At 71.1% G+C, this 115,343-nt stretch carries 96 protein-coding genes and 1 pseudogene (1 of these 97 cut by a window edge); 46 read left to right on the top strand and 51 right to left on the bottom strand.

The genetic code is table 11. The features are described from left to right. Positions 1-67: 67 nt before the first annotated feature. Complete coding sequence (locus AC3EO4_RS29185) at positions 68-547, top strand: DUF4440 domain-containing protein (protein WP_431898663.1); 480 nt, start codon at positions 68-70, stop codon at positions 545-547. 13 nt (positions 548-560) lie between these two features. Here the strand turns inward: AC3EO4_RS29185 and AC3EO4_RS29180 are convergent, their stop codons facing one another. From AC3EO4_RS29180 to AC3EO4_RS29150, 7 genes are all read right to left on the bottom strand, one after another. Beyond that, positions 561-2,720 (bottom strand): ComEC/Rec2 family competence protein, encoded by a 2,160-nt coding sequence (locus tag AC3EO4_RS29180; protein ID WP_431898662.1) that lies wholly within the window; start codon positions 2,718-2,720, stop codon positions 561-563. A 668-nt stretch (positions 2,721-3,388) separates the two neighbouring features. Continuing rightward, entirely contained in the window at positions 3,389-3,640 is a 252-nt protein-coding gene (locus AC3EO4_RS29175) for a hypothetical protein (protein ID WP_431898661.1), read from the bottom strand. Between the two features lie 124 nt (positions 3,641-3,764). Continuing rightward, positions 3,765-4,619, bottom strand: coding sequence for a ComEA family DNA-binding protein (locus AC3EO4_RS29170; protein ID WP_379581186.1), 855 nt, complete (start codon positions 4,617-4,619; stop codon positions 3,765-3,767). A 454-nt stretch (positions 4,620-5,073) separates the two neighbouring features. Then, complete coding sequence (locus AC3EO4_RS29165) at positions 5,074-5,892, bottom strand: DegV family protein (protein ID WP_431898660.1); 819 nt, start codon at positions 5,890-5,892, stop codon at positions 5,074-5,076. Positions 5,893-5,905: 13 nt separating this feature from the next. Then, the gene (gene hutI / locus AC3EO4_RS29160; protein WP_379581184.1) at positions 5,906-7,114 is read right to left on the bottom strand and encodes an imidazolonepropionase; all 1,209 of its coding nucleotides are present in this window, start codon (positions 7,112-7,114) and stop codon (positions 5,906-5,908) included. Between the two features lie 431 nt (positions 7,115-7,545). Beyond that, on the bottom strand, positions 7,546-8,991 hold the full coding sequence (gene hflX / locus AC3EO4_RS29155; protein WP_431898676.1) for a GTPase HflX: 1,446 nt from the start codon (positions 8,989-8,991) through the stop codon (positions 7,546-7,548). A 73-nt stretch (positions 8,992-9,064) separates the two neighbouring features. Continuing rightward, on the bottom strand, positions 9,065-9,757 hold the full coding sequence (locus tag AC3EO4_RS29150; protein WP_431898659.1) for a DUF4097 family beta strand repeat-containing protein: 693 nt from the start codon (positions 9,755-9,757) through the stop codon (positions 9,065-9,067). A 132-nt stretch (positions 9,758-9,889) separates the two neighbouring features. Here AC3EO4_RS29150 and aceB point away from each other — a divergent pair, with 132 nt between their 5' ends. Genes aceB through AC3EO4_RS29125 form a run of 5 tightly spaced genes read left to right on the top strand, consistent with a single transcriptional unit; the run spans position 9,890 to position 16,199 of the window. Next, positions 9,890-11,467, top strand: a complete 1,578-nt coding sequence (aceB, locus tag AC3EO4_RS29145) for a malate synthase A (protein WP_379581182.1) — start codon at positions 9,890-9,892, stop codon at positions 11,465-11,467. Positions 11,468-11,519: 52 nt separating this feature from the next. Next, entirely contained in the window at positions 11,520-12,962 is a 1,443-nt protein-coding gene (locus AC3EO4_RS29140) for an FAD-binding oxidoreductase (RefSeq protein ID WP_379581181.1), read from the top strand. Beyond that, entirely contained in the window at positions 12,962-14,131 is a 1,170-nt protein-coding gene (locus tag AC3EO4_RS29135; protein ID WP_431898658.1) for an FAD-binding oxidoreductase, read from the top strand. The genes AC3EO4_RS29140 and AC3EO4_RS29135 overlap by 1 nt, the downstream gene beginning before the upstream one ends. A 5-nt stretch (positions 14,132-14,136) precedes the next feature. Continuing rightward, on the top strand, positions 14,137-15,453 hold the full coding sequence (locus tag AC3EO4_RS29130; RefSeq protein ID WP_431898657.1) for a (Fe-S)-binding protein: 1,317 nt from the start codon (positions 14,137-14,139) through the stop codon (positions 15,451-15,453). Then, positions 15,450-16,199: an IclR family transcriptional regulator gene (locus tag AC3EO4_RS29125; protein WP_431898656.1), complete on the top strand. Its 750-nt coding sequence runs from the start codon at positions 15,450-15,452 to the stop codon at positions 16,197-16,199. Before AC3EO4_RS29130 ends, AC3EO4_RS29125 begins: the two co-directional genes overlap by 4 nt. A gap of 41 nt (positions 16,200-16,240) precedes the next feature. On the opposite strand, the gene AC3EO4_RS29120 is transcribed toward AC3EO4_RS29125, so the two are convergent. Further along, positions 16,241-17,134, bottom strand: a complete 894-nt coding sequence (locus tag AC3EO4_RS29120; RefSeq protein WP_379581178.1) for an SPFH domain-containing protein — start codon at positions 17,132-17,134, stop codon at positions 16,241-16,243. An 80-nt stretch (positions 17,135-17,214) separates the two neighbouring features. Between AC3EO4_RS29120 and AC3EO4_RS29115 the strand changes: the two genes are divergently transcribed. Both AC3EO4_RS29115 and AC3EO4_RS29110 read left to right on the top strand, forming a co-directional pair. After that, entirely contained in the window at positions 17,215-17,427 is a 213-nt protein-coding gene (locus tag AC3EO4_RS29115; protein ID WP_431898655.1) for a DUF2277 family protein, read from the top strand. 31 nt (positions 17,428-17,458) lie between these two features. Then, positions 17,459-19,363, top strand: a complete 1,905-nt coding sequence (locus tag AC3EO4_RS29110) for a hypothetical protein (protein ID WP_379581176.1) — start codon at positions 17,459-17,461, stop codon at positions 19,361-19,363. Here the strand turns inward: AC3EO4_RS29110 and AC3EO4_RS29105 are convergent. Then, the gene (locus AC3EO4_RS29105) at positions 19,344-19,811 is read right to left on the bottom strand and encodes a hypothetical protein (protein ID WP_379581175.1); all 468 of its coding nucleotides are present in this window, start codon (positions 19,809-19,811) and stop codon (positions 19,344-19,346) included. The genes AC3EO4_RS29110 and AC3EO4_RS29105 overlap by 20 nt on opposite strands. 92 nt (positions 19,812-19,903) lie before the next feature. Here AC3EO4_RS29105 and AC3EO4_RS29100 point away from each other — a divergent pair, with 92 nt between their 5' ends. Genes AC3EO4_RS29100 through AC3EO4_RS29090 form a run of 3 tightly spaced genes read left to right on the top strand, consistent with a single transcriptional unit; the run spans position 19,904 to position 22,160 of the window. Beyond that, a complete protein-coding gene (locus AC3EO4_RS29100) occupies positions 19,904-20,584 on the top strand; it encodes a response regulator transcription factor (protein ID WP_379581174.1) in 681 nt (226 codons plus the stop codon). Continuing rightward, complete coding sequence (locus AC3EO4_RS29095) at positions 20,581-21,825, top strand: sensor histidine kinase (RefSeq protein WP_431898654.1); 1,245 nt, start codon at positions 20,581-20,583, stop codon at positions 21,823-21,825. The genes AC3EO4_RS29100 and AC3EO4_RS29095 overlap by 4 nt, the downstream gene beginning before the upstream one ends. Positions 21,826-21,860: 35 nt before the next feature. After that, complete coding sequence (locus AC3EO4_RS29090; RefSeq protein WP_431898653.1) at positions 21,861-22,160, top strand: PepSY domain-containing protein; 300 nt, start codon at positions 21,861-21,863, stop codon at positions 22,158-22,160. Position 22,161: 1 nt separating this feature from the next. Here the strand turns inward: AC3EO4_RS29090 and AC3EO4_RS29085 are convergent, their stop codons facing one another. From AC3EO4_RS29085 to miaA, 7 genes are all read right to left on the bottom strand, one after another. After that, positions 22,162-22,827 carry an HNH endonuclease family protein gene (locus AC3EO4_RS29085; RefSeq protein ID WP_431898652.1) on the bottom strand — a complete coding sequence of 222 codons (666 nt, stop codon included), beginning with the start codon at positions 22,825-22,827 and terminating at the stop codon, positions 22,162-22,164. A 74-nt stretch (positions 22,828-22,901) separates the two neighbouring features. Further along, positions 22,902-25,322 (bottom strand): GcvT family protein, encoded by a 2,421-nt coding sequence (locus AC3EO4_RS29080; RefSeq protein ID WP_431898651.1) that lies wholly within the window; start codon positions 25,320-25,322, stop codon positions 22,902-22,904. Positions 25,323-25,413: 91 nt separating this feature from the next. Then, entirely contained in the window at positions 25,414-26,172 is a 759-nt protein-coding gene (locus tag AC3EO4_RS29075; RefSeq protein WP_431898650.1) for an SDR family NAD(P)-dependent oxidoreductase, read from the bottom strand. Further along, positions 26,173-28,455, bottom strand: coding sequence for a tetratricopeptide repeat protein (locus AC3EO4_RS29070; RefSeq protein ID WP_431898649.1), 2,283 nt, complete (start codon positions 28,453-28,455; stop codon positions 26,173-26,175). A 19-nt stretch (positions 28,456-28,474) separates the two neighbouring features. Then, on the bottom strand, positions 28,475-29,230 hold the full coding sequence (locus tag AC3EO4_RS29065) for an SCO6745 family protein (protein WP_431898648.1): 756 nt from the start codon (positions 29,228-29,230) through the stop codon (positions 28,475-28,477). A 220-nt stretch (positions 29,231-29,450) separates the two neighbouring features. Beyond that, on the bottom strand, positions 29,451-30,257 hold the full coding sequence (dapF, locus tag AC3EO4_RS29060) for a diaminopimelate epimerase (protein ID WP_431898647.1): 807 nt from the start codon (positions 30,255-30,257) through the stop codon (positions 29,451-29,453). Continuing rightward, positions 30,254-31,147 (bottom strand): tRNA (adenosine(37)-N6)-dimethylallyltransferase MiaA, encoded by an 894-nt coding sequence (miaA, locus tag AC3EO4_RS29055; RefSeq protein ID WP_379581165.1) that lies wholly within the window; start codon positions 31,145-31,147, stop codon positions 30,254-30,256. Before miaA ends, dapF begins: the two co-directional genes overlap by 4 nt. Positions 31,148-31,215: 68 nt before the next feature. Here miaA and AC3EO4_RS29050 point away from each other — a divergent pair, with 68 nt between their 5' ends. Then, a complete protein-coding gene (locus AC3EO4_RS29050) occupies positions 31,216-31,488 on the top strand; it encodes an antitoxin (protein ID WP_379581164.1) in 273 nt (90 codons plus the stop codon). Positions 31,489-31,563: 75 nt separating this feature from the next. Here AC3EO4_RS29050 and AC3EO4_RS29045 read toward each other — a convergent pair whose 3' ends face one another. After that, positions 31,564-32,088: a methylated-DNA--[protein]-cysteine S-methyltransferase gene (locus tag AC3EO4_RS29045; protein ID WP_379581163.1), complete on the bottom strand. Its 525-nt coding sequence runs from the start codon at positions 32,086-32,088 to the stop codon at positions 31,564-31,566. 1 nt (position 32,089) lies between these two features. Between AC3EO4_RS29045 and AC3EO4_RS29040 the strand changes: the two genes are divergently transcribed. Further along, on the top strand, positions 32,090-32,986 hold the full coding sequence (locus tag AC3EO4_RS29040) for a ribonuclease Z (RefSeq protein ID WP_379581162.1): 897 nt from the start codon (positions 32,090-32,092) through the stop codon (positions 32,984-32,986). 83 nt (positions 32,987-33,069) lie between these two features. Here AC3EO4_RS29040 and AC3EO4_RS29035 read toward each other — a convergent pair whose 3' ends face one another. From AC3EO4_RS29035 to miaB, 5 genes are all read right to left on the bottom strand, one after another. Then, positions 33,070-33,747: a class III extradiol ring-cleavage dioxygenase family protein gene (locus tag AC3EO4_RS29035; protein WP_431898646.1), complete on the bottom strand. Its 678-nt coding sequence runs from the start codon at positions 33,745-33,747 to the stop codon at positions 33,070-33,072. Between the two features lie 9 nt (positions 33,748-33,756). Then, positions 33,757-34,092, bottom strand: coding sequence for a MarR family winged helix-turn-helix transcriptional regulator (locus AC3EO4_RS29030; protein ID WP_431898675.1), 336 nt, complete (start codon positions 34,090-34,092; stop codon positions 33,757-33,759). Further along, positions 34,089-34,820 (bottom strand): isocitrate lyase/PEP mutase family protein, encoded by a 732-nt coding sequence (locus AC3EO4_RS29025; protein WP_379581160.1) that lies wholly within the window; start codon positions 34,818-34,820, stop codon positions 34,089-34,091. The genes AC3EO4_RS29030 and AC3EO4_RS29025 overlap by 4 nt, the downstream gene beginning before the upstream one ends. A 99-nt stretch (positions 34,821-34,919) precedes the next feature. Beyond that, complete coding sequence (locus AC3EO4_RS29020) at positions 34,920-35,492, bottom strand: hypothetical protein (RefSeq protein ID WP_431898645.1); 573 nt, start codon at positions 35,490-35,492, stop codon at positions 34,920-34,922. 1,209 nt (positions 35,493-36,701) lie between these two features. Next, positions 36,702-38,183, bottom strand: coding sequence for a tRNA (N6-isopentenyl adenosine(37)-C2)-methylthiotransferase MiaB (gene miaB, locus AC3EO4_RS29015; protein ID WP_379581158.1), 1,482 nt, complete (start codon positions 38,181-38,183; stop codon positions 36,702-36,704). 124 nt (positions 38,184-38,307) lie between these two features. Between miaB and AC3EO4_RS29010 the strand changes: the two genes are divergently transcribed. From AC3EO4_RS29010 to AC3EO4_RS28990, 5 genes are all read left to right on the top strand, one after another. Next, complete coding sequence (locus tag AC3EO4_RS29010; protein WP_379581157.1) at positions 38,308-39,057, top strand: amino acid ABC transporter ATP-binding protein; 750 nt, start codon at positions 38,308-38,310, stop codon at positions 39,055-39,057. 14 nt (positions 39,058-39,071) lie between these two features. Next, positions 39,072-39,941 carry a glutamate ABC transporter substrate-binding protein gene (locus AC3EO4_RS29005; protein ID WP_379581156.1) on the top strand — a complete coding sequence of 290 codons (870 nt, stop codon included), beginning with the start codon at positions 39,072-39,074 and terminating at the stop codon, positions 39,939-39,941. 72 nt (positions 39,942-40,013) lie between these two features. After that, positions 40,014-40,682: an amino acid ABC transporter permease gene (locus tag AC3EO4_RS29000; RefSeq protein WP_379581155.1), complete on the top strand. Its 669-nt coding sequence runs from the start codon at positions 40,014-40,016 to the stop codon at positions 40,680-40,682. Further along, on the top strand, positions 40,679-41,590 hold the full coding sequence (locus AC3EO4_RS28995; protein ID WP_379581154.1) for an amino acid ABC transporter permease: 912 nt from the start codon (positions 40,679-40,681) through the stop codon (positions 41,588-41,590). The genes AC3EO4_RS29000 and AC3EO4_RS28995 overlap by 4 nt, the downstream gene beginning before the upstream one ends. A gap of 38 nt (positions 41,591-41,628) precedes the next feature. Then, positions 41,629-43,446 carry a S9 family peptidase gene (locus tag AC3EO4_RS28990; RefSeq protein ID WP_379581153.1) on the top strand — a complete coding sequence of 606 codons (1,818 nt, stop codon included), beginning with the start codon at positions 41,629-41,631 and terminating at the stop codon, positions 43,444-43,446. Positions 43,447-43,975: 529 nt separating this feature from the next. Here AC3EO4_RS28990 and rny read toward each other — a convergent pair. Next, complete coding sequence (rny, locus tag AC3EO4_RS28985) at positions 43,976-45,595, bottom strand: ribonuclease Y (protein ID WP_379581152.1); 1,620 nt, start codon at positions 45,593-45,595, stop codon at positions 43,976-43,978. Between the two features lie 654 nt (positions 45,596-46,249). Beyond that, the gene (recX, locus tag AC3EO4_RS28980; RefSeq protein ID WP_431898643.1) at positions 46,250-47,572 is read right to left on the bottom strand and encodes a recombination regulator RecX; all 1,323 of its coding nucleotides are present in this window, start codon (positions 47,570-47,572) and stop codon (positions 46,250-46,252) included. A gap of 546 nt (positions 47,573-48,118) precedes the next feature. On the opposite strand from recX, the gene AC3EO4_RS28975 reads away from it, so the two are divergent. Further along, positions 48,119-48,454 (top strand): hypothetical protein, encoded by a 336-nt coding sequence (locus AC3EO4_RS28975; RefSeq protein ID WP_379581150.1) that lies wholly within the window; start codon positions 48,119-48,121, stop codon positions 48,452-48,454. 1,141 nt (positions 48,455-49,595) lie between these two features. Here AC3EO4_RS28975 and recA read toward each other — a convergent pair. Further along, positions 49,596-50,693: a recombinase RecA gene (recA, locus tag AC3EO4_RS28970; protein ID WP_431898642.1), complete on the bottom strand. Its 1,098-nt coding sequence runs from the start codon at positions 50,691-50,693 to the stop codon at positions 49,596-49,598. Positions 50,694-50,941: 248 nt separating this feature from the next. On the opposite strand from recA, the gene AC3EO4_RS28965 reads away from it, so the two are divergent. Further along, positions 50,942-51,211 (top strand): hypothetical protein, encoded by a 270-nt coding sequence (locus tag AC3EO4_RS28965; RefSeq protein ID WP_379581148.1) that lies wholly within the window; start codon positions 50,942-50,944, stop codon positions 51,209-51,211. Positions 51,212-51,280: 69 nt separating this feature from the next. Here AC3EO4_RS28965 and AC3EO4_RS28960 read toward each other — a convergent pair. Further along, positions 51,281-51,577: pseudogene (locus tag AC3EO4_RS28960) on the bottom strand (transposase family protein); the annotation flags it as partial. Between the two features lie 15 nt (positions 51,578-51,592). After that, positions 51,593-52,018, bottom strand: a complete 426-nt coding sequence (locus tag AC3EO4_RS28955) for a MarR family winged helix-turn-helix transcriptional regulator (RefSeq protein WP_379581147.1) — start codon at positions 52,016-52,018, stop codon at positions 51,593-51,595. A gap of 88 nt (positions 52,019-52,106) precedes the next feature. Here AC3EO4_RS28955 and AC3EO4_RS28950 point away from each other — a divergent pair, with 88 nt between their 5' ends. Both AC3EO4_RS28950 and AC3EO4_RS28945 read left to right on the top strand, forming a co-directional pair. Beyond that, positions 52,107-52,448, top strand: coding sequence for a DMT family transporter (locus tag AC3EO4_RS28950; protein WP_379581146.1), 342 nt, complete (start codon positions 52,107-52,109; stop codon positions 52,446-52,448). A gap of 12 nt (positions 52,449-52,460) precedes the next feature. Beyond that, entirely contained in the window at positions 52,461-52,781 is a 321-nt protein-coding gene (locus AC3EO4_RS28945; RefSeq protein WP_379581145.1) for a DMT family transporter, read from the top strand. On the opposite strand, the gene AC3EO4_RS28940 is transcribed toward AC3EO4_RS28945, so the two are convergent. From AC3EO4_RS28940 to AC3EO4_RS28925, 4 genes are all read right to left on the bottom strand, one after another. Beyond that, positions 52,759-53,316 (bottom strand): AAA family ATPase, encoded by a 558-nt coding sequence (locus AC3EO4_RS28940; RefSeq protein WP_379581144.1) that lies wholly within the window; start codon positions 53,314-53,316, stop codon positions 52,759-52,761. The two genes, AC3EO4_RS28945 and AC3EO4_RS28940, sit on opposite strands and share 23 nt — an antisense overlap. A gap of 17 nt (positions 53,317-53,333) precedes the next feature. Next, complete coding sequence (locus AC3EO4_RS28935; RefSeq protein WP_379581143.1) at positions 53,334-53,528, bottom strand: DUF3046 domain-containing protein; 195 nt, start codon at positions 53,526-53,528, stop codon at positions 53,334-53,336. A gap of 243 nt (positions 53,529-53,771) precedes the next feature. Further along, positions 53,772-54,269: a VOC family protein gene (locus AC3EO4_RS28930; RefSeq protein ID WP_379581142.1), complete on the bottom strand. Its 498-nt coding sequence runs from the start codon at positions 54,267-54,269 to the stop codon at positions 53,772-53,774. Between the two features lie 32 nt (positions 54,270-54,301). Beyond that, complete coding sequence (locus AC3EO4_RS28925; RefSeq protein ID WP_431898641.1) at positions 54,302-55,621, bottom strand: pyridoxal phosphate-dependent decarboxylase family protein; 1,320 nt, start codon at positions 55,619-55,621, stop codon at positions 54,302-54,304. Between the two features lie 2 nt (positions 55,622-55,623). Here AC3EO4_RS28925 and AC3EO4_RS28920 point away from each other — a divergent pair, with 2 nt between their 5' ends. The 5 genes from AC3EO4_RS28920 to AC3EO4_RS28900 all read left to right on the top strand — a co-directional run bounded on the left by AC3EO4_RS28920 (position 55,624) and on the right by AC3EO4_RS28900 (position 63,272). Next, positions 55,624-55,770 carry a hypothetical protein gene (locus AC3EO4_RS28920; protein ID WP_431898640.1) on the top strand — a complete coding sequence of 49 codons (147 nt, stop codon included), beginning with the start codon at positions 55,624-55,626 and terminating at the stop codon, positions 55,768-55,770. Positions 55,771-55,866: 96 nt separating this feature from the next. Next, entirely contained in the window at positions 55,867-60,756 is a 4,890-nt protein-coding gene (locus AC3EO4_RS28915) for an ATP-dependent helicase (RefSeq protein WP_431898639.1), read from the top strand. Positions 60,757-60,887: 131 nt separating this feature from the next. Beyond that, on the top strand, positions 60,888-61,130 hold the full coding sequence (locus AC3EO4_RS28910) for a hypothetical protein (protein WP_379581139.1): 243 nt from the start codon (positions 60,888-60,890) through the stop codon (positions 61,128-61,130). 148 nt (positions 61,131-61,278) lie between these two features. Beyond that, positions 61,279-62,181 carry an oxidoreductase gene (locus AC3EO4_RS28905; protein WP_379581138.1) on the top strand — a complete coding sequence of 301 codons (903 nt, stop codon included), beginning with the start codon at positions 61,279-61,281 and terminating at the stop codon, positions 62,179-62,181. A 14-nt stretch (positions 62,182-62,195) separates the two neighbouring features. Next, the gene (locus tag AC3EO4_RS28900; protein WP_431898638.1) at positions 62,196-63,272 is read left to right on the top strand and encodes a phosphotransferase; all 1,077 of its coding nucleotides are present in this window, start codon (positions 62,196-62,198) and stop codon (positions 63,270-63,272) included. A gap of 70 nt (positions 63,273-63,342) precedes the next feature. Here AC3EO4_RS28900 and AC3EO4_RS28895 read toward each other — a convergent pair whose 3' ends face one another. The 6 genes from AC3EO4_RS28895 to AC3EO4_RS28870 are packed head-to-tail and all read right to left on the bottom strand — an operon-like array spanning position 63,343 to position 74,312. Continuing rightward, positions 63,343-68,592 (bottom strand): non-ribosomal peptide synthetase/MFS transporter, encoded by a 5,250-nt coding sequence (locus tag AC3EO4_RS28895; protein ID WP_431898637.1) that lies wholly within the window; start codon positions 68,590-68,592, stop codon positions 63,343-63,345. After that, positions 68,592-69,704, bottom strand: a complete 1,113-nt coding sequence (locus AC3EO4_RS28890) for a 2-oxo acid dehydrogenase subunit E2 (protein WP_431898636.1) — start codon at positions 69,702-69,704, stop codon at positions 68,592-68,594. The genes AC3EO4_RS28895 and AC3EO4_RS28890 overlap by 1 nt, the downstream gene beginning before the upstream one ends. Next, a complete protein-coding gene (locus tag AC3EO4_RS28885) occupies positions 69,697-70,662 on the bottom strand; it encodes an alpha-ketoacid dehydrogenase subunit beta (RefSeq protein WP_431898635.1) in 966 nt (321 codons plus the stop codon). Before AC3EO4_RS28885 ends, AC3EO4_RS28890 begins: the two co-directional genes overlap by 8 nt. Beyond that, complete coding sequence (locus AC3EO4_RS28880; protein WP_431898634.1) at positions 70,659-71,519, bottom strand: thiamine pyrophosphate-dependent dehydrogenase E1 component subunit alpha; 861 nt, start codon at positions 71,517-71,519, stop codon at positions 70,659-70,661. The genes AC3EO4_RS28885 and AC3EO4_RS28880 overlap by 4 nt, the downstream gene beginning before the upstream one ends. After that, positions 71,516-72,916, bottom strand: coding sequence for a condensation domain-containing protein (locus AC3EO4_RS28875; RefSeq protein ID WP_431898633.1), 1,401 nt, complete (start codon positions 72,914-72,916; stop codon positions 71,516-71,518). Before AC3EO4_RS28875 ends, AC3EO4_RS28880 begins: the two co-directional genes overlap by 4 nt. Then, positions 72,909-74,312 (bottom strand): class I adenylate-forming enzyme family protein, encoded by a 1,404-nt coding sequence (locus AC3EO4_RS28870; protein WP_431898632.1) that lies wholly within the window; start codon positions 74,310-74,312, stop codon positions 72,909-72,911. Before AC3EO4_RS28870 ends, AC3EO4_RS28875 begins: the two co-directional genes overlap by 8 nt. A 182-nt stretch (positions 74,313-74,494) precedes the next feature. On the opposite strand from AC3EO4_RS28870, the gene AC3EO4_RS28865 reads away from it, so the two are divergent. The 4 genes from AC3EO4_RS28865 to AC3EO4_RS28850 are packed head-to-tail and all read left to right on the top strand — an operon-like array spanning position 74,495 to position 83,719. Next, positions 74,495-80,425, top strand: a complete 5,931-nt coding sequence (locus AC3EO4_RS28865; protein ID WP_431898631.1) for an amino acid adenylation domain-containing protein — start codon at positions 74,495-74,497, stop codon at positions 80,423-80,425. Further along, on the top strand, positions 80,422-80,658 hold the full coding sequence (locus AC3EO4_RS28860) for an acyl carrier protein (protein WP_431898630.1): 237 nt from the start codon (positions 80,422-80,424) through the stop codon (positions 80,656-80,658). The genes AC3EO4_RS28865 and AC3EO4_RS28860 overlap by 4 nt, the downstream gene beginning before the upstream one ends. After that, positions 80,655-81,902, top strand: a complete 1,248-nt coding sequence (locus AC3EO4_RS28855) for a condensation domain-containing protein (RefSeq protein WP_431898629.1) — start codon at positions 80,655-80,657, stop codon at positions 81,900-81,902. Before AC3EO4_RS28860 ends, AC3EO4_RS28855 begins: the two co-directional genes overlap by 4 nt. Further along, positions 81,899-83,719: a N,N-dimethylformamidase beta subunit family domain-containing protein gene (locus AC3EO4_RS28850; RefSeq protein WP_431898628.1), complete on the top strand. Its 1,821-nt coding sequence runs from the start codon at positions 81,899-81,901 to the stop codon at positions 83,717-83,719. Before AC3EO4_RS28855 ends, AC3EO4_RS28850 begins: the two co-directional genes overlap by 4 nt. 88 nt (positions 83,720-83,807) lie before the next feature. On the opposite strand, the gene AC3EO4_RS28845 is transcribed toward AC3EO4_RS28850, so the two are convergent. Both AC3EO4_RS28845 and AC3EO4_RS28840 read right to left on the bottom strand, forming a co-directional pair. Then, positions 83,808-84,449, bottom strand: coding sequence for a M15 family metallopeptidase (locus tag AC3EO4_RS28845; protein ID WP_379581126.1), 642 nt, complete (start codon positions 84,447-84,449; stop codon positions 83,808-83,810). A gap of 12 nt (positions 84,450-84,461) precedes the next feature. Then, positions 84,462-85,622 carry an ROK family transcriptional regulator gene (locus tag AC3EO4_RS28840; RefSeq protein WP_379581125.1) on the bottom strand — a complete coding sequence of 387 codons (1,161 nt, stop codon included), beginning with the start codon at positions 85,620-85,622 and terminating at the stop codon, positions 84,462-84,464. A gap of 166 nt (positions 85,623-85,788) precedes the next feature. On the opposite strand from AC3EO4_RS28840, the gene AC3EO4_RS28835 reads away from it, so the two are divergent. The 4 genes from AC3EO4_RS28835 to AC3EO4_RS28820 all read left to right on the top strand — a co-directional run bounded on the left by AC3EO4_RS28835 (position 85,789) and on the right by AC3EO4_RS28820 (position 90,652). Continuing rightward, a complete protein-coding gene (locus AC3EO4_RS28835) occupies positions 85,789-87,123 on the top strand; it encodes an extracellular solute-binding protein (protein ID WP_379581124.1) in 1,335 nt (444 codons plus the stop codon). 2 nt (positions 87,124-87,125) lie between these two features. After that, positions 87,126-88,142, top strand: a complete 1,017-nt coding sequence (locus tag AC3EO4_RS28830; RefSeq protein WP_379581123.1) for a carbohydrate ABC transporter permease — start codon at positions 87,126-87,128, stop codon at positions 88,140-88,142. Next, complete coding sequence (locus tag AC3EO4_RS28825; protein ID WP_379581122.1) at positions 88,139-88,990, top strand: carbohydrate ABC transporter permease; 852 nt, start codon at positions 88,139-88,141, stop codon at positions 88,988-88,990. The genes AC3EO4_RS28830 and AC3EO4_RS28825 overlap by 4 nt, the downstream gene beginning before the upstream one ends. A gap of 231 nt (positions 88,991-89,221) precedes the next feature. Beyond that, positions 89,222-90,652 carry a glycoside hydrolase family 3 protein gene (locus AC3EO4_RS28820; RefSeq protein WP_379581121.1) on the top strand — a complete coding sequence of 477 codons (1,431 nt, stop codon included), beginning with the start codon at positions 89,222-89,224 and terminating at the stop codon, positions 90,650-90,652. Here the strand turns inward: AC3EO4_RS28820 and AC3EO4_RS28815 are convergent, their stop codons facing one another. After that, entirely contained in the window at positions 90,653-91,813 is a 1,161-nt protein-coding gene (locus AC3EO4_RS28815) for an ROK family transcriptional regulator (RefSeq protein WP_379581120.1), read from the bottom strand. It lies immediately after the preceding gene. 52 nt (positions 91,814-91,865) lie between these two features. Here AC3EO4_RS28815 and AC3EO4_RS28810 point away from each other — a divergent pair, with 52 nt between their 5' ends. The 3 genes from AC3EO4_RS28810 to AC3EO4_RS28800 all read left to right on the top strand — a co-directional run bounded on the left by AC3EO4_RS28810 (position 91,866) and on the right by AC3EO4_RS28800 (position 95,099). After that, positions 91,866-93,695: an endonuclease/exonuclease/phosphatase family protein gene (locus AC3EO4_RS28810; RefSeq protein WP_431898627.1), complete on the top strand. Its 1,830-nt coding sequence runs from the start codon at positions 91,866-91,868 to the stop codon at positions 93,693-93,695. An 8-nt stretch (positions 93,696-93,703) separates the two neighbouring features. Next, positions 93,704-94,153 (top strand): RrF2 family transcriptional regulator, encoded by a 450-nt coding sequence (locus AC3EO4_RS28805; RefSeq protein ID WP_354906673.1) that lies wholly within the window; start codon positions 93,704-93,706, stop codon positions 94,151-94,153. A 166-nt stretch (positions 94,154-94,319) separates the two neighbouring features. Then, complete coding sequence (locus AC3EO4_RS28800) at positions 94,320-95,099, top strand: DNA-formamidopyrimidine glycosylase family protein (protein WP_431898625.1); 780 nt, start codon at positions 94,320-94,322, stop codon at positions 95,097-95,099. Positions 95,100-95,108: 9 nt separating this feature from the next. Here AC3EO4_RS28800 and AC3EO4_RS28795 read toward each other — a convergent pair whose 3' ends face one another. From AC3EO4_RS28795 to AC3EO4_RS28760, 8 genes are all read right to left on the bottom strand, one after another. Beyond that, positions 95,109-95,465 carry a helix-turn-helix domain-containing protein gene (locus tag AC3EO4_RS28795; RefSeq protein ID WP_354906842.1) on the bottom strand — a complete coding sequence of 119 codons (357 nt, stop codon included), beginning with the start codon at positions 95,463-95,465 and terminating at the stop codon, positions 95,109-95,111. 259 nt (positions 95,466-95,724) lie between these two features. After that, positions 95,725-96,228 (bottom strand): CinA family protein, encoded by a 504-nt coding sequence (locus AC3EO4_RS28790; protein ID WP_431898624.1) that lies wholly within the window; start codon positions 96,226-96,228, stop codon positions 95,725-95,727. Positions 96,229-96,232: 4 nt separating this feature from the next. Next, a complete protein-coding gene (gene pgsA / locus AC3EO4_RS28785; RefSeq protein ID WP_379581115.1) occupies positions 96,233-96,805 on the bottom strand; it encodes a CDP-diacylglycerol--glycerol-3-phosphate 3-phosphatidyltransferase in 573 nt (190 codons plus the stop codon). Next, entirely contained in the window at positions 96,802-98,208 is a 1,407-nt protein-coding gene (gene rimO, locus AC3EO4_RS28780; RefSeq protein WP_379581114.1) for a 30S ribosomal protein S12 methylthiotransferase RimO, read from the bottom strand. Before rimO ends, pgsA begins: the two co-directional genes overlap by 4 nt. Before the next feature lie 56 nt (positions 98,209-98,264). Continuing rightward, positions 98,265-99,038: a helix-turn-helix domain-containing protein gene (locus AC3EO4_RS28775; protein WP_379581113.1), complete on the bottom strand. Its 774-nt coding sequence runs from the start codon at positions 99,036-99,038 to the stop codon at positions 98,265-98,267. A 76-nt stretch (positions 99,039-99,114) separates the two neighbouring features. Further along, complete coding sequence (locus AC3EO4_RS28770) at positions 99,115-101,613, bottom strand: FtsK/SpoIIIE family DNA translocase (protein ID WP_431898623.1); 2,499 nt, start codon at positions 101,611-101,613, stop codon at positions 99,115-99,117. Positions 101,614-101,870: 257 nt separating this feature from the next. Further along, positions 101,871-102,773 (bottom strand): aldose epimerase family protein, encoded by a 903-nt coding sequence (locus tag AC3EO4_RS28765; protein WP_379581111.1) that lies wholly within the window; start codon positions 102,771-102,773, stop codon positions 101,871-101,873. Further along, complete coding sequence (locus AC3EO4_RS28760; protein WP_379581110.1) at positions 102,770-103,738, bottom strand: LacI family DNA-binding transcriptional regulator; 969 nt, start codon at positions 103,736-103,738, stop codon at positions 102,770-102,772. Before AC3EO4_RS28760 ends, AC3EO4_RS28765 begins: the two co-directional genes overlap by 4 nt. A 208-nt stretch (positions 103,739-103,946) precedes the next feature. On the opposite strand from AC3EO4_RS28760, the gene AC3EO4_RS28755 reads away from it, so the two are divergent. Continuing rightward, entirely contained in the window at positions 103,947-104,831 is an 885-nt protein-coding gene (locus AC3EO4_RS28755) for an NAD-dependent epimerase/dehydratase family protein (protein ID WP_379581109.1), read from the top strand. A gap of 536 nt (positions 104,832-105,367) precedes the next feature. Here the strand turns inward: AC3EO4_RS28755 and AC3EO4_RS28750 are convergent. Continuing rightward, positions 105,368-106,162 carry an NAD-dependent epimerase/dehydratase family protein gene (locus tag AC3EO4_RS28750; RefSeq protein ID WP_379581107.1) on the bottom strand — a complete coding sequence of 265 codons (795 nt, stop codon included), beginning with the start codon at positions 106,160-106,162 and terminating at the stop codon, positions 105,368-105,370. A gap of 137 nt (positions 106,163-106,299) precedes the next feature. On the opposite strand from AC3EO4_RS28750, the gene AC3EO4_RS28745 reads away from it, so the two are divergent. Genes AC3EO4_RS28745 through AC3EO4_RS28725 form a run of 5 tightly spaced genes read left to right on the top strand, consistent with a single transcriptional unit; the run spans position 106,300 to position 111,122 of the window. Beyond that, positions 106,300-107,607, top strand: coding sequence for an ABC transporter substrate-binding protein (locus tag AC3EO4_RS28745; RefSeq protein WP_379581106.1), 1,308 nt, complete (start codon positions 106,300-106,302; stop codon positions 107,605-107,607). After that, entirely contained in the window at positions 107,604-108,530 is a 927-nt protein-coding gene (locus AC3EO4_RS28740) for a carbohydrate ABC transporter permease (protein ID WP_379581105.1), read from the top strand. The genes AC3EO4_RS28745 and AC3EO4_RS28740 overlap by 4 nt, the downstream gene beginning before the upstream one ends. Beyond that, complete coding sequence (locus tag AC3EO4_RS28735; RefSeq protein ID WP_379581104.1) at positions 108,527-109,387, top strand: carbohydrate ABC transporter permease; 861 nt, start codon at positions 108,527-108,529, stop codon at positions 109,385-109,387. The genes AC3EO4_RS28740 and AC3EO4_RS28735 overlap by 4 nt, the downstream gene beginning before the upstream one ends. A 40-nt stretch (positions 109,388-109,427) precedes the next feature. After that, complete coding sequence (locus AC3EO4_RS28730; RefSeq protein ID WP_379581103.1) at positions 109,428-110,186, top strand: IclR family transcriptional regulator; 759 nt, start codon at positions 109,428-109,430, stop codon at positions 110,184-110,186. Between the two features lie 33 nt (positions 110,187-110,219). After that, entirely contained in the window at positions 110,220-111,122 is a 903-nt protein-coding gene (locus tag AC3EO4_RS28725; protein ID WP_379581102.1) for a 5-dehydro-4-deoxyglucarate dehydratase, read from the top strand. 75 nt (positions 111,123-111,197) lie between these two features. On the opposite strand, the gene AC3EO4_RS28720 is transcribed toward AC3EO4_RS28725, so the two are convergent. After that, positions 111,198-112,625 (bottom strand): aldehyde dehydrogenase (NADP(+)), encoded by a 1,428-nt coding sequence (locus AC3EO4_RS28720; protein ID WP_431898622.1) that lies wholly within the window; start codon positions 112,623-112,625, stop codon positions 111,198-111,200. A gap of 112 nt (positions 112,626-112,737) precedes the next feature. On the opposite strand from AC3EO4_RS28720, the gene AC3EO4_RS28715 reads away from it, so the two are divergent. Next, positions 112,738-113,994 (top strand): glucarate dehydratase family protein, encoded by a 1,257-nt coding sequence (locus tag AC3EO4_RS28715; protein WP_431898621.1) that lies wholly within the window; start codon positions 112,738-112,740, stop codon positions 113,992-113,994. Positions 113,995-113,999: 5 nt separating this feature from the next. Then, the gene (locus tag AC3EO4_RS28710) at positions 114,000-115,193 is read left to right on the top strand and encodes an alpha-amylase family protein (RefSeq protein WP_431898620.1); all 1,194 of its coding nucleotides are present in this window, start codon (positions 114,000-114,002) and stop codon (positions 115,191-115,193) included. A 61-nt stretch (positions 115,194-115,254) separates the two neighbouring features. Here AC3EO4_RS28710 and AC3EO4_RS28705 read toward each other — a convergent pair whose 3' ends face one another. After that, on the bottom strand, positions 115,255-115,343 hold the 3' portion of the coding sequence (locus AC3EO4_RS28705) for a DUF402 domain-containing protein (RefSeq protein ID WP_379581098.1). Its footprint extends 403 nt past the window's final position; the window shows 89 of its 492 coding nt (coding positions 404-492); its start codon lies beyond the right edge, outside the window — the gene reads right to left on this strand; the stop codon is at positions 115,255-115,257.

The raw sequence follows: 115,343 nt of genomic DNA, 5'->3' as shown, positions 1-115,343 counted from the left end.
GGAATGGCCAGGTCGCCTCCCATCGCCCGAAGGCCACCATCCGACGCCCACCACCCATCCAGCACAGTTGGAGAAACCAGCTCATCCCCCAACCCCCGAAGGCCACCACCCGACGCCCACCACGCATCCGACGTCCCGGGAGGAGGGCGTCTCCGCAGTAGGGGAGGTCGAGTGCCGTGCCGAGGTCGTTCGGCACCACAGGGTCATCGAAGCCTGGCTCACCGGGCGCGCCCCGCGAACCGAACTCGACGTGTTCGCCGCTGCTCACACCCCCGACTTCGCTTACACCACCCCGGACGGCCAGACGCTGCCGCTGCCCCACCTGCTGGCCATGATCGAACCCGCCCACGGCGCGGCGCCCTCCCTCTCGATCGAGATCCACGATGTGCGGGTCGTGGCCGGCGCCGACACCGTGGTCGTCGCCACGTACGACGAGCACCACCACGGCCGCGATCCACGCGACCGCCGTGCCACGGTCGTCTTCGTCCGCGACGCCACCGCTCCCCATGGCCTGCGATGGCGTCACCTGCACGAGACCTGGATCTAGCGCGATCCGGCGATCACCCATCGGGCCGCCCCCTGGACACCACCGCGAGGCGGCCCGCCTGGTCGATGACGGCGAGCGCCCCCGACTGGTCGGTCCGGTACACGCGCATGCCGAGCCGATGCAGCAACCCCACCGTTCGCGGCGCCGGATGCCCGTATCCGTTGTCGGAGCCCACGCTGATCAACGCCGCTCTCGCGCCGATCGCGGCGAGGAAGCGCGGGTCCTGCCGTACGGACCCGTGGTGGGGGACCTTGAGCAGGTCAGCGCGCGGCAGACCGGCCCGCAGTAACTCCGTCTGCGCCTCCGTCTCGACGTCGCCGCCGAGCAGGATGGAGCCTGCTGCCCACCGCACGAGGACGACCACGCTCTCGTTGTTGATCACACTGCCCTCTCCGGGGCCGCTGGGCAGCTTGCCCGGTGATGGGCCGAGCACGTTCAGCTCCGACGGCCCGAAACGCCACCGGGCGCCCGGTGTGGCCACCCATTCGGGGACGCGGCGTCTGATCAGGTCGTTCGAGATGCGCGCGGACTCGCTCGCGGGGGCACGACCCGGGCTGACAATGACGGCGCCTACCCGTCGCCCCGACCTGAAGACGCCGTCGAGACCGCCCACGTGGTCGCGGTGTGGGTGGGTGAGGATGACCAGCGGCACCTCTCTGATGTCCAGATCGCGGAGACAGCGGTCCACCAGACCGGGATCCGGCCCGGTGTCGACGACGACGGCCCTCCCCTGCCCCGCGGCGACCGCGAGCGCGTCGCCCTGGCCGACGTCGCACGCCACGAACAGCCACCGGGTTGGCGGCCATGGGGCGATCACCGGGCCCACGACGAGTACGGTCGCCATGCCTGCCGTACCCGTGATCAGGACGATGGTTCGCGTGCCCGCGCGCCGCAGGAGGGGTACCGCCACCGCGGCGGCCCCGGCCAGCAGGAGCACTCCGGGCAGGCCGCCCGGCCACGGGAGCCCCGCGAAGGGAACGCGGGCCGCGTGCTCAGCCACCGTGATGATCCAGCCGACCGCGTAGCCGGCGGGAACGACGAGCAGTCGCGCCAGGTCCAGCGACACGGGTGCCACCAGCGCCGCCATGAACCCGATGACGGTCGCGGGCGCGACCGCGGGACCCGCCAGCAGGTTGGCGGGCACCGCGACCAGTTGCAGCTGTCCCGCCATGAGCACCAGCACGGGCGTGACCGCCGCCTGCGCCGCGGCGGGCACGGCCACGGCCTCGGCCGCCCAGCGCGGCATCCTGGCCGACAGCCTGTCGCGCCACCGGGGCGCGAGCAGCAGGATGCCGCCAGTGGCACAGACCGACAGCGCGAAGCCGTACTCGCGGGCCAGGCCAGGATCGAACATGATCAACAGCAGTACGGTCGCCGACAGCGCCGCGACACCGTCCCTGGCGCGGCCCGTGCCGAGCGCGATCGCTCCGACCAGCCCCATGAGCAGCGCCCGCAGCACGCTCGGCGAAGGCCGCGCCACGACGGCGAAGGCGAGCATGGCGGCCGCCGCGAGCATCGCCCGTACAGCGAGCGGCAGCCCGGCCAACCGCGACAGCGCCACCACCGCCCCCGACATGATCGCGAGATTGGCTCCGCTGACGGCGGTCAGATGGCTGAGGCCCGCGTCCTTGAAGTCGGCGCTGACGTTCGGATCCATGCGCGACACGTCGCCCACCACGAGTCCCGGCAGCAGACCCCGCTGGTCGGGCGGCAGGACGTCCGCCGCGCGGCGCAACCCCGCCCTCAGCTCACCCGCGACTCCCTGCAGGCCTGAAGGCTCGGACAGGACCACTGGCGAACCACGAACGAGCAGCACAGCGGTGACGAGTTCGCCCGGCTCGGCGGAGCTCAGCCTGCCGGTGACGCGCAGACGCTGGCTGGGCAGGAGCGACCGCCACGCGCCACCTGACCCGAACACCACGACAGGAGCGTGTACGGCAAGCCGCCCGTCCGGGGTGTCGACGGACTCGAGCGTGGCGTCGACGACCACGCTCTCGCCGTGGAAGGCGGCCTTCGCCTGTCGCACCCGGGGGTCGCCGGTGAGCACGATGTCGCCGTGCACGACGGCCTCCCTGGCTGCCCGTTCGGCGACCGGGCCGGTGGTGACGGCGTGCACCCGGAACGCCACCCCTGCCGAGGTCGCGGCGACACAACCGAGCACGGCGACGGCCACGTTGACCCGGACACCGGAGCGCCGGCGCCCCGTATCGCGGTCGGGCTTCCGGAGATGACGAGCCGATGAGACGCCCTGCCCGGCTCCGCTGTTCCTGAGTCGGCTCCATCTCCAGAGGCGAGAACCCAGGCTCCAGACGTGAAAGCCGCGGCCCCAGAGGTGAGAGCCCAGGCCCCAGAGGTGAGAGCCCAGGCCCATGAGGTGACGGCCCGAGCTCCGGAGGTGACGGCCCGGGGCGACGAGGGCGTCGTGGAGATCGGATGGGCGCGGAGCGGGCGATTCGATGGACAGGCCGGGGGGCGGAATCAGGGACGCGGCCGTAGGCGGGGGTGGGGGTGGCCTACGACGGCACGCGACCGTGATCGGGATCGTGACCACGCCCGCGGCGGCCACCACCGCGCAGGTGGCACCCACCGGCGCGGGACAGCCCAACAGGACCAACGCCGTCGCCCATGAGGCGAGCGCCGGTAGCACGAGAACCAGCGAGTAGGCCGCCGGAGACTCGCCGTCCCCGCGCCGAGTTGCATGACCATCCGGAGACTTCCCGTCCCCGCGCCGAGCGGCATGACCGTCTGGGGCTCTCGACGCCGACGCGCCTGGGTGGCCGCACTTCGACGGCGGCATTCGTTGCCCCGCCCCCTCGCTCACCCGAACACACCCTTCCGTTGTCACTCGAACGTGCTCCTGTGCTGACCGGACACGTGCCCGCCCCGCCCCCGACACGCCACCAGAGGCAGCCACCAGGTACCGACCCAGCCGCACACCGTGCCGACCCAGCCGACCCAGCCGACCCAGCCGCACACCGTGCCGACCCAGCCGACCCAGCCGCACACCGTGCCGGCCTGGCCGTGCGCCGTGCCGACCCAGCCGACCTGGCCGTGCGCCGTGCCCGCCCTGACGCGGACACACCCACCCCTCACGTCCCCGTGCGGACATGACAGGGCCGAGCGAACGCGGTCCACGGCTGTTGCCGCGGCGTATCCCCACTCCTCAGGGCAGCCTGCGGGGCCGGGCCAGGACGCACACGTGCCGATCCGAATCACGTCAGACGCGGACCTTGTCCTTCAACTCCGCGTACTTTCGATCACCGATCCCGGTCACCTCCCGCAGCTGGTCGACGCTGCTGAATCCGCCGTGGGTCGTTCGGAACTCGGCGATCCGGGCCGCGAGCACTTCGCCGACCCCTGGTAACTGCTCCAGCTGGTCGGGGGTGGCGGTGTTGAGGTCGAGGACGTCGGGGACGGGCGCGGCGGCGATCGTCCCTTCCCCGCTCGGCGCGCCTGGGGCGCCGACGACGATCTGCTCGCCGTCGACCACACGTCTGGCGAGGTTGACCGATCCGGTGGGGGTGCCGGTGCGAACGCCGCCCGCCGCCTGGACCGCGTCGGTCACCCGGGAGCCGCCGGGGAGGGTGTAGACGCCCGGCTTCCGTACCTTTCCTGCGACGTGGACCATCACCGATGGCGTGGTCGTGGGGGTGACGACGTCCGACGGGGGCGCGGCCGAGCCGTGGATCGGGGATGGGGCGGCGACGGGTTCGGGGGTGGGGCTGGAGCGCCAGGCGTAGATCCCGCCGACGACGGCGGCGACAAGACCGAGGGCGAGAAGGACGCGCAGTCCTGGACGTCCGGGGTCGAGGGCGGGCGCCTGGTTGGTGACGGCAGCGCGGAAGGCGGCGAAGGAGGAGGGGACAGGAGGCGAGATGCCGCCAGGGGCGTCGTCGCCCGCTCGACCGTGGCCGGGCTCAAGGCTGTCGCGGCCCGTCCGGCCGATGGTGGAGGACGAGGGCGCGAAGGCGTCGTCAACGTCCCAGTCGGGTGTGCCGAGGTCGGCGGCCGTGGGCCGACGCGAGGACGATGCCCCTGCGCCCGACGACCAAGAGGAGACGAGCGGGTCCACGGGGTCGTCACCTGAGGTCAGGCGACCCACAGACGGAAGGCCGCCCGGCGCCAGGCGGGAGGCGACGGGACCCACAGGGTCGTCGGCTGAGACTCGCGGCGAGAGGGGCGGGCCGCTCAGCGTTCCGCGAGAGGAAGACAGGACGTCGCTCGGCGCTCCGCGAGAGGAAGACAGGACGTCGCTCGATGCTCGGTGGGAAAGGGGTGGGTCGAGGGGGGAACGAGGCGATGTGGGAGGCCGATCGCCGCCCCGCAGGGCTGAGCGTGCCAGTGGCAGCCCTGACGCGCCGCCCTCGGCTCGCCAGAGCCTCTGCAGACGTCTCGCGGCCACGGCTCGCTCGACGTTCTCCTCTGAGTTCCGCACAGACGGAAAGGTAGGCCGACCGCCCCGTGGGCCGAGGCGCAGAACGGCGTTCTGTGGACAACCGAACCGGCCCGGAAGCGCCTGGGGACGGTCAGGAGCTGGGCGACACCGTGATGCCCAGCGCTCCTGGGCCCACGTGGACGCCGATCACCGCGCCGACCTCGACCACGCTCAGCCGTACCAGCTTCCGCAGCCGCTTGGACAGCCGCTCGGCCGACGCTTCGGCCCGCCCCTGGGCCGACAGGTGCTGGACCGCCACGTCGACCGGTTCCTCCCCCGCCGTGGCCACCGCCAGGTCCTCCAGCCGCGCGATGGCCCGCGCGGCCGTGCGGACCTTCTCCAGCGGCACGATGCGCCCGCCTTCCAGGTGCAGGATCGGCTTGATCGCCAGCGCCGATCCGACCAGCGTCGCCGCCGCTCCGATGCGTCCTCCACGCCGCAGGTACTCCAGCGTGTCGACGTAGAAGTACGTCTCGGTGTGGGCGGCAGACGTCGCGGCGATCGTCGCGACGTCCTCCAGCGTCCGCCCGGCTTCGGCGGCCCTGGCGGCGGCGAGCACGGGGAAGCCGAGCCCCATGGCGATCGATCTGCTGTCCACGACCTCGACGGGGCCCGGAGCCTCGGCGGCGGCGAGCCTGGCGGCCTCGGCCGTACCGGACAGGTCGCCTGACAGGTGCACGGAGACCACGCCGGTGGCCCCGGAGGAGAAGGCGGCGGCGTAGGCGGCGGCGAAGCGGTGGGGGGCGGGGCGGGAGGTGGTCACGGGGGTCCACTCGCCGATGCCTGCCTGCGTCCCCTCGTCGTACGGGCGGCCGCCCACGATCACCTGGAGCGGCACGACCGTCACCCCCGGGGGAACGGCAGGCAGGTAGGCCGTGGAATCGGTGACGATCACAACCGAAGGCGACATACCCAGAGATTAGCTATTGGACGGGCATTCCGCCCCGCCAGACCCTGCGCGGCTTGAGCCCGAAGGACCAGGCGAAGGCGCCCTCGTGGTCGGCGTCCCACTGCACGATGTCGGCCAGCCGGCCAGGCGCGAGGACGCCCCTGTCGGGCGCGCCGAGCACGGTGGCGCCGCCGAGGGTGGCCGCCCGCAGCGCGTCGCCGACGCTCATGCCGAAGGCCGCCACAGCCAGGCTGATGACCAGCGCCATCGAGGTGATGCCGCAGTGTCCGGGGTTGTGGTCGCTGCCGAGCGCGATGGTGACGCCCTGGGAGATCATCCGGCGGACGGGAGGGAGGCTGCCGCGCTGCATCGCGGTGGCGGGGCAGAGGACGGCGGGCACGCCGTAGCGGGACAGGACCGCGATGTCCTCGTCGGAGGTGTGGTGCAGCAGGTCGGCGGAGGCGCAGCCGAGCTCGGCGGCCAGCTGCACGGCGCCGCGGCGACTGTAGGCGCCGGCGTGGACGCGGGGCAGCAGGCCGACGTTGCGTCCCGAGGCCAGCACCCAGCGCGACTCCTCGGTGGTGAAGTGGCCCTCGTCGCAGTAGACGTCGACGCTGTCGGCGCCCGCCGCGGCGGCGTCGGCGCACCACGCGCCCACGGCCTCGACGTAGTCGCGCTGGCGGCCGAAGTACTCGGGTGGCACGACGTGCGCGGCGAGGAAGGTGACGTGCACGCGCGGCATCATCGGCTCCTTCTCCAGCTCGCGCAGGAGCCGCACGTCGGCGAGCTCGCCGTCGCGGGTGAGGTGGTAGCCGGTCTTGGCCTCGACCGTGGTGGTGCCGCTGAGCAGCCACGAACGCAGTCGCTCGCGCACGCCGTTGCAGAGGGTCCAGGGGTCGGTGCCGCGGGTCACGGTGACGGTGGAGCCGATGCCGCCGCCTGCCGCGTTGATCGCCGATGGGGAGGAGCCGCTGGAGCGCATGGCCATCTCGGCGTAGCGGTTGCCTGCGTAGACGGGGTGGGTGTGCGCGTCGATCAGGCCGGGGGTGACGAGCGCGCCGCTGAGGTTCTCGACCTGGTCGACGTCGACGATGTCGTCGACGACGCCGGGAACGCTCTGCGGGAGGTCTGCCGCACGGCCCACCCAGGCGATGCGGTCGTTGTGTACGAGAAGGGCCGCGTTGCTGATGACGTCGTTGCCTGTCCACATGCGGCCGATGTTGGTGAGCAGCCGAACGGTCATCGCACCACCCCGCACTTGGGCAGCGGAGAGCGAGCGGCGGCTACCGCGCCCACTGAGTCCGCTCCGGGTCCGGCCGACATCGGGGGTCTCCTGCTCTCATCCGCAGCGATCGTGCGGTGACCGGTCGCCGGGCTCATGATCCGGCGATTTCAGTTCAGTTACGTTATTTCACAGGTCGGCTCGCTGTACAGGGTTATTCGGAAGAAAGCATGCGTATCAAAACGACGTATGCGTCCCTTGGGGCAGCTCAGCCCCGTCAATCCCCATCGGCCCCCGCAGGCGACATCACTCGCAGCAGCCATCTCGATACCCGCGCCATCAGTGTCGTAAGACTTGACTTATGGTAGCAATCCAAGCGTTCAAGGACCACCGCCGTTTTTGTCCGAAAATGCGAAAATCGCGCGGGGAATCCCCGCGCGATTTTCTGCAGCTCACACCCGCTCGACGGGCTTCGCCACCTGCTCCAGTTCGTGGAAGAGGCTCGACAGGACGCGAGCGTGGAGGATGGTGCCGTCGCCCACGTGTTCGACGGAGAGCACCTCGCCCTCCCTGTGCGCACGGGAGATCAGGTCACCCCGCTCGTACGGCACGAGCATGGACACCTCGTGGTCGAGCCTGGGCAGCTCGCGCTCGATCATGGCCATCAGCTCGTCGATCCCCGCGCCGGTGCGGGCCGAGACGACGATGCTGTCGCGCTCGCTCCTGGTGAGCCGGTCGATCACCTCCTGGTCGGCGGCGTCGGCCTTGTTGATCACCACGATCTCGGGCACGTCGAGCGCGCCGTCGATCTCGGAGAACACCTGGCGGACCGCGCTGAGCTGCCCCTCGGGGTCGGGGTGCGAACCGTCGACCACGTGGAGGATCAGGTCGGCGTCGGCGACCTCCTCCAGCGTGGAGCGGAACGCCTCGATCAGCTGGGTCGGCAGCAGCCGTACGAACCCGACGGTGTCGGCGATCGTGAACAGCCGGCCCTCAGGCGTGCGCGCCCTGCGGACGGTCGGGTCAAGGGTGGCGAACAGCGCGTCCTCGACCAGCACGCCCGCGCCGGTGATGCGGTTGAGCAGCGAGGACTTGCCCGCGTTGGTGTAGCCGGCGATGGCGACGGCGGGCACCTCGCGGCCCGCGCGGTGCGCGCGCATGGTCTCACGCGCGGTCGACATGCCGCTGATCTGGCGGCGGAGCTTGGCCATGCGCTCGCGGATGCGGCGCCTGTCCAGCTCGATCTTCGTCTCACCGGGACCGCGGCCGCCGATGCCCACGCCGCCTGCGGCGCGACCACCGACCTGCCTGGACAGGTTGCCACCCCAACCACGCAGGCGCGGCAGGAGGTACTGCAACTGGGCCAGCTCGACCTGGGCCTTGCCTTCGCGGCTCTTGGCGTGCTGGGCGAAGATGTCGAGGATCAGCGCCGTGCGGTCGATGACCTTGACCTTCACCACTTCCTCGAGCTGGCGCAGCTGGCCAGGGCTCAGCTCGCCGTCGCAGATCACGGTGTCGGCGCCGGTCGACTCGACGATGTCGCGCAGCTCGAGCGCCTTGCCCGAGCCGATGTAGGTGGCAGGATCGGGGCTCTGCCGCCGCTGGATGAGGCCGTCGAGGACCTCCGAGCCCGCGGTCTCGGCCAGGAGCTTGAGCTCCAGGAGCGAGTTGTCGGCTTCGGCCGCCGTACCCGAGGTCCAGACGCCCACGAGGACGACCCGCTCCAGCCGTAGCTGGCGGTACTCGACCTCGGTGACGTCCTGAAGCTCAGTGGACAGGCCCGCCACACGGCGGAGCGCATGGCGCTCTTCCAGATCCAGCTCGCCGAGCTCGACGTCGTCGAAGGCGGAGTTGGCGGCGGAGTCACGCGTGTAGCGAGTACGGGAGTCGTTGTGCATTCGTGTCATCTCTAATAGGGAACGTTCGGACGTCCCAGAATCATCCCCGACATGCGGCCCGTCAGTCACCTGGTTAAAGAGGAAGGACCCGCACGTCGCCCGACCCCGTGCGAACGGTGACCTTGCGCGACGAGCCCGCGTCGTCGGTCACTTTCACCTCGGCGTCGCCCGAGCCGGTTTCGGTGGTGACGTCGTACGCGTCCTTCGGCAGATAGAGCGTGGCGTCGCCCGATCCCGCCTTCATCTCGACGCTGTCGGGCGCGGCGGCGAACCTCAGCTCGAGCCGGCCGGAGCCGGTCTCGGCGAGGACGCGCTTGCCCACGAGGCCGTTGGCGTCGATGTCGCCCGAGCCCGTCGTCGCCTCGGTCTCCCCTGACAGCGAGCGCAGCGAGACGTCACCGGAACCGGCGTCGGTCTTGACCCGCAGGCCCTTGGGAATCTCGATCGTGTAGTCGACCCAGCAGCTGTCGTTCTGCATGCACCTGTAGGAGAGCTCGAGGGTGTCCCCAGCCACCTCGTGCGAGGTCTCGGGCTCGTGGTCGCGCCAGTGCCGCTGCTCGGTGACCTTGATGCCGGTCCTGTCGGTCTCGTTGACCACGATGTCACCGGACCCGCTGTCGACGGCCAGACCGGCGACCTTCTCCGACACCACGTAGGTCTCGGTCTTCTCGCCCTCCGCCGTGCCCGTCCCGACAAAGCCGCAGCCCGTCAGCGCCGTGGCCGAAGCCACCAGCGCGCCCAGGGCGATCACGCCTTTCGCCTTCATCTCTCCATGGTCTCCCCGCGAAGGAAAAGACAGCATCGGGGATGACCCTTGCCTTGTCCCGAACCGACCCGGTGAAGTAGCGTCACTTCCATAATCCAGAACTATTTTTCCACTATGCGGAAAGAGGCTGTCATGGAGATCACAGGCCCGATGCTCGACCGGTTCGAGGAGATCCTCACGCCGGAGGCCCTGGCCTTCGTGGCGGAGCTCCACCGGAAGTTCGACGCCAGGCGCCTGGAACTCCTGGACGCGAGGCAGGCCAGGCAGGCCGAACTGTCCGCCGGCGGCACGCTCGACTTCCTCGCCGAGACCAAGGAGGTCAGGGAGGGCGAGTGGCAGGTCGCGCCGCCCGCGCCGGGCCTCGAGGACCGCCGCGTCGAGATCACCGGGCCGGTCGACAGGAAGATGACCATCAACGCCCTCAACTCAGGCGCCAAGGTGTGGCTCGCCGACTTCGAGGACGCCAACTCCCCGCTGTGGGAGAACTGCGTGAGCGGCCAGCTCAACCTGCGCGCCGCGCTCGACCGCGAGATCGACTTCGAGACCGGCGGCAAGAGCTACACGCTCAAGCCCGACGCCGAGCTGGCCACCATCGTCGTGCGGCCGCGCGGATGGCACCTCAACGAGAAGCACGCCCTGGTCGACGGACAGGAGGTCTCGGCCTCGCTGTTCGACTTCGGCCTGTACCTCTTCCACTGCGCCTCCCGGCAGCTCGCGAAGGGCAAGGGGCCGTACTTCTACCTGCCGAAGATGGAGTCGCACCTGGAGGCCCGCCTCTGGAACGACGTCTTCGTCCACGCCCAGCGCGCTCTCGGCCTGGACAACGGCACGATCAGGGCGACCGTGCTGATCGAGACCTACCCCGCGGCGTTCGAGATGGAGGAGATCCTCTACGAGCTGCGCGACCACTCCGCCGGCCTCAATGCCGGCCGCTGGGACTACCTGTTCAGCGTGATCAAGAAGTTCCGCACCAGGGGGCGCGAGTTCCTGCTGCCCGAGCGCAACGCCGTGACGATGACCGCGCCGTTCATGCGCGCCTACACCGAACTGCTCGTGCGCAGCTGCCACAAGCGCGGCGCCCACGCCATCGGCGGCATGGCCGCCTTCATCCCCAGCCGCAGGGACCCCGAGGTCAACGCCGTCGCCCTCGACAAGGTCAGGGCGGACAAGACCCGCGAGTCCGGTGACGGCTTCGACGGTTCGTGGGTGGCCCACCCCGACCTGGTGCCGATCTGCCGCGAGGTCTTCGGCTCCGTGCTCGGCGAGCGCCCCAACCAGCTCGACAGGCTCCGCGAGGACGTCGAGGTGTCCGCCGCCGACCTGCTCGCCGTCTCCGCCACCCCTGGTGACATCACGGAGAACGGCCTGCGCAACAACGTGGACGTCGCCCTGCGCTACCTGGCCGCCTGGATGGGCGGGCTCGGCGCGGTCGCGATCCACAACCTCATGGAGGACGCGGCCACCGCCGAGATCTCCCGCTCCCAGATCTGGCAGTGGATCCACAACGGCATCACGCTCGCCGACACCGGCGCGCCGGTGACCAGGGAGCTCGTCGAGCAGATCATCGCGGAGGAGCTCGCCAAGATCGCCGCGGAGCCCGGTTACGACGAGCGGCTGTACGGCCAGGCCGAGGCGCTGTTCAAGGAGGTCGCGCTGAACGACGACTTCGCCGAGTTCCTCACCCTCCCCGCCTATGCCCGCATGCCGTAGCTTTCTGACCCGGGACCGGTGGGAGCGACCGGTTCCGGGGAGGTAGGTGCCCATGATCTCGACCGAGCTCACCGAGGGCCTTCGGGCGTTCCTGCCGGAGGACTCGGTGATCACCGACCCGGTACGGCTGCGCACCTACGAGTGCGACGGCCTCACCTATCACCGCGCCATGCCGGGTGTCGCCGTCCTGCCGGAGACCGCTGAGCAGATCGCGGCGGTGGTCAGGCTGTGCAACGAGCACGGCGTGCCGTTCGTGGCGCGCGGCTCGGGCACCGGCCTGTCGGGCGGCGCGCTCCCCCGCACCGACGGCGTGCTGATCGTCACCTCGAAGATGCGGGCGATCGTGGAGATCGACCTGCCCAACCGCAGGGCGGTCGTCGAGCCGGGCGTCACGAACCTGGCGATCACCGAGGCGGTCCGCGACCAGGGCTACTACTACGCGCCCGACCCCTCCAGCCAGCAGATCTGCTCGATCGGCGGCAACGTGGCGGAGAACTCGGGCGGCGCGCACTGCCTGAAGTACGGGTTCACGGTCAACCACGTCGAGGCCTGCGAGATCGTCACGCCCGACGGCGACATCGTGGTGCTGGACCGGCACGATCCCGGCTACGACCTGCTCGGCGCCTTCATCGGCTCCGAGGGCACGCTGGGGATCACGACCAAGGTGACCGTACGGCTCAGCCGCGCGCCCGAGATGGTGATCACGGTACTGGCGGCCTTCGACGGCATCGAGCGGGGCGGTGAGGCCGTGTCCGCGATCATCGCGGCGGGCATCGTCCCCGCGGCGATCGAGATGATGGACGCGCTGGCCATCGCCGCCGCTGAGGCGGCCGTGGCCTGCCGCTACCCGGAGAACGCGGGCGCGGTGCTGATCGTCGAGCTGGACGGGCCGAGCGCGGAGGTCGAGACGCAGTTCGAGCAGCTCAAGGAGATCTGCTCGGGCGCCTTCGAGCTGCGGGTGGCCGCGGGGCCCGCCGAACGGGCGGCGATCTGGAAGGGGCGCAAGTCGGCCTTCGCCGCCGTCGGCCGGATCAGCCCCGCCTACATCGTGCAGGACGGCGTGGTGCCGCGCACGGCGCTGCCCGAGGTGCTGGCGGGCATCGACAGGCTCTCCCACGAGCACGACATCAAGGTCGCCAACGTCTTCCACGCCGGCGACGGCAACCTGCACCCCCTGGTGCTGTTCGACGACGCCGAGCCCGGAGCGGGAGAGCGCGCCGAGATCGTCTCCGGCCGCATCCTCGACCTGTGCATCGAGCACGGCGGCTCGATCACCGGCGAGCACGGCGTCGGCGTCGACAAGGCCCGCTACATGCCGAGGATGTTCTCCGCGGAGGACCTCGACACCATGCAGCTCGTCAGGTGCGCGTTCGATCCGCGCGGGCTGTCGAACCCGGGCAAGGTGTTCCCCACACCGCGCCTGTGCGGGGAGGTGCCGGGCGTGCGCAAGGGCGTGCACCCGCTGGTCGAGTCGGGAAAGGCGGAGCAGTTTTGATGCCGAGCGGGGTCACGGTCAGGCAGGCGGGTCCGGACGACGAGGTCGCGGGCGTGCGTCCGCGCTGGGTCGCGCTCCCGGAGAGCGTCGAGGAGATCGCCGCCGTCCTGAAGGCCTCCGCCGAGCGGGACCTGGCGGTCGTCCCCGCCGGCGGCGGCTCCAAGCTGCACTGGGGCCCGCCGCCCGAGCGCTGTGACGTGCTGCTGGACACCTGCTGTCTCAACCAGGTCGTCGAACACGCCTCGGGTGACCTGGTGGTGAAGGTTCAGGCGGGCGTCACCATGGACGCCCTCGCAGGCACCCTCGCCGCCCAGGGCCAGGAGCTGGCGCTCGACGTTCCCGTGGAGGGCGCGACCGTCGGCGGCACCCTCGCCACCGCGACGGCGGGCCCGCGTTCCTTCCGGTACGGCACGGCCCGCGACCTGCTCATCGGCATCACCGTCGTCCTCGCCGACGGAACCGTCGCCCGCTCGGGCGGCAAGGTGGTCAAGAACGTGGCGGGCTACGACCTCGGCAAGCTCTTCACCGGCTCGTACGGGACACTCGGCGTGATCGCCGACGCGACGTTCCGCCTCCACCCCCGTGCCGCCGACCGCCGCTGGGTGACCTCGTCCGTACCGCAGGCCACCGCCTTGGGCTCCGTCGTCACGACCCTGGCCGCCTCCCAGGACGAGCCCACGGCCATCGAGGTCGACCGGACGGCCGGCGAAGGGCGGGTCGAGCTGGCCGTCCTGGTGGAGGGCACGGCCGCCCGGTCGCGCGCCGAGTCCGTCGCCGCCCTCGTCGGAGGTCAGGCCGCGATCGAGGGGCGGCCCCCGTCGTGGTGGGGCGTGCTGCCCGACGACGAGGTGCTGCTCGAGGTGCGCTTCCCGCCCTCGCGGGCCGACCAGGTCCTGCAGGAGACGCTCGGCCTCGGCGCGGCGGTGCGCGGCTCGCCCGCCTCAGGGGTCGTGTGGCTCGGCGGCGACGAGCACCTCATGGAGGCCGTGGTGCCCCTGCGCAAGCGGCTCGGCGAGTACGGCGGGCGGGTCACCGTGGTGGTCGGCGAGCCGTACCAGGGCCTGGACAGGTGGGGAGAGATCAGCGCGCTGCCGCTGATGCGGCGTGTGAAGGAACGTTTCGATCCCGGGCGCAGGATGTCTCCCGGCAGGTTCGTGGGAGGGATCTGACCCCGATGGAACCCGAGCTGATCAAGGACTGCGTGCACTGCGGGTTCTGCCTGCCGACGTGCCCGACGTACGTGTTGTGGGGCGAGGAGATGGACTCCCCTCGCGGCCGCATCCACCTGATGGGCCAGCACGTCGAGGGCACGCCGATCACGCCCGCGATGGCGGGCCACTTCGACGCGTGCCTGGGCTGCATGGCGTGCGTGACCGCGTGCCCCTCAGGCGTGCGGTACGACCTGCTGATCGAGCAGACGCGCGCCGAGGTCGAGCGCGAGCACGTGCGCGAGCCGCAGGAGCGGGCGGTGCGCGGGCTGGTGTTCGGACTGTTCCCCTACCCGCGCAGGCTGCGCGCCCTGCGTCCGACGCTCGGGGTGGCCAGGAGGCTGCAGCCGCTGCTCGAACGGGCGCACCCCAGCCTGGGTGCCATGGTCGCCCTCGCGCCCGCTCCGGGCAGGCGGCAGCGGCTGCCGCGCCGCGTCACGGCCGTGGGCCCGCTCAGGGCCGTGGTCGGGATGCTGACCGGGTGCGTGCAGGGCGAGTTCTTCCCCCAGGTCAACGCGGCCACCGCCCGGGTACTGGCGTTGGAGGGATGCGATGTGGTGATCCCCCCGCATCAGGGGTGCTGCGGGGCGTTGAGCGTGCACTCGGGGCGCTCGGACCAGGCGCGAAGGTTCGCGAGGCGGACGATCAGGACGTTCGAGCGAGCCGGGGTCGACACCATCGTGGTGAACGCCGCGGGCTGCGGCTCGTCGATGAAGGAGTACGCGGAGCTGCTGGGCGACTCACAGGAGTGGGCGGCCAGGGCACGCGCGATCAGGACCGTCGACCTGGCCGAGTGGCTGGCCGAGTTGGGGCCCGTGGCGAAACGGCATCCGCTGCCGGTGAGCGTGGCCTACCACGACGCCTGCCACCTGGCGCACGCCCAGGGGATCAGGGCACAGCCGAGGGAACTGCTGCGCGGCATCCCCGAGCTGTCGCTCAAGGAGATTCCCGAGTCGGACCTGTGCTGCGGGTCGGCGGGGACCTACAACATCTTCCAGCCGGCGGCGGCGCGCGACCTCGGGGACAGGAAGGCGGCGCGGGTCCGGTCGACGGGGGCGGAGCTGCTGGTGTCGGCCAACCCCGGGTGCACGATGCAGATCGCGGCGGCGATGCGGCGGCGGGGCGAGGAGATCAGGGTCGCGCACACGGCGGAGGTGCTGGACGCCTCCCTGCGCGGCGTCTCCCCGTCCGTCCTGGGTGCCACAGGGCGCGGTGGCCGCGATGGCTCCGGCCGGGGGACCAGAGGTCCTGACGGCGGTCGTCCCCGAGGGAGGCTCGCGTGAGCGTGCAGTCGGTCGACCGGGCGTTGGACGTCCTGGAGGCGCTGGCCGCGCACGGCGGCGAGGCGGGGCTGTCGGAGATCGCGGCTCGCACCGGCCTGCCGTACGGGACGATCCACCGCCTGCTGCAGACGCTGCTGGCCCGCGGCTACGTGCGGCAGGAATCCGACCGCAGGTACGCGCTCGGCGGGGCGCTCGTCAGGCTCGGCGGGGTCGCCGAACGGATGATGGGGGTGTGGGCGCAGCCGTACCTGACCAGGATGGTCGAGCTTTCGGGCGAGACCGCCAACCTGGCGGTGCTGGAGGGCGACTTCATCGTGTACGTCGCGCAGGTGCCCTCGCCGCGCAGGTTGCGGATGTTCGCCGAGGTCGGCAGGCGCGTGCTGCCGCACAGCACGGCCGTGGGCAAGGTGCTGCTGGCCGACAGGCCCGGCGCCGAGGCGATGGCGGTGTTCGAGCGGACCGGCATGCCCAGGCGCACCGCCAACACCATCACCGACGGCGAGGCCATGCGCGCCGAACTGGCCGCGGTCAGGGACCGGGGGTACGCCATGGACCTCGGCGAGGAGGAGCTCGGCGTGCACTGCCTCGCCGTGCCGGTGAACGACGGGGTCCGCGTGGTGGCGGCCATGTCGGTGTCGGGGCCTGCCGAGCGCATCGAGGCGCTCGACAGGGACGAGCTGGCCGAGGGCATGCGGAAGATCGCCCTCGACTTCGGCCGCGAACTGAGCTCCCCGAACGGCTGGTGAGGTCCTCGGCCGGCCCCCACCGGCCGGGGGTCGCGCGCGGCTCAGCGCCTCGGCGTGATGTTGATCGTGCCGTTCTGCGGGACGGGCACCACGTCGACCTTGCCGTCCTGGATCGCCTTCCACAGGATCGCGCCGTTCGGCCCGAGCACCCTGACCAGGTCCTGGATCGACTCCAGCTCCGTCTTCACCTTGGCGTTGATCTGCTGCTGGGCCAGGTTCTGCTGCTTGGCTGCCTGCTCGGCGGCCAGGGCGTTGATGAGGCTCTCCGGCGGCTGCGGCTTCTGGATGGTCAGCACCACGTCACCGCAGTCGCCCGTGCCCGCGTAGTTGGGCTGGCAGAAGTACTCGGCGCCGGCGGTCTCCTTGATGAACTGCCTGGCCAGCTGGCCGACCCGCTGCTCCCACTGCTGCTTGACCGTGGGGTCGTTGAACAGCTTCTTCCACTCGAACTCCTGCGAGGCGGCGTCCATCGCCCGGTCGAGCGGCTGCTTGAAGTAGAAGTTGAGCATCTTGGTCCAGCCGCGGGACGAGCCGTCCTCGAAGAACGCGCCGAACTTGCGGCCGATCTTCTCGTGGAACTGCTGGAGGACCTTGCAGTCGGTGTTGAGCGTGAAGGTCGCCGACCCTGACACCTTCATCTCGACGTTGTCCTTCGAGACGATGCTGATCCCGCCGGACTCGGCGTCGTCGGAGCCGGAGAAGTCGAAGGTCCGCTGGCCGAAGGGGTAGTGGTAGTCGGTGTCGCCAGGGCCGAGCCAGGTGGCGCCGCTGGACGGGTTGATGCACCGCTCGAACTTGATCGCCTCGATCGGTCCTCCCGCGTAGTGGAGCACGACCTCGTCGGGTTCGGTGCTGACGCGGGAGAAGCCGGTGGCGATGACGACCAGGGCGACGAGCACCGCGCCTGCCGCCGCGATTAAGAGTCCTCTTCTCACGCGGCGAGATACTACTGGGCGCTTTCCCGGGAAGGGCCGGCGCCGGAGAAAGGTCGGTGCTGGGAGGTAGCGTGCGAGGCATGTGTAGAAGCATCAAGACGCTGCGCCCGCCGTACACCGACGACGTCACCGAGGACGACGTGCGCGCCGCGGCCCTGCAGTACGTCAGGAAGATCTCCGGTTTCCGCGCCCCCGCCGCCCACAACGCCGCGGCCTTCGACGCCGCCGTCGAGGCCATCACCAAGGCCTCCGAGGAGCTCCTGGCCGGCCTGCAGATCCGCGGGGCCCATTGACAGCCGCACAGGGCGGGGGAATGTTCCTCGTATGCCCCCCATCAGCGGCCTGTACCGCGGCCAGGACGGTGAATCCCAGCTCGACCTGAGGGTCGACGTCGACGGAGCGAGACCGACAGGGCGGCTCAGCGGCGACCTGTTCACCACGACCGGCGCGACGACCACCTATCACGGTTCGTTCGTCGTGCACGCGACGACCAGGCAGGGCGACAGGATCGAGGGGCAGGGCGCCTTCACGTTCGCCGCACCCGACAGGCACGTGACCGTCACCGTCACCGAAGGTTCGGCCACCGCGACGGTCGCCGGAAGGACGTACAGGCTCGACCGGGCCTCGCCGTTCTTCAGGAGCGTCCTGCTGGAGCAGGACTCGGTCACGGGAGCGGTGCCGTTCGTGTCCTACGACACCGGTTCGCTGCCGTGCCCGTCGGGCGGGCGGATGCTGACGGTGGCGGAGGCGTACGCGGAGGCGGGCGTGGAGCTGCGCGTCGCCGAGCCCGGCGTGGTCCCCGTGGACGGCGCCGGCGATGACCTGGCGTGGGACGACTCCGAGCTGCACAACGCGATGACCAGGCAGTTCGCCTCGTTCGGCGACCAGGCGGCGTGGCGGGTGTGGCTGCTGGTCGCCAGCAGGCACGTGGGCGGCTTCCGCGGCATCATGTTCGACTACAACGACGGCTGCCAGCGCCAGGGCGCCGCCGTCTTCTACGACGCGATCAAGGGTGAATCGCCGCAGGCTCAGCGGGCCCAGCTGCGCACGTACGTGCACGAGCTCGGCCACGCCTTCAACCTCCTGCACTCCTGGCAGAAGAACCTGGCCCGCCCGCCGCAGCCGCTCGGCCTGCACGGCGGCTTCGGCGACCTGTCGTGGATGAACTACGTGCAGAACTACGTCCCCGGCGGCGAGCGCGCCTACTGGCAGTCCTTCCCGTTCCAGTTCACCGACGCCGAGCTCGTTCACCTGCGTCACGGCTTCTTCCGCGACGTGGTCATGGGCGCCAACGCCTTCGGCACGGGCGCGGCCGAGCTCGACCCGTTCGAGCAGCCGGTCGACGACCGGTCAGGGCTGCTGCTGGAGGTGCGGGCGAAGGACTCCTTCGGATACGGCGAGCCGGTCGTCGTCGAGCTCAAGCTGTCGTCCACGGGCGAGGCCCGCACGACGCACGGCCACCTGCATCCCGACACCGAGTTCACGCAGATCTCCATCACCCAGCCGTCGGGCAGGACCGTGCTGTACCGCCCGATGATGCGGCACTGCGTGGACGAGTCGCCCGAGATCAGGCTGGACGCCGGCAATCCGGCGATGTACCGCAGCGCCTACATCGGTCACGGCCGCGACGGGCACTACTTCCAGCAGCCCGGCGACTATCTGGTGCGCGGGCAGTACATCGCGGCCGACGGCTCCCGCATCGTCTCCGCCTCCTGCCCGGTGCGGGTGCGCCATCCGATCACCACCGACGACCACAAGGTGGGCGAGCTGATGCTGGGTGAGGAGCAGGGCAAGCTGTTCTCGCTGCTGGGCTCCGACTCCCCGACGCTGCGTTCGGGCAACGAGGCGCTGGAGGAGGTCATCGGCAGGTTCGGCGACCACCCGCTGGCCGTCTACGCGCGGATGGTGAAGGGCCTGAACGCCGAGCGTGAGTTCAAGGACCTCGGCGCGGACAAGAAGCTGCACGTGCGCCCGCCCGACACGAGGGAGAGCATCGAGCTGCTCGGCGAGGTGGCGAGAGAGGCGTCGATCGACAACATCACGCTCAACATGGTGACGCGCCGCCTGGCGCGGGCCGTGGCGAGGAGGGGCGATCTGGACCGCGCGCTCGGCCTCATGGACGACATGGTGTCCACGTTCGCGGCGAAAGGGATCAATCCCATCGTGCTGGGCCAGATCAGGCGGCAGGCGACGCTGACCAAGCAGGCGCTCAGCGCCGAGATGTCATGACGGGCCGGTCCTGCCCGTCGCAGCTGATCTCGATCTTGACGTCGCGCTCGCCCGACTCGAACTCGACCTCGACCCTGTCACGCGATTCGGTCTCGACGTCGTCGGTGGTGTAGCCCTGGGCGGGGCTCCACGAGCGCAGCCGCACCAGGCCCGCGTCACAGGCGGCGACCACGGTCCCGCCCGCGGTCCTGAACACCTCGGCCCGGCCCGCGGCCCGCGGCCCCGGGGTGGAGGGCCGGTCGCCGGAGGGGGCGGCGCTCGAAGGCGCGGGCCGACTCGGCGAGGCCGCCGGCTGGGGCGCCGCGGCCAGCGCGGCGCGGACCTCGGCGTCCGACATCGGACGGCCGACGGTCCCGGTCAGCGACCCGCCGAGCAGCCCGAGCACCGCGATGCCGGAGCCCGTGGCGACCAGCGCGACGACCACCCAGGCCAGGAAGAGGCGTTTCACCCTTCCACCATCCCCCATCTCGCGATAACGCGAGGTTAACGCGGCGATAAGCCGGTTAACGCGGCCCCCGCGACCGTCTACGGTTTCCTCATATGGCCGACATCCTGCTCATCGAGGACGACGCGACCATCCGGGCGGCCCTCAGCCGTGGCCTGCGGGAGCTCGGCCACGCCGTCTCCTCCTCCCCCACCGCGCTCGACGGGCTGCGGCTGGCCGTACAGGACCGTCCCGACCTGGTGGTCCTCGATCTGGGCCTGCCCGACCTCGACGGCGTCGACCTGCTGCGCATGCTGCGGGCGGTCAGCAAGGTGCCGGTGATCGTGGCCACGGCCCGCGACGGCGACGCCGAGATGGTCCCCGTGCTCGACGCGGGCGCCGACGACTACGTGGTCAAGCCGTACAGCTCCGCCCAGCTCGACGCCCGCATCAGGGCGGTGCTCAGGCGGACGGGCGACGTCAGGGACAAGCAGGAGCTCACGGTCGGCGACCTGCTCCTGGACCCGCGGGCCAGGACGGCGGCCCTCGGCGGCGTCACGCTCGACCTCACGCCGCGCGAGTTCGACGTCCTGCACTACCTCGCCGCAAGGCCCGGCGAGGTGGTGACCAAGCGCGAACTGCTGGTGGAGGTGTGGCAGGTGCCGTACGGCGGGGCGGACAAGACGGTCGACGTCCACCTGTCGTGGCTGCGCCGCAAGCTGGGTGAGACGGCCGCGAACCCCCGCTACCTGCACACGGTCCGTGGCGTGGGTGTGAAGCTCGTGAGCCCTTCGTGAGGCGCTGGCTCGCGCTCCTGGCCGCGGCGATCACCTCTCTCGTGCTCGTGGCGCTGCTGGTGCCGATGGCGCTGCTGATCCGCTCGGTCGCCGAGAGCGGCGCGATGGCCAGGGCGACGGGCGCCGCCGAGTCGGTCGCGGTCGCGGCCGGCTCCCCCGACCTGGTCCTGACCGTGGAGCAGGCGCGCGGCGGCCCCTTCCCCGTCACCGTCTTCCTGCCAGGCGGCGGGGTGCTGGGAGCCGGCGCCTCTCGTGACGACGCGGTACGGCTGGCCGCCACGGGCCGCAGCGTCACCGCCGAGGCCCCCGGCGGCAGGGCCGTGCTGGTCTCGGCGCTCACCCCTCAGGGGACGGTCGTGGTGCGGGTGTTCGTCGGCGACGCGGAGCTCACCAAAGGCGTGCGCGAGGCGTGGCTCGGTCTGGCGCTGCTCGGCCTGGCGCTGGTCGCGCTCGGGATCGTGCTGGCCGACCGGCTGGCGCTGGCGATCACCAGGCCGATCGGCGCGATGGCGCAGGTCTCGCACCGGCTGGCCGGCGGCGATCTGACCGCCAGAGCGGCGCCGGACGGCCCGCCCGAGGTCCGCTCGGTGGCGCTGGCGCTCAATCATCTGGCCGGGCGGATCGACGACCTGCTGGCCGCCGAGCGCGAGTCGGTCGCCGACCTCTCGCACCGCCTGCGAACCCCGCTGACCGGGCTGCGGCTGGACGCGGAGTCGCTGCGCGACCCCGACGAGGCGGCCAGGGTGTCGGCCAGGATCGACGAGTTGCAGCGTGCCGTCAGCGCGGTCATCACCGAGGCCAGGCGGCGTACCGGCGAGCAGCAGTCCTGCGACGCCGCTGCCGTGGTGTCGGAGCGGGCCACGTTCTGGTCGGTTCTGGCCGAGGACCAGGATCGCCGCATGGACCTCGACCTGGCTCCAGGCCCGCTGCCGGTGCGGGTGTGCGCGGCCGAGCTGGGCGCGTGCGTCGACGCGCTGCTCGGCAACGTCTTCGCGCACACCCCCGAAGGCGTCGCGCTCGCCGTACGGCTGAGTCCCGGGGTGCGGCTCGTCGTCGCCGACGAGGGACCGGGTTTTCCTCCTGCGGCTCTGGAGCGGGGGCGCAGCGGCGCCGGCTCGACCGGCCTCGGCCTCGACATCGCCCGCAGGACCGCCGAGTCGGCGGGCGGCGCGCTCGAACTCTCCACCGGGCCAGGCGCGACGGTCACGCTCACGCTTAGCCCACCTTTAACGATCTCCTAGCGCGGTGCTATCGCGGCCGGGGCGAACCTGTGGCCATGACGACGACAACACTCATCGCCGCGGCCCTGCTCTTCACCGCCGCCCCCGTCACCCAGGCCCAGGCCGTCGACATCGCGAAGGCGCGCGTGCCGGGCGCGAGCGTCGTGGAGGTCCATCGCGACTGGGAGCACGGCCACCGCACCTGGGAGGTCGAGCTGCGCAAGGGCCGCTGGGAGTACGAGGTCCACGTGGCGGTCAAGAACGGCAGGATCGTGAAGGTCGACAGGGACCGCGACGACGACGGGGGCCGTGACGACGACGGCCGTGGCAGGGACCGCCACGGGGACGACGACTGACTCAGCAGGAGGACAGGATGTCCTTCATGGCGGCCTTCTCCGCCGCGGTGACCCACAGCGCGTACTTCGTCTTCACATTGACCTGGCGGACGATGTAGGCGCACCTGTACGCCTTGCGCGGCGGCAGCCATGTCGCCGCGTCTGCGTCGCTCTTCTGGCCGTTGAGCGGCCCGTCGACGGCCAGAAGGTTCAGCGGGTCGTTGGCGAACTCCTTGCGCTTGTCCTTGGCCCACTGCTGCGCGCCCTTCTGCCAGGCGTCCGACAGCGGGATCAGGTGGTCGATCTGCACGTCCGAGCTGGTGTCCTGGCCGCGCTTGAAGTTGATCGTCTTGCCCGAGTACGGGTCGTCGAGGACACCGGTCAGCACGATGCAGTCGTGCGTGCCCGGCTTGAACGTCTCATCGCGCAGGTCCCGCTTGAGGATGTCGTTGCGGGTGTCGCAGCCGTTGTGGTCGACGTCCGCCCACGCGGGCCCGAACTTCTCCCGTTCGAACCCCGTCTTCGGCGCCCGCCCCTTGACCTCGAGCTTGTCCAGGTCCTTGCGCGCCTCGCCGACGTCGGCGGACGGCGCCTTACCCGCGTCGGAGTCAACGTCGGCCGCCTGTAGCGCCCCGCACCCCGTCAGCAACGCCATCGAGGCCAGAGCACCCGCCAACATCCTTTTCATTCGTAAAATTCTAGGATGTAAACGGTCAAGCCCGCGAGTAACGCGTCAGCCAGGTATCAAAGCGACGGAGATCCCTATCTCCGGATCTTCTCCATCTTCGGGTCGAAGAGCGGCTCCTCGGCGACCACCGCGGGCACGCGCCGGCCGAAGTACACGATGTCGACGTGCGTGCCGGGGCTCGTCAGCTCCACCGGCAGCCACGCGTAGGCGATCGGCCTGCCGACCGTGTGCCCGAAGGCGGCGCTGGTGACGTATCCCGCCGTCCTGCCCTCGTGCTTGACCGGCTCCTTGCCCATCACCACCTCGGTCGTCAGCAACGGCACCAGCCTGCGGGTCAGCTCGCCGTCCAGCGCGTCGCGGCCGAGGAAGTCCTTGTCCTTCCGTACGGCGAAGCCCAGCCCCGCCTCGTACGGGCGGTGCTCGTGGGTCATGTCGACGCCCCAGAGCCGGTAGCCCTTCTCCAGGCGCAGGCTGTTGAACGCGGCTCTGCCGCCCGCCGTCACCCCCTCGCCGAACAGCGTGTCCCAGAGCTTCAATCCCAGGTCGGCGCTGGTGTAGAGCTCCCAGCCGAGCTCACCGACGTAGGAGACGCGCATGGCCAGCACCGGCACCTGACCGACATATCCGGACTTACAGGTGAAGTAGCGGAACCCTTCGTGCGACAGGTCCATGTCCGTCAGCGGCTGGACCAGCTCGCGCGCCATCGGCCCCCAGACGCCGACGCAGCAGGTGCCCGGCGTGATGTCGCGGACCTCCACGCCCTTCGGCGCGTGCCCTCGCAGCCACGCCAGATCCAGATTGCCGTTGGCGCCGACCTGGTAACGGTCCTCCTCCAGCCTGGCGACGGTCAGGTCGGACCTGATGCCGCCCCTGGCGTCGAGCATGAGCGTGTAGGTGACCGAGCCGGGCTTCTTGTCCACATTGTTGGTGGTCAGCCACTGCAACATGTCCGCCGACCCCGGCCCGCTGACCTCGATGCGCTTGAGCGGCGTCATGTCGTAGAGGGCGACCCTCTCGCGCGTCGCGTACGCCTCGGCCGCCGCGATCGGCGACCAGTACCTGGAGGCCCACTCGGCCCGCTGCGCGACGCCGAGCGCCGCCTCGACGAACGCCCCCCACACCTCGTCGGGCAGGTCGGCGTCGGCTCTGCGGCGCAGGGCGAGCTCCTCCAGCAGCGGCTTGTTGGCCTCGAACCACTGCGGCCGCTCCCATCCCGCGCCTTCGAGGAAGTAGGCGCCGAGCTCGCGCTGCCTGACGTGGAACGGGCTCGTCCGCATCGGCCGCGGCGACTCCATCGGCTGCAAGGGATGGATGATGTCGTAGACCTCGACGAAGTTCTGCCTGCCGCGCTCCTCGATGAAGGCGGGGGCGAGCTGCACGGACTCGAAGCGCTCCAGCTCGCACTCGTGCAGGTCCACGCTGGAGTGGCCGTCGGCGAGCAGCTCGGCGACCGCCCTGGCCACGCCCGCCGAATGGGTCACCCAGACCGCCTCGGCCAGCCAGAACCCCTCCAGCTTCGACGACTGCCCGATCAGCGGGAACCCGTCGGGCGTGAAGGAGAAGATCCCGTTGATCCCGTCCAGGTAGGTGCTCTCCCGCAGGGCGGGCAGGAGCTCGGCGGCGTCCTTCCACGAGGGCTCGAAGTCCTCCGGTGTGAACGCCTGCACCGAGGGCATCACCGTGCCCCTGTCGTCGATCTCGTGCTGCTTCACCGGCATCGGCCGGTGGGCGTAGGACCCGATCCCCACCCTGTCCCCGTGTCCGCGGACGTACAGGTCCTTGTCCTGGTGCCGCAGGATCGGCAGCCCAGGGGGCACGGCGAGCGCACCCGACTTGGCGTACTGGTGAGCCAGCGGCAGCAGCGGCACGGTGACGCCCGCCATCGCCCCGATGGACGGGCCCCAGAATCCGGCCGCGCACACGACCACGTCGGCGGGAACGACACCCTGGTCGGTCTCCACCGCCGTGACCCGTCCGCCCCGCTGGGCGATCCCGGTGACCCTGTGCCGCTCCAGGAGACGCGCCCCGCGCTCGACCGCCCTGCGGGCCTGCGCCGCACCGCTCGGCACCGCCCTGGCCAGCCCGTCGCCCGGCACGTGGAAGCCGCCGAGCACCTTGCCGACATCGAGCAGCGGCCAGAGCTCGTGACACTGCGCGGGATCGAGCAGCCTTCCCTCCACGCCCCACGACTCGGCCCACCCGTGCTTGCGCCGCAGGTCCTCGAGTCGTTCCTGCGTGGTCGCCACCTCCAGCCCGCCCACCCGGTCGAAGGTGCCCAGACCGGTGTACTTCTCGACGGTGTAGGCGGCGAACTCGGTCATCGTCTTCGACGCGTTCGTCTGGAAGACCAGCCCCGGGGCGTGCGAGCTCGACCCGCCCGCCTCGAACAGCGGCCCCTGCTCGACGACCGTCACGTCGGTCCAGCCGCGGGCGGTCAGCTCGTCGGCGAGGGCGCAGCCCACGATCCCCGCGCCGATGATCACCACACGAGCCATGCGACGCCTCCCGCCGTTCCCCGGTACGCAGAAGTATCGGAACACAACGGGCAACCTGCCGCAAACACCAGCGCCGTCGGCAGGGCGGACGTCAGGTGATGAGGAGACCGCCGTCGACCGGCAGCGTCACGCCGGTGATGTAGGAGGAGGCATCGGAGGCCAGGAAGACGGCGGCGGCGACCAGCTCGGAGGCGTCGCCCACGCGCTTCATCGGCACGCGGAGCTCGAGCATCGTCTCCAGGTAGTCCTGCTTGTAGTCCTCGGTCATCTCCGAGTGGAAGAAGCCGGGCTCCAGGCAGTTGACCCTGATGCCCTTGCGACCCGTCCACTGTTGCGCCAGATCCCTGGTCAGCCCGATGACCGCCGCCTTGGACGCGCTGTAGGCCGCCTGCGGGAGGCCCGCGGTCGTCTCGCCGAGGACGCTGCCCACGTTGATGATCGACGAGCCGGGCCGCATGACCCGCCCGCACGCCTGCGCCATCCAGTACGTGCCGTGCAGGTTGATGTCGACGACCTGACGGAACTGCTCGGGCGTCTCACGCGTGGCGGGCACCGCGGTGCCCACGCCCGCGTTGTTGACCAGCACGTCGACCGTCCCGAAGGCGGACACCGCCGCCTCGACCAGCGCGTCGCAGTCGCCGACGACGGTCACGTCGGTCGGTACGGCCACGCACCGCCTGCCCGTCTCCTCGACCAGCAGGCGCGTCTCCTCCAGCCGGTCCTTGCGACGGGCGCCGATCACGATGTCGGCGCCCGCCTCGGCCAGCCCCCGCGCGAAGGCCACCCCCAGCCCCGAAGAGGCTCCTGTGACGATGGCGACCTTCCCCTGAAGGCTGAACCTGTCGAGCATCTAGAGTCCGTACTCCTTCACGATCCGCTCGTGGCGCTCCACCTCGACGTCGACCTCCCTGGCCAGGTCGAGCCAGGCCAGGGGGTGCACCCAACGCTCGGTGGCGTCGTCGAGCAGGGCGTCGACCTCGACGGGCGAGACGTCCGGCGGCACCGCGACCCAGCCGAACACGCCGGGCAGCTGCTCGCCGCTGGTCGGGTGGGAGACCTGGTAGTTCTCGTCGCTGTAGACCCACATGGGCCAGCCGCGCTCGGCCATGACCTCGGTGAACTCGGCCCAGTCCTCCTCGCTCGGCGCGGCGCCGTCGAAGAAGTAGCTGGTGTAGCCGCCAGGGCGGAGCATGCGGACCGCCGCGAACGGCGGCACGAAGTTCTGCTGCTCCTGCGGGTCGTCGGGGACGGGCTCGAGCAGCTGCGGGTCGAAGACGACCAGGTCGCCCGCGTTGTACTCCATACCGCGCGGCTGCGGCAGCGCGAGCCTGGCCGTGGCGGGGCCCGTGCGGATGGACAGCACCTGCCGCTGGCCGCCGTCGGGCGCGGGCAGGATGATCCTGACCAGGCCCAGCTCCTCCTCGATCGGCCCCTCGGCCGACTTGACCTGCATGCCGATCCTCTTGGCGCCGACGCGGACGGTCTCCCAGTCCTCGGCGGAGGTCGCCAGCACGATCATGCGCCAGACGTCCTCGTCGGTCATGTCGTCGCCGCCGAGGGCCTCGCGCAGCACCTGGGCGCCCTTGGCGTTCTGGTCGAGCTGCTGGCTGGCGCTCGCCAGCGCGCGCCTGGCCTCGATGCCCGCGCCCGCCGCCAGCGCCTGCTCGGCCTCGGAGACAGCCTGCTCCCAGCGCTCACGGGCCAGGTGAAGCCTGGCAAGCGCGAGATGCTTGAACGCGCCGGGCAGCAGCTCGGCCATCTGCTCCAGCCGCTCGTCCTGGCGGGCCTCGACGAGCAGGTTGGTCAGGAAGTCGACGTCCTGGGCGTCGGCGGTGGCGATCCGGCCGCCGTCGACGAGCATCTTCCAGTAGATGTCGGCGCCCGTGGCGGGGTAGCCGAGGAAGCCGAGCGTCGTGGTGTGGCGGCGCGTGGCCTCGATGTCCTGGCCCGACAGCGGGGCCAGCCAGCCCACCCACTCCTCGGGGTTGGCGTTGATGCCGTCGGCGGCGTCGAAGTAGGCGACGCGCTCCTCCAGCGGGCTGGACGCCTCGGGCGCGGCGGTCGCCGCGGCGGCGGCGCGCAGTGCGGCGACCCGCTCGGCGACGCCCTCGGCGGAGCGCAGCTCGGTCGCGGCGTGCTCGGCCAGGTCGGCCAGCAGTTCGGCCTGCCAGACGCCCTTCCTGTCCACGGCGAGGTCACCGGCGACCAGGGCCAGCTCGACGCGGGCGCGGTAGCCGCCCATCATGCCGAAGTAGTCGATCCACTGGCGGAGGACGCGCCCGAGCTGCCAGGTGTTGGTGATCTGCGCGGAGCCCGCGAGCTTCGCGACGGCCTGCGCCCACTCCACGAAGTCGCGCGGGTGGTCGCCGACGACGTCGAGGTCGGGCAGCGCGTCGACGGCCTCGGCCGTGCGCCCCAGCGTGGCGAGGATGAGCGCGCGGCGCACGCCCTCGCGGTGCGGCTTGGCGACGGGGTCGTCGGGCTTGAAATCGGCGGCGGCCTGGATGGCGGCGAGCGCGTCGTCGGCGCGGCCCACGGCCAGCAGCGCGCGCGAGCTCTCCGCGCCGAGCTCCCAGCTCGCCTCGCGACTGACCGCGCCCAGGCGCTGGATGGCGGTCTCGGCGTAGGCGACGGCCTCGTCGGCGCGTCCGGCGTCGGTGAGCGCCGAGACGTACTGCGTGACCAGGCCCGCGTAGGCGACGTCGGTCGGCTCGAGCGCCTCGATGGCGGGGCCGAGGGCGGCCAGGCGCTCGGCGGCGTAGCCGGGGCCGTCGGCGTTGGCCTGGGCGAGCGCCAGCGCCTCCACGGCCGCGGGGGCCGAGGGGCAGTCGCGAACGTCTTCGCGCTGGGCGAACGCCACGAGCTCCTCCGCGTCACCGATCGCGACCGCGCCCTGCGCCCTGTCACCGATGCGGCCGATCAGGTGCCAGTAGCGGGCGTAGAACTCGAGCCACGGCAGGCCGAGGGTCTCCGCCTGCTGCGCGATGGCCGGGGCCATCACGTCGAGCTGCGGGTACCGACCCTCGTAGGCCTGAGCCGGCAGGTCGCCAAGCGCCATGGCGAACGGGGCGTTACCCGCCTCGGAAAGCTGCTGCTGGGCTTCGCCGACCCAGGCCCAGATGTCCACGTCCATGGGCAGCCAGTCTGCCAGGTCAACGGACGTGCCCCAAACGCATCAAGGTGACGAGCTCGTCGCGTTCCGCGTCGGTAAGGGCGGCGAAAGCGGGCGCCATCAGCTCGTCCGTCAACTCCTCGGCCTCCCGCCTGCGCGCCACCGTCTCCTCGGGAACGGCCGGATACGGCTCGGGCCAGGTGAAGAAGCGCGCCATGTCCTGGCCGGAGGAGATACCGAGAGGGGTGCCCTCATGGTCGGTGGCGAGGGCCGCGGTCAGCGGGTCGAACCCCATCGACAGGATCGCGATCGCGTGCAGGCCGCCGCGCAGTTCCCTGACCACGTGCATGAGCTGGGTGGCCCTGGCCACGGGGTCGTCGGGCAGCGGTACGGCCCGCCAGCCCGCGAACAGCGGCGACCCGAGCACGGAGGCGGCGCCGGCGACCTTCTCCAGGAGGTGGGCGATGCGGTCGCAGCCCTCGACGGCGCCGAGCTTGCGGCGGCCCCACGCGTGGCAGGCCGTGGTGTAGAGCGCGACGGCCTCCTCGACGGGGAGCTTGCGGCCGCCTTCCCAACTCTCGCGAACGTGGCTGGGAGGGAAGAAGACCGCCGCCGAGGTGACGACGTCGGCGTCGACCTCGCCGAGGACGCCGCACCTGCCTCTGAAGTAGAGCTCGCGCGGGCCGAGACCCGTCCGCGCGCACAGCTCCTTGGCCTCGCGGGAGAGCATGAAGCCGCCGCCCAGCCTGCCGATCGTGCCCTTGACCGCCACCGCGGTGCTCTTGGAGTCGACCATGCGGCCAGCATCGCCCACCAGAACATCATTCTGCAAGGGTTCCTCGACGGTCTTCACCCGAAGAGCCGGTCCCGGACACCTCCGGCCCGCGACCGGAAGGCCGGACGCACGGGAGGACGGCCCCGCGATGCGACCTCGTCCCCGTGGTGCCGCCCCCCGGACCGCGGGGACCACGATCCCGAGGCGCGAAACCGTGGCCTGGGGCCGGAGGCAGGCAGGGTCAGAGAGTCAGCTCCCCCGAGGCGATGATCGCCGCGGGTCCCGCCAGGTAGCTGGTCCGCTCGTCGAGCGTGACCGTGAGGATCCCGCCCGGCACCTCCACCGTCCACGTGCCCGTGTCCTCGCCCGCCAGGTGCGCCGCCGCGACCGCCGTGGCGACCGCGCCGGTCCCGCACGAGCGGGTCTCGCCCGATCCGCGCTCGTACACCCGCATCAACGCCCGGTGCGTGCCCACCGCGTTCAGCAGCTCGATGTTGACCCCGTTGGGGAAGACCGCGGGGTCGAAGGCCGGCTGGTGGGTGAGGTCGAGGTGCGCGACGGGGTCGCCGATGACGCAGGCCAGATGCGGGTTGCCCATGTCGACGTGCAGCCCGGTGTACTCCTGGCCGCTCACGGTGGTGGTGCTCGACCCGAGCACGACAGGCTTGCCCATGTCGACGGTCACGTCGCCGTCGGCGGCCAGCCGTACGAGCTTGGGGCCTCCCCTGGTCGCCACGGCGAACTCGCCCGGCTCGGCCAGGCCCGCCTCCACCAGGTAGCGGGCGAAGACGCGCACGCCGTTGCCGCACATCTCGGCGATGCTGCCGTCGGCGTTGCGGTAGTCCATGAACCACTCGGCGCGGTCGGCCTGGTCGGCGACCTCCTGGCTGAGCTTGGTCCTGACCACGTGGAGCACGCCGTCCGCGCCGATGCCCGCCCTGCGGTCGCACACCGCGGCCACCCTGGCGGGGGCCAGGTCGAGCTCGTTGTCAGGATCGGGGAGGATGACGAAGTCGTTGTCGGTGCCGTGCCCCTTGAGAAATCTCATGTCTCAACCCTATCCAGGGCCTGCCGCAGCAGATCCGGCGCGTCGAAGGGCAGCCAGACCACCCTGGGATCGCGGCGGAACCACGACTCCTGACGTCTGGCGAACCTGCGCGTGGCCCTGACCGTCTCCTCGAAGGCCTGGTCCTCGCTCCACTCGCCGTCCAGGAACCGCAGGACCTGCGCGTAGCCCAGGGCCCTGCTCGCCGTACGGCCGTGCGCCAGGCCGTGCGGGAGCAGCCCGCGCACCTCGTCGACCAGGCCCGCCTCCCACATGCGCCGGACGCGCAGCTCGATGCGCTCGTCGAGCACCGGCCTCGGCACCTCGACGCCGAGCTGGACGCTGGGGTAGACGGCGTCGTAGGAGGGCATGTTGGCCGAGAACGGGCGCCCGGTGAGCTCGATGACCTCCAGGGCGCGCACGATCCTGCGGCCGTTGCTCGGCAGGATGGCCGCGGCCGCGGCGGGGTCCTTCTCGCGCAGGCGCGCGTGCAGCGCCCCTGATCCCCGCTCGGCCAGCTCGGCCTCCAGCCCGGCCCTGATGCCGGCGTCCGTTCCAGGGAACTCCAGGTCGTCCAGCGCCGCCCTGACGTACAGACCGGAGCCGCCCACCAGGATGGGCACGTCGATGGCGTCCATCAGCGGCCTGACCAGCCGCTGGTACTCGGCGACGCTCGCCGTGACCGTGACATCCCATATGTCTAGAAGATGGTGCTTGACACCGCGACGCTCGGTTTCATCCAGCTTTGCTGTACCGATGTCCATTCCTCGGTAAAGCTGCATGGAGTCGGTGTTGATGCATTCCCCGCCCAGCCGGAGCGCCAGATCCACGGCGAGATCAGACTTTCCGGCCGCGGTCGGTCCGACGACGGCGATCACTGGCTGTTTCCCCACACGGATAAGTGTGACAAGCCGATGGGTATGAACGGTCCGCAGTATCGACACACCATTCGGGGGAAAGTATGTCGATCTTCGACAAGGTCAAGGAGATGCTGGGCGAGAAGCACAAGAACGTCCCAGAACAGGGCGGGCCCGCGACCGACGAGACCACCGCCCAGGCCGGTGACGTGCTCAGCGACTTCAGGAACAAGGCCGAGGAGGCCGCCATGAGCGGCATCGACGAGGCGGCCAGGAACGTGGACGAGGCCACAGGAGGCAGGTTCACCGACCAGATCGACCAGGGCGCGGAACAGGCCAGGAACATCGCCGACAAGATCGACGGCGAGCAGGGTTGACACCGCGTGCGGGACGCGCCCTTCAGCCCGTCCCGCATCCAGCCCCGGGCCCTCCCGGTCTCCTCAGGGCCCGCCTCAGAGATCGAGGAGGGTCGGCTGCAGGTAACCCTCGTGGGTGAGCAGCCAGCGCTTGGTCTCGACGCCCTCTCCCCCGCTGAACCCGCCGAGCCCGTTGCCCGCCACCACCCTGTGGCACGGCACCACGATCGGGATGGGGTTCGCTCCCATGATCGACCCGATGCCCCGCGCGGGGACCGTGGACTCCGCCTTGCGCGCCAGCTCGCCGTAGGTGACGACCGTGCCGAAGGGCACCTTGTGCAGCGCCTGGAGCACCCGCCGCGGCGTCGGGGAGATGAACCGCCAGTCGACGGGCGTCTCGAAGACGCGGCGCCGCCCGGCGAAATATTCGGTCAACTCGGATACGACGCCGGCCGTACGATCCGGGTCATGAACTTCGACCAGGTCCTTCAGGCGCGGCCTGGAACCCCAACCGGCGGCGACCAGCCCCACCTCCGTGACGGCCAGCGTGAACCTGCCGACGGGCGTCGAAACCTCGGCGAACGCGACGGTGACCGGCTCGGGACTCGGCTGGGAGGTCATCGTGTCCTCTCGTGAACTCGTGGTGCTGGGCACGTCCAGTGCGGTGCCTACCAGACACCGTAACCACAACGGGTACCTTCTGCGCTGGGACGGCCAAGGCCTGCTTTTCGACCCCGGCGAGGGCACGCAGCGGCAAATGGTGCACGCGGGCGTCAGCGCGCACGACGTCCACTGGATCTGCGTCACCCACTTCCACGGCGACCACTGCCTCGGCGTGCCAGGCGTGGTGCAGCGCATCGCCCGCGACAAGGTCAGGCACCAGGTGCGCGCGGTCTTCCCCGGATCGGGCGAGCTCTACTGGCGCAGGCTCAGGCACGCCGCGGCCTTCGCCGACACCGACAGGATCACCGAGCACCCCGTCACGGGCGAGGCGGACGCGGTGGGGCCGCTGACGGCCCGCCTCCTGTCGCACCCCGTCGAGTCGTACGGCTACCGCCTGCAGGAGCCCGAAGGCCGGCGCATGCTGCCCGACAGGCTCAGGGCGTTCGGGATCAAGGGTCCGGAGATCGGCCTGCTCCAGCGGACCGGCTCGGTGCGCGGCATCACGCTCGACCAGTGCAGCGTGCCGCGTCCGGGGCAGTCCGTCGCCTTCGTCATGGACACCAGGCTCTGCGACGCGGTGTTCGAGCTCGCCGACGGCGTGGACCTGCTGGTGATCGAGTCGACGTTCCTGTCGTCGGAGGCGGCGCTCGCCAAGGAGTACGGCCACCTGACCGCCTTCGACGCTGGGGTCGTCGCCGCCCGCGCCGGCGTCAGGCGGCTGGTGCTGACCCACTTCTCCGAGCGGTACGGCGTCGCGGAGGAGCCCGCGTTCCTGGAGGAGGTGCGGCGCAGCTACGACGGCGAGGTGGTGGTGGCACGCGACTTCACGACCGTCCCCGTGCCCAGGCGGCGCTGAGCGTTGGGCCCCCTTCGTCGCGCTAGACGCTAGGGGTGAGGGCCGCCTCGGGACATCGGCCATTCAGCCATGAGGTCTCGTCCTCAGGTCCAGGTCGCCACGAAGTAGCCCACCCCGTAGGGCGCGGTGCTCTCCAGCAGCTCGGCCTGCAGCCTCGCGCCGCCCGCGGCGCCCGCCAGCACCTGGAACGCGGCCCTTCCACCGACCCAGAGCTCTGCCGCCTCCTCGGGGTCGAGCGCCGCCAGCGCGCCCGCGTCACCCCCGGCCAGCGCCCCCGCGATCCCTTCGTTGTACGGCGGAGCCGCGGGGTGGAGGTAGCCGGGAGCCTTCTCGGTGAGGCGGGCCGAGCCGTCGCCCATGACCAGCAGCGCCGTCCGCCCGTCTCCGGCGAGCCGTTCCCCCAGGCGCAGGCACTCGCCCGTGCTCGCGTCGAACGCGACCTCGTGGAAGGCGGCCCTGTCGCCCGCCTGGTCGCCCAGCAGCCACCGGCCGATCGTCAGCGACAGCGGCAGGACGGGCTCGCCTGCGCCCACCCTCACGTCGACGCCCCACGGGCGCAGCGTGCCCGCGGGCCGCCCGCCGTACGACCTGGTGGTCTCGCCGCCGCCCACGACCACCAACGCGTCGTGTTCCACGGCGAGCAGGGCCTCGACCGCGGCGGCGCAGGCGGTGCGCAGGCCGTCGAGCTCGGGCGCCGCGGCGCCGGCGAGCGCTGGCACGAGCAGGGGCGGATGCGGGCACACGGCCGCGGCGACAAGCACCCGCCCAGGCTAACCGAGTCGCCGCTCTACCCGGCTGAGCAGATCGTGGAGGATCTCGCGTTCGCGGGCGTCGAGCGGCTCGAGGATCTCCTCCTGTACGGCACGCGCGGTGGCGTCGAGGCCGGCGAGCGCCGACCTGCCGGCGGGGGTCAGGCTGACCAGGACCCTGCGCCGGTCGGCCTCGTCGCGGGCGCGCTCGGCGTAACCGGCGGCCGCCAGCTCGTCGACCACCTTGACCACGTCACTCGGGTCGATGGCCAGCCGGGCGGCCAGGTCGCGCTGGGCGTGCGGACCGAAGTCGGCGAGCGCGGGCCTCCTTGCGCGGGCCTCCTGGCGCGGGCCTATTCGTACGGGTTCCGGCCGGCCGCGACGGCGGCGAACAGACTCTCGGCGTAGACGTGGGCGGCCCTGTGCAGGCCGTGGCCGTAGCTGACCCTGCAGACTCCGAGCGCGGCCAGCTCGGCGTGCGAAGGGGCGCCAGGACGGAAGTACACGTTGATCGGAAGGTCGGCGGCCAGGATCCGGATCTCCTCCGGGTCGGCCAGGCCGATCGGATAGACGCAGTCCGCGCCCGCGGCCACGTACCGGCGACCCCTGTCCATGGCGTCGGCGATGCCGCCGTCTCCCACGATGTAGGTGTCGACGCGGGCGTTGACCACCAGGTCGTCGCCCGCCGCCGCCTTCACCGCGGCCAGGTAGTCGGCCTGCTCGCCTGGCTCGACGAGCACGTCGTCGCGGGAGTCCTCCAGGTTGCAGCCGACGGCGCCCGCCTCGGCGAGGCGCCCGGCCAGTTCGGCGGGCTTGAGCCCGTAACCGCGCTCGACGTCGGCGGTCACGGGGACGCCGACCGCCCTGACGATCCTGGCGATGGCCGCGAACATCTCCTCCGCAGGCGTCCGCTCACCGTCCTCGTAGCCGAGCACCGCCGCCATCGCCGAACTTCCGGTGGCCACGACGGGAAAGCCCGCCTCCTCCACGGCCCTGGCCGAGGCGGCGTCCCAGACGTTGGGCAGGATCAGCGGGCTCCCCTTGACGTGGAGGGCGCGCAGGCGAGCGGCTCTGTCTGTCGTCATGCCGTGGACCCTACGCAGGCCCCCACCGGGGCTGAAGGGCCAATTCACGGCAAAACGACTGAGCCACCCGCCAGACCTCGGGATCCTCCTGGTAGCCGCTCAGCAGCCGTCCTTGGCGCACTGGCCGGCGACGGCACCCGCGGGGCCGTCGGCGGGACCGGTCTCCGCCGGCTTCTGCTGCTGGCCGTTGCCGGTCTGAGTGCCTGGCTTGTCCTTCGAGCCGGTGTCCGGCGTGCCCTTCGAGCCGTCGCCGTTGCTCGCCGGGCCCGCCGAACCGGTGTCGGACTCATCGGCGGGCGGGTCGACGGGAGTGGCGTCGCCCTCGGCGGACTCGCCGCTCTCCTCGGGCAGCGTGGCGTCGCCCTCCGCCGACTCGCCCGAGTCTCCGAGGTCCTCGCCGGGGCCTTCGGCGTCCTCGGACTCCCCTGCCTCACCGGACTGCCCTGCTTCACCGGTGGGCTGCGAGACCGATGCGCCCTGTCCGCCACCGGCGTCCGAGCCGAGCACCGCGAACCCGACCCCGCCGGCCGCCAGGAGGGCGACGAGGGCGGAAGCCGCGATGACGAGGCCCTTCCTGCTCTTCTGCTGTCGTGGATCGTGACCAGGGCCGGAAAGGATCTCCAGGCGATCCTGGTCAGGCTGGCCCGTCGGTGAGGGGACGTGCCCGTGCATGAGAAAACTCCCTGCGGTCGTATCGGGGGGAAACGCGATGGCCTCCGCGGGTGATGGACCACACTAACCGCAGGAGTGGAATGCGTGCGCACCAATCACGAAGGAATCACGACTTGTCTTCTCTTGGTCCCATACGCCCAGGTTGGCGAGCGAGGGCGGTTCCGGTGGCGGGCGTGGCCGCCGTCCTCGGTACTGCTGGACTGGGCGTTTTCCTGGCGTTTTCCGGGGATTCCAGTGATCGTTCCGGGGCCGCGGAGCCCGCCGCGATAAGGCCCATTACCGCAATTCCTGAAATATCAACTTCTGCCGGATCCGGGTTCCTGGAGATCTCCTGGGTACGGCAGGTCCCCGCCCCGTCGCGCCGCGCGGGGTGGACGCGTGACGACCAGGACCCACTCACTGACGGATCCCTGACGGACGGATCACCCATCGAGGGGTCGCCCACCGAGGGACTTCATGCCGAGGGTCGTCGCTCCGGCGGACCGCACGGCGACGAGCCGGCCGTCGACGGATCGGGAGTCAACGGATCGCGGGTCGACGGATCTCGGGTCGGCGGATCTCGGGTCGGCGGATCTCGGGTCGACGGTGGGACTTCCCGCGATGGCGAACCGCGGGCCCGCGTCGCGGTACAGACGCCGAGAACCGCGCCCCGCCCGCCCGCCGTCGCGCCCGCCTCGCCCGCTCCCGCGCCCGCAGGCGTCCGGCCCGACCCGTGCGCCACGTTCAACGACCTGCGACGCGACTACTGCTACCAGGTGCTCGACAGACTGACGCGCTGAGCGTCCTGACCCACCCACGTCGACCACCGACCCGCCCCGCCCCGCGAACACGACGACGATCCCGGCGATGGGAGATCGCCGGGGTCGTCATCCGAGGTGGAGGTGGTTCTGCCCGCCGCGGAGGCCGTCTCGCGTGCCGTCGCGCGGAGCGATCGGGCCGTCGCGGGAGTGCCTTCACGCGGGACGTTCCGGCAGGCCGGGCGGAACGGTCCGACGGACCGCGGAGGGATCGCACGGCCGGTCGTGCGGGCACCATCACACGACCGGCCCGGCCAGACGTGTGAACGCCGTCACACGAACGGCCCGGCCAGACATGCGAACGCCATCACACGAACGGTCCAGCCAGACATGCGAACGCCGTCACACGAGCGGCCCGGCCAGACGTGCAAGCGCCATCACACGAGTTGCCCGGCGGGTCGGGCGGCCCGGGTCAGGAGGGGACGGCGCAGCCCGAAGGTTCGACGGGGAGCGGCGCGGGCCTGCCGATGGTCGGCATGCCGAGCGACACCCCCTTCGGCTTGGCGGGGGCGCCCTGACGGGCCTCCCATGCGTCGCCCGCCCGGGTGCGGCGCAAGCCGAGCGCGCGGTCGGCGACCAGGTGGTGCGGGGCGGCGTAGGTCACCTCGACGGTCACCATGTCGCCCGGCCTCGGCGTCTCCTCACCCACGGCGAAGTGCACGAGCCTGTTGTCGGCGGCCCGTCCCGAAAGGCGCCTGGTGGTCTCGTCCTTGCGGCCCTCACCCTCGGCGACCAGGACCTCGAGCGTGCGGCCCAGCTGCTTCTTGTTCTCCTCCCACGAGATCTCCTCCTGGAGGGCGACCAGGCGCTCGTAGCGCTCCTGCACGACCTCCTTCGGCACCTGGTCGGGCATCGTGGCCGCGGGGGTGCCGGGACGGATGGAGTACTGGAAGGTGAAGGCGTTGGCGAAGCGGCTCTGCCTTACGACGTCGAGGGTCGCCTGGAAGTCCTCTTCGCTCTCGCCGGGGAAGCCGACGATGATGTCTGTGGAGATGGCCGCGTCGGGCATGGCCGCGCGGACCCGCTCGATGATCCCGAGGTAGCGCTCGGCCCTGTACGAGCGCCGCATCGCCTTCAGCACCCGGTCCGAGCCCGACTGCAGAGGCATATGGAGCTGGTGCATGACGTTGGGCGTCTCCGCCATGGCGGCGATGACGTCGTCGGTGAAGGCGGCCGGGTGCGGGGAGGTGAAGCGGACCCGCTCGAGGCCGTCGATGTCACCGCAGGCGCGCAGCAGCTTGCCGAAGGCGAGCCGGTCGCCGAACTCGACGCCGTAGGTGTTGACGTTCTGGCCGAGCAGCGTGACCTCGAGGACGCCCTGCTCCACCAGCGTCCTGACCTCGGCCAGCACGTCGCCCGGACGCCTGTCCTTCTCCTTGCCGCGCAGCGAGGGCACGATGCAGAAGGTGCAGGTGTTGTTGCAGCCGACCGAGACCGACACCCACGCCGCGTACGGCGACTCGCGCTTGGTGGGCAGCGTCGAGGGGAAGACCTCGAGCGACTCCTTGAGCTCGACCTGCGCCTCGCCCGCGATGCGGGCCCGTTCGAGCAGCACGGGCAGCGACCCGATGTTGTGGGTGCCGAACACCACGTCGACCCACGGCGCCTTGCGGACGATCTCGCCCTGGTCCTTCTGCGCCAGACAGCCGCCGACGGCGATCTGCATATCGGGGTTCTTCACCTTGGCGGGCCTGAGGTGGCCGAGGTTGCCGTAAAGGCGGTTGTCAGCGTTCTCGCGAACGGCGCACGTGTTGAACACGACCACGTCGGCGTCCTGGCCCTCGGGGGCGGGAACGTAACCGGCGTCCTCCAGCAGGCCCGAAAGCCGTTCGGAGTCGTGCACGTTCATTTGGCACCCGTAGGTGCGCACCTGATAAGTCCGGGTCACAGTCATGGCACTTCCAAGCGTAGGCGTTCCTGCGTAACACTTGCGCCGGGGGCGAAAATGAGGGTGCCGTGATCGGATCGGTACCACCTGGTTAGTGACCAGTGCATCCGACCCCTCTACGTTGTCATCCATGACGGAGAACTCGACTCCGCTGGTCAAGCTGGAGAATGTCCAAAAGCACTTCGGGGCGCTACACGTCCTGAAGGACATCAATCTGACCGTTTCCCGCGGTGAGGTCCTGGTCGTGATCGGCCCTTCGGGCGGTGGCAAGTCCACGCTCTGCAGGACGATCAACCGCCTGGAGACCATCGACGGCGGTCAGATCGTCTTCGACGGCACTCCGCTTCCAGCCGAGGGCAAGGCGCTGGCAGGGCTGCGCTCCGAGGTCGGCATGGTCTTCCAGTCGTTCAACCTGTTCGCCCACAAGACGATTCGCGAGAACGTCACGCTCGGGCCGATCAAGGTGCGCGGCATCAGCAAGGACAAGGCCGACTCGCGGGCGATGGAGCTGCTGGAGCGCGTCGGCATCGCCGCCCAGGCGGACAAGTACCCTGCCCAGCTGTCCGGCGGTCAACAGCAGCGCGTGGCCATCGCCAGAGCGCTCGCCATGGACCCCAAGATGATCCTGTTCGACGAGCCCACCTCCGCTCTGGACCCCGAGATGGTTCAGGAGGTGCTCGACGTCATGATCGGGCTCGCTCGTGACGGGATGACCATGGTGGTCGTCACGCACGAGATGGGGTTCGCCCGCAGGGCGGCCAACCGGGTGGTGTTCATGGCCGACGGCCAGATCGTCGAGGAGGCCACCCCCGACGAGTTCTTCACCAACGCCCAGACCGATCGGGCCAAGGATTTCCTCTCCAAGATTCTTACGCACTAGAAGAGGTGTCACACATGCGTATCCAACGTGCGGGAGCCGCGATCGCGGCCGCCGGCGTCCTTGTAGGGAGCCTGGCGGCCTGTGGCGGCGACAAGACCTACTCCAGCGTGGTGGACAAGGCCGCGGACGGTGCGACCGTTGTGGTCGGCACCAAGTGGGACCAGCCGAGCCTGGGGTTGAAGAAGGGCGCCGAGCCCGAGGGCTTCGACGTTGACGTCGCCAAGGCCGTTCTCAAGGAGATGAACGGCGGCAAGGACGTCAAGATCGAATGGAAGGAGTCGGCGTCGTCCAACCGCGAGCCGTTCCTCCAGAACGGCACGGTCGACATCGTCTTCGCCACCTACTCCATCACCGAGGCCCGCAAGCAGAAGGTGACCTTCGGCGGGCCGTACGTGATCGCCCACCAGGACGTGATGGTCCGCGGCGACGACGCCACGATCACCAAGCCCCAGGACCTGACCGGCAAGCGCATCTGCAAGGCTTCCGGCTCCAACTCCTACAAGCGGATCACCGACCCGCCGCCGGACGGCCAGCTCGACCTCGACGCCACGACCGTCGACGCCGCCAACTACTCCGAGTGCGTCCAGAAGCTGCAGGGCAGCAACCTCGACGCCGTCACCACCGACGACCTGATCCTGGCCGGCTTCGCCAAGCAGGCCCAGGCCTCCGGTGGCAACTTCAAGGTGCTCGGCCAGCCGTTCACCGACGAGAAGTACGGCATCGGCCTCAAGAAGGGCGACACCAAGACCTGCGAGGCCGTCAACGCGGCCGTGGCCAAGGTGTGGACGAACGGCACCATGAAGACGCTGCTGGACAAGTGGTTCGGCGGCATTCAGGGCCTCAAGCTGTCGTCGGAAGCCCCGAAGGCCGAGGGCTGCGCGTAGCCAGACGGCGACAGACCGGACGCGGCGGCCGGGTGATCTCGGCCGCCGCTGTCATACCAACGGTGGAGCACTGTGGACGAACTGATTCAATATGCTCCTCAGCTTGCTGAGGGGTTCCTGGAGAACATCAAGCTCTCCCTCGTGGGCATGGTGTGCTCGCTCATCCTCGGCACGGTGCTGGTGGGGATGCGGGTGTCCCCGATCCCCGTGATGCGCCTGGCCGGTACGGTCTACGTCAACGTCGTGCGGAACACGCCGCTGACGCTTGTCCTGGCGTTCTCCGCGCTGGGCCTCAGCGACACGCTCGGCCTGGTGTTCTCCGGCGTGCCGAGGACGAACTCCTTCTGGATCGTCGCGATGGGCCTGTCGTGCTACACGGCGGCGTTCGTCTGCGAGGCGCTGCGCTCGGGCATCAACACGGTCCCGCTCGGCCAGGCGGAGGCGGCGAGGGCGATCGGGCTGACGTTCTTCCAGTCGCTCAGGCTGATCATCCTGCCGCAGGCCTTCCGCGCGGTCGTGGCGCCGCTCGGCAGCGTGATGATCGCGATGGTCAAGAACACCACGGTCGCGACGGCCGGCGGCTTCCTCGGTGAGGTGGCGGCCAACATGAAGGAAATCTTCGACACCACCGGCGCCTCGATCCCGATCTTCCTGGGCATCGTGTTCGCCTTCATGGCCGTGACCCTGCCCATCGGCTACTTCACTGGCTGGCTCTCCCGACGGTTGGCGGTGGCCCGATGAGCACCTCTGTCCTGTTCGACGCGCCGGGGCCGCGGGCCAGGGTCCGCAACGGCATCCTGACCGTTGTCAGCGTGGTCGCGGTCGCGGCCGTGCTCTACGGCATCTACGCGGGCTTCGACGCCAAGAAGCAGTGGGAGGGCCGGATCTGGCAGCCCTTCCTACAGGCCGAGACGTGGGAGATCTACATCATCCCCGGCCTGATCGGAACGCTGGAGGCGGCGGCCGTGGCCGCCGTGCTGGCGCTGGTCTTCGGCGCGGTGTTCGGCCTCGCCAGGCTCTCCGACCACAAGTGGATCAGAGTGCCCGCGGGCGTGGTGGTCGAGGTCTTCCGCGCCATCCCGCTGCTGCTGCTGATCTTCTTCATCTTCTACCTGGCGCCCACGATCTTCGGCGGCGGCGACTACGCCTTCATCGCGCTCGTCCTGGGCCTCATGCTCTACAACGGCTCGGTGCTGGCCGAGGTGGTCAGGGCCGGCGTGCTGGCCGTGCCCAAGGGCCAGTCGGAGGCGGCGTACGCGGTAGGCATGCGCAAGAACCAGGTCATGCGCCTGGTCCTGCTGCCGCAGGCGGTCACGGCCATGATGCCGGCGATCGTCAGCCAGCTCGTGGTCCTGCTCAAGGACACCGCGCTCGGCTACATCATCGCCTACGTCGACCTGCTCAACACCGGGTTCAAGATCCTGCCCGCGGCGTTCTTCGGCTCGCTCATCCCGGCCGCGATCGTCATCGGCATCATCTACATCGGCCTCAACATGGCGCTGAGCGCCCTGGCCACGTGGCTGGAGAAGCGCAGCAGGCGCAGCCGCAAGACCGCGGCGCCGCCGGTCGCCCCGCCCGCCGCGGGGATCATCGGCGGGGGTCCCTCCCAAGCGGGACCTGGCACGGAGGCCGTGGCCACGATGGAGTAACGGCCACGAGAGGCGTGGTTTTCCGGCAGGATGCGGCTATGCCTCTCTGGCCTTCTCCCATCTCCACCACCGACGTCGCGAGCTCGGGCCTGCGCCTGGCGTGGCCCACCGTCTCCGGCGACGAGGTCTGGTGGACCGAGGACCGGCCCGACGAGGGCGGCCGGACCACCATCGTCCACCGGGCGGCCGACGGCACGCGCACCGAGCTGCTGGCCGCCCCGTGGAACGCCCGCAGCAGAGTCCACGAGTACGGCGGCCAGCCGTACCTCGTCACGCCGCGCGGCGTGGTCTTCGTCGACATCACCGACCAGCGCCTCTACCTGATCACCTCGGGCGAACCCGAACCACTCACCCCCGACGACGGCTCCCGCTACGCCGACCTGCACCTCGGCGAGGACCGGCTGTGGTGCGTGCGCGAACGCCACGACGGCAAGGTCACCCGCGCGATCGTCTCCGTCCCCCTCGACGGCGGACCGGTCGAGGAGCTCGTGACAGGCAACGACTTCTACGCCTACCCCACGCTCTCCCCCGACGGCCTGCACCTGGCCTACATCTGCTGGAACCACCCGCGCATGCCGTGGAACGGCACCGAGCTGCGCATCACCCGCCTGGCCGACGGCAACTCCTGGACCGTCAAGGGCGGATCCAGCGAGTCGGTCCTCGCGCCGGCGTGGAAGGACGACAGCCACCTCTACCTCGTCTCCGACTGGTCGGGCTGGTGGAACCTCTACCAGATCGGCATCTACGGCACCTCCTCCCAGGCGCTCCACCCCGCCGAGGAGGAGTTCGGATCGCCGCTGTGGCAGCTGGGCGGCCGGCCGTACCTCGTGATGGCCGACGGGCGACTCGCGGTGCTCCACGGGCAGGGCGACCTGCGCCTCGGCCTCCTCGACCCGGAGACCGGCGAGCTGCGCGACCTCGACGTGCCCTACTCGGGGTGGGACCCGGCCCTGTCCGCCGACGGCACGACCCTGGCGGGGGTGGCGTACGGCGGGGCGATCCCCCGCTCGGTCGCCAGGATCGACACGGTCACCGGCAGGGTCGAAGGGCTGCGCCGCGACATCGCCGAACTGCCCGACGTCTCCTACCTGCCGACACCCGAGCCCGTCGAGTTCACCGGCCGGTTCGGCCGGCGGGTGCACGCCTTCCTCTACCGGCCGCTCCACGCCGAAGGTCCCGCCCCCTACGTGGTGTTCGTCCACGGCGGGCCGACCGCCCACAGCGGGTCCGCGCTCGACCTGGAGAAGGCGTTCTTCACCTCCCGCGGCATCGGCGTCATCGACGTCAACTACGGCGGGTCCACCGGGTACGGCAGGGCCTACCGCGACCGGCTGCGCGGGCAGTGGGGCATCGTCGACGTCGAGGACACCGTCGCCGCCGCCGAATGGCTGGTCGCCGAGGGGCACGCCGACCCGGCACACGTCGCCGTCCGAGGAGGCAGCGCGGGCGGCTGGACCGTGATGGCGGCCTGCTGCAGGTCGAACGTGTTCGCGGGCGGGGTGTCCTACTTCGGGGTGAGCGCGCTCGCCCCGCTCAACGCGCACACCCACGACTTCGAGTCGCGCTACACCGAGTGGCTGGTGGGGCCCGAGGATCCCGCGCTCTACGCCTCGCGGGAACCGCTCGCGCTGGCGGGCGGGGTGTCGTGCCCGATGCTGCTGCTCCAGGGGCTGGACGATCCGGTGGTGCCGCCCTCCCAGTCGTCGGCGTTCGCGGACGCGCTGTCGGAGCGTGGGGTGCCGTGCACGTATCTCGCGTTCGAGGGGGAGTCGCACGGTTTCCGCCGCACGGAGACCAGAACGGCGGCTCTGGCGGCGGAGCTGTCGTTCTACCAGCAGATCTTCACAATGGCATAGCCACACTCCCCACCCCGACACCCAGCACCCCGGCACGGCACCCGGCATCCTGGGGTGCCACGGGCGATCAGCCCTGGAGCGGCGTCCCCCACGCAGAGGGACAGCCACGACCACCTTCGGCGGCGGTCGTCATCACGGGCCGGTCTCCCACGCGCCGTTACGTGACATCCACCCACACGGCGAGGAAACCTCTCGGGCATCTCAGGCGGTGGTCGCCGTCGAACCCACCGCATCGGGAGAACCTCACCCGATCTCGAAGAACCCGGCCAACATCCCCGACGTGACGGCGGGCCACCGAAGTCCCGCTGGAGCATGCGTGGGAGGACGGGCGGTCACCGGTGACCCCGGTGGCCTCTCCCGTGCCGGGCCGTACAAGAAGCCGCTCCCGTGCCGGGCCGTGCAAGCCGCCCGTGCCGGGCCGTGCAAAAAGCCCCTCCCGTGCCGGGCCGTACAAGAAGCCGCTCCCGTGCCGGGCCGTGCAAGCCGCCCGCGCCGGGCCGTGCAAAGAAGGAGGAAGAACAGTCGCCGGCTAGCGGGCGAACTCGGTCGCTCGGGACTCGCGGACCACTGTGATGCGGATCTGGCCGGGGTAGGTGAGCTCCTCCTCCACCTGCTTGGCCACGTCGCGCGCGATCACCTGCGCCTGGATGTCGTCGATCGCGTCCGGCTTCACCATGACGCGGATCTCGCGCCCCGCCTGCATGGCGAACACCTTGTCCACCCCGTCGAACGAGGTGGCGATCTCCTCCAGCCGCTCGAGCCGCTTCACGTAGGCCTCCAGCGACTCGCGCCGCGCTCCTGGCCTGGACCCGCTGATCGCGTCGGCCGCCTGCGTGAGCACCGCCTCCACGGTCCGCACCTCGACCTCGTTGTGGTGCGCCTCGATCGCGTGGACGACGTCCTCGTGCTCGCCGTACCGCCGGGCGATCTCCGCGCCGATCAGCGCGTGGCTGCCCTCGACCTCGTGCGTCAGCGCCTTGCCGATGTCGTGCAGCAGCGCGCACCGCTTCATCAGCGGCTGGTTCATCTTGAGCTCGGCGGCCATGATGCCGGCGATGTGCGCCGACTCGATCAGGTGCTTGAGCACGTTCTGACCGTAGCTCGTGCGGTAGCGCAGCTGGCCGAGCAGCAAGGTCAGCTCTGGGTGCATGTCGGTGATTCCGAGCTCCACCAGCGCGTCCTCGCCCGCCCGGGCGCAGAGGTCCTGCACCTCCTGGCGGCTGCGGTCGTGGGCCTCCTCGATGCGCTGCGGGTGGATCCGCCCGTCGAGCACGAGCTTCTCCAGCGTCAGCCGCGCCGTCTCCCTCCGCACCGGGTCGAAGCAGGACAGCAGCACCGCCTCGGGCGTGTCATCGATGATCAGGTTCACCCCGGTCGTCGACTCGAACGCCCTGATGTTGCGCCCCTCACGACCGATGATCCGGCCCTTCATCTCGTCACCGGGCAGGTGCAGCACGCTGACCACGGACTCCGCCGTCTGCTCGGCCGCGACCCGCTGCACCGCCAGTGTCACGATCTTGGTGGCGCGCTTCTCGCCCTCCTTGCGCGCCTCGCCCTCGATCTCTCTGACGATCAGCGCGGCCTCGCGCTTGGCCTGGTTCTCGATCTCCTTGACCAGCTCGTTCTTGGCCTGCTCGGCCGTCAGCCCGGCCACCCGCTCGAGGATGGTTCTGCGCTCGTTCTCGACCTGCAGCAGTTCCTCACGCCGGTCGGCCAGCTCGGTCTCGGTCTCGGCCAGCTTCCTACCGCGCTCGACCTGTCTGCGCGTCTCCTCGTCGAGCCGCTGCTCCCGCTCGCCCAGGCGGTTCTCTCTCCGCTCCAGGTCGGCCCGCAGCTCCTTCAGCTCGGACTTCAGGATGCGGCTCTCCTCCTCGACCTCCTGCCGCATCTGCGCGGCCGACTCGGCCGCCACCTCGGACCTGCGCAAAATCTCAACGGCGTCGGACTGGGCCTTGTCCCTGATCTCCACGGCTTCGCGGCGCGCTTCCTCCAACTCCGCGTGCACCTCGGCCAGCGCGTCAGGCGACGGTTTGGACACCTTGGGCGGCGCCAGGGCGGCAGTGCGGCGCAGAAGTATGACAAACGCGACGATCATCACGCATGCCAGCAGCAGCACCGCAACCGCCAACACCACGACAGGCGTCTCCATGTGCGCCCCGCCCTCCTCGCGTCACAAATTTCCAAACGCCTCAGGAGGGGTCACGTGCACGGCACGGATCGCCCCATCGGTGTCTCCACCAGGACAAATATCAAGCCAAAGCGGACCGGGCGCCGACCTGGACAGCCGCCACCGTGTCGTTCATGGTCAATCGAGCTCGCTCGTCCGTAGTTCACCGGTATGGCAATCCGCACTGCGCGGAGTAACTCCTCACTGCCGTCGAGGTTATGCGTCGAAGAGGTAACGGGCAAGCAAAGACGTGTTGTCAAGCGTGTCCTACCACCGAATCGAGCACATACCGCACGATCTTGCCTGGAATGGCCGACATGCCGTCATTTACCCAGCTAATCCGCATCTGACGCACTTGAGCTATCCAGATCTCAGCAGCTCTTACCGACCCATGACCCGACCGCCGCAGCGACCCGAATACCCCCTGCGCACACGCCGAATCGGCCATCACCCACCCCGATCATTTCGGACATCCGACAACCTTCTTCACCGGCCCGCGCGGACCCCAGGCGGATCAGGTGGAACCCTCCGCCCGCCCGCCCTCCGGCCCGCCCGAGCCCGCGCACCGCCCCATCCGGGGGCAAACCCACGGCCACGTGGACGTCCGCGAACCTTCCCGCCCCGGCCATGCGACGGTCATGCCTCGGGGAAGTCGTCCTCGACGGCGACGCCCTCGTTCTCCAGCGCCTCGCGGACCACCCGGTAGGCCACTCCGGCCCCGTATCCCTTCCTCGCCAGCATCCCGGCCAGCCGCCGGGTACGGGCCTGCGGATCCAGGCCACGGGTCGAGGCGAGCTTGCGTTCCACGAGCCTGCGCGCCGTCTCGGCCTCCTGGTCGGTGTCGACGCGTTCGACGGCCTCGTTGACCGTGTCGCTGTCCACGCCCCTGTGCCGTAGCTCCGCCGCCAGCGCCCGCCGCGCGAGCCCGCGCCCGTGATGCCGCGAGTCCACCCACGCCTCGGCGAACGCCTCGTCGTTGATCAGCCCCAGCTCGGTGAACCGATCCAGTACGGCTTCCGCCGCCTCTCTCGGCACATCGCGCTTCCGCATCGCCTCGGCGAGCTGCGCCCTCGTCTTCGGCGCCATCGTGAGCAACCTCAGGCAGATGGCACGCGCGACCGACTCCGGGTCCGCCTCGGGACCGGAGCCCGCCACGGAACCTTCTTGCGGCCCATCCGCCCATCCGGCCGAACGCGCTCTCCCCGTCCCTCGCCGCGCCCCACCGGCACGCCGCCTTCCCCGGCCCCCGCGTCGCCCCTCATCAGGACCGTCTTCCGACTCATCGGGGCCGCGTCCTGAGGTCTCGCCGAACAGGCCGCCCGCGCCGCCACCCGGCCAGCCGCCCCTCGCAGAGCCGCCCCGCCGGCCGGCGCCGGAGTAACCGTCGTTTCCCTCACCGGACGCTCCGGCCGGGAATCCGCCCTCCTGCCATCCGCCAGTCCGCGGGTCGGAAGAGACGCTCTGGTGCTCCTCCGCGTGCCGGTCGCGGGAGATGTCCTGGCGCCGATCACCAGCCCGTTCGTCACCGGAGACCTCCGAACGCGACGCGCCACCCCGCTCGTCACGAGAGACCTCCGGCTGGCCCGCACCACCCCGTTCGCCACGGGAGACCTGTGGACGCGACGCCCCGACCCGCTCGTCGCGGGAGACCTCCGCCTGCCCTGCACCATCCCGTTCATCACGGGAGACCTCTGGCTGGCTCGCACCGATCCGCTCCTCGAGAGAGGCGTCCTGACGTGCTTCTCCGGCGTTTCGACGTCGAGGGACGGCATCTGGCCATCCCTCGGACGCCCCGGTCTGGGATCCGCCAACCTTCCGGAAGCCGGATGCCTTCCGGGAGTCAGACGCCCCGGAGCCGGTAGAACGGCCGTTGTAGGGAGTCGGCTCAGGCCATGCGCCATCAGGCGTCGAGTCGGACGAGCCGCCCTCGCCCCTGGCCCACGCGGGCGGCTCACCCACGGAGTCGAAGCTGTCACGTCCATGGGAGCGCCCAGCCCGCCCAGCGCCCCAAGCGCCGGATGAAGACACACCCCCCGCGGCAGAGGAGCCGTCTCCCCCGGAGGCGGTCCGCCCTCGAACGGATCGGGTCCCCGCATCGGCATCAGGCCAGCTGTCGTCCCGGTTGCGACGCGAACTCTTGCGGGAGCGCGACGTCCGGCGACGCCCCGACGAGCCGTCGTCTCCCGAGCCGAGCCCTCTGTCCAGGAAGTCGCCGTCGTCTCCCGACTCCAACCCGCCGTACGGCCGGCCACCGTCGTCCCCCGAGTCCAGCCACTCGTAGGAGCGGCCGCCGTCATCGCCCGAGCCAAGCCCTCCATCGGGAACGGCCCACTCACCCGACGACGATCGTGAACGGGGTCGACGTTTCGGACGCGGCCCCCGCTGCGCGACGTCCGGCCACGCACCCCAGTCGTGCGCCGCCCCCGGGTGGTCGGCCTCGTCGGCGGGCGGCCCGATCTGCGTCCTCCGAGATCGACCCGTGGACTGAACGCGAAGCCCAGGATCATGATCAGTTCCCTGGTCGCGGCTCAGGTCCTGGCCGCGGCTCAGGTCCTGATCGCGGTGGGAGCCTGCGTCGGTGCCGCGGCCAGCGTCGGCCTCGCGGTCAGCGCCGCGGCCGGCGTCAGCGTCGAGGTCGCCCTTAGTGTCGCGGTCGGCCTCCGTGCCGCGGTCAGAGCCAGCGTCGATGACGCGGCCAACGTCGGCATCGACGTCGCGGTCAGTGTCGCGATCGGCGTCCGTGCCGTGGTCAGAGCCAGTATCCCGGTCAGAGCCGGGAACCTGGTTGTGGTCGGCCGAAATGGTGCCGTCTCCACGGGTCCTGTCCGCCGTTCGGGGTGACGCTTCCATTGACGACAGGGCCTCCGCAGCGCCCTGCACGAGGTCGACACCCTGCGCAGACCCAACGTTCTCCTGAGGGAGGTCGCCCTCTTCTCTGCCCGACTGCGTGGTGTCCGCCCTCCCGCTCGGGGCGGGCGAGGCGGCCTGCTCCGGCGCCTCGTCCTGGGACCGGTCCTGGCTGGTTGCAGGGGGGTCGGCGGGCGGGTCAGCCTTGCTGGGGGGCGACCACGCTGGGCCGGTTCCGGCAAACGGCCACGCGGGGCAGTGCTCCGGCTCCTGACTTGTGGTGCCACGTGATCGGGTGGAGCAGGGCGCGGCGAGATCGGCGAAGCCGTCGGGGATCTCGCTCCAAGCGTTCGGGCCGGAGCCGCCCGCATCCCAGGCGTTCGGGCCGGACCCGCCCGAGTCCCACGTGTTCGGACCGGAGCCGTCCGCATCCCATGTGTTCGGACGGGATCCGCTCGTGTCCCAGGCGTTCGAGCCTGAGCTCCCCGTGTCCCAGGCGCCCGGACCAGAGCCGGTCACGTCCCAGGGGGCCGAGTCGCCCCTGTCCCAAGCGCCCGAACCGGGACCGCTCGGGCCCCAGGTGTTCACGCCGGAGCCGCTGGTGCCCGAGGCGCTCGGACTGGAGTCGTTCGCATCCCGGGACCGCGGGCTCCACGCCCCAGGATTCGGGCCCCAGCCGTCGGGCCGCCGACTGTGGCCCGGGCCCCAGCCGTCAGGATCGCGCACGCCCCAGGGGTCGGACTCACGCGCGGCCCACACACCGGAGCCCCGCGTGCCCCAGCCGTCAGGGGCCCGGTCGTCAGCACCCCATCCGTTCGATACCTGGTCGGCGGCGCCCCAGCCGCCGGGGCTGTTCTGGCCGAAAGCGTCCCTGGCGACGCCGTCGTCGCTGGTCCGGCCCATCCCGGCTGAGCCGTCGCCAGCCTGTGCGATGGCAGTGTCGTTGTCGAGAGACTCGCCGCTCGCGGGGTGGGGCGGAGAGTCCTCGAGGGAGCCGCGTGGGGCCTTGGGGCCGGAGCTGTCGGGACCCTGGCCTGCCCGTCGGCGGGCAGGGGGGTGTGGCGGAAGCGGCTCCGGGGTGGAACCGGGCGGCTTCTGGTCAGGGTCCGACGACATGCTCATGACTCAAACCGGATCAGACGTCACCAGGCTTGGGCGTGGAGGCCTTGGAACCGCGGCCCGTGGCGGCGGGGGCCGGAGGGGCGGCGGGAGCGGCGGCCTCGGCGGGGGCGTCGACCCGCGGGCCCACGCCCAGCTTCTCCTTGATCTTCTTCTCGATCTCGTTGGCCACGTCAGGGTGGTTGCGCAGGAAGTTGCGCGCGTTCTCCTTGCCCTGGCCGAGCTGGTCGCCCTCGTAGGTGTACCAGGCGCCCGACTTGCGAACGAAGCCGTGCTCCACGCCCATGTCGATGAGACCGCCCTCGCGGGAGATTCCCACGCCGTACAGGATGTCGAAGTCGGCGACGCGGAAGGGCGGCGCCATCTTGTTCTTGACGACCTTGACGCGGGTGCGGTTGCCGACCGCCTCCGTGCCGTCCTTCAGCGTCTCGATGCGGCGGATGTCGAGGCGGACCGAGGCGTAGAACTTCAGCGCCTTACCGCCGGTCGTGGTCTCGGGCGAGCCGAACATGACGCCGATCTTCTCGCGGAGCTGGTTGATGAAGATGGCGGTGGTGCCGGTGCTGTTGAGCGCGCCCGCGACCTTGCGCAGCGCCTGGGACATCAGGCGGGCCTGGAGACCGACGTGGCTGTCGCCCATCTCGCCCTCGATTTCGGCTTTGGGCACCAGGGCCGCGACCGAGTCGATGACGATGATGTCGACGGCACCCGAGCGGATCAGCATGTCGGCGATCTCGAGCGCCTGCTCACCCGTGTCGGGCTGGGAGACGAGCAGGGCGTCGGTGTCGACACCGAGCTTCTTGGCGTACTCGGGGTCGAGGGCGTGCTCGGCGTCGATGAACGCCGCGATGCCGCCGGCCCGCTGCGCGTTGGCCACCGCGTGCAGCGCCACCGTGGTCTTACCGCTGGACTCGGGACCGTAGACCTCGACGATGCGGCCCCTGGGGAAGCCGCCGATGCCGAGCGCCACGTCGAGCGCGATCGAACCGGTCGGGGTCACCTCGATGGGAGCCCTGGCGTCATCGCCGAGGCGCATGACGGAGCCCTTGCCGAACTGCCGCTCGATCTGTGCGAGGGCAGTCTCAAGGGCCTTCTCGCGGTCGTTGATAGCCATGGGAACTCCCCGGAGGGTCGTGGTCTGGTCGGTCGAGTGAAAGCTACGCGGTGGGACCGACAATTTTCCGCCGACCCGAGGAAGCCGCGGTCCGGCGCTTCTCATGGTAGCCGAACGGCTGTTCGATCGCGCCTCGAACACGCCAACAGTCACACCGGCCCCGACCGACATTCCCAGACAATACGCCGGGCCTGTTGCCATGGCGCTGACCTGGGGAGATCCTGGGAAAAAGGTCGAGAGGCGGCGACGTGACGAGCACGTACACCGGGCAGCGGCGCGCCCACCTGGAGGCGCTCGCGGCGTTGCTCCCCGACTGCGGGCTCGTCGGGCGGATGGTCGGTGGCGACGACCCCGTGCTGTGGGTGTGGCACCCGCGTACGGGCCGCCAGACCATCATCTTCGCCACTCCGTCGGCGACCGCGTGGGTCTTCCTGTGGTCCCCGGGCGGCCAGGGGCACGCCGACGATCTCGCCGGTACGGCGGAGGCGCTTCACACCTCGCTGGCCGAAGCCACCTGAGAGCCCCTAACAAAAATGATCTGGTCTGCGGCCGGCTCCTGCACCACCTCGCGTTCCCTGGCAGGAAGATCAGCGGACGAGGCGGCGCCAGCAGATGATCGCCGCGGCAAGGGTCATGAAAGCCTCGTGGATGTCGTCTTGTATCTCCCAGCGGATGCGCAGGCGACGGAACCAGTGCAGCAGCGCGAGCGTCTGCTCGATCATCCACCGATGCACGCCCAGGCCGGAGCGAACGGGCGCAATGCCCCGTAGCAGCGGCATGAGCTGGGTGACGTCGTTGCGGTTGCCGCCGGTCAGGCTGAGCGCGAGGGGATGCCTCCTTCCTGGCGTGATCACCGCGATACGGTGTCCGCGGCCGGCGGGCGACCCGGGCGAGACCGCCTACCGGCCGACGAAAGCCGCCCGCAGGCCCGCCACGGTGGACTCCAGGCCGTCGGCGGCGGCCCGGTCGAGAGAGGCCGTGAGCGTCTCGTCGTAGGTGGCGCCCGCCCCCTCCTTGCGCTCCCTGCCCGCGTCGGTGATCACGGTGTAGACGCCTCGGCGGTCGTTGGCGCACAGGTCGCGACGGGTCAGGCCGGAGGCCTCCAGCCGTCCGACCAGGCGGGTGACCGAGCTCTGGTTGAGCCCGAGCAGGTCGGCGAGCTCCTGCATGCGCAGTTCGCCGCCCACGGCCGTGGACAGATGACAGAGCGCCCTGTACTCCGAAAGGCCGAGACCGTGCCGCTGCAGCGCGGTGGACAGCTCGTACTCCACCCTGGCGTGCAGCCGTACCACCCCGACCCACATGTCGTCGTCGAGCGTCGCCATCTGTTCCTCCTTCGCGTGTTGACACCCACTCTATATGTATGCACAGAATATGCATGTACAAGCAATTAATGAAGGAGTTCAGTCCCCCATGGCATGGATCTACTTGCTCGTCGCCGCCGTGTTCGAGGTGGTCTTCGCCCTCGGCACCAACGCCACGGAAGGCTTCACCGTGCTCGGCCCCTCCTTGCTGACCATCGCCGCGGCGGCAGGCGGGATCTTCTTCCTCAGCCTGGCGCTCAGGACGCTGGACGTCGGCGTGGGCTACACCGTGTGGACCGGCATCGGCTCCGTGGGCACGGTCGTGCTCGGCACCCTGATCTTCGAGGAGGCGATGACGCCCGGCAAGGCCCTGGCGTTCGTCCTGATCATCGGCGGCGTCCTCGGCCTCAAGCTGGCCGACCGCCTCTCCCCCACCACGCCCACCGTCTGAGGAGTCACCACCATGGCCTGGATCCACCTTTCCATCGCGATCGTCTTCGAGATCGGCTTCGCGCTCGGCACCAACGCCACCCAGGGCTTCACCCGCCTGTGGCCGTCGGTCTTCACCCTGCTGGCCGCCGCGGGCGGGATCTTCACCCTCAGCCTCGCGCTCAGAACCCTCGACGTCGGCGTCGGCTACACCATCTGGACCGGCGTCGGCTCGATCGGCACCGTCGTCCTCGGCGCCCTCGTCTACAAGGAGAAGATCACCGCGCCCAAGCTGGTCTCCTTCGCCGCGATCATCGGCGGCGTCGTCCTGCTCAAGCTCGCCGCAGGTGCCTGAGCACGAAGGCGACCCGCTCCTCCACGGGGACGCGAGGCAGTTCGACCAGCTCGTAGCCGTAGTCGAGGTAGGCCGAGGACACGGACGCGTAGGTCCGCTCGGCCTCCTCGGGCGTCTGCTTCCGCTCGGCGTCGTTCTCGTAGATCTCCGGCCACGGGGGCGCGACGAAGACCGTGCGGTGGTAGCGGAAGCTCCTGGCCGCGGCGTCGACGTGGGCGGGCACCTGGCGCCCCTCCAGCCGCAGGTAGCCCGCGATGTCGGGCACCCCCCTGTCGAAGACGACCGTGCCCTCCCTGCTCGCGGCGAGCCGGTAGGAGCGCAGTTCGTGGCTCAGCATGAGCTCGGCGAACAGCTCGACGTCCTTCCACGGCAGCGCGAAGCCGCCGATCGCCACCTGGTCCTGGATGATCGCCCGTCCGGCCTCCTCCGAGGCGAACAGGCCCAGGCGGCCGATCAATGTGCTCTTGCCCGATCCCGGACCCCCGGTGAAGACGACGAGCCGAGGCCCGGCCGTACAGCACGAGCAGGTGTGCACCCGTTCCCCCCGAGCGGTCAGCGCAGTTTGCTGGAGACGTTCTCCACCTGGCACACCGCCCGCCAGACGTCCTTGGCGCTCTCGCCCTGCGCGAGGGCCTGCTCGACGGTGCGCCCTCCCAGCGGGGAGAGCACGTAGTCCTTGGCCCACGACTCGGCGTATTCGTCACCGAAGTGGGCGCGCATCCGTCTCCAGAACTCGGTCAGGCGCATCTACCCAGTATGGAACCGGCTCCAGACTGGGTAGGACATCGTGCATGGCGAAAACCCCCAAAACGGCGCCCAAGCCGTCAGCCACCGCCAGATCACATCGGGAGCGTCGCCGCAGCCTGCTCCTCCAGCAGCGGCTCGCCGTACAGAAGGAGAAGGCCGAACGTGCCGAGCGGCACGGCGGCCTGAGACGCGAACCCCGCGAGGGCGCACCGCGTACCCGCAGGGCATCACGGAGATAAGCGGTTACAGCACACGCGAGCCGTACATCTCTCCCAGATGGTCGGCGAGCAGCTCCAGCCGGGCGCCGTCGGGGTCCTTGAAGTAGATGGAGGCGCCGCTCTCGATCTGGTGCGGCACGCCGGCCATCTCCAGCTTGCCGCGCAGCCGCTCCCACGTCGCGGGGTCCACCGAGATCGCTATGTGGTGCAGCCCCCCGAGGACCTCCTGGTAAGGCCCGAGGTCGAGCCCGGGGAAGTCGAAGAAGGCCAGCAGGTTGCCGTTGCCGATGTCGAAGAAGAAGTGGTTGGAGCCCTTGTAGTCGCGGTTCTCGAAGATCTCGGTGAGGGGGAACTCCAGGAGCTCCTGGTAGAAACGGATCGTCCGCTCCACATCGGAGGAGATCAGCGCGAAGTGGTGCAGGCCGCGTGCGCTGCTCGATGGTCGGTGCGGTAGGAGGTACTCCCGCTTGATGCGCTCGCGATCAGCCTCGATGGCTGGATAGTCGATGGTCACGTCGCTCACCTCTCCCGCTCTATGTCCCCGGGAGTCCCCTCTCAATCGCGCATGGTGGCGACAATCTCCTTCACGATCTCGATGGTGGTGCCGGGGTGCAGGAAAGCGAAACGCGCGACGGTTTCGCCCTCCCAGCCGGTCGGGGTGACGAATCCGATCTGCCCGGCCAGCAGCCGCTCGGACCAGTCGTAGTAGTCCTGAGCGGTCCATCCAGGACGGCGGAAGAGAACGGCGGACAGTTCGGGCTCGCGGATGAGCTCCAGGTGGTCGCTCTCCCTGATCAGTTCGGCCGTCTCCCTCGCCAGGCTCAGCCCGCGCTCGACGGCCTCGGTGTAGGCGTCGGTGCCGTTGACCGCGAGCGAGAACCACAGCGGCAGGCCGCGGGCGCGCCTGGTCAGGTGGTAGGCGTAGTCGGTGGGGTTCCACTCGCCGCCGTCGGTGTGCAGGACGTCCAGGTAGGAGGCGTCCTGCGTGTGTACGGCACGCGCCAGGCCGGGATTGCGGTAAACGAGCGCGGCGCAGTCGAACGGGGCGAACAGCCACTTGTGCGGGTCGACCACGAACGAGTCGGCGTGCTCGATGCCTTCGTAGCGGTGCCGTACGGAAGGGGCGAACAGCCCCGCGCCGCCGTACGCGCCGTCGACGTGGAACCACAGGCCGCGCTCGCGCGCCACCTCGGCGACGCCCTTGAGGTCGTCGACGATGCCGGCGTTCGTGGTGCCCGAGGTGGCGACGACGCCGATGACGTTCTCCTGTCCCTCGAGCGCCTTCCGCAGGGACGCGCCCGTGAGACGGTGGTCCTCCGAGGGCACGACGAGCGCCTCGACGCCGATGATGCGCAGGGTGTTGGAGATCGAGGAGTGGGCCTGGTCGCTCACGGCGATCTTCGCGTTCGGCACGTTGGCCGTGTCCCTGGCCACGACAAGGGCGGACAGGTTGGCCGCGCTGCCGCCGGAGACGAAGCACCCGCCCGCGGTCTCGGGCAGGCCCGCGTAGTCGGCGATGAGGCGCAGGACCTGGTTCTCCGCGGCGATCGCGCCCGAGGCCTCCAGCCAGCTGATGCCCTGGAGCGAGGCGCAGGAGACGACCATGTCGAACAGCAGCGCGGCCTTGGTGGGGGCCGCGGGGATGAAGGACAGGAAGCGGTTGCTGTCGGCGGAGATGACCGCGCGGGACAGCTGCTGGTCGTAGATGTCCAGCACCTTGGCCGGGTCGGCGCCTTCCGGAGTGATGAGCCCGGCGAGCGCGGCCTCCAGCTTGTCCTTCTCGCCCGGATGGTCGAGGGGTACGGGGTCCAGGGCGAGGCGCTGCCTCATGTAGTCGAAGACCAGGGTGGTGAGGCGCTCGTCGTAGCTATGCACGCATGCAGTATGCGGATAAAAACGAAAAAATGGGAAATACCAGTCAAAGATCTTCAAATCTTCCTGTCCGGTACGGCATCGCGCGCGGCGGCTGGGCGTCGTTCCTCAGGGCTGCGCGCACCGTGCCGGGCCGCCCGGTCGAGGCCTGACACCGGCCAGCGCGCCGCGCGGCTTCGGAGAGGGGGCACAGTCGGCCTGAGCTGCCGGGATTCGGTTTTGTCGGTGCCAGAAGGCACCATGATGAGGTGACTGTCCTCGACCACTTCAGCAGGGTGACCCGTGACTGGTTCACCGGGGCCTTCGCGGCGCCCACGCCCGCTCAGCTGGGGGCGTGGGAGTCCATCGCGCGCGGCGACAACACGCTGGTCGTCGCGCCCACGGGTTCGGGCAAGACGCTCGCCGCGTTCCTGTGGTCGCTCGACAGGCTTGCCGCCGAGGCCCCCTCCCCCCCGGCCTCCGGCAAGGAGCCGAAGAAGTCCTGCAAGGTGCTCTACGTCTCGCCGCTGAAGGCGCTCGCCGTCGACGTGGAGCGCAACCTGCGGGCCCCGCTGGCGGGGATGAGGCAGACCGCGCGACGCCTCGGCCTCGCCGTACCCGAGATCTCGGTGGCGATCCGCTCGGGCGACACCTCGGCGGAGGACCGCAGGCGGTTCGCCGCCAAGCCGTCCGACATTCTCATCACGACGCCCGAATCGCTGTTCCTGCTGCTCACCAGCCAGGCCAGAGAGGCGCTGCGCGGCGTGGAGACGGTGATCGTCGACGAGGTGCACGCGGTCGCCGCCACCAAGCGCGGCGCGCACCTCGCGCTCAGCCTGGAGCGGCTCGACGCGCTCCTCGACAGGCCCGCCCAGCGCGTCGGGCTCTCGGCGACCGTGCGGCCCGTGAGCGAGGTGGCCGCCTTCCTCGGCGGCGCGCGCCCCGCGACCGTGGTGCAGCCGCCCTCCGACAAGCGTCTCGAGGTGGAGGTCGTCGTCCCGATCGAGGACATGACGGAGCTCGACGCGCAGCCGATGACCGATCCCGACGCCTTCGTCCAGGAGCCCGCGCGCAGGTCGATCTGGCCGCACGTGGAGGACCGGCTGTTCGATCTGATCGAGGCCCACAGCTCGACGATCGTCTTCGCCAACTCGCGGCGGCTGGCCGAGCGCCTGTGCACGCGGCTCAACGAGCTCGCCTACGAGCGCGAGCAGGGCGCGGAGGCGATCGACCTGTCGATATGGGAGACACCGCGCGACGAGCCCCCGGTCACCCGGCCACCGGCGGAGATGATGGCGCAGGCGGGGGCCAGCAAGGGCGCGGTTCCCGAGATCGTCCGCGCCCACCACGGCTCGGTGTCCAAGGAGGAAAGGTCGCAGATCGAGGAGGCGCTGAAGTCGGGCAGGCTGCCGGCGGTGGTCGCCACCTCCAGCCTGGAGCTGGGCATCGACATGGGCGCCGTCGACCTGGTGGCCTGCGTGGAGGCGCCACCGAGCGTGGCCAGCGGCCTGCAGCGGATCGGCAGGGCAGGGCACCAGGTGGGTGCGGTGTCCAAGGGCGTGATCTTCCCCAAGTACCGCGGCGACCTCATCCAGACGGCGGTGGTCGCCGAGCGGATGCGCAGCGGCGAGATCGAGGAGATGCGCTATCCGCGCAATCCGCTCGACGTGCTCGCCCAGCAGATCGTGGCGATGACGGCGCTCGACGACTGGACGGTCGAGGAGCTCGAAGAGGTGGTCAAGCGGGCGGCGCCCTACGCCACGCTGCCACGCAGCGCGCTGGAGGCGACGCTCGACATGCTCGCGGGCCGCTACCCGAGCGAGGAGTTCGCCGAGCTGCGCCCCCGGCTGGTGTGGGACAGGGTGACCGGCGTGCTGCAGGGGCGTCCAGGCGCTCAGCGGCTCGCCGTCACCAACGGCGGCACCATCCCCGACCGCGGGCTGTTCGGCGTGTTCCTGGTCGGCGAGAAGGGCTCCAGGGTCGGCGAGCTCGACGAGGAGATGGTCTACGAGTCGCGGGCCGGCGACGTGTTCGTGCTCGGCGCCACCTCATGGCGGATCGAGGACATCACGGCCGACCGGGTGCTGGTCTCCCCCGCGCCTGGCCAGCCCGGCAAGCTGCCGTTCTGGCACGGCGACGCACCCGGGCGGCCCGCCGAGCTGGGCAGGGCCATCGGAGCCTTCCTCCGCGAGCTGTCCTCCTCGGGAACCGCTCCCTCCAAGCAGGCCGCTTCCAAGCAGGTCGCCTCCGGGCAGGCTGTCTCCGGGCAGGCTGTCTCCGGGCAGGCTGTCTCCGGGCAGGCTGTCTCCAAGCAGGTCGCCTCCGGGCAGCGTACGGCGGGCGGCCGCGGCGCGGCTTCCACGGACGGCGCGGCCGGTTCGTCTTCGGGCCGCGGGTCCTCACCGGACGGCGGTTCTCCACCGGACGGCGGTTCTCCACCGGACGGCGGGTCTCCACCGGACGGCGTGATCGAGCGGATGCGGGCGGCGGGGCTAGACGAGTGGGCGGCGGGCAACCTGCTCGCCTATCTGGAGGAGCAGCGCGAGGCGACGGGCTACGTGCCCGACGACCGAACGCTGCTGGTCGAACGCTTCCACGACGAGCTGGGCGACTGGCGCGTGGTGATCCACTCTCCTTACGGCGCGCGCGTCCACGCCCCGTGGGCCCTGGCCATCAACCGGCGGCTGCGCGAGCGCTACGGCGTCGACGTGCAGGCCGTCCACTCCGACGACGGCATCGTGCTGCGCATCCCCGACACGCTGGCCGAACCGCCGAGCGATGTGGCCGCCTTCGACGCCGACGAGATCGAGCAGATCGTCACGGAGGAGCTCGGCGGTTCGGCGCTGTTCGCCTCACGCTTCAGGGAGTGCGCGGGGCGGTCGCTGCTGCTGCCCCGCCGTACCCCTGGCAAGCGCACCCCGCTGTGGCAGCAGCGCCAGCGGGCCGCCCACCTGCTCGGGGTGGCCTCGCAGTACGCGAGCTTCCCCGTGGTGCTGGAGACGATGCGCGAGTGCCTGCAGGACGTGTTCGACGTGCCGGGGCTCGTGCGGCTGATGCGTGACATCGCGGCGCGGCGGGTGCGGGTGGTGGAAGTGGAGACCTCGCAGGCCTCGCCGTTCGCGGCGTCGCTGCTGTTCCACTACATCGGCGCGTTCATGTACGAGGGCGACGCGCCGCTGGCCGAACGGCGGGCGCAGGCGCTCGCACTCGACACCAGTCTCCTCGCCGAACTGCTGGGCCAGGCCGACCTGCGCGAACTGCTCGATCCAGACGTGATCGCCGACGCCGAGCGGGAGCTGGCCAGGCTCGACAGGCCGCTGCGCGACGCCGAGGACCTCGCCGACCTGCTGCGCTCGCACGGGCCGCTGCTGGCCGCCGACGTGAGCGTGCGCGGCGGGGACCCCGCGTGGCTGGCCGACCTGGAGCGGGCACGCCGGGCGATCAGCGTGCGGATCGCGGGCGAGGACCAGTGGGCGGCGATCGAGGACGCGGCCAGGCTGCGTGACGCGCTCGGCGCACCCCTGCCCGTGGGCGTTCCGCACGCCTTCCTCGAGCCCGTCGCCGACCCGCTCGGCGACCTCGTGGCCAGGCACGCGCGCACCCGCACGCCCTTCCACGCCGCCACGGCGGCGACCAGGTTCGGGCTCGGCGTCGCGGTGGTCACCGACGCGCTGCGCCGTCTGGCCGCGCAGGGCAGGGTGGTGAGCGGCGAGTTCAGGCCGGGCGGCCGCGGCGAGGAGTGGTGCGACGCGGGTGTGCTGCGGATGCTCAGGCGCCGGTCGCTGGCGCGGCTGCGCAAGGAGGTCGAGCCGGTACCACCGGAGACGCTCGCGCTGTTCGCGCCGAGCTGGCACGGCATCTCGGGGCGCCCCGCATCCTCCGGCAGGGCAGGCTCCGCCGTCGGCGGGGCGATCGGCGCGGCCAGGTCGATGGACGCCCTGGTCAACGCCATCGAGCAACTGCAGGGCGCGGCGGTGCCCGCCTCCTCTCTCGAGACGCTGGTGCTGCCCTCGCGGGTGCCGGGCTACCACCCTACGCTCCTCGACGAGCTCACCTCCTCGGGAGAGGTCATCTGGGCAGGGCAGGGGTCGCTGCCGGGCGGCGACGGCTGGGTGTCGCTGTACTTCGCCGACACCGCCCCCCTGCTGCTCGCACCGCCCGCCGAGATCACCACGACGCCGCTGCACGAGCAGGTGCTCGACGTGCTCGGCGGCGGAGGCGCCCTGTTCTTCCGCGGGCTGTCCGACCGGGTGGGATCGCTGGACGACCTCACGCTGACCGCCGCCCTGTGGGACCTCGTCTGGTCGGGCAGGGTCTCCGGCGACACGCTCGCTCCGCTCAGGGCGACGCTCGGCTCGGGCCGGCCCGCGCACCGGCCCGCGACGACCCGGAGACGGCGGGCCGTCCTGCCGTCTCGGAGCGGCTCCCCGCTGGTCGGTGGCCGGTGGTGGCTGCTGCCCTCGCCGTCGCCCGACACCACGCAGCGGGCGCACGCGCAGGCGGAGGCCCTGCTCGAACGGCACGGCGTGGTGACGCGCGGAGCGGTGATGGCCGAGCGGCTACCCGGCGGGTTCGCCGCCGTCTACCAGGTCCTGCGTGCGTTCGAGGAGAGCGGGCGATGCCGGCGGGGCTACTTCGTCGAGGGGCTCGGCGGGGCGCAGTTCGCCCTGCCAGGGGCCGTCGACCGGATGCGCGCGCTGTCACCGGACGCCACCGGCGGGTCCGGTTTCCACGGGGCTCCTTCCGGCGGGCCGGATCCTTCGACCTCGGTCGGGCTCGGGGACGGGTCGGGTCAGCGCGCGGTGGTGCTGGCGGCGGCCGACCCCGCCAACCCCTACGGCGCGGCGCTCCCCTGGCCCGCGCATCCGGGAGACGTGGGGCACAAGCCGGGTCGCAAGGCGGGCGGGCTGGTCGTGCTCGTCGACGGGCATCTCGTGCTGTACGTCGAGCGGGGCGGGAAGACGTTGCTGTCGTTCGCCGATGACGGACGGCTGCAGCCCGCGGTCGACGCGTTGGCGCTGGCCGTACGGGATGGGGCGCTCGGGAAGCTGACGGTGGAGCGGGCCGACGGCGGGTCGATCAACGAGTCGCCGCTGGCGGCGGCGCTGGAGACGGCCGGATTCCACCCCACTCCCCGCGGTCTCCGCCTCCGCGCCTGACCCCCGGCGGTTCCCACTCGGGGCGGCCCTCGATCGGGACGCGGCGGGCGCGCTCGTCCTGGAGCGCCCTTTCCGGCGCCGGTCTCCACACCCGACCCCGGCGAGCCGCCGCGTTCTTCGGATGGGCGGGCGTGGCGGTCGGCCTGGTCACCGGTGTGCTGTTCGCGTGGGGGTTCGGGCTGCTGACCGAGCGTAGGCTGCGCACCCACGGGCCCGAACTGCTCGACATGATGCGCACCGGCCGCCGGCCTGCGTCGGCGTTCGGCTTCATGGCGATGCCGGAGATGTCCAGGCGGGGCAAGACCATGAGCATGCTCTGCTGGTCGTTCGGCCCGATCCCGCTGGTGCCGCAGGGGATCGTGGCGGGCGTCTGAGCCCCGCCCGAAGGAGCCCGGGAGGCCGGGAGGCCGGGAGGCCGGGAGGCCGGGAGGCCGGGAGGCCGGAGGAGTGTGTGAAGGAGCATGGGAGGAGGGCGTGAAGGGAAGTGCCGCTCGCTCCGGAGAACGGGCTACGGTGATCGTCATGGTGTGGACAGCGGCGGAAATTCCCGATCTGTCGGGCAAGACGGCGATCGTGACGGGAGCCAACAGCGGCCTCGGCATGATCACGGCGGGCGAGCTGGCGAGGCGCGGTGCCACCACCGTGCTGGCCTGCAGGGACACGGCGAGAGGCGAGAGCGCGCGGAAGCGCATGCTCCTGGCGGCGCCCAAGGGTGCCATCGAGGTGCGGCGGCTGGACCTGGCCGACCTGTCCTCTGTGCGGGAGTTCGCGGCGGGCATCGCCGGCGACGTCGACATCCTGGTCAACAACGCGGGCGTGATGGCGCTGCCGTACAGGAAGACGGCCGACGGGTTCGAGATGCAGTTCGGCACGAACCATCTGGGGCACTTCGCGCTGACCGGGCTGCTGCTGCCGCGCCTGCGCGGCGGCAGGGTGGTGACGGTGAGCAGCCTGACGCACGTGGCGGGGCGCATGAGGTTCGACGACCTCAACAGCGAGCTGGGCTACCACAAGTGGCTGGCCTACGGGCAGTCGAAGCTGGCCAACCTGCTGTTCGCCTACGAGCTGCAGCGGCGGGCGGGAAACGTGCTGACCAGCGTGGCGGCGCATCCTGGCTACGCCTCCACGAACCTGCAGGCGACCGGTCCGCGCATGGCGGGCAACCGGTTCATGGAGGTGGGGCAGAAGGTCGCCAACGCCCTCTTCGCGCAGAGCGCGGGCCGGGGAGCGTTGCCGGTGCTGTACGCGGCGACGGTGCGGGGCCTGCCGGGCGGGAGCTTCGTGGGGCCCGGCGGACCGTTCGAGGTGTGGGGGTATCCGCAGATCGTCGATTCCTCTCCCGCGTCGAAGGATCTGAACGCCGCGGCGAAGTTGTGGGAAGTTTCGGAAGAATTCACAAATGTTCACTTTGATGTGAACGGGTAGGGCACACTGCCCGCATGGGCGATCTTGCTGTTGCGGAGGTGTGCGGCAGGTTCGGGCTCGGGCGTGCGGTCACGCGAGGTCTGCGGTTGGCCGGTTACCACCACAACGAGGTCTGGCGGATCGACACGACCACCGGCGCCTACGCGGTGAAGCGGCTGGGGTGGGCGCCTTCCGACACGGCGATCGAGATCGAGCGGGCGGCGCTGGCCGCCGGGGTGCCGATGCCCGGGCCCGTGCAGGAGACCGCCACCGGGCGGTACACGGCGGAGATCGACGGCGGCGTGGTGCGCGTGCACAGGTGGATGGACGGCCGCGCTCCCGGCGCCGCCGACCTGACCCCCGCGCTCGCCCGCCGGGTGGGTGCCCTGCTGTCGGCCGTCCACCGCGCCGGGTCCGCTGGACCCGCCCGGCAGGCCGAAGCCGAGACCGCGCACACCGGAACCGACACCGTGCACGCCAGAACCGACACCGCCCACACCGGAACCCACACCGTGCACGCCAGAACCGACACCGTGCACGCCGGAACCGACACCGTGCACGCCGGAACCGACACCGCCCACACCGGAACCGACACCGTGCACGCCGGAACCGACACCGCCCACACCGGAACCCACACGGTGCACGCCGGAGCCGACACCGCCCAGGAGGAGGGCAGGTCGAGGGCCGTCGCGCCGTACCCGGCGGGTGAGCTGCTCGCGGCGACGGAACGGCCCGCGGGGCGGGGCACGCCGGTGCGCTCGCACGGGGACCTGCATCCCAAGAACGCCCTGCTGCGCTCCGACGGCTCGCTGGCGCTGCTCGACTGGGACACCGCCGGCGGCTATCTCGCCGAACGGGAGGCCGTCGGCGTCGCGCTCGACTGGGCGACGCGCGTGGACGGCTCCTTCGACCTGGAACGCTTCGACGCCGCCGTCGAGGGCTACCGGGAGGGCGGCGGGAAGGTCCCCGCTGAGCCGTGGGTGTTCGGCGGGTGGGCGCGCGGCTATCTGGACTTCCTCGGCCGGGCCGGTGAGGAGGAGGGCGAGCGGACCCAGGCCAGGCTGGGCATGCTCGCCACCACCCTGCACGACCTGGTCAAACGGCTCGCCTGACCGCCGCCTCGGGCCAGGCGAGCCGCCTCGGGCCAGGCACACCGCCTCGGGCCAGGCACACCGCCTCGGGTCAGGCGGCGGTCTTCGCGGCGATCGTCTCCACGCCCACGAGGTCGTCGGGCAGCGCGTCGGGCACGTCGGCGTCGAAGCGGGCCAGCCGCCGCACCCGCAGCGCCCCCGCGACCACCAGGACCATGGCGACCGCGCACACCAGGTAGAGGAACGCGATCCCTCTCCCCTCGCCCACGCCGATCACCGCGCCGACCGTGGACGCCAGCGCGCCGCCCGAGGCCAGCATCGGGTCGAACAGCGCCGCGCCCAGCGGTGCGACGAGCCCCATCCCGATCGGCAGCGTCGACCAGGCGACGAGCGTGTTCAGCGCGAACACCCGCCCGTGGTACCGGTACGGCACCTTGATCTGGACGATCAGCGAGTAGATCCCGTTCATGAGCGTCAGGAAGTACGTGATCGCGAACGCGCCTGCCCCGACCAGCATCACCGACGGGGCGAGCCCGGTGACGACGCTTCCCGCCGCGATCGCCAGCGTCGTCAGCAGCACGCCCCTGAACCTGCGTCTGGGCGGCCCGCCCCACACGGCCATGGTCAGGCCGCCGAGCAGCACGCCGAGCCCGGTCACCACGGAGACCGCGCTCACCTCGCGCAGCGTGGCGAAGGTGAGGACCAGCGGCGAGACCAGCAGCAGGAGCGGTGAGAGGAAGATGTTCAGCACCGCGAACCAGCCCAGCATGGCCCGCAGGCCGTGCGCGTGCCAGGTGTAGGCGAAACCCTTGCGGATCTCGGTGGACAGCGGCTCACGCGGGCGCCACGGCAGCGTGTCGGGGAAGCGGACGAGCAGCACGACCAGTACGGCGAAGACGTAGCTGGCCACGTCGAGGGCGACGATGCCGCCGAGGCCGATCCACGCCAGGAGTCCCGCCGCCATGAGCGGGACGACGAGCTGGGCGACGCCGTTGGTCATCTGGGTGATGCCGACGGCGTGCCCGAGGTAGCGCTTGGGCACGAGCTGCGGCACGGCCGAGGAGTAGGCGAGGCGTTGGAAGCAGGTGGCGACGGACAGGGCGACGATCAGGCCGTAGATCTGCCAGAGCCGCAGGTCGCCGAAGAAGATCAGTACGGCGAGCACGCCCTGGATCGCGGCCGCGCACACGTCGGAGAAGAGCAGCACCCGCCTGCGGTCTCCCCTGTCGACGATCGCCCCAGCCAGCGGCGAGATGAGCAGCCCGGCCAGGTTGAGCACGGCCAGGATGGAGAACTGGGCGATCGACCCCGAATCGACCAGGACGGTGATCGGCAGCGCCCAGCCGGTGAGCGCCGACCCGATCATCGAGATCTGCTGTCCGGAGGCGATGGTGAGGAAGCGCCGCATGCTGGGCGCCGGGGACGTGGACGCGGCGGCCGGCTGGTCAGGCGTGGAGACGGCGTGCACCCACCACGAGGAGGACCGGTCGGTGGGTTCGAGCCGCCGGTGGGTGCGCAGGACGGCGGCGAGCTCGGCGGCGCGGTAGCGCAGGAAGTAGTGGCCGCCCTCGTCCAGGACGACCAGCGCCGTGGTGTCGCCGAGGAAGCCCCATTCGCGGTAGCGCTCCTCGTAGTAGTCGGTGGCGGGGTCGCGCTCGCCGATCACCGAGATGATCGGGGCGCGCAGCCTGGGTCTGTCCTGCTCGTGGAAGAGCGAGGTGAAGTACTTCTCCGCCGCTTTCGAGTCGTGCCGCATCGTCCTGATGATGCGGTCGGCGACGCCTGGCTCGAGCTCCTCCAGGTCCACCCCCCGCGCCTTGAGCCGGTTGATGTCGGTCTGGTAGGAGCTGAGCCGGTCCATCAGCCCGAAGCGCCGCCATCCGCGCGGCCGGGCGAAGGGGAAGATCGCCCCGATGTAGAGCGCCTCCAGCGTACGGCCGGCCGCCTCGACCCGCCTGGCCAGCTCGACGGCGAGCGCGGCGCCCACCCCGCAGTGGCCGTAGATCACCAGCGGTCCTTCGATGCGGAGGATCTCCTCGGTGGTCCTGGCGGCCAGTTCCTCGAACTCCATCGCCTCCTCGTCCAGGCCGACGTCGTGCCCGGGGATGGCCAGGGCGTAGAGGGCCTGGTCGGAGGGGAGCGCGTCGGCCAGCGGCTGGTAGACGATCGCGCTGCCCGAGCCGTACGGCACGCAGACGTAGGTGACGGACGCGGTGCGCGGGCCCGTCAGCCGTTGCAGCAGCGGGCGCGGCAGGTCGGCCGCCGTCTCCAGGAAGGCCGCGATCTCGCGGACCGTCCTGTAGGTGAACAGGTCCACGAGCCCGAGCGGGCCGATGCCCGCCTTGCGCAGCCTGGCCACGACCTGGATGGCCAGAAGGGAGTGCCCGCCCAGGTCGAAGAAGTCGTCGTCGACGCCCACCCGCTCGGCTTCGAGGATCTCGGCCCACACGCCGGCGATGACCTGCTCGGCGGGTGTCGAGGGCGGGGCGTAGGCGACGTCCGAGGTCAGCACGGGCTCGGGCAGCGCCTTGCGGTCGAGCTTGCCGTTCGGGGTGAGCGGCAGGGCGTCGAGCCGGACGAACAGCGAGGGCAGCATGTACTCGGGCAGGAACCCGCGGATCGCGGCCCTGACCTGCGCCGGCTCGGACGGCCCGCCGACGAGGTAGGCGACGAGCTTGTCGGCGCGGACGACCACGACGGCCTCGCTCGCGCCCGCCTTCTCACGCAGCGCCGTCTCGATCTCGCCCAGCTCGATGCGCAGGCCGCGCAGCTTGACCTGGTTGTCGAGGCGGCCGAGGAACTCGATGGTGCCGTCGGGCAGCCAGCGGGCCGCGTCGCCCGTCCTGTACCGCCCGCCGGCGAAGCGGGCGGCGGTCAGCTCGGGACGGTCGTGGTAGCCGAGCGCGACGCCGACGCCGCCGATGTGCAGCTCGCCGGGCACCCCGACGGGAACCGGCGCGCCGTGCCTGTCCAGGACGTGCAGCGTGATGTTCTGGATGGGCGAGCCGATCGGTACGGCGGCCCGTCCCTCCAGCTTTTCGAGCGTGCACTGCCATGACGAGACGTCGATGGCGGCCTCGGTCGGGCCGTACAGGTTGTGCAGCTCGGCCGGCAGCGCGCGCAGGCAGCGGGCGGCCAGGTCGACGGGCAGTTCCTCGCCGCTGCAGATGATCGTGCGCAGCGAGGTGCAGGTGGCCACGCCCTCCTCGGCGAGGAACACCGCCAGCATGGAGGGCACGAAGTGCAGCGTGGTGACGTGCTCGGCGTTGATGAGGTCACGCAGGTAGGCGGGGTCCTTGTGGCCGCCGGGCGCCGCGAGGACGAGGCGTGCCCCCGCGATCAGCGGCCAGAAGAACTCCCACACCGAGACGTCGAAGCCGGCGGGGGTCTTCTGCAGCACCACGTCGCCGGCGGTGAGCAGGTAGCGCTTCTGCATCCAGTCGAGGCGGTTGACGATGCCGTGGTGGCCGTTGGGGACGCCCTTCGGCTTGCCCGTCGAGCCCGAGGTGTAGATCATGTAGGCCGCCTCGCCCTGGGCGGCCTCCAGAGCGGAGGTGGGCCGGCCGGCCCAGATCTCCTGGTCGTCGAGCGGCAGGATGGTCGCGCCGCCCGAGACCAGCAGGGGCGCGAGGTGGGTCTGGGTGAGCACGAACGGCGCGGCGGCGTCGGCGAGCATGAACGCCAGGCGGTCTTCGGGGTACTCGGGGTCGAGCGGCACGTAGGCGGCGCCGGACTTGAGGATGCCGAGCAGGCCGACGACGAGTTCGAGCGAGCGTTCGGCGCAGATGGCGACCAGCGGGCCCGCCCCGAGGTCGGTGAGCAGGCCGGCCACCTGGTTGGCGCGCTCGTCCAGCTCGCGGTAGGTCAATGAGCGGCCGTCGAAGGTGACGGCCACCGCGTCGGGTGTCCGCGCCACCTGTTCCTCGACCAGGCCGTGCAGCGTCTGGTGGGCGGGATAGTCCGCTTCGGTGGCGTTCCACGCGGCGATCTCGGAGATGTCGCCCAGGGGCAGGCGGCTCACCCGCAGGTCGGGCGTGTCCACGGCGGCTCGCACCAGCGCCCCGAAGTGGCCGGCGATCCGCGCGACGGTGTCGGCCGAGAAGAGCGTGGTCTTGTAGGTGAAGGCGCACGCCAGCCCGTCACCGGCCGGTACGACGTACAGCTCCAGGTCGTACCTAGACGAACCTGGGCGCAGCGGGAAGTCGTCCTCGCCCGCCGCCAGGTCGTGCATCGAGAACAACGTGTCGACCAGCGGCTGCCTGCTCGGGTCGCGTGGCACGCCGAGCGCGTCGACCAGCGTGGTGAACGGCAGTTCCTGGTGGTCGAGCGCGTCGACGACCATGTCCTTGGTCCTGCCGAGCAGGTCGGCGAAGCTCGGGTCGTCGTCGAGCGTGGCGCGCAGCACGAGCGTGTTGACGAACATGCCGACCACGTCGTCGAGTTCGGGGCGCGTCCTGCCCGCCACGGGGGTGGCGACGGCCACGTCGTCCTGGGCCGACAGGCGCGCCAGCAGCACGTGGAAGACGGCGAGCAGCGCCATGAACGGCGTCGCGCCGTGCCGCCTGGCCAGCTCGGCGACGCGTTCGGTCAGCTCGGCGTCCAGCTCGTGCACGTGGGTGGCGCCGTCGAAGCGCTGCTGGGCCGGTCGAGCGCGGTCGGCGGGCAGTTCGGCGCGCGGCAGCCCGTCGAGCTGGGCGCGCCAGTAGTCGAGCTCCCGCTCGAAGGGCCGCTCGCGCAGCCACAGCGCGACGTCGCCGAACCTGACGGCGGGCGCGGCGGGGCTCTCGCCCCTGTAGAGCGCCAGCAGGTCGCGCATGAGGAGCTGCGCCGACTGTCCGTCGGCCACGAGGTGGTGCACGAGCAGGGTGAGCACGTGGTGGCGGTCGTCGAGCGTCACCGCGAGCGCCGTGAGCAGCGGGCCTCGCGCCAGGTCGAGCGGTACGGCGGCGGCCGCCCCGATCAGCGCGGCGGCCTCGTCGTCGTCGGCGGCCCGCTCGATCGCGAGCGGGACCTCGGCGGCGTCCGCCACGTGGACGGCGGGCGTCCCCTCCTCGCTCGTGGGGAACCGGTGGCGCAGGCTCTCGTGCCGTCTCGGCAGTTCGTCGAGCGCGGCGCGCAGCCGTTCCTCGTCGAGCGGTTCGCGCAGCCGTACGGCGAGGGTGATCGTGTAGGTGGCGGTGCCGGGCGACAGGTGCTCCATGAACCACAGCGGCTCCTGGGCGGGGGCCAGCGGCGGCGGGCTGCCCTCGGGCCTGCGCGGGATGGCCTGCGCGGACTGCCTGCCCTGCAACCTGCGCCGCAGCAGCTCTCTCTTGGCGCCTGACAGGTCGACGACGGACATCAGCTCAGCCCTTCGATGACGGCTCTGAGTGCGTTCATGAAGAGGGCGGCGTCCCTGCCGTTGATCAGGCGGTGGTCGTAGGCCAGCCCGATGTCGGCCACGGTGCCCTCCTGCGGGGCGGTCACGGCCAGCGCGCACGCGGTCCCGGGGAAGACGAACGGGACGGCGAGGACGACGCCGCCGTCGGTGTGCAGCGTGACGACGAAGTTGGCGCCCGTGAGGTCCGACTCCTTGAAGTCGCCGGTGGTGGCCGCCACCCTGTGCCGCATGAGCGCGGACGCGATCTCCTTGGTGGTACGGCCGGCCGCGTCGTGGATGACCGGCACGTAGAGCCCCTCCCCCATGTCGACGGTGACCCCGATGTCGGGGGCGCGCGACAGGCGGGCCGTCGTGCCGTCCAGGGCGGCGAAGAAGAGCGGGAAGCCTCCGTGGAGGCCCGCGACCGCCTGGACGAAGATCTCGGCCAGTCCGACGGGCCGTCTGACGGCTCTCGTCTGGGCGGCCGCATGGTCGAGCGCGCCTGCCAGGTCCATGCGGACGGCCAGGTAGGCGGCGGGAATCGTCCGGTGCGACTGCTCCACCGCCCTCGCGACCGCGCGCTGGACCTTGGACAGCTCGTGGACGAGCCCGAGCATCCGCTCGACGTCGGTCTTCCTGACCAGCTCCAGGCCGAGCGCGTGAATCCGCTCCATGGGGACGCCGAGCTCGTCGATGAGCCGTTGAGCCGGTGCGGTGATCAGGGGTCCTGACGCGGTCGGGTCCGCGGCCGCCGGTTCCGTGGCCGGTCCCGCCGGGCCAGGGGTGGGGGTCACCGCGCGGTCCTCGACGGCGGCTGCATCGGCGGCCCTGTCCGCGGGCTCGTCGGCCCTCTCGCCGGCGCTCTCGCCGGCGATCCGGGCGATGACCTCGTCCGGGCGGCACCACGCGCCCGCGCGCACCACGTGCCGGAGGACTCCCGAGGCGTCGGCGGGCAGTTCCTCCGCCGCCTTCGAGGTCTCCACGACGGCGACCATGTCGTCCTCGTGGACCGGGGAGCCGTCCGCCACCAGCCACTCGACCAGCAGGTACTCGGTGTCGTTGTTGTTCAGCTTGGGCACGCGCAGCTCAGCCACGGAGCGTCTCCCTGATCACGCGGTGGATCGCGGACTCCGACACCAGCACCTCGTCCTCCAGGTGCGCGGCGGTCGGGATGACGGAGTCGGCGGAGTGGACGAGGGTGACGGGGCCTGCCAGGCGCTCCCAATGCCGCCGGTGGACCTGGTGGGCGACCTCGGCGCCCCAGGTCCCGCCCGCGCTGCTCTCCTCGACGACGAAGACGTGCCGCGCGTACGGCATCGCCACGTCGAAGGGGTAGAGGCGGGAGGGCACCAGCAGCGTGCAGACGATCTCCTCCTCGAGCAGGAGCGAGCGCATCGCGGCCAGCGCCCTGTGGGCGGTCCCGCCGGTGGCGACAATCACGCAGTCTGGCTCGGCGTCGAGGGACACCGTGGCCACGCCGTCCGCGACCGACACGGAGAAGGGCGCGGGCACGGCGTGCATGGGCCGCGTGTAGAGGACCTTGTCCTCGAACAGCACGCACGGCTCCTGCCGGAGCAGCATGTCGGTGAGCACCGCGAGGTTGTCGTGGAAGGGCGACATCTCGTAGAGCGAGAGGCCGGGGATGCCGACGAAGTGCTTCTGCAGGCTCTGGCTGTGCGTGGGGCCGTAGCCCCTGCCGCCTCCGACGGGGCAGCGCACGATCATGCGCATGGGGACGCGCGAGCCGTACATGGAGACGGACTTGGCGGCGAAGTTCATGATCTGGTCGAAGGCGAGCGCCGCGAAGTCGCCGAACATGATCTCGACGATCGCCGCGTCGCCGGACAGCGCGAGGCCCGCGGCGACGCCGGTGATGGCGCTCTCGCTGATCGGCGTGGACAGCACGCGGCCGGGAAAGCGGGTGGACAGTCCTCGGGTGATCTTGAAGGCGCCGCCGTAGGGGTCGGCGACGTCCTCGCCCAGCAGGTACAGGTCGTCCGCGGCCGCCATCACCTCGTGGAGCGCGGCGTTGAGGTTCTCCGAGACCCTCATCGCGTCTCCCACCTGGACAGCGGGCGGGCCATGACGTCGGCGGCGACCGCCTCGATTCGGGCCTCGGCCTCGGCCTCGAGAGCTTCGAGGCGCGGCGAGAGGAGCTTGTCCCGCCAGTCCACGCCGATGGCGTGCGCGGGCCTGGTGTCGTCGCCCTTGCTGTGCGGGCCGAGCCGGTGCGTGACGAACTCGACCACGGCGGGCCCGCCCTGCCGCACCGCCGCCACCAGGGGCGCGAGCCGGTCCCTGATCGCGTCGACGTCAGCACCCTCGACCAGCGCGTGCGTGATGCCGAACGCCGCCGCTCGGCCCTCGATCGTGCCCGCCAGGTTCGCCGACGTCGGTGTCGACTGGGCGATGCCGTTGTTCTCGACGACCACCAGCAGCGGCAGCCGCCAGAGCGCGGCCAGGTTCAGCGCCTCGTAGACCGACCCCTCGCCGAACGTGCCGTCGCCGATGTAGGCGCAGGCCAGGCGGCCCGGCTCGGTGCGCTTGAGATGCAGCGCGACGCCGGCCGCCACGGGCAGGCTCTCTCCCTGGACGCCCGTGGACAGGTAGCGGTCGCGGCGGATGTGCTGGCTGCCGCCCACCCCCGAGCACACCGCGCCCTCACGCCCCATGATCTCGGCCAGCAGGCCTTCGGGGTCGTCGAAGCGGGCCAGGTAGTGGCCGTGGCCGCGGTGGTTGCTGAAGACGTGGTCGGCCGGGTCGAGCAGGCCCTCGACGGCCACAGGGACGTACTCCTGGCCGAGGCACGTGTGCGTGGTGCCGTTGAGCAGGCCCCTGCCGAACAGGTCGAGGAGCTTGCGCTCGAAGGCACGGATCATGAGCATCCGCGAGAGGTCCGCGTCGATCACCGCCTGATCACTCCGAGGACCCCTGCGATCGTGGGGTTGTCGAAGAAGTCGTCGAGCTCGACCTCGATGTTCAGCCGCTTGCGCATGCGGGCGATGATCTGGGTGATGGTCAGCGAGTGGCCGCCGAGGTCGAAGATGTCGTCGTGAGGCTCGATCGGCGACAGCTGGAGGACCTCCTCCCAGATCGCGGTGAGCCCGGCGAGCAGCGGATCGTCCCCGAGCCCTGGCGAGCTCTCGGAACCGCCCACGGGATCCGCCGAGCCCGCCGAGTCCAGGGTGGCCGTGGAGGCGGCAGCCGGGAGGGCGGCCGCGGGCAGCGGCACGGACGGGTCCCCTGCCACCTTCTCCAGCCACGCGCGCAGTCCGGCGACGATCGGCCGCGGGTCGGGCAGCTCGAGTGCGTCGTAGCGCAGGCTCGCCGCCAGCCCGGCCGGCCCGTCGAGGAGCTGGAGCTGGAAGGCGCCCCGGACGGCCCCGTTGAAGGCGAGCCAGTCCACCCGCTCGTCGCCTCCTCCGCGCCGGTAGCTGACCGACACGGGAGCCAGCGCCGCGTGCGGTTTGAGACCCTGCACCGCCCTGGCAAGCGGCACCCGCCGGTGCCGGTAGATCTCGCGCAACTCGGCCCGCAGCGACCCGGCGAACACCGCGAACGGCGTGCCTGGCCTGGGCTCGGAGAACAGCGGCAGCTCGTTGACGAACGGGCCGATGCGGTCCTCCTCATCAGGGGTGCGGGTGGACAGGTCGATCGCGGTGACGACCGTGGTGTTGCCGTACGAGCCGAGGACGGCGTGCAGCGCCGCCATCAGCACCTCGAATCTGGTGAGTCCCGCGATGTCGGGCACGTCGAGCGGGAACTCCAGCACCCGTCCCTCACCCGCGCGCCGCGAGCGCAGCACCCCGCCCGGCACGAGCACCTCGGCCGGCGCGCGCCACCTGGACGCCCAGAACGCGCGGGCATCGTCGGCGGGGGCCTCCCTGGGGGTGACGGGCTCCAGCGGGGGCAGGACCTCGCCCCGGTAGGCGGCCAGCAGGTCGGCGACGAGCACCTCCTTGGAGCGGCCGTCGAAGACCGCGTGGTGGGCCACGACCCGCAGCGAACGGCCGGACAGCGTGAACCTGACGAGCGGGCCGCGGGCGAGGTCGAAAGCCTCCGCCCGCTCCTCGAAGGACAGGGCCGGCGGCTCCTGCGCGAGCACCAGCCGCGGCACGCCGTCGCTTTTGGCGAAGGCCATGCCGAGCAGCGGATGCCGCTCGACCAGCGCGGCGCACGCCTTGGCCAGCGCCCCCTCGTCGACGGGCGCTTCGAGCCTGATCACGAGCGGCATGTGGTACGCCGATCCCGCGGCGGCCAGCTCGTTGATCCAGATCCCGTGCTGGACGGGCGACACCTCAGTCATGCCTCAACCTCCGCTTGTCGACCTTGCCTCCGTGGTTGCGCGGCAGGGCGTCGAGGGTGACGAGCCGGGCGGGCAGCTCGTGCGGGGCCAGCCGCCCCTTCAGGAACATCCGCAGGTCGTCGTGGGCGACGGGGCCGACGACCGCCACGGCGACGGCCTTGCCGAGCGTGGGGTGCGGCACGCCGTACGCCGCCGCCTCGACCACGTCGGGATGCTGGTGGACGACCTCTTCGACGTGGATCGTGGAGACCTTGTACGCGCCCGACTTGATGACGTCGCTCTCCCTGTCCACCAGGTAGAGGTAACCGTCGTCGTCCTGGTAGCCGAGGTCGCCCATGCGGACCCAGCCGGAGCGGAACACCTCGCCGCTGGCCTGCGGGTCCCCGTAGTAGGTGCGGGTGGCGGCGGGCGAGCGCATCCACACCTCTCCCGTGACGTTCGGCGGCAGCGGGTCGCCCTTGACCGTCGCGATCTTGACCGCGCCGCCGGAGGCGGGCCTGCCGACGCTCGCGGGCCGCTCGGGGTCGAAGATCATCACGGTCTGCGCGGGCGCCGCCTCGGTCGAGGTGTAGTAGTTGGTGATCGTCGAGTTGGGGAACGCGGCGCTGAGGTCGGTCGCGACCTGGGAGGGAAGCGGCGCGGCCGCCGAGCCGAGCAGCAGCACGCTCGACAGGTCGTGCGAGGCGTGGGCGCGGGCGGCGAGCAACTCGATCGCCATGGCGGGGACGAGGAAGACGGTGCCTGCCCGGTAGTGCTCGATCAGCGCGGCGAACCTGCCGGGAGTGAACCGGGGAAGCGTCACGACCCGCGGGTGGGCGTCGACGGCGTTGACCAGCATCCACTGTCCCGCGTTCGTGCCGATCGGGAAGGCGTGTGCCAGGTGCTCGCTGTGCGTGAACGGCCTGCGCCTGCCGCCGCAGCCGTAGGCCAGGTTGGCGTGGGTGGCGGCGACGCCCTTCGGCCTGCCGGTGGTGCCCGAGGTGTAGAGGATCTGGGCCAGGTCGTGCGGTCGCGGAGGGTCGGGCACGCCCTCCGAGAAAGGTGCCGCGCCCGTCTCCGCGGAGGGTAACGCCCCTGGACGCAGTACGGTGCTCGCGCCGCAGTGGGCCAGCATCGCCTCGATGTCGGTGGCGGCCAGCCGGTCGGACAGCGGCACCGCCACGGCCCCCGCCTTGACGACGCCGAAGAACGCCACCGCGTACTCCAGCCAGTCCCCGTTGCCGAACACCAGCCCCACGCGATCGCCGGACCGTACGCGCAGCCTCTCGGCGACGCCGTTGGCTCGGTGTTCCCACTCGCCGAAGGTCAGTGAGCCGACGCCGTGGACGGTCATCGCCACCCGGTCAGGATCGGCCGCGGCGCGCGCTCTCAGCAGGTCAGGAAGGGTCACGCTCACGACAGACCCCCGAAAATACTGAAAGGAAACTTTCCTTATTCGATGGACGGCGCCAGTCTGGCACGGTCACGAGAGGGTGACAAGCCCGGAAACCCCGTGTTTATCGGCCCTTGCGACCACCTCAAGATCCGTGGTTGACTCCCAACAGTTAAGAACCTTTCCAGATTCGGGGGAAGGGATACGTGAGGCTTTCGTACGCCCAGGAACGGCTCTGGTTCCTCCAACAGCTCGACCCCGGCGATCCCTCGTACAACACCGCGTACGCCTACCGGCTGCGCGGCGATCTCGACCTGGCCAGGCTCGAGGCGGCCTTCACCGCCGTCGCCGCCAGGCACGAGGCGCTGCGCACCCGCTTCCCCGAGGTGGAAGGGCGTCCCGTGGCCGTCGTCGAGCCGCCGGGCCGCATCGCCTTCGAGGTCGTCGAGGGCGATCCGGAGAAGCTGGTGGCCGAGCGCACCAACGCGCCCTTCGACCTGGCCGCCAGGCCGCCCTTCTCCGTGACCGTCGTCCGGGTCGGTCCCTGCGACCACGTGCTGTGCGTGGTGCTGCACCACATCAACGGCGACGGCTGGTCGTTCAACGTGCTTCGCGCCGAGGTGGCGGCCCACTACGCGGGCGAGCCGCCGGCCGACGACCCTCCGCAGTTCGGCCCGCACCTGCGCGACGGCGACGACGCCGAGGACCTCCGGTGGTGGGTGGAGCGGCTGTCCGGAGCGCCGGTGCTCGAACTGCCGACCGACAGGCCGCGCCCCCCGCAGCGAGGTACGGCGGGCGGCGAGGTGCTCTTCCACCTGTCCCCCGAGCTCGTGGGGCGGGTGGCCGCGCTGGCCAGAGCCGCGCGGTGCACGCCGTACATGGTGCTGCTGGCCGCCTACCAGGTGCTGCTCGCGCGGCACAGCGGGCAGGACGACTTCTGCGTGGGCACCCCCTCAGCCGGGCGGGCCAGCACGGAGCTGGAGGGGGTGATCGGCTACCTGTCCACGATGATGGTGCTCAGGTGCGACCTCTCGGGCCGGCCGAGCTTCTCCGAGCTGCTGCGCCGTACCAGGAAGTCGGTCCTGCGGGGACTCGCCCGCCAGGAGGTGCCGTTCGAGCGGCTGGTGGGCGCGCTCGGGCTCGAACGCGACCTGAGCAGGACGCCGCTGTTCCAGACCATGTTCGCGCTGCACACCCAGGGCGAGATCGACGAGCCGGTTCCCGGGCTTTCCGCCGAGCCGTTCCCCATGGGCTGGCGGCCCGCGCGCTTCGACCTGTCGCTCGACCTGTACGACCTGCCCGACGGGCGCATGCTCGGCGTGGCGATCCACAGCGAGGAGCTGTTCGACAGGGCAACCGCCGAGCGCCTCATGGAGCGTTTCGCCGTGCTGGTCTCCTCGATCGTGGCAGACCCCGAGCTGCCGATCGACGAGCTCGACCTGCTGCCCCGAAGCGAGCGGGACCTGCTCGCCGCGTGGAACGACACGGCCGCCGACCTGCCGCCCGTCACGCTGGTCGACCTGGTCATGGCGCAGGCCGAGCGGACGCCCTCCGCGATCGCCGTCGTCTGCGGCGCCACCACGCTGACCTACGGCGAGCTGGTCGAGAAGGCGGGCCGCACGGCGGCCGCCCTGCGCGAGCGCGGCATCGGCAGGGGCTCGCTGGTCGCGGTCCGGCTCTCGCGCGGCGCCGACATGCTGGTCGCGCTGCTCGGCGTGGCCATGTCGGGCGCCGCCTACCTGCCGGTCGATCCCGACTACCCACAGGCCAGGGTCTCCTACGTGCTGGAGGACTCCGGTGCGGCCCTCGTCCTCACCGACGAGGACCTCCCCTCCGCCGCGTCGGCCCACGTGTCGCCGCCGCGGCCCGACGACACCGCCTACGTGCTCTACACCTCCGGCTCCACGGGCCGGCCCAAAGGCGTGGTCGTCCCGCACCGCGCGCTGACGAACTTCCTGCTCGCCATGCGCACGCTCGTCGACTCCTCCCCCGACGACGTCTGGCTCGCGCTCACCTCGCTGTCCTTCGACATCTCCGCGCTGGAGCTCTACCTACCCCTGATCACCGGCGGCAGGGTGGTGGTCGCCGACTCCGACACCGCCCGCGACGGCGCCGCCCTGTCCAGACTGATCGCCGGCAGCGGCGTCACCCACGTCCAGGCGACGCCGTCGGGCTGGCGGGTGCTGCTCACGGGCGAGCTGCCTGCGCTGACCGCGCTGGCGGGCGGCGAGCCGCTGCCGCTCAGGCTGGCGGCGGAGCTGCGCGACCGGGTGGACCGGCTGATCAACATGTACGGCCCCACCGAGACGACGATCTGGTCCACCGCGTGGGAGGTGCCGCGTGACCCCGAGCGGGTGACGATCGGCCGGCCCATCGCCAACACCACCGTCCACGTGGACGCCCCGATCGGCGTTCCCGGCGAGCTGCTGATCGGCGGCGCGGGCCTGGCCACCGGCTACCTGGGCCGCCCCGACCTGACCCAGGAGCGGTTCGTACGGCACGCCGGCGAGCGCGTCTACCGCACGGGCGACCTGGTCCGCCGGCTGCCCGACGGCACGCTGGAGTTCCTCGGCAGGACCGACAACCAGGTCAAGCTGCGCGGCCACCGCATCGAGCTGGGCGAGATCGAGGCCGTCCTCGAAGCCCACCACGGCGTCACCCAGGCGGTCGCGGCGGTCCAGGACGACCTGCTCGTCGCCTTCGTCGTCGGCGACCCCACGGGCGTCAGGGAGCACGCCGCCGAGCAGCTGCCCGGCTACATGCTCCCCTCGTCCGTCGTCGCCCTCGACGCCCTGCCCCTCACGCCCAACGGCAAGGTGGACCGCAAGGCGCTGCCGAAGGCGGGCGCCGTCGCGCCGCGCGCCTTCACCCCTCCGCGCACACCCCACGAGCGTCTGGTCGCCGACGTCTTCGCCGACGTGCTCGGCGTGCGGGACGTCGGCGCGGACGACGACTTCTTCGCCCTCGGCGGCCACTCCCTGCTGGCGACCGTGGTCACCTCCCGCCTGCCTGTCAGGGTGCCCGTGCGCGAGCTGTTCCTGCGGCCGACCGTCGCCGCGCTGGCGGCGCTTCTCGACGCTCCCCCGGGGGAGGAGGGGCCGCGGCCCAGGCCGCCCGGCGCGCCGGTGCCGCTGTCCCGCAACCAGGAACGTCTCTGGTTCCTGCACAGGCTCGACCCCCGCGACGCCGCCTACAACATGTGGATCGTCCGGCGGCTGCGCGGCCCGCTCGACGTCGCGGCGCTGGGCCGGGCGGTGGACGCGCTGGCCGCCAGGCACGAGAGCCTGCGCACGCGCTTCCCTGAGGAGGACGGCGTGCCGTACGCGCTCGTCGAGCCGCCGGGTCACGTGCCCGTGGAGATCGTCACGGGTGACGCGGAGAAGCTGGTGGCCGAGCGCACCAACGCGCCCTTCGACCTGGCCGCCGCTCCGCCGTTCAGGGTGACGCTCGTCAGGGTCGGGGCCGAGGAGCACGTGCTGTGCGTCGTCCTGCACCACATGCTCGGCGACGGCTGGTCGCTCAACGTCCTGCTCGACGACCTGGCCGCGCTCTACTCGGGCCGGGCGCTTCCCGAACCGCCGCTGCAGTTCGGCGACGTGGCGCGCTGGCAGCTCACCCAGGACTCCATGGCCGCCTACTGGGACGCCAGGCTCGACGGCAGGCAGCCGCTCACGCTGCCCACCGACCGCCCGCCGTCCGACGGGCCGCGAAGGGCGGCCTTCCACACGGTGACGCTTCCCGTCGCCGCCGTTCCCCGGGTTCGTGGCGCGACGATGTTCATGACGCTGATGGCCGCCTATCAGGCGGTGCTCGCGGCCCACAGCGGGCAGAGGGACATCTCCGTCGCGACCGTCACCTCCGGGCGCGACCGCGCCTCGCTCGACGGCGTCGTCGGCTACTTCGCCGACACCCTCGTGATCCGCGGCGACCTGACGGGCGCGCCCACCTTCGGTGAGCTCGTCGAGCGCACCCGCGACACGGTCATGGACGCCTTCGCGCACCAGGGGGCGCCGCTGGAGCGCGCGCCCTCGTTCGAGACCATGGCGATCCTGCACACCCAGGACGCAGGGCGGGTCCCCGCCGCCTTCGCCGGGCTGGAGGCCGGGCCGTTCCCGCACGGGTTCGCGCAGGTCAAGTTCGACCTCATGCTGGAGGCCTGGCAGGACCCCGACGAGCTGACCCTCGTGCTGTCCTACGACCGCGCGCTCTTCGACGCCGCCACGATCGCGGCCATGGCCGCCAGGCTGGAGCGCCTTCTCCTCCAGGATCCCTCGCTGCCGCCCCGGATCCTGTCCGCTGACGACCTGGCACTGCTGCGGTCGTGGGGAGTGGGCCCCGCCCAGGCCGAGGGTCCGTCCACACCCGACCGGCTGGCGCTCGCCGTGCGGGACAACGCAGGCCTTCCCGCCGTCGGCGATCTCACCTACGGCCGGCTCGACCTACGGGTCACCGAGCTGGCCGGTCTCCTGCAGGCCAAGGGGGTACGGCGGGGCGACCTCGTCGGCGTGTGCCTCGACCGCTCGGCCGACGCCGTCGCCGCCCTGCTCGCTGTGTGGCGGGCGGGCGCCGCCTACCTGCCGCTCGACCCCGCCCACCCGCCCGCGCGCCTCGGCCACCTGCTCGCCGACAGCGGCGCGACCCTCGTTCTCACCTCGGCCGACCTGGCCGGGCGGCTGCCCGAGGGGACGCCGCTCGCCCGCACCTGCGAGCCGCCCGCGCCCCTCACACCCGTCGCCCTGGCCGAGACCGCCTACGTCCTCTACACCTCGGGTTCCACCGGCACCCCCAAGGGGGTCGTCGTCAGCCACCGCAACCTGGCCGCCCGCGTGGCGTGGATGAGCCAGGAGTACGGCCTCGCTCCCGGCGACCGGATCACACAGTTCGCCTCGCTCGGGTTCGACACCCACGCGGAGGAGATCTATCCCGCGCTCGTCTCGGGCGCGCAGGTCGTCGTGCTGCCCGACGGCGCCGTCACCCTGCCCGACCATCTGGAGGGCGTGACCGTCCTCGACCTGCCCACGGCGTACTGGCACCACCTCGTCGACCAGATCGACGCGATCTCCTGGCCCTCGACGCTGCGGCTGGTCATCCTCGGCGGCGAGCAGGCGCACGCCTCCGCCGTCGCGCGCTGGCGGGCCCGTTTCGGCGACGCCGTACGGCTGGTCAACACCTACGGCCCGACCGAGACGACGATCATCGCCACGGCGGCCGACCTCGACGACTCTCCGGGCTCACCGCCCATCGGCCGCCCGATCGCCTGCACCACCGCCTACGTCGTGGACGCCGAGGGCAGGCTCGCCCCTCCCGGCGCCCCCGGAGAGCTGTGCGTCGGCGGCGCGGGCGTCGCCGACGGCTACCTCGGCCTGCCCGGCCTGACCGCCGCCCGCTTCGTCACCTTCACCGGCGACCGCCTCGCGGAAGCAGTGCGGCCGGACGAGGGCCGCCTCCCCGCAAACCCCGCGCGTCCTGAGGAGCCCGGCGAGCGCGTCTACCGGACGGGCGACAGGGCGCGCTGGCGCGGCGACGGCCTTCTGGAGTTCCTCAGCCGCCTCGACGAGCAGGTGAAGGTCAGGGGCCACCGGATCGAGCCCGCCGAGGTCGAGGCCCGCGTCATGACGCACCCCGGCGTGAGCGCGGCCGCCGTCGCCGCCGTGGGAGACACGCTCGCCGGCTACTTCACGGGCGAGGCCGACCCGCGCGACCTGCACGACCACCTGGCGGCCACGCTGCCGCCGTACCTGATCCCCACCCGCTGGGTCCGCATGGACCGCCTGCCGCTCACCCCCAACGGCAAGGTCGACAGGGCCGCGCTGCCCGAGCCCGAGGCCGTCCACGCGGAGTACCTGCCGCCGTCCACCGACGCCGAGCACCTGATCGCCGAGGTCTTCGCCGAGGTGCTCGGCGTGGAGAAGGCAGGAGTGCACGACGAGTTCTTCGCGCTCGGCGGGCACAGCCTGCTCGCCGTCCGCGTGGTGGCAAGGATCCGCGCCGCGATCGACCTGGACGTCCCGATCCGCACGCTCTTCGCCCGGCCGACGGTCGGAGCGCTGGCCCAGGCGGTCGAGGAACTGCTGGTGGCAGAGCTCGACCAGATGTCCGACGAGGAGGCCGAACGCCTCGCCAGGGAGCTGACATGATCAAGGAAAGACTCGCCGAGCTGGTCGAGGAGGCCTCCGACGGCGCGCTCACCGCGCCGGAGGCGCTCTCGGCGACCGTGCCGCTGTCCGCGCTCGGCCTGACGTCGGTGGGGCAGATGCGCCTCATCGACGCGATCGAGACGGAGTTCGGCGTCGAGGTCGACCTGACCGAGCAGGGTCTGGAGTTGCTCGACGACCTGGACCGGCTGGCCACGCACCTCGAGGCCCGATGAACGTCGCGTTCTCGGCGGCCGACGAGGGCGTCGCGCCGCTGACCTGGGGGCAGCGGGCCATCTGGGACGCGGTGCTCAACACCGAGCCCGACGACCACTACTTCAACTTCGACAGGGTGGTGAAGGTCCCCGGCACCAGGACCGTGCCCGAGGTCCTGTCGACCGTGAAGGCGCTCGTCGAACGGCATGGGGCGTTCCGCACCAGGCTGGGCGAGCGGCGGGAGCCGTACCAGAGGCTGGAGCGGGAGGGGCTGCTGCCCGTCACGTTCGGCGACCCGCCCGCCACCAGGTTCGACTACGAGCGGGAATGGCCGCTGCGAGTCGGGCTGGTCACCGAAGGCGACAGGGTCACGCACCTCAAGCTGGTCTTCTGCCACCTGGCCGCCGACGGAGCGGGAGCCGAGGTGGCCGTGCGCGACCTGCGGATGCTGCTGCTGGGCAGGCCGCCGTCCACGCCCGCCCCGCGCCCTCTCGACCTGGCCACGTGGCAGCGGAGCGAGGAGGGCAGGCGCGTCGCCGCGACGGCGGCGGCGCACTGGGAGCGCGAGCACCGGCGCATCGCCGCCTCGATGTTCCCCGCTCCCGCCCCCGGGGCCGAGAAGGCCGCCGGACCGCCGATCTGGCGCGCCCTGCTGCGCTCGCCCGCGCTGGACCTCTCGGTGCGCTCGATCGCCGCCGCCCACGGCGCCTCCACCTCCACCGTGCTGCTCGCCGCCGTGGCCGAGTTGGCCGGCCGCCACACAGGGCAGGAGATCAGCTCGGTGCTGACGATCGTGAGCAACAGGTTCAGGCGCGACACGATGAACGTCGTCAGCACGCTGTCCATGGAGGGCCTGTTCACGCTCGACACAGGCCGCCCCTTCGCGGAGGCGCTGCGGGCCGCCGGCACCGCCGCGCTGCGGGCCTACCGCAGCGCCTACCACGACCCCGCCGACAGGGACAGGATCGTCGCGGCCGAGAGCGCCAGGCGGGGCGAGCCCGTCCACCCGCACTGCTGCTTCAACGACATGCGCTTCGCCGACCCCGGACCGGCCGCCGCCGGGCCCGACGAGATCGGCAAGGCGCGCGCGGAGACCACGCTGACCTGGCCGCTGAGCCAGGACGAGCTCGACTGCCGCTTCTGCGTGCACGTCACCACCGAAGGCGTCTCCCTGACCGCCGACACCCGCTACCTGCCCCGGCCGAAGATGGAGCGCTACCTGTTCGACCTGGAGGACCTGCTCGTCGGAACGGCGGTCGGATGACCGTCCGCGCCTACGCCCTCGCGACCTCGCTCGCCCAGGGCGAGAGCCTCCGCTTCGTGCTCGACCGCCCCTCCCCCGTGGTCGTGAGCGACGCCACCGACGACCGCGTCGTTCACACCGGTCACGCCGGCACCGACTGGTCGCTGGAGATCCCGCGCTCCTGGCCGAGCTCCCTCTACGTGGCCCGCTTCGGTCCCGCGCGGCCGTGGCCGCGCTCGCTTCCCGGCGGCGCGCCCTGCCCCGACAATGAGGTCCACTTCGTCGTACGGCAGGCGGAGCCCACCGCCGCGATCCTGGTCAGCGTGCCGTTCACCACCTGGCAGGCCTACAACAGGGCGGGCGAGCCCGACCAGAGCGTCTACTGGACCGAGTCGCCCACCCGCGCGGCCAAGGTGAGCTTCGACCGCCCCGGCGGCGGCCCGCCTCCCGAGCGGTGGGAGGAGGGCCTGATGCGCTGGCTGCGGCGGTCGGGCTACGAGGTGGGCTACTGCTCCAACCTCGACCTGCACGACGGGCTCGACCTGCTGTCCAGGCACCGCCTGCTCGTGGTCAACGGCCACGACGAGTACTGGTCGGCGGGGATGCGCGACGCGGTCGAGGAGTTCGTCAGGCGCGGCGGCAACGTGGCCTTCTTCTCCGGCAACACCGCCTGGTGGCAGATGCGACTGGAGGACGGCGGCCGGACGATGGTCTGCCATCGCGACCCTGTCTCCGACCCGGCCGCCGACCCGCTCCTGGCGACGGTCGAGTGGTCGGCCGCCTACCGCCCCGAGAACACGCTGACCGGCGTCAGCTTCCGCGCGGGCGCCGGGGCGTGGGGCGAGCACATGCCCCGCATGCTCGAGGAGTCGTACACCGCGCGGTTCGCCGGGCACTGGGCCTTCGAGGGCACGGGGCTGACCGACGGCGACAAGTTCGGCCAGGGCTGCCTCGGCTACGAGACCGACGCGGCCGAGTTCGAGGAGATCGGCGGGGTGCCGAGGGTGACGTGCCGTGACGGCACGCCGTCCTCCTTCGTCGTGCTGGCCACCGCGGACCTGCGGCACTGGAGCACGTACGGCCAGGGCGGCGCGGCCACGATGGGCGTGTTCACCAGCGGCCTCGGCACGGTCTTCACCGTGGGCACCGTGAACTGGGGCAACACGCTGCACGACCCCGTGGTCGCGCGCGTCACCCGCAACGTCCTCGACCGCCTGTCGCGGCCGCTGTCCCCGTCATGGGAGGTGATCGGCCCTCCCGCCGACGTCCAGGCGCTCGCGGTGGTGGGGCGCAGGCTGCACGCCGTGGACGGCGAGGGGGTGCTGCTGGCGCGGGAGCTGTGCGGGCAGAACCTGGCGTGGCAGCCGCTGCCCGGAGCGTCGGCGGTCGTCGGGCTGGCCGTCCCCAGGGAGGCGGCGGGCGGCGTGGGTGTCGCCCTGTACGGCGTGACGGCGTCGGGTGAGCTGCTGTACAGGGAGGGGGAGGCGTGGCGTCCTGTCGGCCCCGCCCCGCGTGAGGCGGTGGGGCTGGCGATCGCCGACTGCGCGTTCTACGTGGCGACCGCGTCAGGGTCGCTGTGGCGGCTGCCGTTCGGGGCGGCCACGTGGGAGGACGACGGGTCGTCCGCGGGGGCGGTGTCCCTGGCGGGCATGAACGGCAGGCTGTACTCCTTGGACGCGGCGGGCGTCCTGCGCACGCGGATCCCGGGGTCGGGGTGGGAGGAGCACGCGACCGCGGTGCCGGGCCGGGCCCTCACGGCGCATGCGGGACTGCTGGTCACCGGCGGTCCCGACGATCCTCTCCGCTGGCACCCCGCCCGCAAGCCGGCGGTCCGCTGACCACCGCGGGCACCCCGACAGGGGCCGGCCTCGGAAGGAGCGCACACGAAGGAACCCCGGCCCGCGGGCCGGGGTTCGGACGGCGCGATCAGCTCAGGTCCGTCGGACCGTAGAGGGCGTGTGGAGCCCCGGTCGACATCGCCCAGTACCGGTCGCCGTACGACCAGTGCCACCACTCGGTCGGGTAGTTCACCAGCCCGACCTCCTCCAGCGCCGCCGTCAGGATCTCCCTGTGCCCGCGGGCCCGCGGCGAGATGTTGGCGGCCCCCGTGTAGCAGGCCCCTTCGCTCTGCTCGGGGTTGTCGTTGACCGCCGTCCCCATGTCGTACTCCTCCCCATCGGGCGAGCACAACGTCAGGTCCACCGCCGCTCCCGCCGTGTGCGGGGCGACGGACACCGGCGAGACGTAGCGGCTGGCCGCGGCGTAGGCCTCCTCCGCCGACATGGCGGGGAAGTCGGCGACCAACTGGTCGCGGTACTCCTCGAAGTACCGGCGCTGCGTCGCGATCGGCCGGTACCCCTCGACGATCAGCAGCTCGAACCCCGAGGGCAGCGACGCCTTCTCCAGCCTGGCGAGCAACCCCGCGCGCAGGTGCGCGTAGGCACCGTCCGCGTCCGCCAGACGCGAGTCGACCCTCAGCCTCCCCCGCACGTCCTCGAGCGGCTCGCCGCACTCCTGCACGGGAATGGTCGCCACCCGGGGATCGGAGATCAACACGATGTCACGCATAGTCGAAAATTCTCACACAGTGTCAGAGAAGACCTGCTCCCGGGCCTGCTCCAGCGCGGCGACCAGGGCCCCGCGCAGCACCGGGTTGCCGGCCACCGCCGTCGCCGCGACGCGCGGCTGGCTCGGGCACACCTTGGCCACGGCCTGCTCCACCCGTTCGGCCAGCGCCTGCCCGCCCGCCCTGCCGAGGTCGCCGCTCAGGACGATGAGCCCGGGGTCGAGGACCACGGCGACGGCGGCGACCCCGACGGCCAGCCGTGCCGCGACCTCCTTCAGGTAGGCGTCGTTGCCCTGCGCGCTCGCCGTGCGCACCTGGTCGGCGACGCTCATGCCTGCGATGCCGTACGTCTCGGCGAGGCCTTCCAGCGCCTCCTTGCCGACCAGCCGCTGGAACGAGCCCGACTGCGGGTGGGAGACGTCGACGGGCAGCGGCTCGCCTGGCACGGGCAGCCAGCCGATCTCGCCCGCGCCGCCGGTGATGCCCCTGTGCAGCCGCCCGCCGAGCATGACGCCGAGTCCCTGCCCGACGCCGGCCCAGATGACCGCGAAGTCGTCGTGCCCGGCCGCGATGCCGTACCTGTGCTCGGCCAGGGCGACGAGGTTGACGTCGTTCTCGATGGTGACGGAGGCGCCGAGCCGTTCGCGCAGGCTGGCCAGCACGCCGACGTGCCAGGACGGCAGGTCGTAGGAGAAGCGCACGTCGCCGGTGCGCGGGTCGACGACCCCCCTGGTGCCGATGACGAAGGCGCGCAGCCGGGAGAGGCCGATCATGGCCGAGTCGCAGGCCCGCTGGACGGCGTCGTGGACGGTTCGGACCGGGTCGCGGCCGTCGGAGGGATCGACTGTGACCTCGACCACGACTTTACCTGTGATGTCGGCCACACCCACCGTGATGCTCTCGGGCAGCACCTCGAGGCCGGCGACGTACGCGCTGGAGGGAACGACGGTGTAGAGGGCGGCGTGCGGACCCCTGCCTCCCGCACGTTGCCCCGCCACCTCGACCAGGCCTCTCTCCTCCAGGCGGGACAACAGCTGACCTGCGGTCACCTTGGAGAGCCCGGTGCGTTCCCCCAGCTCGGCACGGGTAAGCGGCCCTTCGGACAGAAGGAGCTCCAGTGCCGTGCGGTCGTTCAATCTGCGCAACAACTGCGGGGTTCCCGGGTTCCGCGCCATGGGCGGCCCCTCCTCTCGTCACGATCCGCTAACGCCCGTTTTTTTTAAGAAAGTTTCTTGTTAGTTTAGCAGCAGTCAACCGAGGCCGGCGATCAAGGCTTCGGTGATCTCTACGGCATCGAATGAGCGCAACCCCCGACGCGTTAGCCGGGAAGGGAGAACCCTAGTGAAGATCGCGAAGATCACGGCCGCTACGGCGACCACCGCCGCACTCGCACTGGGCCTGGCAGCCTGTGGCTCGAGCGAGCCCGCACAGACCGCCGCGCCCGCCGCTTCCGGCTCCGCCGCCGCCTCCGAGGCCGGGCCCAAGTACGCGGGCAAGACCCTCAGCGTCTGGCGCCTTGGCGACAGCAACCCCGCCGCCGCCAAGTACATGGAAGAGCTGAACGCCGAGTTCAAGAAGCAGACCGGCGCCGACGTGAAGCTCGAGTGGATCCCGTGGCCGACGGTGAATGACAAGTTCGCCGCCGCCGCCACCGGCACGGGCGGCCCCGATGTCACCGAGATCGGCAACGACCAGGTGCCGCTGTGGCAGAGCCAGGACGCCCTGACCCCGGTGACCGACATCGCGCAGGCGGGCGACCAGGCGGCCATCCCGAAGAACCTGTTCGGCCTCGAGACCATCGACAACGAGGTCTACGGCGTGCCGTGGGGCGCGGGCGCGCGTGCGGTCCTCTACCGCGCCGACTGGTTCAAGGAGCTCAAGATCGAGGTTCCCAAGTCCTGGGACGAGCTCGTGACCGCGGCCAAGAAGATCCAGAAGGAGAAGGGCGCGGACGTCGACGGCTTCGCCTTCAACGGCGGCTCCGACGCCAACCACCTGCTCGGCGCGTTCGCCTGGTCCGAGGGCGGCGAGTACGCCGTCAAGGAGGGCGACAAGTGGGTCGGCAAGCTGACCGACCCGGCCTTCGCCAAGGGGTTCGAGACCTACACCGGCCTGGTGAAGGACGGCCTGTCCGGTAAGTCCCGCCTCACCCAGAACACGGTGGACATCCGCAAGCGCTTCGCCAACGACAAGGTCGGCATGTACCTGACCGCCGGTTGGGACCTGCCCGGCATCGAAGAGGACAGCAAGGGCAAGCTGAAGGGCGACAAGCTCGCCTTCTTCCCGCTGCCTGCCAAGACGGGCGGCGAGGCCCCCTCGTTCTTCGGCGGCAACGACATCGCGCTCTGGGGCAGCACGCAGCAGGCTGACCTGGGCAAGGAGTACATCAAGCTGGCCACCAGCAAGACCTGGGCGGACCGGTACGCCAAGGAGGGCGGCCTGCTGCCGATCTACCCCGACACGCTGGCCGCGCTGAACGAGGACCCGGCCCAGGGCCCGTTCGCCCGCGCGTTCGCCAAGGCCAAGGCCTTCCCCGCCGACCCGAACTGGACCGAGGCCAACGAGACCAAGGCCGTGCTCCAGAACGCGGCCAGGGCGGTCATCGAGGGCAAGAAGGACGCCACGACGGCCCTCGGTGACGCCAACAAGGAACTCGAAGAGATCCTGAACCAGTAGTAATGACGAACACGTCTACGATCGCCCGGGGCGGGGGGAACACCCCCGCCCCGGGGCGGCGCCGCAAGAGCTCCGCCCGCCCCACCCGGGCCAGCGGGCTCCCCGCATGGGCGGTCCCGTACGTCCTGCTCGTGCCCGGACTGCTGGTGATCGCTGGACTCCTGCTCTACCCCATGGTCCAGCTGACCGTCATGGCCTTCCAGAAGGTCGGACTGGCCCAGGTCAGAGGCACCAGGCCGGCGGAATGGGTCGGCTGGGACAACTTCCAGAGAGTCCTCGACAACGAGATCTTCTGGTCGGCCCTCCGCAACACGGTCATCTTCGCGGTCGTGGCGGTGAGCCTCACCCTGATCGTGGGAACCGCCGTCGGGGTGCTGCTGAACAAGCTGGGCAAGAAGATGTCGCTGTTCGTCGTCATCGGCTGCATGTTCGCCTGGGCCGTGCCGCCCGTCGCGCAGGGCGTGATCTGGCGCTGGCTGTTCGACGCGGACGCGGGCATCATCAACTGGGCACTGAACCTGCTGCCCGACGGCCTGTCCAGCCTCCTGTTCGGCAGGGCCGACTGGACGGGCGAGCCGTGGCTGAACGACGCGTTCACCCTCTACGTGGTGCTGGTCTTCTGCGTGGTGTGGGCCGGCTTCCCGTTCATCGCGGTCTCGGTGCTCGCCGGCCTGAAGGGCATTCCCGCCGAGCTCTACGAGGCGGCCAAGGTGGACGGCTCGGGCCCGTGGCGGACATTCAGGAAGATCACCCTGCCGCTGTTGAAGCCGGTTTTCGCCGTCCTGACGATCCTGTCGATCATCTGGGACTTCAAGGTCTTCAGCCAGCTCTACGTGCTGATGAACGGCCCGACCAACCGTGAGGCGTTCAACCTGTCGATGTACTCGGTGGCGGAGGCGTTCAAGCCGCCGCAGAAGCTCGGCAGCGGCGCCGCCATCTCCGTGATCCTGACGATCATCCTGCTGATCATCACGGTGGTGTACGTCCGGCAAATCGTGAAGCAGGAGGAAATGTCATGACTCCGATCGCCCGTAAGAGGCTCGGCAAGATCCTCCTCAACGGGGCAGGGGTCCTGGTCTTCCTCTACGCGACCTTCCCCGTCTACTGGATGGTCTCGACCGGCTTCAAGGCCAACGACCAGATCTTCACCACGGACTTCATCCTCTTCCCCACGCACTTCACCTTCGACCACTTCGCGCGGGTGCTCACCGAGGGCGTGGCCAACAACTCGATCTGGCTCTACATGCGCAACAGCGCGATCGTCGCGCTCGGCACGGTGCTGATCGGCTCGACGTTCGCGCTGCTGTCGGCCACGGCCATCGCGAGGTTCAGGTTCAGGGGCCGCGCGCCGTTCCTCATCGTGCTGCTGATCGTGCAGATGCTCCCCTCCGAGGGCCTGCTGATCCCGCTGTACATGATGGTCAAGCGCGTCGGCCTCGGCGACCAGCTCCTCGGCCTGATCGTCACGCAGGTGGCCCTCACCCTGCCCTTCGGCATCTGGATGCTGCGGACCTTCGTGGCCGCGGTGCCCAAGACCCTCGAAGAGGCGGCGTGGATCGACGGCGCGAGCCGGTTCACGACCTTCTGGAAGGTCCTGTTCCCCCTGGTCGCGCCCGGCCTGGTGGCGACGAGCATCTTCTCGTTCATCACCGCGTGGAACGACCTGGTCTTCGCGCTCTACCTGATGTCGGGCTCCGAGGGCTACACCATGCCCGTCGCCCTCCAGTTCTTCTTCGGGCAGAAGGGCGTCGACTGGGGCGCGATCATGGCCGGGTCGACGCTGATGACGATCCCCGTCGTCATCTTCTTCCTTCTGGTACAGCGCCGCATGGTCTCCGGCCTGGTGGCCGGCGCCGTGAAGGGCTGACCGACACACCCAAGGTGCTCGTACGGCTGTCGCACACCCTCCGCGGCGGCCGTACCTGACCCTGCCCACCAGCAGGGGGTACGGCTCGCGCCCCGGACAGCGGGCGTGCGGGCCGTACCGACTCCCCTGCCCACAGACCACCGCACACTCGCCCCCGCGGGCCCGGTTTCCCTCCACAACGAGATGGGCCGGCCGCAGAGGGGTACGACCGCCACAAAGGGGAGTTTTCAGATGAGCCAGAGTGATCGGGGGCTGCGCCGTCTCGCGGCCGGCACACTGCTCGTCGCCTTCAGGGGCACGACCGCCCCGGACTGGGTCCTTCGCGAGCTGGAGGCCGGTCTGGGCGGCGTCACGCTCTTCGGCTTCAACGTGGCCGACCCCGCCCAGCTGAGCGACCTCACCACGACGTTGAAGGGCGCGGGCGAGCCCGTCATCTCGCTGGACGAGGAGGGCGGCGACGTCACCCGCCTGGCCTACCACGTGGGCAGCCCCTACCCGGGCAACGCCGCTCTCGGCGCCGTGGACGACGTGGAACTGACCCACCGCGTCTACCAGGCGATCGGTTCGGAGCTGGCCGCCTGCGGCGTGAACCTCGACATGGCGCCGGACGCCGACGTCAACACGGCCGACGACAACCCGGTGATCGGCACCCGCTCGTTCGGCAACGACACCGCGCTGGTCGCCAGGCACACCGTCGCCGCCGTCCGCGGCCTGCAGTCGGTGAACGTCGCCGCCTGCGTCAAGCACTTCCCCGGCCACGGCGCCACGAGGGTCGACTCCCACCTGGCCGTTCCGGTCGTCGACGTCTCGCTGGACGTCCTGCGCGAGCGCGAGCTCGTGCCCTTCCACGCCGCGATCAAGGCGGGCGCGAAGTCGGTCATGACCGCGCACGTCGCGGTCCCCGTGATCACCGGGGACCAGCCCGCGACCCTGTCGGCCGCGGCGCTGACCGAGCTCCTCAGGGGTGAGCTCGGCTACGAGGGCGTCGTCATCACCGACGCGCTCGACATGCACGCGATCACCGAGAGCGTGGGCCTGGCCGGCGGCGCGGTGCGGACCCTGGCGGCGGGCTCCGATCTGCTGTGCCTCGGCCCCGTGCCGACCTACGACGACGTCCGGCAGATCATCGCGGAGATCGTCGCCGCGGTGGACGACGGACGCGTCCCGCTGTCGCGGCTGGAGGAGGCCGCCGCCCGCGTGGCCGGGCTGCGCGCCTGGTTCGGCTCGGACACGGCCACCGCCGTCGAGAAGGGCATCGGCCTGGACGCCGCCCGCAGGGCGGTCAGCGTCACCGGCTCGACCAACCCGCTGCGCGACCCGCTGGTGATCGAGATCGACACCCCGCCCACCATCGCGGTCGGCGACGTGCCGTGGGGCCTCGACCTGCCCAGGGCGGAGACGGTACGGCTCAAGCCCGCCGACGCCGATCCCGACACCCTGCTGCGCAGGGCCCACGGCCGCTCGCTCGTCGTGGTGGTGAAGGACGCCCACCGCTACACCGACAGCAGGGACCTGGTGACCGCGCTGGTGAGCGCCCGCCCGGACGCCACCGTGATCGAGATGGGCCTGCCGATCTGGCGGCCCGACAGCGCCGCCTACATCGCGACGTACGGCGCGGCGAGGGCGAACGCGCAGGCTGCCGTCGAGCTGCTGACCGCCTGATCAGGACGCGAAGATCTCCTCGCGGGCCTGGTCGAGGGCCGCGAGGACGGCTCCGCGGAGCACGGGGTTGTCCTCCACGGAGCTGGTGACGACCTCGGGCCTGATCGGGCAGATCCTGGCCACGGCCTCCTCCACCCGCGTGGTGAGCGCCGAGCCGCCCGCCTTCCCTACGTCTCCGCCGAGCACGACGAGCCCGGGGTCGAGCACCACGCACACCGACGCCACGCCGAGCGCGAGCCGGTGGGCGATCTCGTCGAGCAGCGGCGCGCCCGGCTCGCCTGCGGCGACCGCCTCGGCGACGCCGTCGAAGCCGTAACTCTGGGCGAGCTCCTGCACCGCGACCGCGCTGACGAGCGACTGCAGACCGCCGGCCAGGGACGGCAGCCTCCCCGGAACGGCCCTGATGTCCTCGGCGAGCGGCACGCCTGGCACAGGCAGGTAGCCGATCTCGCCCGCGCTGCCCGACCTGCCCCTGTGGAGCTTGCCGCCGAGCATCACCGCGAGGCCGAGGCCGCGGCCCGCCCACAGCAGCACGAAGTCGTCGACGCCCTTGGCCGCGCCCGTCGCGCGCTCGGCAAGGGCGGCGAGATTGACGTCGTTCTCGATCGTGACCTCGCGCTTGAGGTCGCCCGCCAGCGCCTCGTGGATACCTTCGTGCCAGCCCGGCAGGTCGAAGGAGAAGCGCACGTCGCCGCTGCGCGGGTCGACCACGCCCGGCGTGCCGATCACGACGCCGCGCAGCTTGGCCAGGCTGACCTTGCCGCTGCGGCAGGCCTTGACCACGGCGCTGTGGACGACGGAGACGGGGTCGTCGCTGCCGTTGGGCGCGACCGTGACCTCGGCGATCGTGCGGCCGTGGATGTCGGCGATCGCGGTGGAGACGAACTCGGGCCCGACGTCGAGGCCCGCGACGTAGGCGCTGGAGGCGACCACGGAGTAGAGGGCCGCGTTGGGACCGCGCCCTCCCGCCTGCTCGCCGACCACCTCGACCAGGCCACGCTCCTCCAGCCTCGCGAGAGTCTGGGAGGCGGTCACCTTCGACAGGCCGGTGTGATCGCCGATCTGGCCGCGGGTCATGGGCCCTGTCGCGAGCAGCAACTCCAATGCGGCCCGGTCGTTGATCTCCCTCAGCAACCTGGGCACACCAGGACGTCGCTCCACGTTCAAAGCTTAGCCCCCTTGTCTGACGGCTCGCATGACGTGAGGATGGCTCATGGTCCTGCTCGCCTTAGGCCTCGCGCTCCTGTGTGAGGTGCTGCGCGTCTTCCTCCCTTCGCTGATCACCCTGTTCGGCCGCGCGGGCGAGACGCCCGCCGAGCTCATGGGCCTGTACGCCGCCGCTTGGTTCGTCCTGCCGTGCCTTGCTCCGCTGCTGCGGCCCCGCTGGTCGCTGCTCGGCGGCGCGGCCGTCCTGGTGGCGGCCCGGCTGGGCCTGCAGGCCTTCGACGGCGGCACGCCGCAGCTCGCGCTCGCCTCGGCCGGCGTCAGCGCGGGCCTGTTCTTCCTGTACGGCTGCGCCCGCACGCTGCCCCGCGCCGCCGTCCCCACCGGCATCGCGGCAGGCCTGGCGCTCGCGGTCACCGTCCATCTGCTGCTCGACGGCGTGGACCTGGTCTGGCGTGACGGCCTTCTCGCATGGTCGGCCGTCCTCACGCTGTGCGCCGCCTTCCTCGCCCTGGTACGGCAGGCGCCCCCGCCGTCCGGCGACCTCGCGCCGGGCACCGCCTGGTTCCTGCTCGGCCCCTCGCTGCTGCTCGTCGGCATGAGCGCCGGCCTGTCCACGGCCGCGTGGCACGACCGGCCGCTGTGGCTGGCCGCCTTCGCCCTCGGCCTCGCGCTCATGCTGTGGCCGCCTGCCTTCCCCTGGTCGGTGTTCGTCTACGCGGCCCTGCTGTGCGGCGGCACCACCGTGATGCTCACCACCGGCCAGGGCGCGCTCGTTCCCGTGGGCGTCGGCGGCCTGCTCGCGGCGGCCGTCCGCCATGAACGCGCGGCAACGCGTCCCGGCGCGGGGCTGCTCGGTGGCGGGCTGGTGTTCCTGGTGGGCGTGTTCGGCTACTACGCGGCCTACGACATGGACCTCGGCTTCCCCAACTCCGTCGTGGTGGTCCTCGTCGCGCTGGCGGCGGCCGCCGCGGCAGGGGCGGGAGCGACGGTGAAGGAGCCCGTGAGCCTCTCGTGGCGTCCGCTCGTGGCGGCGGTCGTGATCGCGGGGCTCGCTCTCGCGCCGTGGTGGCGGGTCTCGCCTGTCGTACGGGAGAAGCGGGACGCCTCGTTCACGCTCGTCGCCTACAACATCAGGATGGGCTTCGGGCTGGACGGGCGGCTGTCGCTGGACGAGATCGCCGCGTGGGCGGCGGGCGAGCGACCGGACGTGGTGCTGCTCAGCGAGGTCGACAGGGGCTGGCTGCTCAACGGGGGGCACGACGACCTCGACAGGATCGCGCGCGGCCTGGGCATGCGGGCCTACTTCGCGCCCGCGGCCGACCGGGTGTGGGGCGACGCGCTGCTGACGAACCTGCCGGTGAAGCAGCTGGCCTCGCACCCGCTCGGCAGGCACGGCTACCCGACGCTCGCCCAGGCGCAGGCGGCCGTGATCGAGGTGGGCGGCAGGGAGGTCGGCATCGTCAACACCCATCTGCAGTCGCCTCCCGGGCAGGCTCCCGAGGTGGCGGCGCTGGTGCGGAACCTGGCCTCGGGACTGAGCGCCGACGAGGCGGGGCCGAATGCCACGGGCCCCATGAGCGCGGGAGGCGACGCGAAGGCCGGAGCGCGGCGGCCCGTCGTCCTGGCAGGCGACCTCAACACCAGGCCGGGCGACCCCGAGATGCGCGTGCTGGAGTCGGCTGGTCTGTCCGATCCGCTGGCCGCGCTGGGTGATCCCGCCGCCTCACCCGCCGAAGCGCCCGTCGACAGGATCGACCACGTGCTGCTCACCGCGGGAATGGCGGCGGAATCGGCCGAGGTACCGCGCCTGCCGTACTCGGATCATCTGCCCGTGAAGGTGACCATGCGCATAACCAGTGTTGACCAGGAGGGATAATCGACAACATGCGCCTTTCCGCTCGTGTCGACTACGCCCTCCGTGCCGCCGCTGAACTCGCCGCAGCAGGGGCGGGCCCGACCACCGTGGGCGAACTCGCCAAAGAGCAGGACATGCCGCCCAAGTACCTGGAGAACATCCTGCTGCAGATGCGCCGTGCCGGGCTCGTCCGCGGCCAGCGCGGACCCGAGGGCGGCTACGTGCTGGCAAGACCCGCGGCGGAGATCTCTCTTGCCGACGTGATCCGCGCGGTCGACGGCCCGCTGGCCAACGTGCGGGGCGAGCGCCCCGAGCACGTCGGCTACCGGGGGCCGGCCGAGTCGCTCCAGCAGGTCTGGATCGCCCTGCGGGCGACCGAGCGGGCCATCCTCGAGGAGGTCACGCTGGATCATGTGGCGACCGGCGCGTTGCCTGAGAGCGTGCGGTCGCTGGCCGCCGACCCCGCCGCCTGGGACTGACGTCCCGCCCACCGGAACAGGGCGAGCGCGACAAGCTCGGGAGGAACGGCATGGCGAGGACCGCGGACCCTCAGCGGCGTTCCGATTTGCCCGACGCGATCGTCGACCACCTGGCCGTCGCCAGGCTGATCCGCGAGATCGAGGGGCCGGCCGGGGGTGAGCGCCCATGCCCGAGGGTGATGCCGTCTACCGGACGGCCGAGCGCCTGCGCCACGCACTCGACGGCCGCGTGCTGACCAGGTCCGACTTCCGGGTGCCGCGCCACGCCACCGCCGACCTGACCGGCCGCGCGGTCACACGCACCGAGTCGTACGGCAAGCACCTGCTGACCAGGGTCGAGGGCGGCCTGACCGTGCACACGCACCTGCGGATGGAGGGGAGCTGGGTCGTCATGCCCGAGGGGCGCCGGCTCCCGCAGGGCGACAAGGTGCGGCTCGTGCTGGCCAACGCCGAATGGCAGGCGGTGGGCGTCAGACTCGGGATGGTGGACCTGCTCAGAACCGAGCACGAGGACCGTGTGATCGGCCACCTCGGGCCCGACCTGCTCGGCCAGGACTGGGATCAGGACGAGGCGGTCGCCAGGCTGCGCAGGAATCCGGACACGACGATCGGGGAGGCGCTGCTCGACCAGCGCAATCTCGCGGGGATCGGCACGATCTACCGCGCGGAGACACTCTTTCTCAGGGGGGTGTCACCCTGGCGCCCCGTCGGCGCCGTAGCCGATCTCGACGGCCTGGTCTCGCTCGCCCGGCGGTTGCTGGAGGCGAACAAGGATCACGCGAGCACCATTACCACGGGTGACCGCCGTCGTGGCTTCGAGACGTGGGTTTATGGCAGGGCTGGGAGACCCTGCCGCCGATGCGGATCTCGCATCAGACGCGGGGAGATGGGGGCACAGCCACAGGAACGGCTGATCCTGTGGTGCGACCGCTGCCAACCGGGCTGAGCCCAGCCGTCAGGCGGCCACCATGTCCTTGACTTCGGGGAAGACCGAGTCGCCTATCGACCCGGGAACCGTCTCGGACAGCGGCAGGCGCTCTCGCTCCGGCACATCCGCCAGCACAGGAGCGGCCTGGAGCTCCGCCAGCGCGAACTGGTCGGAAACCTCACGCAACACCTGCGAAAGCGGCACGCCCAGTGCGCCGCAGATCGAGGCCAGCAGTTCGGACGAAGCCTCCTTCTGACCACGCTCCACCTCGGACAGGTAGCCCAGAGACACGCGCGCCAGCGTCGACACCTCACGCAGGGTGCGTCCCTGCCGCACCCTCAGCCGCCTCAGAACGTCTCCAAGAAGCTGACGCAGCAGAATCATCTGTCGCTCCCTCCCCGGCGCGGTGGTCTTCTTCACCGTGCCATGCGCGATCGGATCGTGCCGCCCGTTCTTTCTCTTCGCTTCGTACATACTCCTCGCCGTCATCATCGGGCGCCTGCGCGGATCGTTGGGCCCGCCAGCCTGGCTCGCGGGGCTTGCAGATGGCTCACGGACCTCACTCACAGCTCCACCGTACCTGTATCCACCGACACCGCGTCAGACCGTGGTTCGCATGTTCGCTGGGGACGTAACACGGTAATCACCCGGAATGTTCCCCCATGTTCGTCTTAAGCACACCTGCAAGGAGATCTACGGCCTCGTCCACGGTTCTCTGCCTGATGCGCCCACGCGAGCCGCCCCGCACCAGATCCCGGTGCCAGATTCTCCCCTCAGGGCCGCTCAGCGCCACGTGGACGGTCCCGACGGCCTTTCCGTCCTGCGGGTCGGGTCCGGCCACTCCGGTGACCGCCAGGCCGTACGTGGCGCCGCAGAGCCGGGCGACCCCGCGCGCCATGGCCGCGGCCACCTCGGGGTGCACCGCGCCCTCCCGTTCGAGCAGCTCCCCCGGTACGGCCAGCAGGTCCCGCTTCAGGTCGGTGGCGTAGGAGATCACGCCTCCCCTGAAGGCCGCCGACGACCCGCCCACCGCGGTGAAGGTCGCGCCGAGCAGCCCGCCGGTGAGCGACTCCGCCACCGCGAGCGTCGCGCCCTGCCGGACCAGCAGGTCGATCACCCCGGCGGCGCCCGGCACGTCGGTCCGCATCAGCTCACTCCGCCCTGGCCCGCTTGGCCACCTGCCTCAGCCTGATCGCGCGGATGACATAGTCGACGCCCGTGACGACCGTCACGACCAGCGCGGCCCCCATGACCACCCAGCGGATCACGTCGGGCACGCCGGGAAAGAGGTAGAGCACGATCGCCGCGATCTGCAGCACGGTCTTGACCTTGCCGCCGTAGCTGGCCGGTATGACGCCGTGCCTGATCACGATGAAGCGCAGCAGCGTGATGCCGACCTCACGGCCGAGGATGACGACCGTGACCCACCAGGGCAGCTCGTTCAGGACCGACAGGCTCACCAGCGCCGCCCCCGTGAGCGCCTTGTCGGCGATCGGGTCGGCGATCTTCCCGAAGTCGGTGATCAGGTGGTAGCGCCTGGCCAGCTCCCCGTCGAGATGGTCGGTGATCGAAGCCACCCCGAACACTCCCAGGGCCGCGTATCTCCAGCCCGTGCCTGGCAGGAAGAGGCAGACGACGAAGAAGGGGACGAGCGCCAACCTGAGCACCGTGAGGACGTTGGCGATGTTCCACGGGCTCACCACCCGACGCTCGTCCCGGGTCATGGACCGGCCTTGATGCGAGCGATCAGATCGACCCCCTCGGCGTCGACCACGATCGCCCTGACGATTTGTCCCGGGACCAGGCCGATGCCCTGAACCGTGACGGACCCGTCGACCTCAGGGCCCTGGTGGGCCGCCCTGCCCTCATACCCGCCGTCGCCCAGGTCCTCGTCGATCAGCACGTCGACCTCGGTGCCGATGCGCTCCTCCGCGCGCTGCGAGGTCAGCTCCTCGGCCAGCTCGGTGAGGATGCGCACCCGCTCGTCGACGACCTCCTGCTCGACCTTCGACTCGAACGTCGCCGCCTCGGTGCCGTCCTCGTCGGAGTAGCCGAACACGCCGACGACGTCGAGCCTGGCCTCCTCGAGGAAGCCCACGAGCTCGCCGAACTCCTCGTCGGTCTCGCCGGGGAAGCCGACGATGAAGTTGGAGCGCACGCCCGCCTCGGGAGCCTTGGCCCTGATCTGCTCCAGCAGGCCGAGGAAGCGCTCGGGGTCGCCGAAGCGGCGCATCCTGCGCAGGACGGTGCCGCTGGCGTGCTGGAAGGACAGGTCGAAGTAGGGGGCGACGCCCTCGGTCGCCGCGATGACGTCGAGCAGCCCCGGGCGCAGCTCGGCGGGCTGCAGGTAGCTGACCCGCACCCGCTCGACGCCCTCGACCGCGGCCAGCTGCGGCAGCAGCTTCTCCAGCGCGCGCAGGTCGCCCAGGTCCTTGCCGTAGGAGGTGGAGTTCTCGCTCACCAGGACCAGCTCGCGCACGCCGCGGTGGGCCAGCCAGTCGGCCTCGGCCAGCAGCTCCTCAGGGGCCCGCGAGACATAGGCGCCGCGGAAGGCGGGGATGGCGCAGAACGAGCAGCGGCGGTCGCAGCCGGAGGCCAGCTTCAGCGAGGCGACGGGGCTCTCGTCGAGGCGCTTGCGCAGCACGCGGGGGCCGCTGGCGGGCGCGAGGCCGGCCGGCAGGTCGCCGTGGCCGGGGATGCTCGCCTTGGCCGCGGAGCGCTCCACAGGCGAGATCGGCAGCAGCGTACGGCGGTCGCGCGGCGTGTGCGGCTTGAGCGTCCTGCCGGCGAGCACGTCGTCGAGGCGCTCACCGATCTCGGCGTAGTCGTCGAAGGAGATCACCGCGCTGGCCTCGGGCAGCGCCTCGGCGAGCTCGTTGCCGTAGCGCTCGGCCATGCAGCCCGCAGCCACCACCTTGGCGCCCGAGTCGGCCGCGGCCAGCAGTGTGTCGATGGAGTCCTTCTTCGCCGAGTCGATGAAGCCGCAGGTGTTGACGACGACGACATCGGCGTCGTCGTCGCCCAGCTGCCAACCGGCAGCATCAAGTCGCGCGGCGAGCTCCTCGGAGTCGACCTCGTTGCGCGCGCAGCCCAGAGTGATCAGCGATACGGTTCGGCGGGATGACATGGTGGACACTACGGTATCGGCACTTGGCCACTACCGGCGCACCTCCCCCGCACTAGTCATCGCGGACGGGCCGCCGACACCCCGTAGGTCCTGCTGACCACCTCGCCCCGCGCACCGGGCGAGCCGAGGTCCTTGCCGTTGACCTGGAGTGACACCGCTCCCGCGTCGTGCATGGTCATGTTGACCGTCTTCTTGGCCGTCCACGTCGAGGTCTTGCCCGCCTTCAGCGTGCCCGCGAAGAGCTTGCGCCCCTCCGAGTCGCGCACGTTGAGGTAGGAGGTCCGCTTGGCCTTCACCTTGACGACCACCATGTCGTTCTTCTTCTGCGTGGACAGCGCCGCCGTACGGCGGGCAGGCCCCGACCCCGGCGCCAGGCTCGCGTTCGGCGGCACGCGCGGCACAGAGGAGGCGGGCTGGACGTCCGCCGTGGGCACCTCGCCTGAGCCGCCCATCACCCTGACGACGCCGAAGACCACCACGATGGCCAGGGCGACGCCCAGCGCCATCGTCCAGTTGGGGCCCCTGCGCTCGCGCAGCTTCAGCCCCTTGAAGTTCTGGAAGACGGCCGCCGCCCTGAGTGGCTGCGACACGCCGCCGTGCTGTGCGTCGTAGAGATGCGCCATCGCCTCGGGGTCGGCACCGACCGCCTTGGCGATCGCCCTGACGTGGCCCCTGGCGTAGAAATCACCCCCGCACATGGAGAAGTCGTCCCGCTCGATGGCGTACAGCAGTGCCTCGCGAATCCGGGTGGTCGCGCTCAGCTGGCCGACCGTCAGCCCCGCCATCTGCCTGGCTTCGGCCAGGATGGCCCCAATGCTCTGTTCGTTCACGACGAACGCCTCCCCGCCCCGACGTTGCGTAGTTACTCCTATTCAATCAGTTATTGTCGGCAACGGTGCGCAGGGGTCACTCTCCCCGCAAGTCGGCCAGCAATCCGGGCAGGTCATCGGGCTTGAGCAGCACCTCTCGGGCCTTGGAACCCTCGCTGGGGCCGACGACGCCACGCGACTCCAGCAGGTCCATCAGACGGCCCGCCTTGGCGAAGCCGACCCTGAGCTTGCGCTGGAGCATGGAGGTCGAGCCGAACTGGGTGGTGACGATCAGCTCGGCGGCCTGGATCAGCACGTCGAGGTCGTCGCCGATCTCCTCGTCGATCTCCTTCTTGACCGCGACGGCGGCCACGTCGTCGCGGTACTCGGCCTGCATCTGCTGCTTGCAGTGGCCGACGATCCCGGCGATCTCCTTCTCGGAGACGAACGCGTTCTGGATGCGGATCGGCTTGCTCGCGCCCATCGGCAGGAACAGCGCGTCACCCTGTCCGACCAGCTTGTCGGCGCCGGGCTGGTCGAGGATGACCCGCGAGTCGGTGAGCGAGGACACCGCGAAGGCCAGGCGGGAGGGGACGTTGGCCTTGATGAGCCCGGTGACGACGTCGACGGAGGGCCGCTGCGTGGCGATCACGAGGTGGATGCCCGCGGCGCGGGCCAGCTGGGTGATACGGACGATGGAGTCCTCGACGTCGCGGGGGGCGACCATCATGAGGTCGGCGAGCTCGTCGACGATCACCAGCAGGTAGGGGTAGGGCTGGTAGACGCGCTCGCTGCCGGGCGGCGGCACCAGCTTGCCCGCCCTGACGGCCTTGTTGAACTCGTCGACGTGCCTGAAGCCGCTGGCGGCCAGGTCGTCGTAGCGGCGGTCCATCTCGCCCACCACCCATTCGAGGGCCTCGGCGGCCTTCTTGGGGTTGGTGATGATCGGCGTGATCAGGTGGGGGATGCCTTCGTAGACCGACAGTTCCACGCGCTTGGGGTCGACGAGGACCATGCGGACCTCGTCGGGGGTGGCGCGCATGAGGATCGAGGTGATCAGGCCGTTGACGCAGACGGACTTGCCCGCGCCGGTGGCGCCCGCGATGAGCAGGTGCGGCATCTTGGCCAGGTTCGCGACGATCGTGCGGCCCTCGACGTCCTTGCCGAGACCGACGATCATCGGGTGGTGGTCGGCCTGGGCGACCTGGGCGCGCAGCACGTCGCCGAGCGCGACCAGATCCTTGTCGGCGTTGGGGATCTCGACGCCGATGGCCGACTTGCCGGGGATGGGCGACAGGATCCTGACATCGGCCGACTTCACGGCGTAGGCGATGTTCTTGGCGAGCGCGGTGACCTTCTCCACCTTCACGGCGGGGCCGAGCTCGATCTCGTAGCGCGTGACCGTCGGGCCGCGGGTGAAGCCGATCACCTGCGCGTCGATGGCGAACTGCTCGAGCACGCTGGTCAGCGCGTTGACCACCGTGGTGTTGGCCTTGGTCTGCGGCTTGGGCGCGGTGCCCGGGCTGAGCGACTGCAGGTCGGGCAGGACGTACGGGCCCGCCTGGGGCGACAGTACGAGCTGCTCGACCTTGCGCGGCGCGGGGGTCGGCTCGGGCGGCGCTGTGGGCTGCCGCGGCGGCTCGGGCGCCTCCTGCGGCTCCTCGTCGACCAGGCCGGGGACGATCTCGGGAGAGTGCCTGTCCTTCTCCGCGATCACCGGGGTGTCGTACGGCTTGGCGCCGTCGGGCAGGTCCTGCTTCTTCGTCCTGACCCGCTTCTTGCCCGTCTCGCCCTGCTTGGGCGGCGCGCTCTTGTCGAACAGCATGTGGCGCAGCTCGGCCAGCCGCTCGGGGATCCTGTGCACGGGCGTCGCGGTGATCACCAGCACGCCGAAGCCCGACAGGAGCAGCAACAGGGGGATCGTCACCCACGCGGGCAGGATGCTGGCGGGCGGCGCGGAGACGATGAAGCCGACCATGCCGCCCGCGGCCGACACCTTGTCCATGCCGTCCGTGGTGTCACCGGCCGGATAGGGCACGTCGTTGACCACGTGGATGACGCCGAGCACGCCGGTCAGCAGCGCGCTCCAGCCGATCACCATGCGCCCCGTGTCGGCGTTCTGGTCGGGGTGGCGCAGGAAGCGCCACGCCAGCAGGCCGAGCAACAGCGGGATCGCCCACGCGAGCGAGCCGAAGACGCCGTGCACGACGGCGCTGACGAACTCGGAGACCGTGCCCTTCGACTGCCGCCACGTCATGGCGGCCAGCACGATCGCGCCCGCCAGCACCGCCAGGCCCGCCCCGTCGCGCCGGTGGACGGGGTCGAGCTCGCGCGCCTGGTTGCCCAGGGCCCTGGCGGCGCTGCCTATGCCGTTGGCCACCAGCATCCACAGGCCGACGATCAGCTTGCCGATCATGGTGAAGACCCAGCTGATCGGGTCCTGGTGAGTGGCGGGGGGTCTACGGGCCGACGCCGACGTCTTCGCCTTGGGTCGCGAGGATGACTGGGCTGTCGTCCGCTTGGCCGGAGTCGAGCGTGACGAGGTCGGTCGCTTCGCCGGCCCCTTCGATGCGCCTTTCGGCGTACGGGTGGCCATGATGCCAAAGGTACGTCGGAGACCACGGCGATGGCGCGGAGGCTCGCCGATGTCCCCAATGTCTAGATTGCAGCCGTCTCGGCCGATCGGACGCCGCGAGGGCGGTTCACTGCGCGACGCACGAGGATCACGCCGGCCGGGTCCCTCCCTACCGGACGGGCGCAGGACCGGCCGCCGCGAGCCTCCTCAGACAGGCCGGCGGACGACCACCGCGAGCTGCCTCGGGCTGGGAGGCGGACCGGCCGCCGCGAGGAGCGTCAGGCGGGGAAGCGGTAGACCGTCGTCGAGGTGAAGGTCTCGCCGGGCCGCAGCACCGTGGAGGGGAAGTGCGCCTGGTTGGGCGAGTCGGGGAAGTGCTGCGTCTCCAGGCAGAAACCCGCGTGCCTGCCGTACGGCGTGGCCACCCCGTCGAGCATCCCGCCCGCGTAGAACTGGACGCCCGGCTCGGTGGTGGAGACCTCCATGACCCGCCCGCTGACCGGCTCGACGACCCTGATCCCGCCGTCGAGGACGAAGCAGTGGTCCTCCCAGCCGGCGATCGGGCGGGGCTCGGTGAAGTCGAAGCCGGTGCCCTTCACGGGTGCCGTCTCACCCGTCGGGATCTTCCCGTCGTCCACGGGGAGGTAGTGCTCGGCGTCCATCTGCAGCACGTGCCCCAGCACGTCGCCGCCGCCCGCGAGGTTGAAGTAGGTGTGATTGGTCAGGTTGAGCACGGTCGGCGCGTCGGTGGTGGCCCGGTAGTCGAGGCGTAGCGCCCGGTCGGCGAGGGTGTAGGTGACCGAGGCGGTCAGCGTCCCCGGGTAGCCCTGGTCGCCGTCGGGGCTGACCAGTTCGAGCGTGACGGCCGAACCCGAGGCCGAGGTCACCTGCCAGAGCCGCTTGTCGAAGCCGTCCACGCCGCCGTGGAGGCTGTTGCCGCCGTTGTTGACCGGCAGCTGATGGGTGGTGCCGTCGAGGGTGAAGCGGCCGCCCGCGATGCGGTTGCCGTACCTGCCGACGACGGCGCCGAAGTAGCGGCTGCGCGTGCGGTAGTCCTCGGGGTCCTCGAGGCCGAGGACCACGTTCACGCCGTCCACCTCCAGCGATTGCAGGGCCGCGCCGTAGGTCAGGACGGCCGCGCGCAGCCCCTCGGTGGACAGTTCGTGACGCTCGATGCTCACCTGCGTGCCTCTCCTGTCGATTCGCGGACGACCAGGCTGGTCTCCAACGTCGTCACCCCCGGCGCGCCTTCGGCGTCGACGGAGTGCAGCAGCAGGTCGACGGCCATACGCCCGGCGGCGGCCGTCGGCATCGCGATCGTGGTCAGCCTGGGACTTCCCAACCTGCCCGTCACGATGTCGTCCACGCCGATCACGCTCAGGTCGCGCGGCACCTCGGTGCCGCGCTCGGCCAGCCCCTCCATCAGCCCGATGGCGACCAGGTCGTTGTAGGCCAGCACGCCGGTCGCACCTGAGGCGAGCACGTCCGTCACCGCCGACAGCCCGCCCAGCGCGGTCGGCGGGTTGGGGCCGAGGAAGACCACGTCCGCCTCGCTCGTCGCGGCGGCGGTCTGCATCTCCTTGCTCGTCCACGACCCGCTCGGACCCGTGACCAGCGCGATCCTGCGGTGCCCGAGCGCGACCAGGTGCTCGAGGGCCAGCCCCGCACCCCTGCCGACGTCCATCAGCACGGTCGGCATGCCCTTCACCCTGCGGTTGACGACCACGAGCGGCACCTCCTCGCCGAGCCGCTCGATCGTCTTGTTGGTCAGGCGGGGGCTGCAGAGCAGCACGCCGTCGACCTGCTTGGCGAAGGCCTGGATCAGCTCCTCCTCCACCTGCGGGTCCTCGTCGGTGTCGGCGACGAACACGTGGTAGTCGCGCAGCCTCGCCTGCGCCTGCGCCGCCTTGATCAGCGACGAGAAGAAGGGGTTGGCGATGTCGGCCACGATCAGCCCGAGATTGTGGGTCTTGCCCGTGGTCAGCGCCCTGGCCGCCCTGTTGGGCCGGTAGCCGAGGTCGTCGGCCACCGCGAGCACTCTCGTGCGCGTCTCGGCGTTCACCAGATGGGGCGCGGAGAAGGTGCGCGACACCGTCGACACGTGCACTCCCGACGCCCGCGCGACGTCCCGGATCGTCACCGTCACACCCGGCCTCCTCCGACCACTCGCCCGCACTCTACTGCAATCGGTTGTATCACTGTCAACCAGCCCTGTCCCTGACCGCTCGCCGCAGCAGCGGCGCGTTATTGCTGCTCGGGCGGGTGGTCACGAACGCTTGACTGGTCAGTGTCATGCCCCAATACTCCAGTGCAACCGGTTGCTAAGCTCGAGCGCTCAGGAGTGATGAAGTCCGATGACACGAACACTGGTGACGGGCAGCGCCGGACGGCTCGGCCGCAGCGTCGTCACCGCGCTGTCGCAGGCGGGCCACGAGGTGATCGGGATCGACACCGTGGCGGGCACTCCCGCTCATGCCGCGGCCACCATGCCCGCGGACCTGGCCGACCTGGGCGAGGCCTACGAGGTGATGACCCGGTTCAGGCCGGACAACGTGGTCCACCTGGCCGCCATCGCCACCCCCTTCAGCAGGACGGAAGGAGTCACGTTCCGCACGAACACGCAGCTCGCCTTCAACGTGTGCGAGGCGGCCGCCGCCACGGGCGTCGGCGGCGTCGTGGTCGCCAGCAGCCCCACCGTGATCGGGTACGGCACGCCCGCCTGGACGCCGCGCTACCTGCCCATCGACGAGGAGCACCCGACCGAGCCGTGGAACGCCTACAGCCTGTCCAAGCAGGTGGCCGAGCAGGTGATGACCACCTTCGCGCGCGCGTCCGCCACCAGGTTCGCGGCCGTGCGACCGTGCTACGTCGTCGCGCCCGAGGAATGGGAGGGCGCCCCCACACAGCAGGGCCACACGATGGCCGAGCGCCTGGACAGACCGGAGCTGGCAGGGGTCTCGCTCTTCAACTACATCGACGCCAGGGACGCCTCCGACCTCGTCGCCGCCCTGCTCGATCGGCTGTCCGTCATCCCGAGCGGCGAGGTGTTCTTCGCCGGAGCGGCCGACGCGCTGGCCCGCGCGCCGCTGGCCGAACTCCTGCCCGAGGTCGTCCCCACCACCGCGGCCGCCGCCCCCGCCCTGACCGGTAATGCACCGGCCTTCACCTCGGCGAAGGCGGAGCGGCTGCTCGGCTGGACGGCCAAGCGCAGCTGGCGCACCGAGCTGGCCGAGGCATGAGCTGCTCGTCCCCCTCGACAGGACTCTGGCCTTCACCCGCGTGCTGGAGGCCGTCAGGGTCGCGCCCGACCCGGTACCGATCGCCGACGTCCGCCAGGAGATCACCGGCGAGGACCGGGTCCTGCCGGGCATGCGCGAGCTGGTCGCCACCTGCGCGGAGCGACTGGCGCTCTACTCGGAGCTCGACACCCCGTGGGCGGTGCAAGCGCTTGCGGCGGCGAGCGACACGCAGGCCTTGACGTCGCCGGTGGAAGCTCCACGCCGCCACCCGGAGACCAGGACCGACCGAAGCGCGGGTTCCCGACCGGCCGGAGGCGGAGGGAAACCGGTTGCCATCAGGTGCCCACCCCCACGGATCGGGCGCCCAAGGTTTCCGACCAGTTCGCGCCGGCGGAGCTCCAGGCCGCTCCTGCGCCGGCGGATGTGCCGGAGCGAGAACGCCTGCCGCTGTCCGAGACGGTTCCCGGGTCGACAGGTGACCCGGGAACCGTTTGTGCCCCGGGAGGTCGGGTGCCGCGATCACTGCCTATGGGGTTTCACCAGCGCCCGCCCAGCTCGTGCAGGGTGAACACGCCGCCGACCCTGTCGTGCAGGGGTTCGGTCAGGTCGGGTTCGCCCTGCTCGGCGATGATCGGGGCGGCGTGCCCCTCGGAGTCGTCGCGCGACTCGTAGCCGATCGCCTTCGCCTCGTCCAGGGACCACCACCTGCGCGTGTTGTCGGACACGCCCCACACCACGTGGTACCCCGTCGCCTCCATGGCCGCCTCCAGGAGGCGGGCGCAGTCACCGGGCGAGATCCAGGTGGCGAGGCCCCTGGTGTCGCCCGAACCCTCGTTGCAGGTGCCGAGCCTGACGATCGTCACGTTCATCCCGAACCTGTCGTGGTACAGGCTGCCCAGCGCCTCCATCACGACCTTGCTCACGCCGTACAGCGTGTCGGGCCGGGGGAAGGCGTAGTCGGGCAGTTCGGCGCCGCCGTCGGGGCGGGTGTGGAAGCCGACCGAGTGGTGGCTGCCCATGAGCACGACGTGCCGTACCCCCTCCTGGCGGGCGGCCTCCATCAGCACGTAGGTGCCGTTCATGTTGGCCTCGACGATGTCGGCCCACGGGTGCTCGCGGCTCTGGCCGCCGAGGTGGATGACGGCGTCGACGTCCTTCATGGCGACGGCCATGGCGGCGGCGTCCGCGAGGTCGGCGACGACGACCTCCTCGCCGGGTCCCGCCTCCAGGGGGACCAGGTCGGACAGGCGGAGGATCCGTCCCTCGCGGGCCAGCAGCGGGCGGAGCAGGGTGCCGACTTTCCCGGCCGCGCCGGTGACAAGGATGCGCATGGTGACTGTTGTACACGGCTCTGACCTGAATTCACATACATGGAATATTGACGTGATCTAGGCCACTCGTTACGGTCGCATGAACGAAATACACATCCGCGAAACCCATCCACGTATGTGAACAAGGAGGCGGTCTGATGCCACGTCATCTGCTCGGGGCCGCGATTGTCACGGCGCTCGCCGTCACCCTGTCCGGCTGCGGCTCCGGCGGGGGTTCTGGCGACGACGCCCTGGAGATCTGGATCCGGCAGGCGCCGGACTCCGACTCCGCCAAGACAGCGGTGAAGCTGGCCGACGCGTTCACCAAGGCCAGCGGGGTCAAGACGAAGGTCGTCGCCCTCTTCGACGACTTCGAGACCAAGCTGCAGCAGCAGGCGGCGCAGAAGAACCTGCCTGACATCGTCATCAACGACACCGCGCAGCTCGGCAACATGCAGACGCAGGGCTGGCTGCGCGAGGTCGACAAGGCCAAGCTCAAGGGCGGCGACCAGCTCGCCGACCGGGCGTGGCAGGCCGCCCAGGCCGGCAACGGGAAGTACTACGCGGCGCCGTTCTCCGCCCAGGCGTTCGCTCTGATCATCAGGAAGGACTGGAGGGAGAAGGTCGGCCTGCAACCTCCGCAGACCTGGGACGATCTGGCGAAGCTGGCCAAGGCGTTCACCGAGCAGGACCCCGACGGCAACGGCCAGAAGGACACCTACGGCTTCGTCGCCCCTGCGGGCACCAAGCGCGGCTACGCCTCCTGGTACGCCTCCTCCCTCATCTACGCCAACGGCGGCAACTTCCTCACCGACAGCGGCGGCGGCAAGTTCGCCCCCGCGGTCGCCGACCCCAAGACCGTCGAGGCGGTCAAGTGGCTGCAGGACCAGTTCTGCGTCGCCAAGACCGTCAACCCCGGCGCGGTCAGCAACGACACCACCGTCACCCACGAGGTTTTCGAGAAGGGCCAGGGCGGCATCTACCTGGTCGGCCCCTACGTGCTGGCCCGGTTCGTCAAGAGCATCGGCACCGACAAGCTCGAGGTCGTCAAGGTGCCCAAGGGCCCCTCGGGCGGTCCCGGCACCCTCGGCGAGGGCGAGAACGTCTACCTCATGGCCGGCTCGGGCAACGAGGACGGCCAGCAGAAGTTCGCCGAGTTCGCCGTCTCCCCCGAGGGCCAGCGGATCGGCATGAACAAGGACGCGAACGGCGCCATCGTCAGGCTGCCGGTCAACAAGGGCGTCGACATGGCCGCCGAGCGTACCGACCCGCGGTGGAAGGTGTTCCAGGAGGCCTACGCCGACGCCGTCTACAGCTCCCCCGTCCCCAACTGGGCGCCCATCAGGCAGACCTCGGCCGACGCCATCAACGCGGTGTGGGCCGACTGCGGCGCCGACGTGAAGGCGGGCATGGACGGCCTGGCGGCCAAGCTGACCTCGGAACTGCAGGCCCAGAAGGCATCGTGACCACGACGCTCACGCGGCCGGAGCAGCGCACGGCACCGCGTCGCCGCCCCCGACAGGGGCGGTGGCGCGGCACCGCCGTCGCGTGGCTGTTCCTCTCCCCCGCGCTGATCCTGTTCCTGTACTTCAAGTTCATCCCCATGTTCGAGGGCCTGCGGATGAGCTTCTTCAAGGTCCAGCCCTTCCTTGGCGACGAGTGGGTCGGGCTCGACAACTACCGGACGATCATGTCCGACGACGCGTTCGTCAGCGCCGTCTGGCACAGCCTCGTCCTGGCCGTGGGCACGACGATCGGGTCACTGCTCCTCGGTCTGGCGTTCGCCCTGCTCATCGAGGGTCCGGCCCGCTACCTGTGGTTCGTCAGGACCGCGGCGTTCCTGCCGGTGGTCACCACGATGGCGGCGGTGGCCGAGGTGTGGCGGATCATGTACCACCCGGCCGACACCGGCCTGCTCAACAGCATCCTCGGCTGGATCGCCCTCGACCCCCAGCCGTTCCTGGCCAGCGAGCACTCGTCGCTGTGGTCGATCATGGGGATGAGCATCTGGCGGGGCACGCCGTACGACATGATGATCTTCCTGGCCGGGCTGGTCGGGATCGACAGGACCCTGTACGAGGCGGCGGCGGTGGACGGGGCGAGCACCTGGTCCAGGCTGCGCCACATCACGCTGCCCGCATTGCGGCCCGTCTTCTGGATCCTCTTCACGCTGGCGGCCATCCGGGGACTGCGGGTCTTCGTCGAGGTGTACGTGCTCACCAACGGCGGGCCGAACGGCTCGTCCGAGGTGCTCATGACCCTCATCTACAAGCTCGGGTTCCAGCGCAGCGAGCTGGGCATCGCGGCAGCGGGAGGCATCGTGCTGTTCGCGGCCACCCTGGCGCTCACCGTGGTGGTCCAGCTGATGCGCAGGAGGCAGGCGGCATGAGATTCGACAGCGCGCTCGGCCTGGAGTCCCGCAAGGGGCCGCCGGCGACGGCGGGCAAGGTCCTGCTCTACTCGATGATGGTGCTGGTCTTCACCGGCCCGCTGGTCGGCCTGCTCGTCAGCGCGTTCAGCAAGACGCTCGACCCGACCAGCTTCACGCTGTGGCCCGACGAGTTCACGCTGGAGAACTTCACCCAGGCGGCGGAGAAGAACGTCTACCTCTACCTGTTCAACTCCTTCGTGGTCGTCGGGTTCGGGCTGGCGCTGCAGATGGTGGTGAGCGTCTTCGCCGCCTACTCGCTGGCGCGCAAGAGGTTCAGGGGCATGGCGTTCGTCATGCTGATCATGCTGGCCACGATGATGCTGCCCGAGGAGATCATCGCGATCCCGCTCTCGCTGGTGCTGGCCGACATGCCGCTCATCCACGCCAACCTCATCGACTCCTACGCGGGCATGATCCTTCCGGTCGGCGCGTGGGGCTTCTCGATCCTGGTCATGACCGAGTTCATGAAGGAGGTGCCGGTCGAGCTGGAGGAGGCCGCGAAGATCGACGGCGCGGGCGAGCTGCGCACGTTCTTCACCATCATCCTGCCGCTGTGCAAGCCCGCGCTCGGCGTGATCGGCGTCTTCGGGTTCACCATGATCTGGGACCAGTACCTGCTGCCGCTGATCGTGGCCAACGAGTCGGATCACTGGACGCTGCCGATCGCGCTGCGCTCGCTCCGCTCGGACGAGGAGGTCGGCATCGGCATCCTGCTGGCCGCGTCGCTGCTGGCACTGCTGCCGTCGGTGATCGCCTTCCTGGCCTTCCAGCGGCAGTTCATGCGCGGTCTTACCAGCGGCGCTATCAAGGGTTAGATGTCCATGTATATGGATGGCATCCATTATTCTGTCACCCATGGAGCCCTCGATGGTCAAGTCGGCCGAGCGAACGGTCCGCATCCTCGAAACGCTGGCGGCCTCGCCGGAGCGCCTGACGCTGTCGGAGCTCCAGCAGCGCACCGGCTTCCCCCGCAGCAGCCTGCACGCCCTCATGCGCACGCTCGTCGAGCTGAAGTGGATCGAGACGGAGCCCGGCGTATCCTCCTTCGGGATCGGCCCGCACGCGCTGCTGACCGGCACCGCCTACCTGGACAAGGACCCCGCCCTGCCGCTGGCGCACGACGCGCTGGAGGACCTGAGGGAGGAGATCGGGCACACGGTCCACTTCGCCCGCCGCGACGACGCGCATGTCCTCTACCTGGCCACCAGGGAGTCGCGCGACCGGCACGCGATCTCGAGGGTGGGCCGCAGGCTGCCCGCGAGCGTCACCGCGCTCGGCCAGGCGCTGCTGGCGCAGCTGACCGACGACGAGGTGGCCGCGCTGCTGCCCGACCCGCTGCCGGCCCTCACCGGGCACTCGATCACCGACCTGGCCAAGCTCACCGACGAACTCGACCAGGTCCGCGCCCGCGGCTACGCGCTCGAACGCGAGCAGGGCACTCCTGGCGTGGCCTGCGTGGCCGTGGCGGTGGACTACCGCATCCCCGCCACCGACGCCATCAGCTGCTCGATGCCCGCGGGGCTGCCCCACGAGGAGATCGAGCGGATCGCCGAGGCGGTCATCAGGCACACCCGCAGGTTCGCTGCCACTCTGCGCCGGGAGGGCATCCGATAACACATCATCCGGCGCGTTCTCTGGAGGAAAGAAATGCGTCTTGATGGTGTTCTCTTCTTCCCTGTGACGCCCTTCGGTGACGACGGCTCCGTGAACGGCCGCACGCTGGCCGTCCACGTGGCCAAGGGGGTCGCGGCGGGGGCAGGAGGAGTGTTCGCCGCCTGCGGCACAGGCGAGTTCAACGCCTTGGCGCTGGAGGAGTACTCCTCCGTGGTCTCCACCTCCGTGTCAGCCGCCGCGGGGCAGGTGCCCGTGCTCTCCGGCGCGGGCGGGTCGCTGCCGTTCGCCCAGGCGTGCGCGCGAGCCGCCACCGAGGCGGGCGCCGACGGGCTGCTGCTCATGCCGCCCTACCTCGTGAGCGCCCCCGCGACCGGCCTGGTCGGCTACGTGCGCCAGGTCGCGGCCGTCACCGACCTGCCGATCATCGTCTATCAGCGTGGTACGGCCCGCTTCACGCCCTCGGCCGTGGCGGAGTTGACCTCGCTGCCCAGCGTCATCGGGTTCAAGGACGGGCTGGGGGACTTCGACCTGCTGCAGCGGATCATCCTCCGCGTACGGCAAGCGACGGACCGCCCGTTCACGTTCTTCAACGGGCTGCCGACGGCCGAGCTGACCGTGCCCGCCTACCGGGGGCTCGGGGTGCCGCTGTACTCGAGCGCGGTGTTCGCGTTCGCGCCGGAGATCGCGCTGGCCTTCCACAAGGCGGTGACGGGCGGCGACGAGGTGATGGTGCAGCGGCTGCTCACGAGCTTCTACCTGCCATTGGTGGAGCTCAGGGACCTGGTGCCTGGGTACGCGGTGTCGCTGGTGAAGGCGGGGGTGCGGCTGCGGGGGCTGGACGTGGGCGGTGTGCGCGCGCCGCTGGTGGACCCGGCCCCGGAACACGTGGCCGAGCTCGAGCGCATCATCGCGGCGGGGCTGGAGCTCGCGGGTTAGCCCTCCCCTGGCCCGCCCTGCGCGCCGGGTGGCCGCGGGGCCGAGAGCGTTCGCCCGGCCCCGCGACCGCCGGTGTCAGCCGTCGATGCGCTGCGGCACGCCCACCGGGTTGTCGTCGCGCAGTTCCACCGGGAGCAACTCCTGCGGCCACCCCTGGTACGCCGTCGGACGCAGCCACCTGCGGATCGCCATCGCGCCCACCGAGGTGTGCTCGGGCGAGGTGCTGGCCGGCCACGGACCGCCGTGGTGCATCGCCCAGCACACCGCCACGCCGGTCGGCCAGCCGTTCCAGATGAGCCGCCCGGCCTTCCCCGCCAGCGCCTCCGCGACCGGGACGGCCTCGGCCGTGTCGGTGGCGTGCACCGTGGCGGTGAGGGAGCCGTCGAGCCGTCCCAGCACCTCGACGAGCTCGGCCACGTCGTTGTAGGTGATCACGATCGACGAGGGGCCGAAGCACTCCTCGGCGACCGAGGGCAGCTGGGCGGCGAAGGCGGCCAGGTCGATGGTGAAGACCTTGGGCGCGACCGCCCACTCCCCGTCGCCCTGTGTGCCCTCGGCCAGCAGGGTGAGCTTGGACAGGCGCTCGAGGCCCTGGAGGTAGCCCTCCCTGATGCGCGAGCTCAGCATCGCCGAGCCGTTGCTGCCCGCGACCGCCGCCCCGAGGGAGGCGACGAGGTCGGCGTCGTCGGGGGCGAAGACCAGGCCAGGGTTGGTGCAGAACTGTCCGGTGCCGAGCGTGAGCGAGGCGGCGAAGCCGTCGGCGAGCCCCTCGCGCGCGGCGGAGGGCAGCACGACGACGGGGTTCACGCTGCCCAGCTCGCCGTAGAACGGGATCGGCTCCTCGCGTTCGTCGATGAGCGCCTGGATGGCCTTGCCGCCGGGAATCGACCCGGTGAAGCCGACCGCGACCACATCGGGGTGCTGGACGAGCCGCTTGCCCGCCGACAGGCCGTGGACCAGGCCGAGGAGCGCGGGGTCGGGCAGCGCCGACCTGATGATCTCGGCCGACAGCTCGGACGTCAGCGGGTGCGCGGGGTGCGCCTTGACGACGACGGGGCATCCGGCGGCGAGCGCCGAGGCGGTGTCGCCGCCCGCCACGGAGAACGCGAACGGGAAGTTCGACGCCGAGAAGACGCCGACGACCCCGTGCAGCGGGCGGTTCATCCGGCGCACGTCCGCCTGCACCGAGATGATCGCCTCCAGGTACCCGCCGTCGCGCAGCACGTCGGCGAAGAGCCTGAACTGGCCGGCCGCGCGGGCGACCTCCCCGCGCAACCTGGTCTCGCCCAGCGCGGTCTCCCTGTCGGCCACGGCCCACAGCCGGTCGACGTTGGCCTCCAGCGCGGCGGCGACGGCCTCGAGCACCTCGGGCCTGCTCGCCGTCCGCCAGGCGACTCCCGCCGCGTCGGCGGCCTCGACGGCCGCGTCGACGCCGGCGTCGGTGGTCTCGGGAATCCCCTCGCCGAAGGTCTCGCCGGTGCGCGGGTCATATGCGTGGATCATCGCTTCACCCCTATGCAATATCACACTTCACTCTAGCGTGCTCTTGACACTCGCTCGGCCCGATTCTTACAGTACCGACAGTCGTCCACAATTCTGGCGGTTGTTCACATATATGAACATTAGAGAGATCACTGTCACCCCGGTCGCCTTCCGCGACCCGCCCCTGCTCAACGCCGCCGGAGTCCACGAACCGTGGGCGCTGCGCACGATCGTCGAGGTCGTCACCGACGAGGGCCTCTCAGGGCTCGGCGAGACCTACGGGGACCTGGGCCACCTGGAAAAGGTGCGCTCTGCGGCCTCTGCCCTCATCGGCCTGGACGTACACGCCCAGAACGAGATCTACTCCCGCGTCTCCGCCCTCGTCGGCGACGTCGTCAGCGACCTGCACGGGCTGACCGGCGCGGCCACCAAGGAGAAGAGCGTCGACAGGGTCTACTCGCCGTTCGAGGTCGCCTGCCTGGACATCCGCGGCAAGGCGACGGGCCGTCCGGTGAGCGACCTGCTCGGCGGCGCCGTACGGCAGGCCGTGCCGTACAGCGCCTACCTCTTCTACAAGTGGGCGGGCCACCCCGGAGAGCCGGACGACAGGTTCGGCGCGGCGCTCGACCCCGAAGGCATCGTGGCGCAGGCCCGTCTGCTGATCGAGGAGTACGGCTTCCGCTCCATCAAGCTCAAGGGCGGCGTGTTCGAGCCCATGCGGGAGGTCGAGGCGATCCGCGCGCTGCGCGAGGCCTTCCCCGACCACCCGCTCCGCCTCGACCCGAACGCGGTCTGGTCGGTCGAGACCTCGATCGAGGTCGCCCGCGCCCTGGACGGGACCCTGGAATACCTGGAAGACCCCACCGCCGGCATCTCCGGCATGGCGGCCGTCGCGAATCAGGCCCCGATGCCCCTGGCGACCAACATGTGCGTGGTGACCTTCGAGCACCTGCCGCCCGCCATCAGGGAGGGGGCGATCGGGGTGCTGCTGTCCGACCACCACTACTGGGGCGGCCTGGCGCGCTCCGTGCAGCTCGCGCGGCTGTGCGAGACCTTCGGGATCTCGCTGTCGATGCACTCCAACAGCCACCTCGGGATCAGCCTGGCCGCGATGACGCACCTGGCCGCCGCCGTCCCGAACGTCGCCACCGCCTGCGACACGCACACACCGTGGCAGGACGGGCAGGACGTCGTGGCGCCGGGCGCGCTCCGGTTCGTCGACGGCGCGGTGCCCGTGCCCACGGGACCCGGGCTCGGGGTCGAGCTGGACAGGGACGCGCTCGCGGTGATGCACGAGCAGTACCTCAAGTGCGGGCTCACCTCGCGCGACGACACCGGCTACATGCGCAGATTCGACCCCTCGTTCGTCAACAGGCGCCCTCGCTGGTGACGCCCGTGAACATCGCCTACGTCTACCCGTGGGACATCGTCGGCGACCCCGCCGCGCCCGCCAGGCTCGCCGCGCTCGGCGTGGACGCGGTCGCGCTGGCCGCCTCCTACCACTCCACCCGCGCCGCCACCCCCTTCCACCCCGCGCACCGGGTGCTCGACGTGCCCTACTCCGCCTTCTACCTCCCGGTACGGCAGGCGGCATGGGGCCGCCTCGTCCCGCCGAACCCGACGTGGACCACGCCCGACTCCTTCCTCCATGCGCGCGACGCGCTCAGAGCCGCCGGCCTGCCCGTGCACGCGTGGACCGTCCTGACCCACAGCAGCCACCTCGGCGCCGCCCACCCCGACCTGGTCGTGCGCAACGCCTTCGGCGACCCTTACCCCTACGCCCTGTGCCCCTCGCACGAGGACGTCGGCGAGTACTGCGAGCGGCTGGTGCGGGAGATCGTCTCGGTGGGGGCGCCCGACGGGATCATCCTGGAGGCGTGCGGCCCGATGGGATTCGGCCACCAGAGCGTCCACGAGAAGACCGGCGGCGCCGACTGGACGTCCGTGCAGGCGGCGCTGCTCTCGCTCTGCTTCTGTCCGGCCTGCGTCCCCGGCTACGCCGACCCCGACCGGCTGCGAGCGCTGGTCCGCTCCGGTGTCGACGGCCTGCCCGCCTCCCCAGGGGAGGGGCCGGCGCCCGGCCTGCCGGCATCGGCGAAGGCATCAGGGGCGGCGCGACCGGCGGGGTCGGTGGAGGAGGCTCTCGGGGACTCGGCCGTCGGCGTGCGCGACCGGCGGACGGGGCTGGCGGCCTCGCTGCGGGCCAGGCTCGTCGCGGCGGTGCGGGAGCTGGCGCCAGGCCTGCCGATCAGGACCCACGCCAGCCCCGACCCGTGGGCGGCGGGCCCGTTCGCCACGCTCCACGCCGGCGATCCCTCGCTCGACGGGCTGGTGGCCATGTGCTGGGGCACCCCCGAAGAAGCCGCCTCCAACCTCGAACGGCTGTCGGCGAACCTCGCGGAGGGACAGCGGCTCGGCGCCTACGCGCTGTTCCTGCCGCCCAAGCCCGCCGACGCCGAGGATCTGGCCGCCTCGTTCGCCGCCTTCACGAAGGCGGGGGCGGACGAGCTGCACCTGTATCACGTGGGCCTCGCCTCCCCCGCGCGCATGAGCGCCCTCTCCGAGGCCCTCCGGCTCGCCCGCTCCTAGCCACCCCGCTCCCCGGATCCTGTGAGCCCGGGGGGCCGTCGCGCCGGGCGCAGGACCGCGGTCAGCGAACCTGGGAGAGATAGGGCAGGTGGGTGGCACCGTCGAACGGGGCGAGGCGGTCGGTGACGGCCTTCGTGAGCGCCGCCGCCG

It is taken from the genome of Nonomuraea sp. bgisy101, from assembly GCF_057708945.1.
Note: the sequence above shows the minus strand (reverse complement) of the source record. Positions and strands in the feature narration are given on the sequence as shown.

Bases quoted from the DNA above. Each gene is read 5' to 3' on its own strand.
- AC3EO4_RS29165 (WP_431898660.1), bottom strand. From the start codon at position 5,892: ATGTCGCCTTCGGTTGTGATCGTCACCGATTCCACGGCCTACCTGCCT.
- hutI (WP_379581184.1), bottom strand. From the start codon at position 7,114: ATGACCGTTCGGCTGCTCACCAACATCGGCCGCATGTGGACAGGCAAC.
- hflX (WP_431898676.1), bottom strand. From the start codon at position 8,991: ATGCACAACGACTCCCGTACTCGCTACACGCGTGACTCCGCCGCCAAC.
- AC3EO4_RS29150 (WP_431898659.1), bottom strand. From the start codon at position 9,757: ATGAAGGCGAAAGGCGTGATCGCCCTGGGCGCGCTGGTGGCTTCGGCC.
- aceB (WP_379581182.1), top strand. From the start codon at position 9,890: ATGGAGATCACAGGCCCGATGCTCGACCGGTTCGAGGAGATCCTCACG.
- AC3EO4_RS29140 (WP_379581181.1), top strand. From the start codon at position 11,520: ATGATCTCGACCGAGCTCACCGAGGGCCTTCGGGCGTTCCTGCCGGAG.
- AC3EO4_RS29135 (WP_431898658.1), top strand. From the start codon at position 12,962: ATGCCGAGCGGGGTCACGGTCAGGCAGGCGGGTCCGGACGACGAGGTC.
- AC3EO4_RS29130 (WP_431898657.1), top strand. From the start codon at position 14,137: ATGGAACCCGAGCTGATCAAGGACTGCGTGCACTGCGGGTTCTGCCTG.
- AC3EO4_RS29115 (WP_431898655.1), top strand. From the start codon at position 17,215: ATGTGTAGAAGCATCAAGACGCTGCGCCCGCCGTACACCGACGACGTC.
- AC3EO4_RS29110 (WP_379581176.1), top strand. From the start codon at position 17,459: ATGCCCCCCATCAGCGGCCTGTACCGCGGCCAGGACGGTGAATCCCAG.
- AC3EO4_RS29100 (WP_379581174.1), top strand. From the start codon at position 19,904: ATGGCCGACATCCTGCTCATCGAGGACGACGCGACCATCCGGGCGGCC.
- AC3EO4_RS29090 (WP_431898653.1), top strand. From the start codon at position 21,861: ATGACGACGACAACACTCATCGCCGCGGCCCTGCTCTTCACCGCCGCC.
- AC3EO4_RS29085 (WP_431898652.1), bottom strand. From the start codon at position 22,827: ATGAAAAGGATGTTGGCGGGTGCTCTGGCCTCGATGGCGTTGCTGACG.
- AC3EO4_RS29080 (WP_431898651.1), bottom strand. From the start codon at position 25,322: ATGGCTCGTGTGGTGATCATCGGCGCGGGGATCGTGGGCTGCGCCCTC.
- AC3EO4_RS29075 (WP_431898650.1), bottom strand. From the start codon at position 26,172: ATGCTCGACAGGTTCAGCCTTCAGGGGAAGGTCGCCATCGTCACAGGA.
- AC3EO4_RS29070 (WP_431898649.1), bottom strand. From the start codon at position 28,455: ATGGACGTGGACATCTGGGCCTGGGTCGGCGAAGCCCAGCAGCAGCTT.
- AC3EO4_RS29065 (WP_431898648.1), bottom strand. From the start codon at position 29,230: ATGGTCGACTCCAAGAGCACCGCGGTGGCGGTCAAGGGCACGATCGGC.
- dapF (WP_431898647.1), bottom strand. From the start codon at position 30,257: ATGAGATTTCTCAAGGGGCACGGCACCGACAACGACTTCGTCATCCTC.
- AC3EO4_RS29050 (WP_379581164.1), top strand. From the start codon at position 31,216: ATGTCGATCTTCGACAAGGTCAAGGAGATGCTGGGCGAGAAGCACAAG.
- AC3EO4_RS29045 (WP_379581163.1), bottom strand. From the start codon at position 32,088: ATGACCTCCCAGCCGAGTCCCGAGCCGGTCACCGTCGCGTTCGCCGAG.
- AC3EO4_RS29025 (WP_379581160.1), bottom strand. From the start codon at position 34,820: ATGACGACAGACAGAGCCGCTCGCCTGCGCGCCCTCCACGTCAAGGGG.
- AC3EO4_RS29020 (WP_431898645.1), bottom strand. From the start codon at position 35,492: ATGCACGGGCACGTCCCCTCACCGACGGGCCAGCCTGACCAGGATCGC.
- miaB (WP_379581158.1), bottom strand. From the start codon at position 38,183: ATGACTGTGACCCGGACTTATCAGGTGCGCACCTACGGGTGCCAAATG.
- AC3EO4_RS29010 (WP_379581157.1), top strand. From the start codon at position 38,308: ATGACGGAGAACTCGACTCCGCTGGTCAAGCTGGAGAATGTCCAAAAG.
- AC3EO4_RS29005 (WP_379581156.1), top strand. From the start codon at position 39,072: ATGCGTATCCAACGTGCGGGAGCCGCGATCGCGGCCGCCGGCGTCCTT.
- AC3EO4_RS28995 (WP_379581154.1), top strand. From the start codon at position 40,679: ATGAGCACCTCTGTCCTGTTCGACGCGCCGGGGCCGCGGGCCAGGGTC.
- AC3EO4_RS28990 (WP_379581153.1), top strand. From the start codon at position 41,629: ATGCCTCTCTGGCCTTCTCCCATCTCCACCACCGACGTCGCGAGCTCG.
- rny (WP_379581152.1), bottom strand. From the start codon at position 45,595: ATGGAGACGCCTGTCGTGGTGTTGGCGGTTGCGGTGCTGCTGCTGGCA.
- AC3EO4_RS28975 (WP_379581150.1), top strand. From the start codon at position 48,119: ATGATCAGTTCCCTGGTCGCGGCTCAGGTCCTGGCCGCGGCTCAGGTC.
- recA (WP_431898642.1), bottom strand. From the start codon at position 50,693: ATGGCTATCAACGACCGCGAGAAGGCCCTTGAGACTGCCCTCGCACAG.
- AC3EO4_RS28955 (WP_379581147.1), bottom strand. From the start codon at position 52,018: ATGGCGACGCTCGACGACGACATGTGGGTCGGGGTGGTACGGCTGCAC.
- AC3EO4_RS28950 (WP_379581146.1), top strand. From the start codon at position 52,107: ATGGCATGGATCTACTTGCTCGTCGCCGCCGTGTTCGAGGTGGTCTTC.
- AC3EO4_RS28945 (WP_379581145.1), top strand. From the start codon at position 52,461: ATGGCCTGGATCCACCTTTCCATCGCGATCGTCTTCGAGATCGGCTTC.
- AC3EO4_RS28935 (WP_379581143.1), bottom strand. From the start codon at position 53,528: ATGCGCCTGACCGAGTTCTGGAGACGGATGCGCGCCCACTTCGGTGAC.
- AC3EO4_RS28920 (WP_431898640.1), top strand. From the start codon at position 55,624: ATGCAGTATGCGGATAAAAACGAAAAAATGGGAAATACCAGTCAAAGA.
- AC3EO4_RS28905 (WP_379581138.1), top strand. From the start codon at position 61,279: ATGGTGTGGACAGCGGCGGAAATTCCCGATCTGTCGGGCAAGACGGCG.
- AC3EO4_RS28900 (WP_431898638.1), top strand. From the start codon at position 62,196: ATGGGCGATCTTGCTGTTGCGGAGGTGTGCGGCAGGTTCGGGCTCGGG.
- AC3EO4_RS28895 (WP_431898637.1), bottom strand. From the start codon at position 68,592: ATGTCCGTCGTCGACCTGTCAGGCGCCAAGAGAGAGCTGCTGCGGCGC.
- AC3EO4_RS28885 (WP_431898635.1), bottom strand. From the start codon at position 70,662: ATGAGGGTCTCGGAGAACCTCAACGCCGCGCTCCACGAGGTGATGGCG.
- AC3EO4_RS28875 (WP_431898633.1), bottom strand. From the start codon at position 72,916: ATGACTGAGGTGTCGCCCGTCCAGCACGGGATCTGGATCAACGAGCTG.
- AC3EO4_RS28860 (WP_431898630.1), top strand. From the start codon at position 80,422: ATGATCAAGGAAAGACTCGCCGAGCTGGTCGAGGAGGCCTCCGACGGC.
- AC3EO4_RS28855 (WP_431898629.1), top strand. From the start codon at position 80,655: ATGAACGTCGCGTTCTCGGCGGCCGACGAGGGCGTCGCGCCGCTGACC.
- AC3EO4_RS28850 (WP_431898628.1), top strand. From the start codon at position 81,899: ATGACCGTCCGCGCCTACGCCCTCGCGACCTCGCTCGCCCAGGGCGAG.
- AC3EO4_RS28845 (WP_379581126.1), bottom strand. From the start codon at position 84,449: ATGCGTGACATCGTGTTGATCTCCGATCCCCGGGTGGCGACCATTCCC.
- AC3EO4_RS28840 (WP_379581125.1), bottom strand. From the start codon at position 85,622: ATGGCGCGGAACCCGGGAACCCCGCAGTTGTTGCGCAGATTGAACGAC.
- AC3EO4_RS28830 (WP_379581123.1), top strand. From the start codon at position 87,126: ATGACGAACACGTCTACGATCGCCCGGGGCGGGGGGAACACCCCCGCC.
- AC3EO4_RS28825 (WP_379581122.1), top strand. From the start codon at position 88,139: ATGACTCCGATCGCCCGTAAGAGGCTCGGCAAGATCCTCCTCAACGGG.
- AC3EO4_RS28820 (WP_379581121.1), top strand. From the start codon at position 89,222: ATGAGCCAGAGTGATCGGGGGCTGCGCCGTCTCGCGGCCGGCACACTG.
- AC3EO4_RS28810 (WP_431898627.1), top strand. From the start codon at position 91,866: ATGGTCCTGCTCGCCTTAGGCCTCGCGCTCCTGTGTGAGGTGCTGCGC.
- AC3EO4_RS28805 (WP_354906673.1), top strand. From the start codon at position 93,704: ATGCGCCTTTCCGCTCGTGTCGACTACGCCCTCCGTGCCGCCGCTGAA.
- AC3EO4_RS28800 (WP_431898625.1), top strand. From the start codon at position 94,320: ATGCCCGAGGGTGATGCCGTCTACCGGACGGCCGAGCGCCTGCGCCAC.
- AC3EO4_RS28795 (WP_354906842.1), bottom strand. From the start codon at position 95,465: ATGATTCTGCTGCGTCAGCTTCTTGGAGACGTTCTGAGGCGGCTGAGG.
- AC3EO4_RS28790 (WP_431898624.1), bottom strand. From the start codon at position 96,228: ATGCGGACCGACGTGCCGGGCGCCGCCGGGGTGATCGACCTGCTGGTC.
- pgsA (WP_379581115.1), bottom strand. From the start codon at position 96,805: ATGACCCGGGACGAGCGTCGGGTGGTGAGCCCGTGGAACATCGCCAAC.
- rimO (WP_379581114.1), bottom strand. From the start codon at position 98,208: ATGTCATCCCGCCGAACCGTATCGCTGATCACTCTGGGCTGCGCGCGC.
- AC3EO4_RS28770 (WP_431898623.1), bottom strand. From the start codon at position 101,613: ATGGCCACCCGTACGCCGAAAGGCGCATCGAAGGGGCCGGCGAAGCGA.
- AC3EO4_RS28755 (WP_379581109.1), top strand. From the start codon at position 103,947: ATGACACGAACACTGGTGACGGGCAGCGCCGGACGGCTCGGCCGCAGC.
- AC3EO4_RS28750 (WP_379581107.1), bottom strand. From the start codon at position 106,162: ATGCGCATCCTTGTCACCGGCGCGGCCGGGAAAGTCGGCACCCTGCTC.
- AC3EO4_RS28745 (WP_379581106.1), top strand. From the start codon at position 106,300: ATGCCACGTCATCTGCTCGGGGCCGCGATTGTCACGGCGCTCGCCGTC.
- AC3EO4_RS28735 (WP_379581104.1), top strand. From the start codon at position 108,527: ATGAGATTCGACAGCGCGCTCGGCCTGGAGTCCCGCAAGGGGCCGCCG.
- AC3EO4_RS28730 (WP_379581103.1), top strand. From the start codon at position 109,428: ATGGAGCCCTCGATGGTCAAGTCGGCCGAGCGAACGGTCCGCATCCTC.
- AC3EO4_RS28725 (WP_379581102.1), top strand. From the start codon at position 110,220: ATGCGTCTTGATGGTGTTCTCTTCTTCCCTGTGACGCCCTTCGGTGAC.
- AC3EO4_RS28720 (WP_431898622.1), bottom strand. From the start codon at position 112,625: ATGATCCACGCATATGACCCGCGCACCGGCGAGACCTTCGGCGAGGGG.
- AC3EO4_RS28715 (WP_431898621.1), top strand. From the start codon at position 112,738: ATGAACATTAGAGAGATCACTGTCACCCCGGTCGCCTTCCGCGACCCG.